This is a genomic window from Rothia uropygialis, from assembly GCF_004137765.1.
Lineage (GTDB): Bacteria > Actinomycetota > Actinomycetes > Actinomycetales > Micrococcaceae > Rothia.
Genome location: NZ_NOIS01000005.1, coordinates 287,763 through 376,070, shown reverse-complemented (window position 1 = coordinate 376,070; position 88,308 = coordinate 287,763). Strand labels below are relative to the sequence as shown.

Annotated in this window: 70 protein-coding genes, 2 tRNA genes and 2 riboswitches (1 of these 74 cut by a window edge); of the genes, 50 read left to right on the top strand and 22 right to left on the bottom strand. The window is 61.4% G+C overall.

Annotated elements, in window-relative coordinates:
- Positions 1-216: 216 nt before the first annotated feature.
- Positions 217-2,682 (bottom strand): trehalose-phosphatase, encoded by a 2,466-nt coding sequence (otsB, locus tag EWV35_RS13585; protein WP_165168576.1) that lies wholly within the window; start codon positions 2,680-2,682, stop codon positions 217-219.
- Positions 2,683-2,837: 155 nt separating this feature from the next.
- On the opposite strand from otsB, the gene EWV35_RS12755 reads away from it, so the two are divergent.
- The 3 genes from EWV35_RS12755 (at position 2,838) to EWV35_RS12745 (ending at position 5,147) form a co-directional block, all read left to right on the top strand.
- Positions 2,838-3,731 (top strand): DsbA family protein, encoded by an 894-nt coding sequence (locus EWV35_RS12755; RefSeq protein WP_129662359.1) that lies wholly within the window; start codon positions 2,838-2,840, stop codon positions 3,729-3,731.
- 131 nt (positions 3,732-3,862) lie between these two features.
- Positions 3,863-3,939, top strand: a tRNA-Thr gene (locus EWV35_RS12750).
- 284 nt (positions 3,940-4,223) lie between these two features.
- Positions 4,224-5,147 (top strand): SDR family oxidoreductase, encoded by a 924-nt coding sequence (locus tag EWV35_RS12745; RefSeq protein WP_129662358.1) that lies wholly within the window; start codon positions 4,224-4,226, stop codon positions 5,145-5,147.
- On the opposite strand, the gene EWV35_RS12740 is transcribed toward EWV35_RS12745, so the two are convergent.
- Positions 5,122-6,216, bottom strand: coding sequence for a TDT family transporter (locus tag EWV35_RS12740; RefSeq protein ID WP_129662357.1), 1,095 nt, complete (start codon positions 6,214-6,216; stop codon positions 5,122-5,124). The genes EWV35_RS12745 and EWV35_RS12740 overlap by 26 nt on opposite strands.
- A gap of 91 nt (positions 6,217-6,307) precedes the next feature.
- Between EWV35_RS12740 and EWV35_RS12735 the strand changes: the two genes are divergently transcribed.
- The 9 genes from EWV35_RS12735 to EWV35_RS12695 all read left to right on the top strand — a co-directional run bounded on the left by EWV35_RS12735 (position 6,308) and on the right by EWV35_RS12695 (position 17,679).
- Positions 6,308-7,243: a LysR family transcriptional regulator gene (locus EWV35_RS12735; protein ID WP_129662356.1), complete on the top strand. Its 936-nt coding sequence runs from the start codon at positions 6,308-6,310 to the stop codon at positions 7,241-7,243.
- Positions 7,244-7,333: 90 nt separating this feature from the next.
- Positions 7,334-7,927, top strand: a complete 594-nt coding sequence (locus tag EWV35_RS12730) for a histidine phosphatase family protein (RefSeq protein WP_165168574.1) — start codon at positions 7,334-7,336, stop codon at positions 7,925-7,927.
- Positions 7,928-8,097: 170 nt separating this feature from the next.
- Positions 8,098-8,889 (top strand): DeoR/GlpR family DNA-binding transcription regulator, encoded by a 792-nt coding sequence (locus EWV35_RS12725; RefSeq protein ID WP_129662354.1) that lies wholly within the window; start codon positions 8,098-8,100, stop codon positions 8,887-8,889.
- Positions 8,886-9,845, top strand: coding sequence for a 1-phosphofructokinase family hexose kinase (locus EWV35_RS12720; protein ID WP_129662353.1), 960 nt, complete (start codon positions 8,886-8,888; stop codon positions 9,843-9,845). Before EWV35_RS12725 ends, EWV35_RS12720 begins: the two co-directional genes overlap by 4 nt.
- 86 nt (positions 9,846-9,931) lie before the next feature.
- A complete protein-coding gene (locus tag EWV35_RS12715; protein ID WP_129662352.1) occupies positions 9,932-12,082 on the top strand; it encodes a PTS fructose transporter subunit IIABC in 2,151 nt (716 codons plus the stop codon).
- A gap of 37 nt (positions 12,083-12,119) precedes the next feature.
- A complete protein-coding gene (ptsP, locus tag EWV35_RS12710) occupies positions 12,120-13,817 on the top strand; it encodes a phosphoenolpyruvate--protein phosphotransferase (RefSeq protein WP_129662351.1) in 1,698 nt (565 codons plus the stop codon).
- A gap of 66 nt (positions 13,818-13,883) precedes the next feature.
- Complete coding sequence (locus EWV35_RS12705) at positions 13,884-14,162, top strand: HPr family phosphocarrier protein (RefSeq protein ID WP_129360812.1); 279 nt, start codon at positions 13,884-13,886, stop codon at positions 14,160-14,162.
- A 214-nt stretch (positions 14,163-14,376) separates the two neighbouring features.
- Positions 14,377-15,492, top strand: coding sequence for a lipid II:glycine glycyltransferase FemX (locus EWV35_RS12700; RefSeq protein WP_129662350.1), 1,116 nt, complete (start codon positions 14,377-14,379; stop codon positions 15,490-15,492).
- A 78-nt stretch (positions 15,493-15,570) separates the two neighbouring features.
- Positions 15,571-17,679, top strand: a complete 2,109-nt coding sequence (locus EWV35_RS12695) for a threonine/serine exporter family protein (RefSeq protein WP_129662349.1) — start codon at positions 15,571-15,573, stop codon at positions 17,677-17,679.
- Between the two features lie 38 nt (positions 17,680-17,717).
- Here the strand turns inward: EWV35_RS12695 and EWV35_RS12690 are convergent, their stop codons facing one another.
- Entirely contained in the window at positions 17,718-18,398 is a 681-nt protein-coding gene (locus EWV35_RS12690; RefSeq protein ID WP_129662348.1) for a uracil-DNA glycosylase, read from the bottom strand.
- 51 nt (positions 18,399-18,449) lie between these two features.
- On the opposite strand from EWV35_RS12690, the gene EWV35_RS12685 reads away from it, so the two are divergent.
- From EWV35_RS12685 to EWV35_RS12655, 7 genes are all read left to right on the top strand, one after another.
- A complete protein-coding gene (locus EWV35_RS12685) occupies positions 18,450-18,662 on the top strand; it encodes a DUF3263 domain-containing protein (protein ID WP_238654514.1) in 213 nt (70 codons plus the stop codon).
- A gap of 107 nt (positions 18,663-18,769) precedes the next feature.
- Complete coding sequence (locus EWV35_RS12680; RefSeq protein ID WP_165168572.1) at positions 18,770-19,405, top strand: LytR C-terminal domain-containing protein; 636 nt, start codon at positions 18,770-18,772, stop codon at positions 19,403-19,405.
- A gap of 349 nt (positions 19,406-19,754) precedes the next feature.
- The gene (groL, locus tag EWV35_RS12675; protein WP_129662345.1) at positions 19,755-21,389 is read left to right on the top strand and encodes a chaperonin GroEL; all 1,635 of its coding nucleotides are present in this window, start codon (positions 19,755-19,757) and stop codon (positions 21,387-21,389) included.
- Between the two features lie 206 nt (positions 21,390-21,595).
- The gene (locus tag EWV35_RS12670; RefSeq protein ID WP_238654512.1) at positions 21,596-22,858 is read left to right on the top strand and encodes an MFS transporter; all 1,263 of its coding nucleotides are present in this window, start codon (positions 21,596-21,598) and stop codon (positions 22,856-22,858) included.
- A 44-nt stretch (positions 22,859-22,902) separates the two neighbouring features.
- Complete coding sequence (locus tag EWV35_RS12665) at positions 22,903-24,039, top strand: methyltransferase domain-containing protein (protein ID WP_129662344.1); 1,137 nt, start codon at positions 22,903-22,905, stop codon at positions 24,037-24,039.
- A 175-nt stretch (positions 24,040-24,214) separates the two neighbouring features.
- Entirely contained in the window at positions 24,215-25,408 is a 1,194-nt protein-coding gene (locus tag EWV35_RS12660; RefSeq protein WP_129662343.1) for an isochorismate synthase, read from the top strand.
- 10 nt (positions 25,409-25,418) lie between these two features.
- On the top strand, positions 25,419-26,393 hold the full coding sequence (locus EWV35_RS12655) for a ribonuclease H family protein (RefSeq protein WP_129662342.1): 975 nt from the start codon (positions 25,419-25,421) through the stop codon (positions 26,391-26,393).
- A 10-nt stretch (positions 26,394-26,403) separates the two neighbouring features.
- Here the strand turns inward: EWV35_RS12655 and EWV35_RS12650 are convergent, their stop codons facing one another.
- From EWV35_RS12650 to EWV35_RS12635, 4 genes are all read right to left on the bottom strand, one after another.
- Positions 26,404-26,694: a WXG100 family type VII secretion target gene (locus EWV35_RS12650; RefSeq protein ID WP_129662341.1), complete on the bottom strand. Its 291-nt coding sequence runs from the start codon at positions 26,692-26,694 to the stop codon at positions 26,404-26,406.
- 137 nt (positions 26,695-26,831) lie between these two features.
- On the bottom strand, positions 26,832-28,256 hold the full coding sequence (locus EWV35_RS12645) for a sensor histidine kinase (RefSeq protein ID WP_129662396.1): 1,425 nt from the start codon (positions 28,254-28,256) through the stop codon (positions 26,832-26,834).
- Between the two features lie 75 nt (positions 28,257-28,331).
- Entirely contained in the window at positions 28,332-29,039 is a 708-nt protein-coding gene (locus tag EWV35_RS12640) for a response regulator transcription factor (RefSeq protein WP_129662340.1), read from the bottom strand.
- Between the two features lie 105 nt (positions 29,040-29,144).
- Positions 29,145-29,441, bottom strand: a complete 297-nt coding sequence (locus tag EWV35_RS12635) for a hypothetical protein (protein ID WP_129662339.1) — start codon at positions 29,439-29,441, stop codon at positions 29,145-29,147.
- A gap of 283 nt (positions 29,442-29,724) precedes the next feature.
- Between EWV35_RS12635 and EWV35_RS12630 the strand changes: the two genes are divergently transcribed.
- From EWV35_RS12630 to EWV35_RS12620, 3 genes are all read left to right on the top strand, one after another.
- Positions 29,725-30,108 (top strand): cold-shock protein, encoded by a 384-nt coding sequence (locus tag EWV35_RS12630; RefSeq protein WP_129662338.1) that lies wholly within the window; start codon positions 29,725-29,727, stop codon positions 30,106-30,108.
- A gap of 29 nt (positions 30,109-30,137) precedes the next feature.
- Positions 30,138-30,665, top strand: a complete 528-nt coding sequence (locus EWV35_RS12625) for a DUF3027 domain-containing protein (RefSeq protein WP_129662337.1) — start codon at positions 30,138-30,140, stop codon at positions 30,663-30,665.
- 117 nt (positions 30,666-30,782) lie between these two features.
- A complete protein-coding gene (locus EWV35_RS12620) occupies positions 30,783-32,060 on the top strand; it encodes an MFS transporter (protein WP_238654510.1) in 1,278 nt (425 codons plus the stop codon).
- A 19-nt stretch (positions 32,061-32,079) separates the two neighbouring features.
- Here EWV35_RS12620 and serC read toward each other — a convergent pair whose 3' ends face one another.
- Positions 32,080-33,201, bottom strand: coding sequence for a phosphoserine transaminase (gene serC / locus EWV35_RS12615; RefSeq protein WP_238654508.1), 1,122 nt, complete (start codon positions 33,199-33,201; stop codon positions 32,080-32,082).
- A gap of 174 nt (positions 33,202-33,375) precedes the next feature.
- Here serC and EWV35_RS12610 point away from each other — a divergent pair, with 174 nt between their 5' ends.
- From EWV35_RS12610 to EWV35_RS12595, 4 genes are all read left to right on the top strand, one after another.
- A complete protein-coding gene (locus tag EWV35_RS12610) occupies positions 33,376-34,071 on the top strand; it encodes a metal-dependent transcriptional regulator (protein ID WP_129662334.1) in 696 nt (231 codons plus the stop codon).
- A 6-nt stretch (positions 34,072-34,077) separates the two neighbouring features.
- A complete protein-coding gene (locus tag EWV35_RS12605; protein WP_129662333.1) occupies positions 34,078-34,701 on the top strand; it encodes a thymidine kinase in 624 nt (207 codons plus the stop codon).
- A 445-nt stretch (positions 34,702-35,146) separates the two neighbouring features.
- Positions 35,147-35,296, top strand: a riboswitch (cyclic di-AMP (ydaO/yuaA leader).
- A gap of 8 nt (positions 35,297-35,304) precedes the next feature.
- Positions 35,305-35,931 carry a C40 family peptidase gene (locus tag EWV35_RS12600; protein ID WP_129662332.1) on the top strand — a complete coding sequence of 209 codons (627 nt, stop codon included), beginning with the start codon at positions 35,305-35,307 and terminating at the stop codon, positions 35,929-35,931.
- Positions 35,932-36,310: 379 nt separating this feature from the next.
- Positions 36,311-36,571, top strand: a complete 261-nt coding sequence (locus EWV35_RS12595) for a hypothetical protein (RefSeq protein ID WP_129662331.1) — start codon at positions 36,311-36,313, stop codon at positions 36,569-36,571.
- Positions 36,572-36,580: 9 nt separating this feature from the next.
- Here EWV35_RS12595 and EWV35_RS12590 read toward each other — a convergent pair whose 3' ends face one another.
- Positions 36,581-37,474, bottom strand: a complete 894-nt coding sequence (locus tag EWV35_RS12590) for a DUF4031 domain-containing protein (protein WP_129662330.1) — start codon at positions 37,472-37,474, stop codon at positions 36,581-36,583.
- A 42-nt stretch (positions 37,475-37,516) separates the two neighbouring features.
- On the opposite strand from EWV35_RS12590, the gene EWV35_RS12585 reads away from it, so the two are divergent.
- From EWV35_RS12585 to EWV35_RS12575, 3 genes are all read left to right on the top strand, one after another.
- A tRNA-Arg gene (locus tag EWV35_RS12585) sits at positions 37,517-37,589 on the top strand.
- Positions 37,590-38,924: 1,335 nt separating this feature from the next.
- Positions 38,925-39,527 carry a PadR family transcriptional regulator gene (locus tag EWV35_RS12580; protein ID WP_165168570.1) on the top strand — a complete coding sequence of 201 codons (603 nt, stop codon included), beginning with the start codon at positions 38,925-38,927 and terminating at the stop codon, positions 39,525-39,527.
- Between the two features lie 10 nt (positions 39,528-39,537).
- A complete protein-coding gene (locus EWV35_RS12575; RefSeq protein ID WP_274542964.1) occupies positions 39,538-41,154 on the top strand; it encodes a DHA2 family efflux MFS transporter permease subunit in 1,617 nt (538 codons plus the stop codon).
- A gap of 15 nt (positions 41,155-41,169) precedes the next feature.
- Here EWV35_RS12575 and EWV35_RS12570 read toward each other — a convergent pair whose 3' ends face one another.
- Positions 41,170-41,898: a hypothetical protein gene (locus EWV35_RS12570; RefSeq protein WP_129662328.1), complete on the bottom strand. Its 729-nt coding sequence runs from the start codon at positions 41,896-41,898 to the stop codon at positions 41,170-41,172.
- 74 nt (positions 41,899-41,972) lie between these two features.
- On the opposite strand from EWV35_RS12570, the gene EWV35_RS12565 reads away from it, so the two are divergent.
- The 5 genes from EWV35_RS12565 (at position 41,973) to EWV35_RS12545 (ending at position 49,997) form a co-directional block, all read left to right on the top strand.
- Positions 41,973-44,537 carry a UvrD-helicase domain-containing protein gene (locus tag EWV35_RS12565; RefSeq protein WP_129662327.1) on the top strand — a complete coding sequence of 855 codons (2,565 nt, stop codon included), beginning with the start codon at positions 41,973-41,975 and terminating at the stop codon, positions 44,535-44,537.
- A 138-nt stretch (positions 44,538-44,675) separates the two neighbouring features.
- On the top strand, positions 44,676-46,067 hold the full coding sequence (locus EWV35_RS12560; protein WP_129662326.1) for an MFS transporter: 1,392 nt from the start codon (positions 44,676-44,678) through the stop codon (positions 46,065-46,067).
- Positions 46,068-46,276: 209 nt separating this feature from the next.
- Positions 46,277-47,446, top strand: a complete 1,170-nt coding sequence (gene sucC, locus EWV35_RS12555) for an ADP-forming succinate--CoA ligase subunit beta (protein ID WP_129360786.1) — start codon at positions 46,277-46,279, stop codon at positions 47,444-47,446.
- A 37-nt stretch (positions 47,447-47,483) separates the two neighbouring features.
- Positions 47,484-48,401 (top strand): succinate--CoA ligase subunit alpha, encoded by a 918-nt coding sequence (gene sucD / locus EWV35_RS12550; protein ID WP_129662325.1) that lies wholly within the window; start codon positions 47,484-47,486, stop codon positions 48,399-48,401.
- A 126-nt stretch (positions 48,402-48,527) separates the two neighbouring features.
- Entirely contained in the window at positions 48,528-49,997 is a 1,470-nt protein-coding gene (locus EWV35_RS12545; protein WP_129662324.1) for a protein adenylyltransferase SelO, read from the top strand.
- Positions 49,998-50,047: 50 nt separating this feature from the next.
- Here EWV35_RS12545 and EWV35_RS12540 read toward each other — a convergent pair whose 3' ends face one another.
- The 4 genes from EWV35_RS12540 to EWV35_RS12525 all read right to left on the bottom strand — a co-directional run bounded on the left by EWV35_RS12540 (position 50,048) and on the right by EWV35_RS12525 (position 55,242).
- Positions 50,048-51,238: a VIT1/CCC1 transporter family protein gene (locus tag EWV35_RS12540; RefSeq protein WP_238654506.1), complete on the bottom strand. Its 1,191-nt coding sequence runs from the start codon at positions 51,236-51,238 to the stop codon at positions 50,048-50,050.
- Positions 51,239-51,457: 219 nt separating this feature from the next.
- Positions 51,458-52,717: an MFS transporter gene (locus tag EWV35_RS12535; protein WP_238654504.1), complete on the bottom strand. Its 1,260-nt coding sequence runs from the start codon at positions 52,715-52,717 to the stop codon at positions 51,458-51,460.
- A 39-nt stretch (positions 52,718-52,756) separates the two neighbouring features.
- Complete coding sequence (locus tag EWV35_RS12530) at positions 52,757-54,169, bottom strand: TY-Chap domain-containing protein (RefSeq protein ID WP_129662322.1); 1,413 nt, start codon at positions 54,167-54,169, stop codon at positions 52,757-52,759.
- Positions 54,170-54,408: 239 nt separating this feature from the next.
- Positions 54,409-55,242 (bottom strand): aldo/keto reductase, encoded by an 834-nt coding sequence (locus tag EWV35_RS12525; RefSeq protein ID WP_238654502.1) that lies wholly within the window; start codon positions 55,240-55,242, stop codon positions 54,409-54,411.
- 84 nt (positions 55,243-55,326) lie between these two features.
- Between EWV35_RS12525 and EWV35_RS12520 the strand changes: the two genes are divergently transcribed.
- A complete protein-coding gene (locus EWV35_RS12520; RefSeq protein WP_129662320.1) occupies positions 55,327-56,706 on the top strand; it encodes an MFS transporter in 1,380 nt (459 codons plus the stop codon).
- 96 nt (positions 56,707-56,802) lie between these two features.
- Here EWV35_RS12520 and EWV35_RS12515 read toward each other — a convergent pair whose 3' ends face one another.
- From EWV35_RS12515 to EWV35_RS12500, 4 genes are all read right to left on the bottom strand, one after another.
- Positions 56,803-58,398, bottom strand: coding sequence for a GMC family oxidoreductase (locus EWV35_RS12515; RefSeq protein ID WP_129662319.1), 1,596 nt, complete (start codon positions 58,396-58,398; stop codon positions 56,803-56,805).
- 29 nt (positions 58,399-58,427) lie between these two features.
- Positions 58,428-59,903 (bottom strand): aldehyde dehydrogenase family protein, encoded by a 1,476-nt coding sequence (locus EWV35_RS12510; protein WP_129662318.1) that lies wholly within the window; start codon positions 59,901-59,903, stop codon positions 58,428-58,430.
- Complete coding sequence (gene betT, locus EWV35_RS12505; protein ID WP_129662317.1) at positions 59,900-62,143, bottom strand: choline BCCT transporter BetT; 2,244 nt, start codon at positions 62,141-62,143, stop codon at positions 59,900-59,902. The genes EWV35_RS12510 and betT overlap by 4 nt, the downstream gene beginning before the upstream one ends.
- 152 nt (positions 62,144-62,295) lie before the next feature.
- Positions 62,296-66,006 (bottom strand): DEAD/DEAH box helicase, encoded by a 3,711-nt coding sequence (locus EWV35_RS12500; RefSeq protein WP_129662316.1) that lies wholly within the window; start codon positions 66,004-66,006, stop codon positions 62,296-62,298.
- 83 nt (positions 66,007-66,089) lie between these two features.
- Positions 66,090-66,221: riboswitch (SAM riboswitch) on the top strand.
- 27 nt (positions 66,222-66,248) lie between these two features.
- On the opposite strand from EWV35_RS12500, the gene EWV35_RS12495 reads away from it, so the two are divergent.
- Together EWV35_RS12495 and EWV35_RS12490 are read left to right on the top strand one after the other, a co-directional pair.
- Positions 66,249-66,434, top strand: coding sequence for a hypothetical protein (locus tag EWV35_RS12495; RefSeq protein WP_129662315.1), 186 nt, complete (start codon positions 66,249-66,251; stop codon positions 66,432-66,434).
- A complete protein-coding gene (locus EWV35_RS12490; protein WP_129662314.1) occupies positions 66,431-66,871 on the top strand; it encodes a type II toxin-antitoxin system VapC family toxin in 441 nt (146 codons plus the stop codon). Before EWV35_RS12495 ends, EWV35_RS12490 begins: the two co-directional genes overlap by 4 nt.
- On the opposite strand, the gene EWV35_RS12485 is transcribed toward EWV35_RS12490, so the two are convergent.
- Complete coding sequence (locus EWV35_RS12485) at positions 66,868-68,214, bottom strand: glycosyltransferase family 4 protein (RefSeq protein WP_129662313.1); 1,347 nt, start codon at positions 68,212-68,214, stop codon at positions 66,868-66,870. The two genes, EWV35_RS12490 and EWV35_RS12485, sit on opposite strands and share 4 nt — an antisense overlap.
- 108 nt (positions 68,215-68,322) lie before the next feature.
- Between EWV35_RS12485 and EWV35_RS12480 the strand changes: the two genes are divergently transcribed.
- Together EWV35_RS12480 and EWV35_RS12475 are read left to right on the top strand one after the other, a co-directional pair.
- Positions 68,323-70,221: a cell division protein PerM gene (locus EWV35_RS12480; protein ID WP_129662312.1), complete on the top strand. Its 1,899-nt coding sequence runs from the start codon at positions 68,323-68,325 to the stop codon at positions 70,219-70,221.
- A gap of 207 nt (positions 70,222-70,428) precedes the next feature.
- A complete protein-coding gene (locus EWV35_RS12475) occupies positions 70,429-70,620 on the top strand; it encodes a hypothetical protein (RefSeq protein WP_238654500.1) in 192 nt (63 codons plus the stop codon).
- A 58-nt stretch (positions 70,621-70,678) separates the two neighbouring features.
- Here EWV35_RS12475 and EWV35_RS12470 read toward each other — a convergent pair whose 3' ends face one another.
- Positions 70,679-71,581, bottom strand: a complete 903-nt coding sequence (locus EWV35_RS12470; protein WP_129662310.1) for an aldo/keto reductase — start codon at positions 71,579-71,581, stop codon at positions 70,679-70,681.
- A gap of 82 nt (positions 71,582-71,663) precedes the next feature.
- Between EWV35_RS12470 and EWV35_RS12465 the strand changes: the two genes are divergently transcribed.
- Positions 71,664-72,290: a TetR/AcrR family transcriptional regulator gene (locus tag EWV35_RS12465; RefSeq protein ID WP_129662309.1), complete on the top strand. Its 627-nt coding sequence runs from the start codon at positions 71,664-71,666 to the stop codon at positions 72,288-72,290.
- A 136-nt stretch (positions 72,291-72,426) separates the two neighbouring features.
- Here the strand turns inward: EWV35_RS12465 and EWV35_RS12460 are convergent, their stop codons facing one another.
- Entirely contained in the window at positions 72,427-72,852 is a 426-nt protein-coding gene (locus tag EWV35_RS12460) for a hypothetical protein (protein ID WP_129662308.1), read from the bottom strand.
- Positions 72,853-72,890: 38 nt separating this feature from the next.
- On the opposite strand from EWV35_RS12460, the gene purN reads away from it, so the two are divergent.
- The 10 genes from purN to EWV35_RS12410 all read left to right on the top strand — a co-directional run bounded on the left by purN (position 72,891) and on the right by EWV35_RS12410 (position 85,591).
- A complete protein-coding gene (purN, locus tag EWV35_RS12455; RefSeq protein WP_129662307.1) occupies positions 72,891-73,460 on the top strand; it encodes a phosphoribosylglycinamide formyltransferase in 570 nt (189 codons plus the stop codon).
- A gap of 48 nt (positions 73,461-73,508) precedes the next feature.
- Positions 73,509-75,119: a bifunctional phosphoribosylaminoimidazolecarboxamide formyltransferase/IMP cyclohydrolase gene (gene purH, locus EWV35_RS12450; RefSeq protein WP_129662306.1), complete on the top strand. Its 1,611-nt coding sequence runs from the start codon at positions 73,509-73,511 to the stop codon at positions 75,117-75,119.
- A 195-nt stretch (positions 75,120-75,314) separates the two neighbouring features.
- Positions 75,315-76,352 carry a LacI family DNA-binding transcriptional regulator gene (locus tag EWV35_RS12445; protein WP_165168568.1) on the top strand — a complete coding sequence of 346 codons (1,038 nt, stop codon included), beginning with the start codon at positions 75,315-75,317 and terminating at the stop codon, positions 76,350-76,352.
- A 69-nt stretch (positions 76,353-76,421) separates the two neighbouring features.
- Positions 76,422-77,831 carry a glucuronate isomerase gene (gene uxaC, locus EWV35_RS12440; RefSeq protein ID WP_129662304.1) on the top strand — a complete coding sequence of 470 codons (1,410 nt, stop codon included), beginning with the start codon at positions 76,422-76,424 and terminating at the stop codon, positions 77,829-77,831.
- Complete coding sequence (locus EWV35_RS12435; protein ID WP_238654498.1) at positions 77,828-79,219, top strand: mannitol dehydrogenase family protein; 1,392 nt, start codon at positions 77,828-77,830, stop codon at positions 79,217-79,219. Before uxaC ends, EWV35_RS12435 begins: the two co-directional genes overlap by 4 nt.
- 75 nt (positions 79,220-79,294) lie before the next feature.
- A complete protein-coding gene (uidA, locus tag EWV35_RS12430; RefSeq protein ID WP_129662303.1) occupies positions 79,295-81,103 on the top strand; it encodes a beta-glucuronidase in 1,809 nt (602 codons plus the stop codon).
- 134 nt (positions 81,104-81,237) lie between these two features.
- Entirely contained in the window at positions 81,238-82,824 is a 1,587-nt protein-coding gene (locus EWV35_RS12425; RefSeq protein WP_129662302.1) for a glycoside-pentoside-hexuronide (GPH):cation symporter, read from the top strand.
- Between the two features lie 17 nt (positions 82,825-82,841).
- Positions 82,842-84,071 (top strand): D-mannonate dehydratase ManD, encoded by a 1,230-nt coding sequence (manD, locus tag EWV35_RS12420; RefSeq protein WP_129662301.1) that lies wholly within the window; start codon positions 82,842-82,844, stop codon positions 84,069-84,071.
- On the top strand, positions 84,065-84,610 hold the full coding sequence (locus EWV35_RS12415) for a gluconokinase (RefSeq protein ID WP_238654496.1): 546 nt from the start codon (positions 84,065-84,067) through the stop codon (positions 84,608-84,610). Before manD ends, EWV35_RS12415 begins: the two co-directional genes overlap by 7 nt.
- Positions 84,611-84,619: 9 nt before the next feature.
- On the top strand, positions 84,620-85,591 hold the full coding sequence (locus EWV35_RS12410; protein ID WP_129662300.1) for a bile acid:sodium symporter family protein: 972 nt from the start codon (positions 84,620-84,622) through the stop codon (positions 85,589-85,591).
- Between the two features lie 120 nt (positions 85,592-85,711).
- On the opposite strand, the gene EWV35_RS12405 is transcribed toward EWV35_RS12410, so the two are convergent.
- Positions 85,712-88,308 carry the 3' portion of a beta-phosphoglucomutase family hydrolase gene (locus EWV35_RS12405; RefSeq protein ID WP_129662299.1) on the bottom strand. Its footprint extends 715 nt past the window's final position, so 2,597 of the gene's 3,312 nt are visible here — the last part of the coding sequence; its start codon lies beyond the right edge, outside the window; the stop codon is at positions 85,712-85,714.

Genomic DNA, 88,308 nt, shown 5'->3' with positions numbered 1-88,308 from the left:
TGCATGGGGATGTGGGGGATGCCTGCTTCGGTGTCGGGGTGGGCTGCACGAACGAACCCGAACCCCTCATACCATTTACGGGCGTCCTTCGAGTGAGCAGGTCGCACGGCCCGTAGGAATCTGAGTCCTCCGCGTTATATTTCCACTTAGGCATAAGAAAAAGGCCCCGGCGGACGCTGTCACAAGCGTGTGCCGGGGCCTGCTGTTCTTAAGGCGTTACGAAGGGTCAGGCATAGTTCCCTGCTGCCGATCAGCGTTCTCCGCGTGCGCCTTGCGCAGATGCGCCAAACGAGCCAGGGCGTGTGACATGGCCTCAGGGCCGGTCACCCGGACCCTGGCAATGGATTCGGCCCGCCCGACTTTGATACCTAGGTCATCGGCCCCCAGAACACCCAAAGCGTATTCGTCCGTCAAGTCATCGCCAGCGAAGATCGTTGTATTGGCCTTCGTGAAGTCCCGGATGATTTCCATCGCGTCGCCTTTGTTGACCTCGAGCACGGCGCATTCGACGACGTACTGCCCCGGAGTGAGCTTGACGCCAGGAATGTTCTTGAGGGTCTTGACCGCGTCAGCCTCGGCCGTTTGGGCAGCGGCGTCGTCGTTCATGGTTCGGGTGTGGAAACCAACCCCGGCCGGTTTGTGTTCGATCTCCGAACCCGGATGCTTCCGGACGAGCTCTTCCACGGCTCGAGTCGCCTCCTTCAAGGCCTGCCTCTGCGCATCCGTCAACGAGAGTTCGGGAGACTCCTGGCCCGCGGCGGAGAGATCGAATTCCGCGCCGTGTGAACCTGACAGCAACATCTTGTTGTGCGGGTCTGCAGTCTCTCGGAGGAAGTTCAAGGGCCTCCCCGAAATGAGAGCGACAGACGTCTCCGGCAACCCTGCGAGAGTTTCGAGGGCTGTTTGAGACAGAGGCAGCGCCCTGGCTTCCTCCGGATCGGTCGTAAACGGTGCCAGGGTCCCGTCGAAGTCCATCGCTACCAAGAGGTTGTCGGTTGCAGCCGCGCGCTGGAGCTCCTGCTCGACGGCAGGCGTGGGAAACGGCCCGTGCCCCCGGTCGATGTGGCCGACAGTCGGAATCTCGTCCGTAGCCGGTTCGGGGCCCAGATAGTCTTCGCGCGTTCGAGAGAGGTCCTCGAGAAAGCGGGTCGACCAATCTTCCACGTCATGCGCGAAGATCTGCTCACGCATGCCTTTCATGCGATCCTGTTGTTCTTCGATCGTCATGTCCTTGGCATACAACAAAGCTTCCTTGAAGCCATCGATATCGTGCGGATTGATCTGAATAGCATCGGGAAGTTGCTCGGCCGCACCGGTGAATTCCGAGAGCACCAGAGCTCCTGTGTGATCGAGATGGCTGACCACGAATTCTTTGGCTACGAGGTTCATCCCGTCTCTGAGTGAGGAGACGACCATGACGTCGGTTGCCAGATACAAAGCGATCATTTCTTCGAAGGGGTATCCATGATGTAGATACCGGATCGCAGTGTGGGACATGGTGTCGAACTGTCCGTTCAAGCGTCCCACCATGCCTTCGATCTGCTCTCGCAGCTCGATGTAGGAGGCGACCCGTTCCCGGGATGGGCTGGCAACCTGAATCATCGCAGAACTCTCGACGGTGAGGTCACCATCGTTGAGGAGCTCGCCGTACGCCTTGAGGCGGTGGCGAATGCCTTTGGTGTAGTCCAATCGGTCAACACCCAGATAGACGGTCTTCGGGTTCCCCAGTTCCTCACGAATCTGGCGAGCCCGGCGCTTCGTAGCCGGTCGTGAGGCCATCTCGGTGACGGCCTCGACATCGATGGAAATCGGGTATGACGTCGCCCGGGTGATCCAGGTGGGCAGATCTCGGTTCAAGCGTTCCTTGCGGGCACGCCGCCGGGACGTCACATTCGGCATCGCGTTCGTGTACGCCCGCCGGAATCGTTCGTTACTTTCCTCCTCATTCTGTTCCTGAGGAGTTTGGGTCACTTCCGTGCGTTCGCCCTCGAACTGCACACCGAGAATTTTGTCGCAACATCTGCGAAAATTCGACGCGTCGCCAGGGCGTTGGAATCCCAAGAGGTCTGCGCCGAGTAAGCCCGTCAGAACCTGCTTGCGCCACGGCAACTGGGCGAAGATTTCCAAAGGCGGGAAGGGTATGTGGTCAAAGAATCCGATCGTGAGGTCGGGGCGCAAATGCCGAAGCATCGCGGGCACCAACTGGAGCTGGTAGTCCTGGATCCACACCGTGGCATTGCGCGATGCGCTACGGGCTGCGGCCTCGGCGAACCGATTATTGACCGCCCGGTATGTATCCCACCACGTACGGTGGAACTCAGGCTGAGCAATGACGTCGTGGTAAAGCGGCCAAATGGTCGCATTGGAAAAGCCCTCGTAGTACCGGCGAACCTCACCTTCGGAGAGTGTCACGGGAACCAGATGGAAAACATCGTGATCAAAAGGTTCGAGATCTTCATCGGCAGCCCCGTGCCAGCCGACCCAGGCCCCAGCGTGCGAGGACATGACGGGCGCGAGTGCACTGACTAGCCCACCCGGCGAACGGCGCCATTTCGACTCGCCATTGTCGTCGACGGTGCGATCCACCGGTAACCTGTTGGCCACCACAACAAAGTCGTAGTCGCCTTCCTCCCCTTCACGAGGGCTGGCGTCGTCGTTCATAGCATCTTCAACCGGACACATGGCTTCTCCCTTCGACCAATTTGTGTCTAGCCTATCCGTACTTGCACGTCCGCACCGAGACAGTTCGCAAGAGAAATCATTGACGGGCCTTTCAGGGAATTCCGCTAGGCTATTTGCGATTACAAGTACCGTCCAATTCGAACAGGGAGCAAAACGTGGCATCCTCTCCTTCGCCGCGGAGCAGCGAGGCGCGAGAAAAGGCGCGCCAAATCGCAGCAAAGCAGAGCAAGCGATCCTCAAACTCGTCCCGCTTGTGGTGGCAAATCGGCGTGGTCGTGGTTCTGGTGCTCATCATCGGCATCATTGCGGCCGTGTACACACACAACAAGAAGGGCGAAATCCCGGATTCTGGGCCCGTTCCCACGAGCGCCAACCAATACGGAGGCATCGTGGTAACGAAGGACGGGATCAAGAAAGACACCTCCGACGTCGACACCCGAGACGTGAACGACCTGAAAACCTCTTCGGCGTCCGCGTCCCCGGACGATGAGTCCGAGGGCAAGGAAACGACCCTTCCCGTTGGCATGCCGACCGCTGACGAAGCCAAGAAGAACGGCCAGCCTCCTCGCGTGACCATCTTCCAGGACTACAACTGCATCCACTGCGCTGAATTCGAAAAGGCCAATGGTGAAGAGATCAAGAGGCAGGTTCTCGACGGTGATGCCACTCTCGAGATCCGTAACCTGAATTTCTTGGATCAGGAGACCAGCACCGAATACTCTTCTCGGGCCGCAATGGCCGCGTATTCTGTTGCCGAGCAGGTCTCCCCGGAGAAATTCCTTGATTGGCAGGCGGAGATGTTCTCGCACCAAGGTCAGGGCGGAATGTCCAACAAGGAATTGGCAGCCCTGGCGGACAAATATGGTGCCGACATCAAGGACGATCTGGACTCCAACAAATACCGGCCGATGGTCAACGTGACCGTTGCCGAGTCCAAGGAAAACGGATTATCCGGAACTCCCACGAGTTATGTGGACAGCACCAAATTCACGGGCCAGAGCTTCACTGACTTCCTCAACGGCATCAAGAAGGCCAAGAGCGGAAGCTAACCTCCGCGAAGGCCCACGGCGCTTATGGGGCGCGATGCCGAAGGCTCGGCGTCGCGCCCCATGTGCGACCACGATGCACGGTTTGGGATAGGGCGCTCCGACAGGTAATCTAATCAGGCGCCTTGGCGCATGCCTCCTTAGCTCAGATGGCCAGAGCATCTGTCTTGTAAACAGAGGGTCGCCGGTTCGAATCCGGCAGGGGGCTCCAAAAACCCCGGAATATCAACGAAGTAGCGTTGATATTCCGGGGCTTTTGCGTTTGATGTGAGCTCGGGGCTGCTTTGGCGCTATTTTCGGACGGGCCAAATGCCGCCACGATCTGCGAAAAATCGACCATCCGTTCGCGCCCAATGTGGCGCCCTCGCGTGATTTCAGGTGGGGAAGTGCGGGGGTGGTAGGTGCAATGGCAAAAGATAGGGATGACAACGAGGTCTGCGCTCCTAGAATGGAGGGGAAGCGTACGGCAAATGGAAAACCTCTCTAGGAGAAACCATGACTCAGCAGAATACGCAGAACCGCCCATCAACAGATCAGCTGGATTTCCAGAACCCCGTCACACGCTTTCCCACGATCGAGCCCCCGAAGCAGCACCAGCCGGAACCAGGCCTGGATGCAGAACTGACCCCTCGCGCAGATCGAGGAGAAGAGACTTATCGTGGAACGGGGCGCCTGGAAGGGCGCAAGGCGCTCATCACCGGTGCAGATTCCGGTATCGGTGCGGCAGTTGCGATCGCATTCTCACGCGAAGGTGCCGATGTCGCACTGAATTATCTCCCTGACGAGGAAACGGACGCTCAGTACATCAAGGAGCTTCTCGAAAAGGAAGGGCGCACCGTTCATCTTTTACCGGGCGACCTGTCGGACCACGAGTTCTGCCGTACCGTGGTCGACGAAGCCCACGAGAAGCTGGGTGGGCTGGACATACTGGTCAACAACGCGGGAAAACAGGTCGTGACCGAGGGGCTCGAAGGGCTGAGCGACGAAGAACTTGAAGCCACGTACGACGTCAACATCCTTGCGATGTTCCGTATCACTCGGCAGGCCCTGAAATACCTTCCGGCAGGCTCCTCGATCGTGAATTCGACGTCGATTCAGGCCTATGAGCCATCCCCGCACATCATGCATTACGCTTCCACCAAGGCAGCCATCAATAACTTCTCCAAAGGGCTGAGCCAAGATCTGGCGCCAAAGGGCATACGGGTCAATGCGGTTGCGCCCGGCCCGATCTGGACGCCATTGCAGGTCAGCGACGGCCAGCCCAAGGAGGCTCTGCCGAAGTTCGGCCAAAACACTCCCATCGGCCGTGCCGGGCAACCGACCGAACTGGCTCCCGCTTACGTGTTCCTGGCTTCTTCCGAATCCAGCTATGTCATTGGTGAGACGCTCAACGTCAACGGCGGGCAAGCATCTCCGTAGAAAGACCCCGAACGAGGTCCATGACCGTCCCCGTCGCGGCGACGCACCAATGCGCCGCCAGAACCATCAATAGTACTGCTGACAAGGCGTCCCACCCCATGAGGTGGGTCCCGAGGCTGCAGGTTCCGACGGGGAAGGTCATGGCCCACCAGCCGGGAGTGAAAGGCATTCCTCGGGCGAACCCGCGATATGTCGTGAAGGCGGCCCATAGGAAAACCGGTATTCCAATAATGAGCACTACGATCCCGTAAATGCGGGCGAGGCGCGCCAATGCATCGACGGCATCGGGTTGCAAAAGCGGTTGCGCGGCGCTCGAGAGCGACTGCGCCGCCGCGGTGGACTGTCCCACAATCCCCAGTGGAATGAAAGCCGACGCCGCTGCGGCCAAGGGCAGGGGCTCCCGCCTCCACGTGTGTGCGTAAGCAATGGCAAAAATCGCGAGGCCCATGGACAGCGCTACGAAGAAACTGCCGCCCGAGAGGACCCCAGTGAATACCGCGCCGACCAGCGAATGGGAGTGCGAGACCAGTTGTGCGCCCGTCGTAGCGGTAACCATCGGTGCGACGACCGGAAGCCCCCACGCCGGCAGAGGGCTTTCTGAGTGGCCTTTCATGAGTTTTGCCGCAAATCCGACCGCCGCGATCAAACCAATCACCGTGCCGATCGTCCACATCACCCAGTCCACGCTCCATGCGAAAGAGGTGAGTCCCGGCATCCAGGACGACAGAACGGCAGGAGTCGAGGAACCGACTGACAAATAGCCCATTGAGACCATGCCCCAGGCCGTGACCTCCGAATGCTTGGTCAGGGATTCCTTGAACGCCCTCGGGGCGCGGATGCAACGCAGCACGAATCCGATCGAGAGCATTGCCAGAAGAACCCATCCCGCGACAAAAAGCGCGATCGGGACGCCAGGTACTCCATGAATCTGAGTCAGATTCGCGAACAGAGAGGTGCCCATGACCGCGCCGAACCACGCCGGACCTGCCGGAACAATGGCATGCGACTGCCTGGTGGTGCGGGGGCCGTGACGGCCTTCAATGTCTTTTTGTTGCGCGGAAAGAAGCATACTTCGAGCCTAAAGCCGGGTGAACAGGGCAGGTAGGGACCAAAATGCTGTCAGCTCACAAGCTGAGCTTGTGAGCCGATAGGGTGAATCCATGAACATGAACCACCTGCCCGAGCTCTCGGCATGGATCCTCCTGGACGAGGTGGACCGAAGAGGCAGCCTCGGGGCCGCGGCGCGATCCCTGGGGATGACTCAGCAGGCAGCTTCCTCAAAGGTCCGGGCCGCGGAACGACTCCTCGGGATAGATGTGTTCGTGCGCTCCCCCCGAGGGGTCGCGACGACCGCGACCGGCCGAAACGTGCTCGATGCCGCCGCCAGACTGCTCGAAGAGGCTCGCTCACTGGCCGAGAGCGTCGAAGTGGCGCGTGAAGGCGCATCCAAGCGGCTGAGAGTCTCCGCCAGCAACACCGTGGTAGAGCACTACCTGCCGTCCTGGACGGGGGAGATGCTCAGAAGAAACCCCTTGGTGAGAATCGATGTGATCGCGGCGAATTCACGCGAAGTCATGCGTGACGTGGCGTCGGCCGACGTCGAGCTCGGATTCATCGAGACGCCCGAAGGGCCCGGTGGGGAACGAAGCGCGGAAATTCTCCGCGAGGAGTCTCGGTGGCACGCTAAATTGTCGGCCCGTACGGTCGCGTGGGATCGCATTGTGCTGGCCGTCGTGCCAGAGCATCCGTGGGCTGCTAGCTCGCCGAGCCTTCAGCAGGTGAGAGAAACAGCCGTGCTTCTCCGGGAGAACGGATCGGGAACTCGAAGGGCCGTGGAACAGGCCCTTCCGGGCATGGTCGCTCCGGCCGCCGAGGTCGGCTCGCTGTCGGCCATGTGGAGGACCGCGCGGGCGACTGGGATACCGGCGTTTCTTCCGCTCAGAGCGATGGACGAACCTCTTGTTGCCGTCGATGTCGAAGGCCTGCAGGTGGGACGTCCCATACGGGCCATATGGCGGCGCGGGCACAGCCTTTCCGCGCTCGCCAGTTCATTGGTGGTAGCCGCGGAGAATTCTGAGGGCTTGGCATCGAAATGACCTATTATCCGTTGGACTCCACACAAAAATCCACGCAAGCCCACAACCGCAGGTAAGATCGAGCCGGACCAAACTATAGGAGGGGTCGGCGTGAGCCAAGAACAAGCCGAAAAATCTGCGCTGAACGGGCGGCTCGTCGTCGTGCGGCATGGTCAAACCGACTGGAACAAAGCCGGAAAGATGCAAGGCAGTTCTGATATCCCGCTGAACGACACCGGCCGAGCGCAGGCGCACGAAGCGGGGGAGTACCTTGCCGACCAGGGGGAGTTCTGGAATTACCTGGGTGCTTCGCCGTTGTCCCGTGCGCAGGAGACCGCACAGATCATCGGCCAGCACGTAGGACTGAGCAACATCGAAACGGTTCCGGGCGTCATCGAACGCAGCTACGGAGACGCCGAAGGGCAGGTGCTGAGCTTCGAAGACTCACGCCATCCTCAAGATCTCTACCACGGTGTCGAGCCTGAGGAGGACGTTTACCGCAGAGGCGTAGAGGCTTTCAAACAGCTCATCCTTCAGCATCCAGGCCAGAATCTGCTCGTGGTGAGCCACGGAACGCTTATCCGTCGAGTTCTTCTGGCGACGACGCCGGGAGATTGGACGGAACACGTTCCCAATGCGACCCCGATTGAAGTCGACATCGAAGGTCTCTTCGCTTGGGACCCGGAGTCGTTGGTCCTGAACTGAACGACCGCGGCACAGGCCAAAGGGCCGATCGGTGACCATTCAGGGATGTGCGTTTTCCTGTGAACGCTACCGATCGCAATTGTTCCCGTTGACCGAACCACTTAATGCCACATAAAATCAATAATGCACAAACGGGGTCATCCCGTTGTCATCACGGGGAGTGTTTCACCATGTTCGCTGAAGAACGACGGGCGGAGATCGCCAAGCTGGTCAGCAGCGCCCGGCGAGTGAACGGTGCCGAATTGGCTCGTCGCTACGACGTCACGATGGAAACCGTGCGTCGGGACCTTGCAGCCCTCGAGGCGGATGGCAAATTGCGTCGTGTGCACGGCGGGGCCGTCACCGTTGAACAGTCCACCGCCGTGGAATCCAGTATCTCCTCCCGGCAGACCGTCAATACCCCCGAAAAGCAGCGCATTGCTTCCCGGGCATACCAGCTGTTGCAGGATGCAGATGCCGGGGCAGTGGTCTTGGACGCCGGCTCGACAACTGAAATCCTCGCCGACCTGATCGCCAGCGCGGATTTTTCTCTCAAATCCGGAGTCGACCGACTCATCGTCACCCATGCACTGCACATCGCGGTCAAGCTCGCAGAGGCCGACGGAATCGTGCTCGACCTGGTCGGGGGGCAACTGCGCAAGATGACGTGGGCGGCCGTGGGGACCCGGGCTGCCGAACACTTTTCAACCATCCGCCCAGATATCGCCCTGATCGGCGTCAACGGACTCGACGAAGAGTTCGGGCTTTCGACTCCTGGACTGAACGAGGCGATCGTCAAGACCGCGATCGTGCGCTCCGCACGTCGCGTGGTCTTGTTGTGCGACTCTGCCAAATTCGGTCAGGAGTCGCTCGTGAGGTTCGCGGGCCTGCCCGATATTGACGCGCTCATCACTGACAAGGCTCCGGAAGGGTCCTTGGCCGCCGCCCTCGAAGAAGCGAACGTAGAGGTTCTCATCGCATGATCGTTACATTGACAGCCAATCCCAGCCTTGATCGCACCGTCGAGATCCCGGCCGGATTGGCACGGGGAACAGTCATCCGCGCGACTCGCTCCGTCGCGGACCCCGGTGGCAAGGGCGTCAATATTGCGCGTGCGCTGAGCGTCAGCGGCGTTGAAACGGTTGCGGTCCTGCCCGGAGACGACGGTGATCCCGTGCTCGCAGGACTGACCGAAGCCAACGTGAGGTATTCGAACCTCTCGACCGGATACCCCATCCGAACCAACGTGACCATCGCGGAACCGGACGGCACGACGACCAAGATCAACGCACCGGGCGAACCTTTCGACGAGCGGTCACAACGCGAGCTGACCCGGCTTCTCATCAATGAAGCGAAGGGAGCCAGTTGGCTGGTTCTGGCCGGTTCGTTGCCTCCCGGGGTCCCCAGCGACTATTACGCTGTAGTTTCCCGCGCAGTTCGGGAAGGCCTCGGCGCTCAGGCACCGCGCGTCGCGGTCGACACCTCTGGTGTCGCGTTGCGCGACACCCTCAATGGTCAAGACGGGTTGCCCAACCTGATCAAGCCGAACTCTGAAGAGCTTGCCGAGCTGGTTGGCCGGGCCGGTGCGTGGGAGATCCTGGAATCGGACCCCGCGGAAACCGCCCGCACGGCCCAGGACCTGGTGGATCGCGGCGTCGAATCCGTGCTCGCGACCCTCGGTTCCAAGGGCGCCGTTCTGGTCAACGCCCAAGGTGCCTGGCACGCTCAGCACGCGCCGATCAAGGCGCGAAGCACCGTCGGAGCAGGTGACTGCTCTCTGGCCGGGTTCCTCTTGGCCGATGAGTCGGGACAGGCCCCGCACGAATGCCTGGCCCAAGCTGTTGCCCACGGGTCAGCGGCTGCGTCGCTGCCCGGAACACAGGTGCCTTCGCTCCAGGACACCACGCCCGAAGAAGTGACCGTCACCAAAATCGGGTGAAAGCCCCAGCACTTGTACCACCCCTTTTGAACGGGCCCGAATAGGCCAAGACGTCGGCAGGGGAAACCGAAATCAAGGAGAGCGTCATGTCTGCACTCATCACAGCGGATCTTGTGGCTTTGGACCAAAACTTGGGGGAAGACCGGTTCGACCTCATCAAGCATCTCGCCGAAAGGGTCGTCGACGCGGGTCGAGCCACATCGCTCGACCGCCTGTATGCGGACGCCAAGGCCCGCGAATCGAAAACCGACACGGGCATCCCCGGTGGGATTGCGATTCCGCATTGCCGGTCCGAGGCAGTTACCGAAGCGACACTGGCCATGGCCCGCCCTGCTCCGGGCGTCGATTTCGGAGCAAAGGACGGCCCCGCTGACCTGATCTTCTTCATCGCCGCTCCCGAAGGAGCGGACCAGGAACACCTGACGCTGTTGTCCAAGCTGGCTCGTTCGCTCGTCAAAAAGGATTTTGTCGCCGCCCTGAGAGAAGCGAAAGAGCCTCAGCAGATCGTCGACCTCGTGAACGCAGCCCTGGGACTCGGCGAGACCGGGACGAAGCAAGAGCAGAAAAAGGATTCGACGGTTGCCGGGTCTGGCGCATCGTCGGAGGCCAGCGCATCGAAAGCTCCCTCAGGGCGAGGATCGACCGCGCTCGCGGCAGGGGCTACCCCGGTTTCTCCCACGAGTTCCGCTGCGACGGAGACGGGGCCGGAGCCGAATGACCAGGGCGTCACAGGCAAGCGATTGGTCGCCGTGACCGCGTGCCCCACGGGTATTGCGCACACATACATGGCGGCGGATTCTTTGGCGCAATCAGCCGAGGAAATGGGTATTCGCCTCGATGTGGAGACCCAGGGGTCGTCCGGAAACGAAGTTCTTTCCCAAGACGTCATCGATGCCGCCGACGCAGTCATCTTTGCGGTTTCGGTGGATGTTCGTGACCGCGAGAGATTCGCGGGGAAGCCCGTGATCGAATCGCCCGTCAAACGAGGCATCGATGAGCCCGGAACCATGATTGAGGAGGCCATCCAAGCCTCCGACAACCCCAATGCCCGACGCGTGTCAGGTTCAAAGTCCGAAGGGTCAGCATCGAGCTCGGACGAGGGATCATGGGGCGGACGCATCTATCGCTCGCTCATGACCGGCGTTTCCTACATGATTCCGTTCGTGGCGGCCGGCGGTTTGCTAGTCGCGATTTCTTTCATCCTCGGCGGCTACGAGATCGCGAATAATGCGAACGACATTCTCGGGATTTCCGACGACTCGGTGACCGGCGACGGCGCCTCACTCTTCAACCTGGGTGATACAAGCTTGCTGCAGTACCTCGCGGCAGTTGCCAACGTCATCGGCAACTTCGCAATCGATCTGCTCGTTCCGGCCCTTGCAGGCTACATCGCCTTCGGTATGGCGGGACGGCCGGGCATCGCGCCTGGCTTCGCGGCCGGTCTGGTCGCCAACACCGTGGGTGCGGGCTTCCTCGGTGGAATCGTCGGCGGTCTGCTTGCGGGCTTTGCGGCCTATCTATTGGCCAAGCCGAAGCTGCCCCGGTGGCTTGCCGGCATGATGCCCGTGGTCATCATCCCATTGTTGGCGACCATCATTTCGAGCGGTTTGATGTTCCTCATCCTGGGACAGCCGATCGCGTGGGTTATGACTGTCCTCAACGATTTCCTGATGTCGATGTCGGGAGCTTCGGCCGTTGTTCTCGGTCTGATTCTGGGCGCCATGATGGGTGCGGATCTCGGCGGCCCGATCAACAAGGCCGCGTACCTTTTCGCGACCGCGGGGCTTTCGGCCGGAACGGATGTTTCCAAGGAAATCATGGCTGCCGTGATTGCCTCCGGAATGGTAACCCCGCTCGCCATGGCGCTCGCTACGACCCTTCGCAAGAAATACTTCACTGAAGCGGAGATCTCCAACGGACGCGCGGCGTGGTTGTTGGGTGCTTCGTTCATCTCCGAGGGAGCGATCCCCTTCGCCGCGGCCGATCCGCTGCGCGTTATACCGTCCTCGATGGTCGGAAGCGCAATCGCGGGCGCGATCTGCATGGGTTCCCACGTGGCATCCCCGGCACCTCACGGGGGGATCTGGATTGTGGCGCTCGTGGATAATTGGCCCATGTACCTGATTTCGGTCGTAGTGGGAGCCATTGTGACCGCCGTGATTTACCTGGTTCTCAAGAGCCTCGGAAAAGCCAAAACCGGCAAGGAAAAAGCCGACCAGGTAGCGGCAGCTTCCTGATAGTCGGACTGAGCTTCACCAGTAAGGAATGATAACGATGAAGAAACTCACCGGAGTCGGCGTTTCAGCCGGCCGGGTCATCGGCCCTGTGTTGCAGATGCCCGAACCGATTCAGGAACCTGACGTCGGGTCGACGCTTGCAGACGGCGAAACGCCCGAAAACGCAGTCGAGCGCCTGCAGACCGCGGCGACTCGCGTCAAGGAAAACCTCAAGGAGCGCGCCGGACGGACATCTGGCAATGCCGCTGCCGTGCTGAAGTCCACGGCCCTCATGGCCGGGGACAAGGCGTTGCTCAAGAACGCGGGCAAGCTCGTAACCGGGAAGAACTACACTCCCGAGCGGGCAATCTGGGAGGCCGCCGGATCGTATGCGGAGCAGATGACGGCCTTGGGTGGCTACATGGCACAGCGCGTCACGGACATTTTGGACGTTCGGGCGCGTATCGTCGCGGAGTTGTCTGGCCAGCCTGCGCCGGGTATTCCCGAGTCGGAGGACGCTTTCATCCTGATGGCGGAAGATCTTGCCCCCGCGGATACGGCGACGCTCGATCCCGAAAAAGTCATCGCGCTGGTCACCTCGGACGGCGGACCCCAAGCCCACACCGCGATCCTTGCCCGTGATCTTGGTCTGCCTGCGATCGTGGCCGCAACCGGCGCAACCCAGGTGCCCGATGGCACCGTGGTGTACGTGGATGCGACCGACGGGACGGTCGTGACCGAGCCCGGCGAGGTAGAGAAGCGCCTCGCTGAGAAGTACGCGAATCGCAAAGAGATTCCAGAGTTCGACGGCAAGGGAATCCTTGCCGACGGGACCGAGGTCCCGTTGTACTCCAACGTGGGCAACGGCAAGGCCGCGCAGACAGCGGCGGAGAACCGTGCTCAGGGCATCGGGCTCTTTCGTACCGAATTCGCTTTCCTGAACCGAGAGGAAGAACCCTCGGTCGAGGAACAGAAAGTCGAGTACAAGGACGTATTCGATGCTTTTCCGGGCCAGCACGTCGTCGTGCGGACCTTGGACGCCGGTGCCGACAAGCCTCTTCCGTTCCTCACCGACTCGACTGAGCCGAATCCGGCGCTCGGGGTCCGTGGCTACCGCACGGACTGGACGACGCCGGGCGTTCTGAGCCGCCAACTCGAGGCTATTTCGGCCGCAGCCAAGGAATCGACCGCTGAGGTCTGGGTCATGGCACCCATGATTTCGACGGCTCCCGAAGCTCGGGACTTCGCCAAGATGCTCGATGAGGCAGACCTCGACGTGCATGGCGTCATGGTCGAGACGCCGTCCGCCGCGGTGACGGCGGAGGCCGTTCTCCAAGAGGTGGACTTCGTCTCGCTGGGAACCAACGACCTGACGCAGTACACGATGGCCGCTGATCGTTTGCTCGGTGCTTTGGCGGAGCTGAACAACCCGTGGCAGCCGGCCGTGCTGAAGATGATTCGTCTCACCGTCGAAGGCGCGGAGCGCGCGGAGCAGTCCACCGGCCGCCCGAAGACGGTGTCCGTATGCGGCGAAGCTGCAGCGGATCCGGCGCTCGCCGTGGTCCTCGTGGGACTGGGCGTCAAGGCCCTGTCCATGAATACTCGTTCCTTGCCTGCGGTCGCCGCCGTGCTGAAATCCGTTACGCTGGAACAAGCACAACAGATCGCAGCCAAGGCCATGGAAGCGCGATCTGCTGAAGAGACTAAGGATGTGGCCCGCGCGGAGCTGCCCATCCTTGATGACCTCGGCCTGTAAACCAGTCCGGCATTTCCGGGGACGTTACGACCGCCCCACATGACCACATAATCAAGGAGAACAATCATGGCAGAACGTACCGCCACCATCGCCAGCCGAGTCGGTCTCCACGCTCGACCGGCCGCGATCTTCGCCGAGGCCGCCGGCGACCTCCCCGTTGAGGTCACCATCGCAGCCGAAGGCGAGTCGGCAGACGAGGCTATGGACGCATCGTCGATCCTGTCTCTCATGTCCTTGGGCGCAAAGCACGGAGACAAAGTCGTTCTTCGCGCCGAGGGGGACGGTGCAGATGAGGCTCTGGACAGCTTGGTCAAGATTCTCGAAACCGATCACGACGCTGAATAATCCGCGCTAACCGGTCGAACGCTGAGACGGATTGTCCGGCTGACCGGTGCCACGTATTGAGCCCGGGATCGTCATCCACAAATGATGGCGCTCTCGGGCCTTTGCGTGAGACTTTCCAGAACTCCGCCGTAAACTGGTGGAGACCAGCCCGCCGCGCGGGAAAATCAACCATGGCGTGGGGTAATAACCTCTGCGCACGGCAGATGAGGATTCTTTGCGACATTTCACCGCTCGATTCGCGACCGATCAAGAGATCCAACACTGGGATGACCATGTCACGGCAAACCCCAATGGTGGGAATCTCCTCCAATCCGCATCTTTTGCGTCGGTGAAGTCCGAGCACGGCTGGAAGCCCGTGTACGTGGTCTACGAGGGGATCACCGAGGCCCGGAATCACCAGGGCGCCACTGAGGAAAAACAGGTCACGAGCTACAACCTCGTTCTCGAGAAGAACATCCCGTTCCTGGGCAAGATCTGGTACATGATCAAGGGTCCGGACGTGTGGGACATCGAAGATATCCCCGCCGTCATGGACGCGAACAAGGAATTCGTCCGAGCCGAGGGCCTCAAAGTATTCGCGATCAAGATCGAGCCGGACATCCTTGATTCCGAGGCACGCAGCGCGTTCCTCAAACGCGCGGGACTGGTCAAACAGTTCAATATCCAGCCGAACGACTCGACTGCTGTGCTCAAGACCGATGCGGATGAGGAGACCGTACTCAAATCCCTTCACTCACGTGGCAGGAACGCGGTACGACGCGCCAAGCGAGAAGGCGCGGAGGTCGAACGTGTGGAGCTGACGGAAGAGAACATGAAAAAAATGTTCTCCCTGATGGACACGGTGGGGCAGGGGCACGCCAACGTGAATCTTCGGTCGTACGAGTACTACAAACAGTTCTGGACCACATTTGCGCGTGCAGGTCAGGGCCGTCTGTATTTCACGTACGAAGACGGCGAACCTTCGGTGGGCGCGTACGTCATTCGATACGGTCGCAAAGGCACTTACAAAGATGGCGGTTCGAAACCTCGCCGTCAACAATACGGCGACTCCCACCTGGTCCAGTGGACTGCACTCACCGACTTGATGCGGGACTATGGCATTGAGGAGTACGACTTCTGCGGCACCCCGCCGAAGGCGGAACTCAAGAACAAAGAACACAGTTACTACGGGCTGGGTCTTTTCAAGACCAGTTTCACCAAGACGGTCGTCGACTTCGTTGGAGTCTACGACCAAGTTCTGAACCCCATCGCATACAAGGCGTGGGTCACGATCGTCGAACGTGTCATGCGTCAGATTTGGTGGCGCCGTACGCAGCAGCCTTTCTACTAAGCCGACGATCAGGTCCTCACGGACCGAAACTCAGGGGCGCTCGGTAGCGTTGATGTGAGTTAGTGCCAAGGAGGGAAGATGAGCGAAGGTCAGGAGGGTCAGCACCTCACGGGTGCCTACCCTTCCTCGGGCTTGTCACATGAGCCTGAGTCCGGTGCCGACCCGTTCGGGCCGGATACGTCAGAGGACGTCTATACGGACCCGTTCTCCAGCGGGCACACGGCACCGGTCACGTCCAGTGCCGACGAGCCGGTCTCGAGCCCGGACACGGGCTTATTCGATGGGGGCTCCGACCACGCCGACGAAGCCTTCATGTCCGCACCGACGCACCCTGAGACTTACGCAACGGGTTTTCCGGCAGTCAACAGGTCGCAGATCCAGGACGAGCGACTTGCGGACATTATCGGTCGGCCGGATGACTCCCGGCGTTACCGGGACAACGAAGACAACCCGACCTTCTCCAACACCCATACCGGATCACGAGCCTACACAGGAGACGGTGTCCAGCCCGAGGCCGACGTCAATACGCTGGGTGCAGCCACGCAAGGCTCCGGCATCCAGGATGCTGACCGCATTGCCGCGTCTCGGACCGCACCTCAGGACGTTTTCCGTAACACTCAGGATCTCTCCGGCCCGTATCCCGCGAGCGATCTGTCTCCACAGCAAGACGGCGCGATAGCTCACGCGAGCTATCCTTCGGCGGAGGCGCCGACGGCCAAGCCGTCTCCACAGCGACGCGGGCTCGGGTTGCGCAGGATAATGCGATCGGAGAATCTCCCCACGGCTCCGATGCGCGTGGTTGAGAGGCTTGCCAATTCCCCGTTTGCCAATCCACGGCGCCACAAGGAAAACACCGAGGCGCGGAAGACCCTCAATTTTTCTTTGCGCATGGCCGAAACGATGTTCCACTTCGGAGCGGATTCCCGCGACGTCGAAACGGCCATCGTCGCAACGTGCGCGACATACGGGGTTGAGGACGTCGACGTCGACATCACCAACCAATCCGTCATCATCAACTACATTTCGGAATACGGCATGCACCAGGATTCCGGTCAACCCGTGGGCGAAACCGCCGGAGTCTTCAGCCACACCGTGGTGCGCGTCGTGCGTTCCTGGTCTGATAATTATGCGGGATTGACCGAGACCCACCGGCTCGTCAAGACCATCACCAATGGTGAGCTGTCCCGGTCCGAGGCAGAGGCCCGCTTGAATCGGATTCTGTCCAAGCCCAAGCCGTTCCCTCGGTGGCTCGTGAGCCTCTGCAACTCCTCGGCGGCCGCCGCATTGACGATCGGTATTGGCGGAACATGGCCGGGTGCCATCGTTTCTTTCCTGACTTTCGCACTCGTCCAAGTCATGGCCGGAAAGCTTGCGTCGTGGAGGATTCCGTCCTTCTTCACCATGGCCGCATGCTCTGCGCTGGTGACCCTCATCGCCATGGTCCTGTGGGCCATCGGTGCGCCGATATCCCCACCCCACATCATTGGCTCAGGGCTGATCATGCTCTTGCCGACCTTGACGTTGGTCTCAACGATTCAGGACGCGATCAACGGATTCCCCGTGACGTCGGCGGGGCGGCTCATTTCCACGGGTCTATCATTCCTGGGCCTGATCGTCGGTATTGCTATCGCGATCTCGATTACCACCTATATTGGTTTCGACGAGATCAAAGTGGACAGCGTGATCTTCGCGGGTGCGCAGCCGTTGGTCAATATCATCTTCATGCTGATCGCGACCGCCTTGATTGCCGTCACGGTGCAAGTCAAACCGGAACATATTCTCCTGGGCGTATTCAGTGCCTTCTGCGGGCTGTTGGTCTATCACCTGTTCGGCTGGTTGGGCGCGGGTCCCCGCATGATTTCGATGCTCGGAGCCGTCGGCGTCGGTTGCGCCTCAGCACTGATTGCACAACGGAGGGTTGTTCCGCAGGTAGTCATCGCCGTCCCAGCCCTGACTTTCTTGTTGCCCGGTCTGACTATTTTCCGTGGCATGTACACCCTGACGGTGAACATCGATCCGGTGACCGGGATCATCCCGATGCTCAATGCCGGGGCCATCATCATGTCCATGGCGGCCGCAGTGGTGCTGGGCAATTACCTGATGAGGCCCTTCATGAGCAAGGACCCTCATACTCAGAGAAAATTGGTCAAGCGGAGAAAACAGCAGCCGGAGCCACTGGGAAACTGAGCCTCGACGGATTTTTCGTGTCCGTCTGACACCCGCGCCTATCGGATACGCCAATCCACCGGTTCCAGCCCCAACGATTCGAGTTCCCGATTGGCTCGGCTGAAGGGGCGTGAGCCGAAGAATCCGCGAGAGGCGGATAAGGGCGAAGGATGTACGGACTCGAGTTTGGGCACATCAGGGCCAAGTTGTGCGCCGGCATTGCGCGCGTCGCGACCCCAGAGAATCGCGACGAGGGGCTTCTTCCTTGCGCCCAGGGCCTGGATCGCGGCGTCGGTGACGAGCTCCCAGCCCTGGTTGCGATGTGAACCCGCTTCGCCCTCTCGAACCGAAAGACAACGATTCAGGAGCATGACTCCTTGAGAGGCCCACGACGACAGGTCGCCGTGGCTCGCGGCCGGGATCCCGAGGTCGGACTCCATCTCTTTGTAAATATTTCCCAGGGAACGGGGGAGAGGGCGCACGTCGGGTTGGACCGAGAAAGACAGACCCATTGCGTGTCCCGGCGTCGGATACGGGTCCTGGCCGATGATCAGAACCTTGACCGAGTCGAGGGGTTCCTGGAAAGCCCGGAAAATATTCTTCGAGGTCGGAAAAGTCCGGTGACCGGCCGCGTGCTCGGACCGCAGGAAATCCCCCATCTTCCGGATGGTTGGTTCGACAGGAGAAAGGGCTTCGGCCCAATCCTGGGCCATGATGTCGGACAGCGGCTGGATCGGCAAGAAGGCTCCCTGAAGTTCGTGAACGACGACGGTCGTCCCTAGACTATCTTCGTGGGAACCTTGACCGAAGCCGAGCGCGCCATTCTTGAGATGGAAAAAAGAGCCTGGAAGTATCCAGGGGCGAAAGAGCGTGCGGTTCGAAAAGAACTCGGGATGTCGGCCACCGAGTACTACATGCGTCTGAACCGCTTGATCGACGATGTGCGTGCCGTGCGAGAAGAGCCGGCATTGACCCGTAGGCTCCGGGAACAGCGGGATCTTTGACGCCCGCCTGGCGCAATGTGCAGAAAATGACCAGACTGGGCAGATATTCTTGACGCTTGACCGGTGCGTGAGCGAGCGTGCGCACCCCATATATGACGAGGACTTTGATGGCCGAGTACGAACACGATGAATTCGACGACGTCCCCGTGGACTCGCCCCGTCGGGGCGCATACCGGGGTGAGCTGCCGGATAAGAGCGGCGGGTTCAAGCAACTGGCCGGCGTTATCGTGGCAGGTATTTGCGCCCTCATTATTGGCGGAGTGTTCTTCTTGCTATCTCCGAAACTGGCCTCACCCGATGCCGCGAGTTCCTCCGCATCCTCGTCCAGCAGCCAAGAACCTTCGGATTCGGGCTCCGGATCGGAATCCCCCTCCACTTCGGAATCCGGGTCGGGCTCGGATGAATCCTCAACGACCAAACCGGATGCGTCGACAACCCTCGGCGTATACAACTACAGCTCCAAGGAAGGTACCGCGACCAAAGCCGCTACAACTCTGACGGATGCCGGCTGGTCGGTTTCGGACGTCAGCAACTGGGATGGTCAGGCGCAGAAATCCTCGGTGGTGTACTACGCCCAGGGGCATGATGAGCAGGCGAAAGCGATAGCCCAGAAGCTCGATATCAAGGACGTCAAGCAGGCCGCGGGGTACTCCTACCAAGTTGTCGTGGTTCTGTCCGAAGGAGACGGGGCAAATTCTTCGAGTTCCACCGGATCTCAGAGCGATTCGACCGGCCAGGAGTAACCTGGGACGATGCTGCCGCCGTCTACCCGGGTACCGGCGCGCCTGGCACGTTGTCTGGGATGTGCTGTGAGCGAAGAGCGGTCAACCTCTGTGGACATCGTTTGCACTCTCTCCGTCCGGGTGCCAAGATTAGAATTAGCACTCATCCTCCTCGACTGCTAAAAACTCGCGCGGAGAACGCACACGCTTCTCCGGCGCGGGCAGCATCGCGGATCGATGGGCAAAAGACACAGTCACCACGGTGAGGTGTGGGAATGCGACGCCCCGAGCGCGGAGTGTTCACCAGCCGTCCGTCGCGGGCACCGTGGTTGATGCATCCGTCTACCGTCCAGGAGGGACGTAAGCCACCATGGCAAAACTGATTGCTTTTGATGAAGAGGCACGCCGCGGACTCGAAAAGGGTCTGAACACCCTCGCCGATGCCGTCAAGGTTACCCTTGGGCCCCGCGGGCGCAATGTTGTGCTCGAGAAGAAGTGGGGCGCACCCACCATCACCAACGATGGCGTATCGATCGCCAAGGAAATTGAACTCGAAGACGCCTACGAGAAGATCGGCGCCGAGCTCGTCAAGGAAGTTGCCAAAAAGACTGACGACATCGCGGGTGACGGCACAACCACCGCAACCGTCTTGGCTCAGGCTCTGGTTCGCGAGGGCCTGCGCAACGTCGCGGCGGGCGCCGACCCGTTGTCGCTCAAGCGCGGCATCGAAAAGGCCGTCGAGGCAGTGACCAAGGAACTGCTTTCTTCCGCCAAGGAGATCGAAACCGAAGAAGAGATCGCTGCTACCGCTTCGATCTCTGCAGGTGACCCCGAGATCGGCAAGCTCATCGCCCAGGCGATGGAGAAGGTCGGCAAGGAAGGCGTCATTACCGTCGAGGAGTCCAATACTTTCGGCCTCGACCTCGAACTGACCGAAGGCATGCGCTTCGACAAGGGCTTCCTGTCCGGTTACTTCGTGACCGACGCCGACCGTCAGGAAGCAGTCCTCGAGGATCCCTACATCCTCATCGTGAACTCCAAGATCTCCAACGTGAAGGACCTCGTCCCCGTTCTGGAGAAGGTCATGCAGTCGGGCAAGCCGCTGCTGATCATCGCCGAGGACGTAGAAGGCGAGGCTCTCGCTCTGCTCGTCCTCAACAAGATGCGCGGATCCATCAAATCCGTTGCCGTTAAGGCTCCCGGCTTCGGGGACCGTCGCAAGGCCCAGCTCGCCGACATCGCCGTGCTGACCGGTGGACAGGTCATCACCGAAGAGGTCGGCCTCTCCCTCGAGACCGCTTCCCTGGACCTTCTGGGTCAGGCACGCAAGGTCGTCGTGACCAAGGACGAGACCACCATCGTCGATGGCGCGGGCTCTGCCGAGGAAATCGAAGGCCGCGTCGCTCAGATCCGTGCCGAGATTGCCAATACCGATTCCGACTATGATCGCGAGAAGCTCCAGGAGCGTCTGGCCAAGCTCGCGGGCGGCGTCGCGGTTTTGAAGGCCGGGGCCGCTACGGAGGTTGAGCTCAAGGAACGCAAGCACCGCATCGAAGACGCGGTTCGTAACGCCAAGGCTGCCGTCGAAGAGGGCATTGTCTCCGGCGGTGGTGTCGCGCTGATCCAGGCCGGCGTCCGTGCGTTCGAGGCTCTCAGCCTTGAAGGCGACGAGGCGACGGGTGCCAACATCGTCAAGGTTGCAGTCGATGCTCCGCTCAAGCAGATCGCCAGCAATGCTGGTCTCGAGCCGGGCGTTGTTGCAGACAAGGTGCGCGGCCTCGAGCAGGGTTACGGTTTGAACGCGGCGACCGGTGAGTACGAAGACCTCATGACCGCGGGCATCAATGACCCGGTCAAGGTCACCCGTTCGGCTCTGCAGAACGCTGCTTCCATCGCTGGGCTGTTCCTCACCACTGAGGCCGTTGTGGCCGATAAGCCGGAGAAGAATGCCGGCGCCGGTGCCGAGGGCATGGACGGTATGGGCGGCATGGGTGGCATGATGTAGCCACTGGTCGTTCGACCGGTTCTTTTGAATCGTTGAGGCCCCGCACGAGTTTCGGCTCGTTCGGGGCCTCTTCTTGCCTCCGTACATGCGCAGCTGTGGGGGTCGAAGCTCAGCGGCCAAGGGTTCTGTAACCACATCGCGTCATGTTTTACGGCCAGCGTAAGGTGGTCAGTCGGTAATCAGGGAGACGAAGTAGGGGTTTGGTAGTGGGGAACAAGCAAAGCCGAGCATGGTTGTGGTCCCTCGTGGCTTTCATGTTCCTTTCCCAAACCGGTTTGAATATTGCAAGGCCGCAGATGAGTTACAAGCTCATTGCACTGGGGGCCCCACCTTTCACGATTGGTTTGGTGACGTCCGCTTACGCAATCGTTCCCGTATTCGCCGCGATATCGATGGGACGTCTGGCGCAGAGAATCACGAGACTCAGGCTCCTGGTCCTCAGCGGCGGCCTGCTCATCGCGCTCGGGACCGCGATGCTCGCCATCGTCAACGGAGTGGGCACGATTGCGTGTGCCAGCATCATCTTCGGGATGGGCCACCTGGTATCCCAAATCGGTTCACAATCAGCGGTCTCGCGCTACGCAACGGATTCAGCACTGGACCAGGGATTCGGCTGGACCACCGCAGGCCTCTCCGCGGGACAGCTTGTCGGACCACTGATCGGTGGTTGGGTCCTCGGGTTTCACACGAACCCGACCGCGTCGCAGAGAGTCCACGACATTTCCACCGCTTCGTGGATCGGCGCAGCCTGCGCTTTGGTATCCATAACCTTCATGGTGCTGCCGATCGTGAGGGCCAAAGCATCGGCCCCGAGCGCCCCGCCCGTAGCGACGCGTCGATCTGCGGTTGCCCTTGAGAACGGTCCCGCAGCCCAGAAAGCCACCACGCTCGGCATCGTGAAGACCCCGGGAGTCTCTTCGCACATCTTGGCCTCACTCGCGATGCTCTCCATCATGGACATCCTGACTTCTTTCCTGCCGCTCGTGGGCGAGCAGGCAGGGGTTGCCCCATTATGGATCGGCGTTCTGCTAGCCGTTCGCAGCTTTTCGTCAATCGTCTCCAGGTCAATGATCTCAGTGCTGTCCCGGCGCTGGAATCGGACACAACTGGTCCTGGTGTCCTTGATTCTGGGCTCCCTCACCGTCGCCGCGGTGCCACCGTTGATTTCCTTTCTGCCCGTGGCGTTTTTTCTGCTGCTCGTGGGAGGTTTCTTCATCGGTCTGGCCCAGCCCCTGACGATGACCATGATCATCAAATCCGTTCCCGAGACGTGGAGGTCACCGGCTCTCGCCGTACGTTTGACCGGAAATCGAGTGGGACAAGTGGCGATTCCACTGGTTGCCGGAGCCGCGGTCGCCCCCGTGGGCCCGGCAGGTGCCATCTGGCTCACGTGTGCTTTGCTCTTGGGATCCGCCGGCGAAAAAGCAGTCCGCTACGCCCGACAGGGGCCAACGGAGGCCGACCGTTGACCCGGCCGATGAAGAGCGAAGTCAAGAGTTAACATAGATTCACCATGCAATGTGATTACTTCGACGCCGGTCTGTGCCGTTCTTGCTCCCTGATGGGGACTCCGTACCAGGTGCAGCTTGAGAGCAAACAGGCACATGTCGAACAGTTGTTCTCCGGATACACGAAGCTCCAGTGGATGGAACCGGCGAGCAGTGACGAGGCGGCTTTCCGCAACAAAGCCAAAATGGTCGTCTCCGGGCCTGTCGATCGGCCGCGGTTGGGAATTCTCGACCGCGCCGGCCACGGCATCGATCTGTCCGAATGTGGGCTGTACCCCGACTCGATTCTGAAGTGCATGCCGGTTCTCCGGCGATTTATCACGGACCACTCGCTGACTCCATACGATGTACGGGCGCGTCGCGGTGAGCTCAAGAGTGTTCTCGTGACCGTCTCGCCCGACGGCGAGGCCATGATTCGCTTCGTGCTCCGCAGCAAGAAGCTGGTGGTCCCCCTTCGACGCGCGCTGCCCGAGTTACTGGAAGGCCTGCCTCATGTCCGTGTCGTCAGCGCCAACATTCTCCGTGAACACAAGGCGGTGGTGGAAGGGCCTGAGGAAATACCTCTGACCGATCAGCAGCTTTTGCCGATGCAACTCAACGGTATCCGTCTGTATCTGCGTCCACAGGGATTTTTCCAAACGAACTCGCGAATTGCCGGGGGGATGTACAACCAAGCGGCAGATTGGGCGGCGTCCAAGGAACCGGGGTCGCTGTGGGATCTGTTCTGCGGTGTTGGGGGATTTGCGCTGCACACCGCCCAGCGGCTGGGCAAAGCCGCCAAGGTTGTCGGTATTGAGATCAATGACCAAGCCATTGCTGCGGCCCGGGAGAGTGCCGCCGAGGCAAATTTGAAACACGCCGTATTTGTCGACGGGGACGCCAGCGAATTCGCCATCGGGTCTTCTGAAGGGCCGGAGATGCTCGTGGTGAATCCTCCGCGCAGGGGCATCGGAGCTGAGATGGCACGATGGATCGAATCCAGCGACATCGAAACGGTCATGTATTCGAGCTGCAATTCCCGTTCCTTGGCAGCGGACCTCGACATGATGACGTCGTTCAGACCACAGGTTGGCAGGATGTTCGACATGTTTCCCCAGACCAATCACTACGAAACGATGGTCCTCTTGGAACGTTCCCGGTGACGTTTCAGCTCTGCCGATCCGCAGCGGAGCACAGATTTCCGGTAGACGGTCTGGATAGTACCGTCCGATGGGCTGTTCAGAGCTCCGAGACCTTGGGGCGGTACCGCAGGCCGCCGCGGGCTCATGGTGAGCGATACTCTGATGGGTAGCCACGATTGTACAAAGGAAGACACAGATGAGTTACACGGAGCGCAGGAGCACCGATCACACGGACGGGCTCACCCCTCCGCACTCCGTGGCTGCGGTGGCGATCCCCGAGCAGGAGATTGGCCGGGAGACACTGCCTGATTTCGCGATGTCGACCCGACGGGGGACACTCCAGACCTCGGGCGAGTTATTGCCGGTCACTGAAGACGAATGCCAAGCAATCGCTCGAGAGCGGGGCTCCATAGTCGTGGGGATGCTGCCCTTCGATCCGGACGAAAAGCCGTTGTTGTGTGTGCCCGAACGTTTCACGTGGAGTTCACGGGACGCTGCGTTCCTGGCAAGGTCGGAAACTGCACGTCCTACCAGCGTCATTGGCTATGACAGCCAGCTCTACCGCGACGCCGTAACATCGGCCGTTGCCCGTATTCACGAAGGATCACTGCAAAAAGTGGTGCTGTCCCGGGCGCTTGAACTCGTCTATGACGCCCACGGGTTGAAACCCGGCGCGGTATATCGCAACCTTCTGGCCCAAAACCCTTCCGCCTACGTCTTCACGGTCCGGGACCCCTCGACAGGGGAGTACGTGATGGGCGCAAGTCCGGAACTCGTGGTAGGAGTCCACGACGGACAGTGCTCGACCCACCCGCTCGCAGGATCCGCCTCACGGCAGATTGCGTCCGGGCCCACAGAGGACGCACAAGCCGGGGAAGCGCTGTTGAAGTCCGCCAAGGACCGGGCCGAACACGCAACCGTCGTCCAGGACGTCGCGGCACGCCTTGAACCACTCTGCGAATCTTTGAGCGTGCCACCTGCGCCGACACTCGTGGCAACTCCACAACTGTGGCACTTGGGGACTCCGATGAGCGGAAGGCTCAAACACGGAATCACGGCTTTGGACGCGGCACGGGCCATCCACCCGACACCCGCGATATGTGGCATGCCGCGCGCTGCCGCCCTGGAGATCATCCGCGAAGTGGAACCCTACGAGCGGGGATACTACGGGGGCCTCGTAGGGTGGATGGACGCCGACGGCAACGGAGAATGGGCTCTGAATCTGCGGAGCGGACGGGTAGGTGCGCGCCGAGCGACGCTGTGCGCGGGCGCCGGCATCGTCGACGGCTCGACTGCCGCCGGAGAACATCACGAAACGGCTATAAAACTCTCCACGTTCTTGGCCGCACTCGGGCTGAGACTCGAAGATGTAGATGCTCTTGCCCGGTAAAGTGGGCCGTATGAGCAGCCCCGGTGCAAACAGCGATCCCTTCAATATCGATCCAGACAAAGCGACCTCAACGGGCGAAGATACCGGATCGGATGCTCCGATCACTGCGGCGGCCGATGGTTCGGCACTGGGCAACCCTGGCCCGGCCGGTTGGGCTTGGTACGTGAACGACAACTGCTGGGAAGCCGGGGGATGGCCCCACGGCACGAACAACATGGGAGAGCTGAAGGCAGTTCTCGCCCTCTTGGAGGCCACGGCGGAATACCCGCATCGTCCGCTGCGGATTCTGTGCGACAGCCAATACGTGATCAATTGCATCACACGGTGGATGCCAGGCTGGAAGGCCAAAGGGTGGAAGAAAAAGGACGGAAAACCCGTCCTGAATCGCGACCTCCTGGAACAACTGGACCTGGCGATGACCGGGCGCACATACGAGTTCGAATGGGTCAAAGGTCACGCAGGCCACGAACTCAACGAGGCAGCCGACGACCGGGCCCGAGCCGCTGCTACCGCATTTCAACAGGGCCAGGACCCGGATCCCGGGCCAGGTTTTTCATCCGAAGAAACGCCGCTCGAAGCGCAGGCACGTTCCGCAGAAAACGCGTCCGCGGCAACGGGGGACCAGCCCTCCCGCCCGCAGGAGAATTCGGCGGAATCGGCGCTGGAGCACGAGCGGCTCCTCAACCGACAGGCGACCTACACGGACTCGGGAAGCCTCAAGCGTTTGCTAGCGGATGACCTGATCTGGGTCACCGTCCGAGGACGCCTGGCCGATCGGGCCGCAGCTATCAACTACCCCGAGCAAGCCTTCGGCCTTCGATCGGACCCAGAGTATCTGCGCAACAGCGCCGCTACCGATGACTCGGGCTTGGTCGTCAGTCGCGTCGAGACCACGAGGGGACCGGCGTTGCGGTCGAGCCTATGGACCCGGACGCCACGCGGAGACTGGGCCCTGTCTATGCGGCAAGACACCCTCGAGGCCTAGTCGCGCTCCACTAACCAGCAAAGAGCGAGGCGTTCGCGGCTTCCGTCTCGGCGTAATTGATGCCCGCATTGGACAGCGCAGTGTTGATATGCGTGATGGATTCCTCGACTTGAGCCTGCGTCGATCTCCAGATGGCCAAGACCTCTTGAAAATTCAAGGATGCGGTTCCTGTCCAACTGGATTGCAGATCCTGCAACGAAGCGGTCATCCCGTTGACCTCGGCCGAAATACGTTCCATGAAACCGCGTGCCTCGGCAGTCTTGGCGGCAATGACTTCTGAATCGACCACGAACTGGGCCATTATTTCCTCCTGAATCAGGGGCGCTGAGCGCCGCGTACCCGACCGGTTGCGGCCGGTGACAGGAGACTATGATGTGGCCACATGCCATGAATCCTCGGGCGCACTGGGGAACCCAACGAATGGGGACGACAAGCAGCTCAAGATGAAATATTGCCGGTCTGGGGATGGCTCAGCTCGTCATTGTCGGAGAGTTGAGGAATCTGCACGACCATGGTGGCTCCGCCTCCGGGAGTCTCTTCGACACGAACCGACCCGTCGTGCTGGGCTACTATAGCGGCAACGATTGCCAGTCCGAGACCTGTGCCTCCAGTATCGCGTGCACGCGACGTATCCGAACGGTAGAAACGCTCGAAGACTTTTTGCATGTCATCGCCCTGGATACCGGGTCCGTGATCCACGACCTTCACGACGGAAATGTACTTTCCGTCAATGCCGGGCCGCGAGCCCACCGCGAGTTCGATGGGAGTCCCGTCAGGGGTGTATCGCAGCGCATTGGTTACCAAATTCGCGAGAACTTGGCGGAGACGGGGCTCGTCCCCCCGAACCGGAGCGGGCAGACCGGGGCCGGGTTCCAAGCCGATGACCGAGATGCCACGTTCGGGCGCAGAAGCGGCGGCGTCGTCCGCCGCGTCCTGTGCAAGGTCGAGGAGATCCACCTGGGTCAGTTCCAGAGGACGGCGTTCATCGATCCTGGCCAACATCAGGAGATCCTCGACCAACTGCCCCATGCGCTTCGATTCGGCTTCGATCCGTGCCATGGCCTTGGCGACGTCTTCATCCGTTTGCAATGCCCCGTGGCGGTACAGCTCCGAATATCCTCGGATCGAAACGAGAGGAGTCCGCAGCTCATGGGAAGCATCCCCGACGAATCGACGCATCTTGACCTCGGAGCGCTTCTGCGCGTCGAAAGCTTCTTCAATGCGAGTCAGCATCACGTTGAGCGACAAGGAGAGCTGACCGATCTCGGTTCGGGGATCGTGACGCTCGATGCGCTGGGACAGATCGCCTGCCGCGATGCGGGCTGCGGTCCGTTCGACTCGAGCCAGAGGCTCGAATGCGCGGGTGACCAACACCCAAGCCAGTGCGGCTGCGGCGGCCAGAGTGGCCAGGCCGAAAGCAAGGGTGAGCAGACCGACCAAGGTCACGACGGCATTGGTCTGGGTCAGCGGCGTTGCGATGATGACCGTGTACCCCGAGTCATCGGTGGCCAGCGGGAGGATCCTCCACTCGGTGTCACCGCTGTTGCTCGGGACGGTGAGACCCTGGCCGTTGTACCTGAGACCGTTGTCGTGGTTCCAGCCGTTGAGGCGTGGTGAGGAATGTCCGTCGTCTGCGACGATAGAGCTCACGAGGTTGCCGTCCGAGTCCATCAGGTACGCGGAATAGCGGAAACCAGGCCCGTCTGAAGATACGGCCCTGTCGTTGCCCAGATACTTGGTGAGCGACGAGGCGCTGGACTTCATCTCGGAATCGATTTGCTGCACGAGCTGTCCTCGGAGCGCGGAGATCGCCACAAGGCTCGTGACGGCGATGGCCAGAGCAAGGAGAAATCCGGTCAGCATAACCAATTGGGTGCGCAGGGACAGCGCACCCAATTTGGATTGACGTACCCGGTTGGTAACGGAGTACACCACTATTTAGTGCTTGGTCGTCCGCAACAGGTAGCCGACGCCGCGCTTCGTGTGAATCAACGGCGGAAGGGACTTGTCGTTGTCGATCTTGCGGCGCAAGTAGGAAATATACGACTCCACGATCGACGCGTCGCCGTTGAAGTCGTACTCCCATACGTGGTCCAGGATCTGTGCCTTGGACAGAACGCGATTCGGGTTGAGCATGAGGTAACGGAGCAACTTGAACTCCGTGGGGGACAGGTCTATCTCTCGATCGCCCCTGTAGACCTCGTGGGCATCGTCGTCCAGGATCAAGTCCTCGACGCGAAGGCGGGAATCTTCCTCTTCCATTGCTTGAGTCCGACGGAGGACGGCTCGAATACGTGCCACGACCTCGTCGAGGCTGAAGGGTTTGGTGACGTAGTCGTCGCCGCCGACGGTCAGGCCCGTGACTTTGTCCTCCGTGTCGTCCTTCGCGGTGAGGAACAGGATCGGGAAGACGAGACCGGTCGCCCGAATCTTGCGGGTCACGGTGAACCCGTCCATATCCGGCAACATGACGTCCATGACGGCCAGGTCGGGGGCTTCGGCAGTCGCCTTGTCGAGAGCCTCACGGCCGTTGGCGGCGGTGATGACCTCGAAACCCGCGAACCTCAGCGAGGTCGCGAGGAGTTCGAGGATGTTGGGCTCGTCGTCGACGACTAACAGCTTGGCTTCAGACTGATGTGCTTTCACAGAAACAAGTCTCACCCAAGTATCTGAGTAGACGCTGAGCGTTGCGGAGGTGAATGCTGGTTCGGCTCTGGGTGACGATCTGCGGGAGGCTCCGCCCCCACCTGGTCAAAGGGACCGACGCCGTCTGGCGGCCAGGACCAGGGCAATGATCAAAAGGATGAAGGCTATCGGCAAGAAGATGAGGGGCAACTGGGTCAGGAAGCTCCATGGGTGCAGGCCCATCCACTTAAGAACAAGCATGACCACGCCGCTGACCACGCACAGCAAAGCGATCACGCCCGCGAGGCCAGCGAACCATGTGAAAGCCCTGGACTCTGGCCGCGGGGTGGGCGAATTCAAGGCTTCGGAGTCCTGGCCGGAGGAGTCTCGCGGCGGTAGATGTGAGGAAGGAGAGCTACTCATGACTACAACGGTACCGCCCCGTGAGGTCGTGATCGGCCACGCGAAAAAGGGCCGGGCGCTGTATAATGGTTACTTCAGACTTTCGTATAAACGGGTCCTCCCCAGGTGTCTGTCATGGCCGTTTCGGTACCGAGTGGGTACCGAGGTTGTGGATTCGGTGCCGGGGCAGCGGGATTGGGTTGAGGACCACAGCGAGTCCTTTCGACGAGGGACGCCATCATCGTCGGGCGCGTGTGCGTCGCCATCGGGGTAACCTCCCCCAAGACAAGCAAAGGAAATGAACATGCCCACCGGAAAAGTGAAGTGGTTCGACGAGTCGAAGGGATTCGGCTTCGTGACGGCCGAAGACGGCCAAGAAGTATTCCTGCCCGCTTCGGCTCTTCCTTCCGGAGTCAAGAGCCTCAAGTCTGGTATGCGCTTGGAATTCGGGATCGCGGAAGGCCGCCGAGGAGCACAGGCCCTGTCCGCACGCCTGCTGGACAAGGCCCCATCGTCGGTCAAGAACCACCGGAAACCCGCAGACGAAATGGCTGTGATCACCGAGGACCTGATCAAATTGTTGGACGGCGTGTCGAATACCTTGCGCCGTGGCCGCTACCCGGATCGGGCGGTGGGACGTAAGGTCGCAACGATCCTGCGTAACGTCGCTGACAACCTTGATGCGTAAATCGGCCGGTCACAAGGTTTAATAAGGCTATGGCGAAAACAGCGCAAGACGAACCGGCGGTCACGGGACAACCCGACGAGTCCATCGCCGAGATCCAAAGTCCCAAGTTAGGGGACCCGCGCAAGCCGCGGCGTCGCACCACTCGCTTGGACGCGGTATTGGCAGAGGCGAAAGACGCTGCGTATCGCAGCGTCTTGGAGATCACTCCCGAATCGACCGTCGGCACGGTCCACCACATTCGTGGAGAGGAAGATCGGCTCAGCACCCACCTGTTCGAGTGCACACTTCCGGGATACCGTGGCTGGTTCTGGTTCTCGACCGTGGCCAGGGCCCCTCGTTCCAAGAAAGCAACGGTCTGCGAAGTCGGTCTGTTGCCGGGGGACGATGCCTTGCTCGCTCCCGAATGGGTGCCTTGGGCTGACCGCTTGAGGCCGGAAGATGTCGTCGAGGACGAGGACTCCACCGGTGAACAGCACACGGGGGAGCAAGAACGTGAGGCACATCAGCCCACGTCCGAAGATGCGGATGCCGAGGAGGCCGCCGCACCCGAGGAATAAACGCACGGGGCGCGCGACCTCCGATCGCGGCCCCTCACAAGGAGATGACCCGGTACGCCTAGTCAGAACACCGTCAAGCCTCAGCCCGCGCGAGGCGGCACCTTCCGGTCCCTGAAAGTGCCGAATTACCGGCTGTGGTTTGCGGGCGCCCTCATCTCCAATGTGGGAACCTGGATGCAACGAATCGCCCAGGACTGGTTGGTCTTCAACGACCTTTCCCACGAGGACTCCACCGCGATGGGCATTGTGATGGCCTTGCAATTCCTGCCGCAACTTTTCCTCGCACCTTATGCGGGTCTCCTGGCAGACCGAGCGGACCGGCGCAAACTGTTGTTCATCACCCAGATCTCGATGGCCGTGTTGGGCGGGCTTCTCGGAGGTCTCGTGCTGACCGGTGCGGCACAACTGTGGCACGTATACATTTTCGCCCTGATGCTCGGCGTCATCACGGCGCTGGACTCCCCGGTGCGCCAGACCTTCGTGTCCAATCTGGTCTCGGACGCGGACCTTCCGAACGCCGTCGCGTTGAACTCGATGTCCTTCAACTCGGCACGCATGGTGGGCCCCGCCATCGCCGGCGTCTTAGTTGCGGCCGTGGGCTCGGGGCCCGTATTCCTCATCAACATGGTCACTTTCTTGGCCATGATCGGGGCCATCGCGAAGATCGACACGTCCAAGCTGCGGCCCATACCGCGCGTGTCGAGGGCCAATTCTCGGATGCGCGACGGAATCACCTACATCGTGAGCCGGCCGGACATCGTTGTCGTGATGATCGGCGCGTTCCTGGTAGGAACTTTCGGGATGAACTCCGCGATCAACATCGCGGCCATGGCGACCAGCGAATTCGGATTCGGCGCGAATGAGTTCGGATTCTTGAGCTCGACCATGGCGGTAGGCTCCGTCGCAGGAACACTGATGGCTGCCAAGCGGGAGCGGCCACGGCTGAGGTTCATTTTCGGGGCCTCGGGAGTATTCGGAGTGACGTGCCTTCTGGCCGCCCTGTCGCCCAACGTGGTGGTTTTCGCGATAACGCTGGTCCCGATGGGACTCGCGGCGCTGACCTTCATCACGTCGGCCAACGCATACGTCCAGGTCTCGACCGAGCCGCAGATGCGCGGCAGGGTCATGAGCATTTACATGGCCGTGTTCATGGGCGGAACCCCGATCGGTGCGCCGGTCGTCGGCGTCGTCAACGATGTCTTCGGGGCACGCTGGGGCCTAGGAGTGGCGGTGGTTGCCGGGGTGATCACGGCGGTCCTGGGATTGTTCTGGTACTGGCGGAGCCAGCACCTTCACCTGACGTTCGACCGCTCACGGCGGGGGTTCGTACGTCTGGAGAAAGAGGCGAACTACGCGCCGATCACCGCGGCCCTCGAAGTCCAGGAGCCGCGGTAACCGGCGGAAGGGAAACTGGTTATGCCATCTGCGCAACGACCTCATCGATGCACGCCAGGAGCGCCCGGACATCATCCGGGTCGATTGCGGTGAAAGTAGCGATACGAAGTTGATTGCGTCCCAGTTTGCGATACGGTTCCGTATCCACCACACCATGGGAGCGCAGGACCTTGGCGACCTGCGCGGCGTCCACGGCGTCGTCGAAATCGACGGTGGTGATAACGGTTGACCGATCCTCGGGGCGCTCGACGAAGGGTCGCGCGAATTCGCTGGCTTCAGCCCAGCGGTAGACCATGTCCGAGGAACGGGCCGTGCGTTCGGCAGCCCAGCTCAACCCGCCGTTGTCCAGAATCCACGAAATCTGGTTGTCGAGCATGACCAAATTCGCCAAAGACGGCGTGTTGTAGGTCTGGTTCTTCCGCGAGTTGTCCACGGCAGTCTTCAGGTTCAGAGAGTCGGGGATCCAACGATCCGAAGCAGCGATCTCTTCGACGCGCTCCAGGGCGGCCGGAGAGAAGAAGGAGAGCCAGAGGCCGCCGTCCGACGCGAAATTCTTCTGCGGCGAGAAATAGTAGACGTCGGCCTCTCTGGCATCGACGGCCATGCCGCCAGCCGCGCTGGTCGCGTCGACGACCACGAGGGCACCCTCGTCGGCGCCGTTTGGGCGCACAACAGGGGCGGAGACCCCAGTCGACGTCTCGTTCTGGGGCCACGCGTAAACATCTGCTCCGGAAACGGGAGAGAGATCAGGGCGCGTTCCGGGCTCCGACGTCGCGATCTCGGAGCGGTCGAGGAATGGAGCCTTATCGGTGGCGGCCGCGAACTTGGAACCGAATTCGCCGAAGCTCAGGTGCGCGGCCTTGGAGCGGACCAGGTTGAAAGTCGCCGAATCCCAGAACGACGTCGCCCCGCCCGTTCCCAGGATAACCTCGTAGCCCTCGGGAAGGCCGAACAGGTTACTGAGGCCTGATCGGACGGAACTCACGAGGTCCTTGACCGGAGCCTGCCGATGCGAGGTCCCGAGAATGTTCTGGGCCGATACGACGGCATCGACCTGCTCGGGTCGAACTTTGGAAGGGCCGGCGCCGAAGCGTCCGTCGGCGGGAAGAATATTTTCCGGAATGACAATGTTTTCGGTCACGGGTTGTGCTCCAATGATCAGAGGGCTGTGCGTACTGTCTCTGCTGCGTCCTGACTCCACCATTGTGCTTGGTCGAGTCCTCCAGCAGTGAATCTTCGACGGAAGATGAACCTAAGCCCCTAGAATGGACTGGCATACAGTCAGGAAAATTACGAGAAGGGCGTTATACCTCCAATGACGGACCTCGTTGATACCACCGAGATGTACCTCCGAACCATTCTGGATTTGGAGGAAGAAGGCATCACTCCGATGCGTGCCCGGATCGCAGAGCGCCTTGACCATTCTGGCCCAACCGTTTCTCAAACCGTTGCGCGTATGGAACGCCACGGTCTCGTGCACGTCGAGAGCGACCGATCGCTGTCCCTCACTCCGGAGGGGCGCAGTCGTGCCGTTTCCGTGATGCGCAAGCACCGCTTGGCCGAGCGACTCCTGGCCGACGTCGTCGGGCTGGACATGGCATACGTCCACGACGAGGCGTGCCGTTGGGAACACGTCATGAGCGAACGTGTCGAGCGTCGACTCGTCGAGTTGCTCAATTCTCCCAAGTTCTCCCCGTACGGAAACGCCATTCCGGGCCTCGAAGAGCTGGGCGTAACCAGCGAGAGGGACGACCCGAAGACCGTGACCCTGACCATTGCCGCCAAGGATTCTTCCGAAGAGGACCGGTTCACCGTTGCCCGTTTCCCGGAAGTTCTGCAATCGGACGTCGAAATTATGAAGGTTCTGGGCCGGGCGGGTCTCCGTCAGGGCGCCGTGATCAGTATCCAACCCAAGGTTGGGGCGATTCACGTGCAGGTAGATGGGGAAGACGGCGGTGTGGACGTGGACCTGGAAGTCGCGGACCACATTGTCGTCAAGCGCGGCGCCTGACCGGACGTGGCCAAACTCTATTTTCGTTACGGAGCCATGAACTCCGGAAAGTCCACTGCGCTGCTCCAGGCCGCCTTCAACTACGAGGAGCGGGGCCAACGCATCCTCTTGGCCAAGCCAAGAGTGGATACCAAGGGCGAATCCCAGATCGTGTCGCGGCTCGGGGTCGAGCGGGAGGTCAACTTCCTCCTGGGCCCCGAGGACTCCGCACGCGATACCTTTCGGCACCACGCTCAGGGGCGGGACGGAGGGCTCGACATGCACGTCGAGCTGCCATCTGTAGCGTGTCTACTGATCGATGAGGCACAGTTCCTGACGCCGGCTCAGGTCGACGATCTGATGCGCATCGCGGTTCTGGACGGTGTGCCAGTACTTGCCTACGGGATCAGAACCGACTTCCAAACACGCGCATTTCCCGGGTCCGCCCGATTGCTCGAGCTCTCGCACACTTTGGAAGAGCTCAAAACCATCTGCCGTTGTGGACGCAAGGCCTTGTTCAATGGTCGGCGCGTGGGAGACGAATTCGTCTTCTCTGGGACACAAATAGCCATTGACGGCGAGGCCGTGACCTACGAATCGTTGTGCGCTACCTGCTACCTCGACGAGACCCGAGGCGTGCTGGGGGAATAGCCCCTCCCGGTCGGCGGAACCTTGAAAAAGTCGCCGAATCTTGACCTTTGAGGCCACCGGCTTAATCATTTCGTGACCTTTTCGTGACCCGTGGGACCCCTGACAGAGACCTGGAGAGCCACCCGGAGAGCCAAAAAGTCACAGGGAAGATCCTGTGCCGTACGACACGGAAAAAAATTTTAAGTGTTACGCCGTGTCGCAAGTCACAGCCACTGAATAAGCCAACTTCCCTGCAATAGTGCTTGTCAGGGGCTGATTGGATTTTCTCGTCCGACGTCGGAAGTGGTGCCCGTCAACCTCGAGAAGGGTCGGTGAACACGGTTTGTTCCGGATCGTCGTGACCAAAACGTGACTTTTCCGTGTCCCGTGTGTACTCTCGAACTCGTGCCAATCACTGGTCGAGACGGCACCTTCGGTTAGAACGCCTAGCTCTGCCACTAACCGAAGAACCAAAAAACCGACACGTCCGTTGGCAGAGGCGGGGGACCCAATAACGGGTTCTTCTTTGTAAGAGCCCTTGGGGTTAAGTCGCTTGCGCGACCGGGTGTCTCCCATCCGAACCCGACAGCTCACCTCGCAGGCACAGGGAGGAAAACTTTTATTATGACTAAGCACATTGCTCGCCACCGCGCTGCAACCCAGTCCCACGCTGTCCGCAACACCGGTATCGCTGTCGCCGCCGCAGGCGTCATCGCCGGTTCGGTAGCACCGGCCAACGCATTCGCAACCGCAGAGCCGGTCGACAACGCCTCGTACACCACGCAGTCCTCCAACGTGCAGACTGCTGATTTCAGCACTCAGGCATCCAATACCCAGGCCGTTGACAACGGTGCTCAGGCATCCAACACCCAGGATTCGGGCAACACCAACGTCTCCGGCAACCGTGCCAAGATCGTTGAGGATGCCAAGGCCGGCATCGGCGGCTCCTACGTTTGGGGCGGCTCGGACTTCAAGGCTTGGGACTGCTCAGGCTTCGTGTCCTACGTTGCTGCACAGTCCGGAGTTCAGTTGGATTCCTACACCCACTCGATGAAGAACCAGCTGACCCCGACCTCTGATCCGCAGCCGGGTGACGTCGTCTTCACCAATGGCTACGAGCACGTTGGTATCTACCTCGGTAATGGCCAGATGGTCTCCGCGCTGAACCCTTCGCAGGGCACCGAAATCACTTCGGTTGACGGCGGCGGAATGATGCCGGTTGATGGCTACTACAGCATGCCCGGAATGTAATTTCGGCACACTGACTTCGCCTTATGAGTAATAAGGGGCGCCTGGGAGGGAAACCCGGGCGCCCCTTTTTTGCGTTCGATCGCTCCGGGCCTGTGGCCCCATGCACATTAGCCCGCAGAGTCCGTCGCGGACAAAAGACGCCGCGGCCGAAGTGAAGACAAACCTCCCGAGTGAGTATTCTTCCGCCCGAATTCGCCTGGATCGCCGAATTTATGACTATGCTGGGCAAGTAGGTTTTTCCTCCTTGGACGAGTTGAGCCATTACGGCGAAAGCTCGTCACTTCGGAGCCGGTACCGGTTCCGAGCGGTGCGGCCCCCGTAGACCAGTGGGGGCCGCATTTTTGCGCTTAGGCCAAGGTTGACGATCTATCATGAAGTCATGCCCTCACAGTTTGAGCCCCCCAAGAGCAGCAGCGATCAAGAATTCCAAGCGATGGCCGTTGGCATGGTGGCAGGTGCCGTTCCGGGGATCATCATCGGACTGATTCTGTCCTTCTCCCTCGGCAACCCCGCGATGTGGGTCTCAATCGTCGGCGGAATCGGCATCATCATTGGTCTCGTATCGGCAGTCATCTACAACCGCTCTCGTTCTCGCAAGAATCGTGCGAATGGCACGAAAAGCGAATCAAATCGCGGCTGACACGCCTACTCACTCGCTCCGAAGCGCTTTGATCTCTGACCGAAGGTTTTGGCGAGCCTTTTCCTCCCACCACCGTTTGGCCCAGTCCGTGAGATAAAGCGCGTCCTGGCCAAGGAATCCTTCCAGAATTTCGGCACGGGTGCTACGGAACACCCCCTCCGGGACGCGGCAGTATTCTCGACGCACCGAGGCGACATATCGCTCATACCGCTCCCGTGAAGCCGCCAGGATTCCCAAATCGGCGTCGTGAAAGATCGGCCAGAGTGATTCCTTGGAGGCTTGGGTGTGATCGATCGTTCCGAGGATGATCGCCTGCGCGCGACTGATTTCTGCGGTCTCCACATGGCCGGTGAGGTGGGCTACGGCCAGTTCTGCGCTTGCTCGTTCGTCCTTGCCCGGTATGCCGTGATACACGGCGTCGTGATACCAGGACGCGATGCTTAGGATGCGGGAGGACTCAGGACCGACGCTCTCCGCATTGCCGAGTGTGCGCACGTTCCCGAGGACCTCGGACAAGTGAACGGATGTGTGATATTCGCGACCCGGTGCGTCCCATCGATCCAGAAGAAAATCACCGAGTTCGGGGGCGGTGGGGACAAGGTCCTTCCACTCGCGCGCTAGGCGTCGCCGAAGTCTGGCCGGTCGTTCTTTGGCCGGGATTCTCAGGCCAGAGGCCGTGAGGCGACGTGTGAGCTCATGTGCCGACACGCGGGTGGCGCCTGCGGCGACGGCCTCGTCGATCAGGTGCGCCGGTACGTCGTAGTGATCGTGATCGAATGCTCTGGGGCTGATCGAGGTTCGACCGACCAGTTCGTGCAGTTCCTCGAGACTGGAATCGGATACGAGATGGGAGAACACTGTTCCGTGCGCGGGCCACAAAGGCGGGTCAATCAAAACGGCCATGACTCCAGCATTGCACGCAAACCCTGTAGACTAGAGCGGTGCGCCCTCGTAGCTCAGGGGATAGAGCACGGCTCTCCTAAAGCCGGTGTCGGTGGTTCGAATCCACTCGAGGGCACGTATTCTCTCCTGACGTGTGTAGTTTCACGGGCGTCGTGCGTCGATTCTGCGGGGAAGGCTCCCCATAAGCGGGTTGAGTCGTCACGGCGACCCCCTCAAGGGTTGCTCTCGGCTCCGGGGTGCTGTTGGATGGGGGTTGCCTGATTGAGGGGCATTTCCCATCGTGGTGGTGGGGTTATACCCCTTTCTAACGTGGGAAACCGCCACCGAATCGGGTAGCCTCTCCTCAGACAGGAAAGCTGCACCGAATCGGGCAACCACCACACCAACGAGGGATAACGGCACCGACTCGAGTGACCTCCGCCTCACCCCCGTTTCGTGGGGGCGGCGGGCTTCGAATGAGATCGAGCAGGCCCGCCACTGGTGGCCGGGGGTGGTGGCCAGCACACCAGTCGGATTGCGATGGCGTCGGCAATACCGCTCCGTCAGGGATTGCCCCGAAAGCAGGAGCTGCAGATCTCGACCGCGTGAAGACGGTAATCCATAAACTCACAAGAATTGTTAATCCGAGTCGATGAATTCTGGTTACTCCCACGCCGACGGCATGAGGCGGTCGAAGAACCGACACATGATTCTCGGTGCTGGAGACGTCAGAGCGAAAAGGGCGCGGACGAAAAGCTGGTTTCGATTCTGGGGCGGGAGCATGGTTTGAGTGCCAGTAAGGCCGCGGGGTCGCTCCTGTGCTTTCTGGGCTCCGCTCACGCCACGATCCGGCGAGCGGAAAGGGGGAGGTGGGCGGCCCTATAGGGCGGCCCACCTCTGGCAGTGCTAGTTGCCGAAGATCGCCGAGACGATCTTCTCGATGACGGCTACGATGTCGCCACCCGCGACGAGAGCTGCTTTGATGATTCCTACAATATCCATGATTTCTCCATCGTGTTGATTCTTGGACATACTGTCCCGAAATGCCGTGGCGCCCATCGCGCCGAGAACAGTGTTATCGAAACAAAGAGGTTGCCGGGGCATTGCGAGGCGGCGATCCTTGCATGGTTCCTTATATTCTGTACCCGCGAGTACGGATCAAACCTTACGGGGTGAAGAATGGGCGCGCAAGGATTTAAATCAACGCAAAATTGAAAGAAAACTTGAATAGATTGTGTTATTGCCCCTCCCTGGGGCAGGCGCCGCAGGAGGGCGCTGGTCCCGTTCCGTGTGAAGCAAATCGTGCTGCTTCTTGGGGTTTCGTGGTCAGATCTGGCGTTTAGGCGTTTTGTCAGCGGCTTCAGGGTTATCGATGGCGGGAAGCGGGGACGGAGGCAGTAATGGCTGGACTGCATCGATAACAACCGGTCTTCTATTCGCAAAGCTATATATTCTGAGTAGAATAATTGGCGTGGAATACCCAGAAGGAGGACGCGTCGAGCTCAAGCCATTGGCGGTAACGGTGTTGGGACTGCTCCGCGAAGGCCCCATGCATCCGTACGAAATGTTCCAGGTTCTCAAGAAACGCGGGGACGACCAATTGATCAAAGTCAGTCCTGGAACGCTGTACCACGCCGTCGAAAAAATGGAAGAAAGCGGCCTGGTCAGAATCGACCGGATCGAGCGGGAAAGCAACCGGCCCGAACGGACCGTGTACGCCCTCGAACCGTCCGGCGAACGGGCTGCGACAAACTGGGTGATTTCCGAGCTTTCCAAGGCTCGGAATGAGTATCCTGTCTTCCCCGTGGCCCTGGCCGTCGCACCCAAACTGCCGTGGAAGACGGTCAGAGGGGCCTTCCAGCAAAGGATCAAGGAACTGCACGAGCTTCGCGCGAGCAGGATCGAACGCCTCAACCATGCCCGGAAAACCGGCATCAGCGAGATCTTCCTTCTGGAAGACACCTATCTGCTCGAAGTACAGACAGCACAGGTCAACCACATGCAGCGCACCATCGATCTCGTCGAGAGCGGTGCACTGACGTGGGCCGAGATTTCCCCCACACCGACTTCCTGAAAGAAGAATTATGAGTCCCGAATACACTCCGCGGCACAGCGGTGCCACCTCGGAGGAGGCGCGTGCGGATACCTCGTCTACCGCTTCGAAACCCGCGGAAATGCCACCGGCAGAGGAGACTCGCGAAGCCCACCAGGGCGACGGCGTCGATCCCAAAAAAGAAGACAAACAGGCATGGAGTGCGCTCTGGGCCATTGTGATCGGGTTCTTCATGATCCTGATCGATGCAACCATCGTATCCACCGCGATGCCGGCGATCATGAATCACTTTGACACCGACATCAATCAGGTCGTGTGGGTCACGAGCGCCTACTTGCTCGCCTACGCCGTGCCTCTTTTGGTGACCGGAAGGCTGGGGGATCGTGTCGGTCCCGGTCGAATGTATCTGGGCGGCCTCGCGTTGTTCACGCTGGCGTCGTTGTGGTGTGGGCTCTCCGGCACGGTCGGGATGCTCATCATCGCCCGTGTGTTCCAGGGGCTGGGCGCGGCGATCATGACCCCCCAGACCATGGCAATCATTACCCGAATGTTCCCTCCGGAGCGTCGCGGTGCCGCTATGGGCATTTGGGGCGCGACCGCCGGCGTCGCCAGCTTGCTGGGGCCGATCCTGGGCGGGCTCCTGGTCGACAGCCTGGGCTGGGAATGGATATTCTTCGTCAACATCCCCGTGGGCATCTTCGCGTTCGTTCGTGCCTGGCAGAAAGTTCCCAAGCTCGAAATCCACCGGCACAAGATGGACTATCTCGGAGTCGTGCTGAGCGCCATCGCGATGTTCCTCATCGTCTTCGGAATTCAAGAAGGCCACGGTCACGACTGGGGCAAGATCTGGGGGCCTATCACGGTTCCGGAACTGATCATCGCCGGCGTGATCTTCCTCGCCCTCTTTGTTGTCTGGCAGAAGGTCACCCCGGCAGAACCGCTGATCCCTCTCGGTTTGTTCCGTGACAGGAACTTTTCCTTGGGAAACTCTGCGATCAGCATGGTGGGGCTGATGATCGTGTCCTTTGTACTGCCGCTGATGCTGTACTACCAGCTCGTTCGCGGCATGGCCCCGACCCAGGCTGCACTGATGATTGCTCCGATGGCCATCGTCTCGGGTGTCCTGGCCCCCGTCGTCGGACGTTTGATCACGGCCGCGAGAGCGCCCTTCATTGCGGTCTTCGGCCTCCTCATGAACGTTCTGGGTCTAGTGGGATATTGGTTCTTCATGGCCCCCGATACGTCGATCTGGATCATGCTGATTCCCTCGTTCGTCATGGGCATCGGGGGGTCCTGCATGTGGGCGCCGATTTCCATTACGACGACACGCGACCTGTCCCCGCAGCAGGCCGGTGCGGGCTCCGGCGTCTTCAACACGACCCGTCAGGTTGGATCCGTTCTCGGCTCATCGTTGATCGCGATGATGATGGAGAACCGCATCGCAGCGAACCTTCCCCAGATGTCAGGGCAATCCGCCCAAGGGGGAGAGGCCGCAGCCGGCAGCACCCAATTGCCGGAGATGCTCCGTGATGGGTACGCGACCGCGATGGGGCAGAGTATCTTGCTTCCCGCAGCGGCCGTGTTACTCGCGGCTGTGGTTGCCGCCTTCTTCCGTCCCCGCAAGATGGATCGTTCGAAGCAGGCCTGATCCGGAGCACGGGGGTCAGCGCACCGGTTGCTGGCCCTCGAGCTCGCCGCGAGAAAATGCGTCCAATTTCCCTCGGATCAATCGCGTCGCGAGCCATGCCGCCTCAACGATCATGACGACCAGCAGGCCCCACCGAACGAGGATGAGCGCCGTCGCGACCGTCGGCCCTGAGCCGGCAGGGTGGGCGAGGGCGGCGTCGGTCGTGAAGCTGCCCGCGAGGGAAATGAGCATGAAGAGGATCGGGGGAGCCCACAGGAGCCATCGCAAACCACCCCTGAGCCCGGACGCCGCGATCATGGCGATCCATGCGGCGCTCAGGAAAATCGGGGTGATGAGCCCCCAGGACCAATGGATCGACGAATAGGCATGCAGCCCCTGGTCGCCGAGTTGGTCTGCGATGCGTTGCGCATCGGAAGAGAAACCCAGTGGCCGCAGTTCCGGCAAGGCCACGTCGGCGCTCGCTCCGAGCTGAGGGAGCACCCATGCGTGGAGGAAGACGAACATCAGGACCGAAACCACGAGAAGCGCGCCGGTGATGACCCCGGCGGAGGATTTCTGCTGGGGACGTGTTCGCGGCGAAGAAACCGATGCAGACTGTGGCTGGAGGTGGGGCGTGGCCGTCTTTTGCTGGTCGTTGGACGCCCGGGAGCCTGAGCTGCGCCCTTGCGCGGGGTTTCGCGGCGGTGAGGCTGGTTCCACCCGATTGCCGTACATGCGCCGTTTTTGCCCCTTCGACATACCCATAGTCCAATTATGGACCTTGTGGTTGTGGATGGGGGAGCCAATCGAAACTATGTTCGCCTAGACTGGTTCTCGGTATGGATTTTCTGCGCGACTCTTCCTTTTTTACGCCCGAGAGCTCCTCGTCCACTGGACCGGGAGCCGGACCTCGTGATCCTCAGTCACTGGTTGAGGGCCTCAACGAGCACCAGGCGGCGGCGGTGACACATTCGGGATCGCCCCTGTTGATTGTCGCCGGGGCCGGATCCGGCAAAACCCGTGTTCTGACGCACCGCATTGCTTATCTGCTCGCAACAGGTCGCGCGCATCAGGGCGAGATCTTGGCCATCACTTTCACGAACAAGGCCGCGGCCGAGATGCGCGATCGCGTTGTCGAATTGGTGGGGCCACGCGCCGAAAAGATGTGGATCTCGACCTTCCACAGTTTCTGCGTCCGCGTTCTGCGTCGCGAGGCGGGCACACTGGGGATGAAATCCTCGTTTTCGATCTACGATGCCGCGGATTCCCTGCGGCTGGTGACATTGATCGCCAAGGAATTCGAACTGGACTCCAAGAAGTTCGCCCCCAAGGCTCTGCAGCACCGGATCTCGGCGCTCAAGAACGAGCTGATCGATGCCGAGCGAAATGCTTCTTCCGCATCCAGTACTGACCCGTGGGAATCGAATGTCGCTCGAGTGTACAGCGAATACACCCGTCGGTTGCGTGCGGCGAATGCGATGGATTTCGACGACCTCATTGCGGAAACGGTCTTCATGTTCCGCGCCTTTCCCCAAGTCGCCGAGTATTACCGACGCCGGTTCCGCCACATTCTGGTCGACGAGTACCAGGACACCAACCACGCCCAGTACGCGCTCGTGCGAGAACTCACCGGTCACGATGCGGCTGAGAATTCCGCTCAGGAGCAAGCCACGCCGTATCCCCGAGGAGCCGAACCGGCCGAATTGACGGTTGTAGGCGATTCCGACCAGTCCATTTATGCGTTCCGTGGGGCCGACATCCGGAACATCACCGACTTCGAACGGGACTACCCGTCGGCGCGCACTATCTTGTTGGAACAGAATTACCGGTCCACGCAGAACATTCTGAGCGCGGCGAACTCGGTGATCGAACGCAATCCCAACCGCCGTGACAAGAAACTGTGGACCGCCTCCGGAGACGGTGCCCTCATCACGGGTTACGTCGCGGAGAACGAACACGCCGAGGCACGGTTCATCGCCGAAGAGATCGACCGACTTCGGGATGAAGAGGGAGTCGCTCCGGGCGACGTCGCCGTGTTCTACCGGACCAATGCGCAGTCGCGCTCGGTGGAAGAGATCTTGATGCGTGTGGGCCTTCCGTATCGCGTGGTGGGCGGGACGCGTTTCTACGAGCGCAAAGAGATCAAGGACGCGCTCTCGTACCTGCGCGCGCTCATGAATCCGGATGATGACATCAGCGTCCGCCGCATCCTCAACGAGCCGAAGCGTGGAATCGGTGCTCGGTCCGAAGGCGCGATCGCAAACCTCGCCTCCAGGAACCGGACTTCATTCATGGCCGCGGCCCGCAATGCGGAGGAAGCGCCCGGACTGGCCGCCTCCGGTGCCAAGAAGATCGGTGCGTTCGTCACGCTGATGGACGATCTTGAGCAGATCGCTTCCACAGAGTCGGCCGCGACGTGCCTCGAGGCCGTTTTGGAACAGTCCGGATATCTGGAGTCGCTCCGGACTTCTGACGATCCGCAGGATGAATCGCGGGTGGAAAACCTCGCCGAGCTTGTGGCGGTCGTCCGCGAGTTCGAAAGAGACAACCCTGAGGGCGGCCTGACTGAATTCCTGGAGCACGTCTCGCTGGTGGCCGACGCGGACCAGATCCCGAACCGGCCGAAACAGGGCGACGAGGAGGAAGGCGGCGTTTCGGCCGCCCAGGTCGCGCGGGAGGTTGCCGAAGCTCGCGAACAGGGCGTCGTGACCCTGATGACCCTGCACACCGCCAAAGGACTCGAGTTCCCGGTCGTTTTCCTGACGGGCATGGAGCACGGGATTTTCCCGCATCAGCGGGCACTAGCCGACGAGAACGAGATGAGCGAGGAACGCCGCATCGCATATGTTGGGCTGACTCGCGCAATGGAGAGGCTATACCTGACTCGAGCTGAATCGCGTTCCATGTGGGGCCAGGGGCAATTCAACCCGCCGTCCCCGTTCCTGGAGGAGATTCCGGAGCACCTGATTGATTGGAAACGACTCGGGTCGGCTTCGGGATTCTCCGCGGGAGGATTCGGCTCGCCTGTATACGGTTCCGGCGCATTCGGGGGCGGCCCGGGCCGACGCGACCACGGAACCTGGAGCGGATCCGGGGCCTGGGGCGGACGCGGTACCGGTCCTACCCAGCGTCCGGCACCTGCAAGTCACGACGCCGGATATTCCGGCGGAATCGAAGGCTCACCGAACTTGGGCACGCGTGCAACCAAGGCATCTCGGATCAATCAGTCGAAAGAAATTCCCTCCTTGGCCATCGGGGACACCGTCGAGCACAAGACATTCGGCACGGGCCGCGTCATCGCTTTGGAAGGTGGTGGCGACAAAACGGTCGCCAAGGTCCGATTCGCCAACGAGGAAAAACGGCTGCTCCTGCGCTACGCACCGTTGAAGAAGGTCGAGCAATAGCCGTCTCGCCGGGCGATTCGCAGAGGAACAGGGACAGAGTACTGGTTCCGAGAATGACGCCAGGGTATGGGCCCACAACCTGCTGACATGGAAAAATGCCGGTAGGGTGTTGTGGAAACCACACCTTGAAGGGCATGTATGACCTCCTTATCTGACAGCCGGTCTTCGGAAAACACGGCGCATCGTCAACTCGACGCAACGGACCCGGACGACAGTCAGAGGCGAAAAGCCGTCGTTTCCAGTTTCCTCGGAAATTTTGTCGAGTGGTTCGACTACGGTGCCTACAGCTATTTAGCCGTTACGATCGGTGCCGAGTTCTTTCCCGGAAACGCCGAGAATTCCACGTTCTTGGCCTTCGGGCTTTTTGCCGTGGCGTTCTTGATCCGCCCCGTGGGAGCTTTCTTCTGGGGCCATTGGGGAGACCGCTTCGGGCGAACCAAAACCCTTGCGTGGTCGATCCTTCTCATGACCAGCGCTACCTTCCTCATCGGGTGCCTGCCGGGCGCATCCACGATAGGAATCGCCGCTCCGATCATTTTGCTCGTTCTCCGATTGGTTCAGGGCTTTTCCGCATCCGGCGAATACGCCGGTGCTTCCGCTCTCCTGAGCGAATTCGCACCCCAAGGGAAACGAGGACGATACGCGTCGGTGGTTCCTGCTTCGACGGCGTCGGGCCTGCTCCTGGGCTCGCTCGCAGCGACCCTGCTGTACGGATTGTTGGACGGCGCCGCCATGAACGCGTGGGGTTGGCGGTTGCCATTCCTCGTGGCTGCGCCTCTCGGCCTGATCGGCCTGTACATTCGGCGCAAAATCGAAGACACGCCAGCATTCGTCAAGCACAACACCAACCAAATGAAGATCGTCAAGCGGGGCCAGAAACCCACGCCGCCATTGGTCGAATTGGTCACCCACGCCCCAAAGCAACTGGTCCAGGGGCTCGGGATAGTCCTGCTGAACGCTGTCGGCTTCTACGTGGTGCTGACTTTCATGCCGACGTACCTGGCCGAGAACCTGGGTTACGACGCGACGGCGTCTCAACTAGCCACGACGTTGTCTCTGGTCACCTACATCGCGTTCATCTTCCTCACGGGATCCATAGCCGACCGGATAGGCAGGAGGCGCACGCTGATCCTCGCTTCTACACTATTCATCGTCCTTTCGGTCCCGGCATTCGCGGTCATGGGCACGGGGCACTATTGGCTGGCAGTCTCCGCCCTGGTGGTCATGGGAGCATTTCTGTCCCTCAACGACGGCGCATTGCCGTCGGCCGTTTCGGAATTGTTCCCCACGGCCGCGCGTTTCAGCGGATTCGCCCTGGTCTTCAACATCGGCAACGCGCTCTTCGGGGGACCGATGAGTGCCGTCAATACCTGGCTGATCGACAAGACCGGTAACACCATGTGGCCGGCGTATTTGCTGATGGGTGCGGCCCTTCTCGCACTGGGCGCCGTCGTATGGTCGAAAGACCGCTCCGACTCGTCTCTCGAATTCGGCGATCCGGTCGAGCCCGCCGAAGAAAAGATTGAGTGAATTGTGACTCAGGGACCACTGTTTCGCAGCGAAACACGGCCTTTCTAGTTAGGGTGCCTACCACCTTCTGAGCTAAAGTCGCCTCAGGGGAGCGTCTGTCTCCCGCGATGATCGATGGGTCACGGCGGATGAGGGCGCTCCACGACAATCAAGCCGGATGGGCTGGACGGTTCACCCGGCACGACTTCGACGAAGAAGGACACATATCCGTGGACCTGTTTGAATTCCAGGCACGCGATCTCTTCGAGAAGCACGGTGTACCCGTACTTCAAGGGATCGTTGCCGAAACTCCCGAAGAAGCAAAAGCTGCCGCTGAGAAGATCGGTGGCGTGACCGTCGTCAAGGCGCAGGTCAAGGTGGGCGGTCGCGGCAAGGCCGGCGGCGTCAAGGTCGCCAAGTCGGCCGACGAGGCTTACGAATACGCTTCCCAGATTCTGGGCATGGACATCAAAGGTCACACCGTCAACCGCGTGATGATCGCGCAGGGTGCGGACATTGCCGAGGAATACTACTTCTCGGTTCTTCTTGACCGTGCCAACCGCTCCTACCTGGCCATGTGCTCCGTTGAAGGCGGCATGGAAATCGAGCAGCTCGCTGAGGAGCGCCCAGAGGCATTGGCTCGCGTCGAGGTCAACCCGGCCGACGGGTTGAATCAGGCCAAGGCGGAAGAAATCGTCGCTGCCGCGGGCTTCCCCGAGGAGCTCCGTTCCAAGGTGGCTCACGTGCTGGTCAAGCTGGGAGAGGTTTTCGACAAGGAAGACGCGACCCTGGTTGAGGTCAACCCGCTGGTCAAGACCGGCGAAGGCGACATCCTGGCGCTCGACGGCAAGGTATCTCTGGACGACAATGCCGAGTTCCGCCACGAGGACCACGCAGGCCTCGAGGACAAGTCCTCGACCGATCCGCTGGAGGCCAAGGCCAAGGAAAACGATCTCAACTACGTCAAGCTCGACGGTGAGGTCGGAATCATCGGCAACGGTGCGGGTCTCGTCATGTCCACGCTCGACGTGGTGGCCTACGCCGGCGAAAAGCACGGTAACGTCAAGCCTGCCAACTTCCTTGACATCGGTGGTGGCGCCTCTGCTGAGGTCATGGCCAACGGTCTCGACGTGATCCTCGGCGATGACCAGGTCAAATCGGTTTTCGTCAACGTCTTCGGCGGAATCACGGCATGTGACGCCGTGGCCACGGGCATCGTCAAGGCCCTGGAGATCCTCGGAGACACGGCGACCAAGCCCCTCGTTGTCCGCCTCGATGGCAACAACGTCGAAGAGGGCCGTCGGATTCTGAATGAGGCCAACCACCCGCTGGTGACCCAGGCAGAAACCATGGACTCCGGTGCGGACAAAGCCGCCGAGCTCGCGCATCAGGCTTCCTAAGAACCCGCCGATACATCTCAAGATTTGTAAGGAAAACATGTCTATCTTTTTGAACAAAGACTCCAAGGTCATCGTTCAGGGCATCACCGGCGGCGAGGGAACCAAGCACACCGCGCGCATGCTGGCTGCGGGTACCCAGGTTGTCGGCGGCGTGAATGCACGCAAAGCCGGCACCACGGTGTCCCACAAGGCCCAGGACGGCTCCGACGTCGATCTGCCCGTCTTCGGAACCGTTGACGAGGCCGTCAAGGAGACCGGTGCCAACGTGTCGATCGTCTTCGTGCCGCCGGCATTCACCAAAGACGCCGTGATCGAGGCCATCGACGCCGAGGTGCCCCTCGTCGTCGTCATCACCGAAGGCATCCCGGTCCAGGACTCGGCCGAGTTCTGGGCACATGCCAAGGCCAACACCGGTGCTGATGGAAAGCCCAAGACGCGGATCATCGGACCCAACTGCCCGGGCATCATCACCCCCGGCGAGTCCCTCGTCGGCATCACCCCCGCGAACATCACCGGTACGGGCAAGATCGGCTTGGTCTCCAAGTCCGGAACCTTGACCTACCAGATGATGTTCGAGCTGCGTGACATCGGGTTCTCGACCGCGATCGGAATTGGCGGTGACCCAGTCATCGGCACGACGCACATCGATGCCCTTGAGGCCTTCGAAGCGGATCCTGATACCGAGGCCATCGTGATGATCGGTGAGATCGGCGGCGACGCCGAGGAACGCGCCGCGGATTACATCAAGGAGCACGTGACCAAGCCGGTCGTCGGCTACGTCGCGGGCTTCACGGCTCCCGAGGGCAAGACCATGGGCCACGCAGGCGCCATCGTCTCCGGCTCCTCCGGCACCGCCGAAGCCAAGAAGGAGGCCCTCGAGGCCGCCGGGGTGAAGGTCGGCAAGACTCCTTCCGAGTCCGCTCAGCTCATGCGCGAGATCTTCGCGAACAAGTAAACTCAACCGAGTTTCGCCCAACCGCCCGGACCTGACCGTCCGGGCGGTTTTGCGTAGGCGCAGGTTCACGGGAATAACACGAAGTCGGCAGTGTTCTACTGATCAGACAACCGTCGAAGGAGCCGTATGCAGTCCTTGTTCGCCGAAGCATTTCCCGAGCTGTCCGTCGAATGGAAGGCAGATGAGCCCGAGGCCGCCGGTCACATTGTGCTCAACGAGGCCCTGGCGGGTTTTCTCGGTTTCGAACCGGAGTACCTCCGGAGTCCGGAAGGACTTCGTTTCCTGACAGGTGCAGCACCTTCCGAAGACTCCACGCCAGTAGCCCAAGGCTACGCGGGCCATCAATTCGGTTCCTACGCGCCGCGGCTCGGGGACGGCAGAGCGCTTCTTCTCGGCGAGATCACAGCCTCGGACGGCAGACTGCGGGATCTGCATCTCAAAGGGTCCGGGCGAACACCGTTCGCTCGAGGCAACGCTGATGGGAAAGCCGTCCTGGGCCCGATGCTTCGCGAATACCTCGTGAGCGAAGCCATGTATGCCCTAGGAATTCCCACGACTCGTGCCCTGGCCGTGACCACGACGGGGGAGGACGTCCTTCGCGAACGGATGCTTCCCGGGGCCGTTCTAGCCCGAGTCGCGAACAGTCATCTGCGCGTGGGTACGTTCCAATACGCTGCGCAGAGTCTCGGGAACTTTGATCTGGTCAGGCGCCTGGTCGACGTAGCCCGCGAACGCCACGGTGCAGAAAGCCAGGAAAAGCACGACAACCCTGCCCTGGACTTGTATCAGCGCGTGATCGGCGTTCAGGCCGAGCTGGTCGCGCAGTGGATGGCCGTGGGTTTCATCCACGGCGTCATGAACACCGACAACATGACAATTTCCGGGGAGACGATCGACTACGGCCCATGCGCTTTCATGGATGCCTACTCGCCCGCGACCGTTTTCAGCTCGATCGATTCGGGCGGACGTTACCGTTACGGCAACCAGCCGGGCATCGCCGAGTGGAATCTCGCGCGCCTCGGCGAAGCGTTGCTGCCGGTCCTCGACGATGACCCCAACGAAGCCGTCCGAGTCGCGACCGAAGCCCTCCAGACTTTCGCACCCCTCTACGAATCCGCTTGGACGAGGGTCATGGCACGTAAGCTGGGACTCGAAGGAGCTTCGGTCGATCACGAGGGGGCCGAGACAGATGGGTCGACGATCCGCGAGCTTGCGAATGAGCTCCTGGATCTTATGTCGGAATCCAGCCTGGACTTCACCAGCACATTCCGGTCTCTCTCCGATGCCCTCCGGAGCGGGGACTCATCGGAAGCGCTTCGAGAACGTATCGGAGATCCGCGCTTCGACGAGTGGTTTATCCGATGGAGCCGGCTCCAGCCGAACCCCGAGGCCATGGACCGTGCCAATCCGGTGTACATACCTCGAAACCATCTTGTCGAGGAAGCACTGTCGGCCGCTAACGACGGGGATATGGGGCCGTTCAGCGAACTACTCGACGTCGTGACCCATCCCTTCACCGAAAGGCCGGGCTACGAACGGTACACCGAGCCTGCCCCGGCTGACCAGGGACGCTACGTCACCTACTGCGGCACCTGACCGGCCGACCGTCGGGGTGCCGCAGCCTGACGCAGCGTGCACCAGGAGCACTAGCCTCCGACGGACGTGCCGAACAACAACCCCAGAACGTAGGTCGCTGCTGCGGCCCCGTACCCGATCAGGAGCTGACGGAATCCGCGCCTGAGCGGGGACGCGCCGGACAGCAGCCCCACGACGGCGCCGGTCCCCATGAGCGCGATGCCCACGAGCAATAGGGAAATGACCATGCCCGGGAGCCCGGAGACGCCGAAGATATAGGGCAGGATCGGGATGATCGCGCCCGAAGCGAAGAAGCAGAAACTCGACGCCGCCGCCCCAAGGTCCGTGCCCAGAGCGACATTTTCCGCGGACTCCTCTTTCAGCTCTGACTCAGGCCGGTGGGAGAAGGAAGGGTCGCAATCGCACTCGAAGTACCCGAACCTCTCCATGGCCCGGTGCCGAGCGGCTTCTTGGTTCATGCCGCGCGCCCGGTAAATGAGTTCGAGCTCGTTACGGTCGATGTCCAGGTCGGGGGCCACATCCAGGGTGACCTGGGTCGGGCGTGAGGCGTCCAGAAGCTCCCGTTGGGATCGCACCGAGACGAATTCGCCCGCCCCCATGCTCAAGGCGCCCGCCAGCAGGCCCGCCACACCGCTGAGCAGGACTATGTGAGGGCTCGCTCCGGAAGCGCCGATACCCATGATGAGGGCGACGTTGGATACCAGCCCGTCATTGGCCCCGAATACCGCGGCCCGAAAATTGCCGGAGAGCTTCTCACGGCCGTTGGTTGCCAGGGCCCGTACGACCTCCTCGTGAACTGCCTCGTCCGCGGCCATCGAGTCGGGCGCGTCCGGATCCTCATCGTAAGGGGAACGGCCTTCGGCTCGTTGGGCCAACGCCAGGACGAAAACGGACCCGAAATGCTTTGCCATGAACTGGAGCGCAAGGGACGAGGCCGACGGGCGCGGCTCGGGGTGCGCACTAGGACCGAGAAGATCTCGCCAATGCTCTTGGTGCCGTTTCTCGGCGTCCGCCATTTCGGACAAAATTTCCGAGTCGCGGCCCTCGGTTCGTTCCGCCAAGTAGTGATACACCTTGGCTTCAGAAATCTCGTCGGCAAGGTACCGGCGCCAACGGCGTCGCTGGGATGCGGTGATGGACTCGGGACTCACCGACCCTTGGACTGCGCCGGGGGAATCGGGGTAGCGGGAGCTGGATGATTTGTGGCCGGCAGGATGGGGTTTCATCGGCTCTTGGCTCATAGGGGGCGTCTCCTCCGGGCCGCGCACCACGAGGAAACGTCGCGGAGACTTCGGCCCTAGTTTGTTGATCCCTGGATGGGTCATGGGGCCGAAGGTCTCGCTCGCCCGTCGCAACATGACGCAAGGCCGGGGCCCTTACGATGCGATGGGTGGATTGCCGGGAGACTGCTCTCCAGCGTGTCGACAATCCTCTTTGGCGTTTCAAAGCGCCGTTGGGAACTACTCCCCTTCGATGCGCTCCACCTTAGCGGTTTTCTGGCCGCGAAGCACGACCCCGGAGAATAATGCGCCGAAGGCCACAACCGCGATGCAGAACCAACCCGTCAGAATCCAACCTCCTGCGATGTAGAAGAATCCTCCTGCCCAACCCACGACTGCCGAACCGGCGTAGTAGAAAAGGTTGTACATCGCGGTGCCTTGGGCCTTGCCGTCGCCCGCGAGCAAACCGGTCCACGCGGAGGCCGCAGAGTGTGCCGCGAAGAACCCCATCGTCAGCAGGACCAGTCCAATCACGACGAGGACGAGGGGCGCGGTCGTGGTCAGCAGGACTCCTGCAATCATGACGAACATTGACATCAGAATCGTGGTGAGTCGACCGAACCGGGCGGCAAGTCGACCCGCGACGCTCGAGGTGAAGGTCCCCGAAAGGTACGCCAAGAAAAGCAACGAGATCGCTACCTCGGAAAGCGAATACGGTGGCAGCTCCAGCTTGAACCCGACGTAGTTGTACACCGTCACGAATGCGCCCATGAGGGTGAAAGCCAACAGAAAAAGGCTGACCATGCCGGGGCTTCTGAGGTGTCCGCCGATGCGTCCGAGGGTTGTGCGGATAGCACCCGATGCCGGCACGGGCGTGAAGCGTCGGGCCTTGGGCAGCAGAATGAGGAACGCGACGGCGGCGGCCGTCGCCAGAACCGCGACGGACACGATGGCGATTCGCCAGTTGTCCGTGAACTGTGCGACGGGACCCGAGATGAGGCGACCTGCGAGCCCTCCGATCGTGGTTCCTGAAACGTACAACCCGGTTGCGGCCCCCGCATGGAGGGGTTGGGTCTCCTCGGTGATGAACGCGACGGCAACCCCCGCGAGCCCGGCCAAGGCGGCGCCCTGCACGAACCGGAAGAACAGCAGCATCCCGAAGTGAGGAACCCAAGGGATCAACAGGCCCAAGAGCGTTGCGGTGATGATCGCGATCGCCATGGTGCGGTTCTTGCCCCACCGATCGGCGACGTAAGTCCAAGGCAGCGCGAAGAGGGCAAGACCGAGCGTGGCCGCAGAAACGATGAGGGCAACGGAGGCGACATCACGATTCAGATCCGAGGCAATGGACGGCAAAACCGCCTGTGGAGAATACAAGGGAGCGAAAGTCGCCACGCCCGCACAGAACATTGCCACGAGCATTCTCGTGAATTCCGGAGTGCCTCGCGTATAGCCCAACCACTCGTTGTCGACCGGACCTGTTGGCGGCGTCGAAGACACCAAGAATCATCTCCTGCTCAGCGTGAGTGTGGTGAAGCCTTAAAGAGTCGGGGCCGTGGCAGACCGGCCCAAGTCGTAGATGGCTCCCGAGCCCCACCGGAATCGGTATGGATCGGAACAGCCCCTGCCATAGCGGAGCGCGTCCACCAGTAGCCCGGCCGCTTCATTCAACGCTAGCTGGGACTGCTCCCAGTGCCACCGATGCGGATTCGGCGGCGTCCAACCTGCTTCTTTCAGGTATTCCTCGTCCAGAGGCCACATGATCGCCGGGAGGAAGTGCTCCGAAACCAGGGAAACCGAGACCCCGCCCGGACCGGTAAATGCCTGTGCGTAGGGGGAGTCCCCTCCCGTATTGCCGGTGGCGTAGTCGACGGTGAGGAAATGCTTCCACGGGAGCTCCTTGATCGCCTGGCCTATTTCTTCGATCAGACTGCGCCAGGCCGTCTCGTCACCGGTGGCCTCACCGCCGACGTGTTCGACGACGCCGATTCCCCGGTCGATCCAATGCTGAGGCGACCATGAACCTGGCCCTTGCGCTCCCGAGGCGGACTCGCCGTTTCCCCAGGGGCCCACCCAATTCTCTTCGTACCGGGGATCGCACCGACCGGGAGCCTCCTCATTGATGAGCCGGCGGCCATGAACCAAGGCCTTGTGCCACGACCCGAAACGATTGCGCAGGGCCGCCAGAGTGGGGCGGGGCGTCGTGTGCCGGGCGACATCGGAAGACCACCGACCGTAAAGCAGCGCCAACGGTTTGCGATTGTTCCGGATGCAATACGTGAGGAAGTCAGCGATGGCACTCCGGAACCGGTCCTGAGTGAAATCCGGAACGCGGTCCGTGCCATCCGGACCATAGCGCTTACTGGGAGCCAACCCGATCGAGACAAGGGCACGCGACCATGAACCTTCGCCGAATTGGGAACTCAGCGACCGAGCGCTCGCGGGCCAGTTGCTCCGCACCAACCGTGACATCTCGAGAAGATCGCCGGGCAATTCATTGCGGAAGGCCTCATACTCTGCGCTGGTGATCGACGTCTGCGGGAATTCGGTCAGAAAAGACAGCGTCGCGCCGACTTTGCCCAGAAGCGCGGCTGTCTGTTCTTCCGTAGCGCCGGCGGCCTCGAAGATCCGGGAAATATCCTGGACGATTGCGGGGTCGCCAGAAACCGCAATGAAGCGGCGGTCCTCGCCGAGGTCTAGCAGATGGTTGAGGGCCAGCCAGACACCCGAGGCGAGCAACGTGCTGTTGAGCGACTCCTCGCCGGGATGCACGAACCGCTGGGGGTATTGGGACAGAGCCCGGTCCAGATAGTGGCGCGGAATGCTCGGGTACAGCGTCACCAAACGGTGGCGGGATTCGCTGCGCGTCCAACCTGCGTCGGCGAGTTCATTGACAAGAGGTTTGAAAGCGTCGAGGAACTTCGAGTATCCCTCGCATTCTGAACCGTCCATGATCCCTTCATCCCACCAAGAATTATCCGCCGGGCGGCGGGGTGAAAGACGGGAGCGGACCCATTGCCGCTGACTGCGTCTTTCCTTATGAGCGTATGCATCCTCGGCGTGAGCTGCCAAGAAGCGAACGCGATATTACCTGGTACTGCGAACGCTTACACCCCGCGGCCGACACACAGCGGCGCCCCTTCCGGACTTTGCGGAAGGGGCGCCGAAGGTTCTTGCACTGCGAACCTTTGCTACATTGTCTCGGACGGATTGGGACCGATGCGACCATCCTCACGACTGAGACCGCTGATGGACTGGATTTCCGCCTCCGTGAGCTTCAAGTCGAGGGACTTGAAGTTCTCGACGATACGTTCGGGAGTGACCGACTTGGGGATGACCACATTGCCCAGAGCAAGATGCCACGCGATAACAACCTGGCCCGCGGTCACACCGTGCTTTTCAGCGATGTCGGTGATGACCTTCTCCTGGAGAACCTCTCCGCCCTGGCCCAGGGGAGACCAGGCTTCCGTCGCGATGCCCAACTCGGCGTTGACTCGGCGTATATCCTCCTGATTGAAGAAGGGATGCAACTCGACCTGATGGATGGCCGGAGTGACTCCGGTTTCCTCGACGATCTCGCGCAACTGCTCTTCAGGAAAATTGGAGACGCCGATCGACTTGACCTTGCCCTGCTTCTGGAGCTCGATGAAAGCCTTCCACGTGTCCACGTACCGCTTGTTCTCGGGCTGGGCCCAGTGAATCAGGTAGAGGTCGACCGGTTTGTCCAGGCCGAGGCGCTCCGCCGAGCGGTCAAAGGCCTCGAAGGTCGACTCGTATCCCTGGTCGTCGTTCCACAGCTTGGTCGTGACGAAAATATCGTTCTGGTCAACGTCGGATGCGGCAATACCGCGTCCCACGCCTTCCTCGTTCCCGTAGATCTTCGCCGTGTCGATGTGACGGTAGCCCGCGTCGAGGGCCTGCTGAACTACCTTTTCGGCGACGTCGTCTTCCACCTGGAATACGCCATATCCCAGCTGGGGGATCTGGTTGCCGTCGTTGAATATGACGTTCGGTGATGTGCTCAAAACGTAAGTTCCTTTCGAAGATTGCCTTGTCTTGGTGGCCATAACAGCTAACCGGGCGAGGGTATTCCCGGCTAGGCTCTTCCCATGCCCAAGCTGTTCATGGACCTCACACCCCTGAGGAAGTACCCGGACTTCCGTCGGTTGTGGATGGGATCTGCCTTCTCGACCCTGGGTTTCCAAGTCACCACGATGGCCGTTTCACTGGAGATTTTCGCCATCACAGGGGCGACATTCGCCGTCGGAGCGGTCGGGCTGGTTGCGGTGCTTCCGCTGATCGTGGGCGGAATGTACGGCGGGGTCATCGCGGACGCGATGGACAGGCGCGTGGTCGCGCTCGCGGCCTCGCTGACCCTCTGGTTGGTCAGCGTATTGATCGCTCTCCAAGCGTTTCTGCATCTGGAGAACGTTGGGGTGCTCTACGGGCTCGTGGCGGTCCAGTCCTTCTTCCATCCGATCAACCAATCCGCGCGCGGAGCCATTATCCCGAAGGTCGTCGGAATGAAACGGCTTCCCGCGGCCAACGCGCTGAACATGTCCATCAATACTCTTGCCATGACCCTTGGGCCGATGCTCGGAGGTTTCCTCGTCGCGGCCGTGGGATATGGATGGACTTACATCGTCGACGTCGTGACTTTCACCGTGGGGCTGTGGGCGCTGTACCGTTTGCCCGCCCAGCGGCCTGATCACGACGACGCCGCGCCGTCCCACGGATTCGCCGCGGTCTTCGAAGGTTTCCGCTTCGTGCGCAGGTCTCCGGTGATCTCCATGACTTTTCTCCTGGACCTGTGCGCAATGATTTTCCTGTTTCCCCAGGCCTTGTTCCCCGCGATGGCCATCACCGTGGTGGGCGGCAATGCGGCCGTGGCCGGCCTGCTGTCCGGAACCATGACGGTCGGAGCTTTTCTGGGGACCTTGCTTTCGGGCCGCGCCGTCGCGGTGACCCGTCAGGGCGCGGCGCTGACTTGGACGTATGCAGGATGGACCGTGGGGATGCTGTGGTCTGGGCTGGCGATCGTGTGGGTCGCCACCGGCACGACCCCGGGCAGCGCAGGCGCCTGGACCGGCCTCATGCTGTGCCTGCTGGGTCTCATGGTCGCCGGCGCCTCCGACGCGGTGGGAGGCATTTACCGGTCTACCATTCTGCAGACCGCGGCCCCCGACCATATGCGCGGAAGACTGCAAGGCCTGTTCATCGTGACCGTGACCGGCGGGCCGCGCATCGGCTCCGGAGTGATGGGTGCTGCGGGGCAGTGGGCCGGTCCGGGTATGGCGTTGGTCTACGGCTCGATTGCGTGTGCGGCGAGCGTCGGAGCACTCAGCGCGAAGTTTCCGCAGCTGCGCAGTTACCGTGCTCCTGCTCCGCCGGAGACGTCCGCGATCGACACGATTCAGATGCCGCAGACCCGGACCGAGACCGCGGAATTTCCCCAGGTACAGCCCCGGAGACCCGACCAAGACGAGTAACGCGCACCGGGGCGGCTGGTGCCGCGAGGTGGCACATGGGCCTCGTGCAGGCGGCCTGCGCCGGGCAAAAGTGCCACCTCGCGGAGATTACGCGATTTAGGCGTTGTCCTCCGTGACCAATTCGGCGGCGCGCTCGCCGATCATGAAGCACGTGATGTTGGGATTGACGGCCACAATCTCCGGCATGACCGATGCATCGGCCACGCGCAGCCCCTGCACGCCCTTGACGCGAAGACGAGGATCCAGGGGAGAGTCGATGTCGTCGTCGGCTCCCATACGCACCGTCCCGACGGGGTGGTAGACGGTGTTGTGGGTCTTGGCGACGTAGTCGGCGATCTCCTCGTCGGTCTGGACGTCTTCACCGGGGAAGAGTTCGCGTCCGCGCCACTCGTCCAGGGCCGACTGCGATGCGATCTCACGGGCCTTTCGGATGCCCGCAACCATGATCGCCATGTCGTAGCCCTCCTCATCCGTGAAGTACTTCGGGTCGAACTTCGGCTTGTCCCTGAAGTCCAAGGAACGCAGGCGAACGGTTCCGCGCGAGCGAGCGTGAGGCACGTTCGGGGTCAGGCAGAAGACATTGTCTCCTGTGGGGTAGCCCTGCCGGAGGGTGTGCATGTCGAAGTTCACCGAACCGTAATGCATCATGAAATTCGGTCGACCGGGGAACTCATCCTCGAAAGGCACATCCAGTTCCGTGAAGATTCCGATTTCCCACCACTGCGTCGAGTCGGTGACCATCGGCTTCTTGGCTTCCCACTGGATAACGGCCTCTGGGTGATCCTGAAGGTTCTCGCCCACCCCCGGGGAGTCCTGGAGGACCTCGATACCGACCTCACGCAGGTGCTCGGCCGGGCCGATGCCCGAGAGCATCAGGAGCTTGGGCGTATCCACGGCACCCGCGGACAGAATGATCTCCTTGCGGGCGTGGATGGTCTTGGCGACGGCGAAGGCATTGTCCACGACCTCGACGCCGACGGCCCGCTTGTCTTCGTCGAAAAGGACCCGCTTGACCTGGGTATCCGTGATGAGGTGGAAATTCTTCCGGTCCCGGATCGGGTGGATGTAGGAGACCGCCGACGACGAACGGGTACCGTCCGCACGGCGGTTGATCTGGAAGAAATTCGCACCGTTCGTCACGGTCTTGCCCGAGTTGAATTGGGTCCGGGGAATCCCGGCCTGTTCACACGCGTCCAAGAGTGCGACGCCGCAGGGATCCTTGGGTGGGACGTTCATCAGGTGAACGGGGCCCGAATCGCCGTGGTGCTCATTGCCGGGCTTTCCGGCATCCTCGTTCGTCTCCAGCTGTTTGTACAGGCGGAACCCGTTCTCGGCGTCCCACCCCTTGGCGCCGAACTTGTCTTCCCACTCGTTGAGGTCCTCTTCCGGGGCCCAGAACGCGATGCAGGAGTTGTGCGACGAGCAACCGCCGAGCACCTTGGCCCGCGCCATCCGCATGAATGAATTGCCCTTTTCCTGCTCCTCGACCGGGTAATCCCAGTCGTAGCCGGATTCGAGCAATTCCATCCACCTGTTGAGCGCCAGAACCTCGTCGATGCCCTCGTCGTCCGGACCGGCCTCGATCAGCGCGACCTGGGCCTCCGGGTTCTTCTCGCTCAAACGGGCTGCGGTCGCCGCACCCGAGGATCCGCCCCCGACGATGATGTAATCGAATTCCAGAACTTCGGTCATATCTTGGTTTCCTCTCGTGTCGGAGATCTTTACTCGGAGTCGCTGAACCAGCCGGTCACGGCCGGGGCCGTGTTGTGGTAGATGTGCTTGGTTTCCTGGTACTCACCGAGGCCGTGCAGGCCGAGTTCGCGTCCCACACCGGACTGCTTCATTCCGCCCCATTCGGCCTGCGGCAGGTACGGGTGGAAATCGTTGATCCAAATGGTTCCGTGGCGCAACCGCGAGGCGATGCGCTCGGCCTTGCCGGCGTCCTGGGTCCAGACGGCACCCGCCAGACCGTAGAAGGTATCGTTCGCGGTTGCCACGGCCTCGTCTTCGGTGGAGAAGGTCTCGATGGTCACGACCGGGCCGAAGGCCTCGTCGCGCACCACAGACATCCCGCGCTCGACCTGGTCGATGATGGTCGGCTTGTAGAAATACCCCTTGGCCAGTTCGCCGTCTGTGGCCCATTCACCACCGCAACGAATACGGGCGCCTTCTTCGACTCCTGCCTGGACGTAGTCGGTGACTTTCTGGCGATGCTGTTCGGAGATCAGGGCGCCGGTTTCGGCTTTGTCATCGAAGGGACCGCCGATACGGATGTTCTCCGCGCGGCGGACGAGCTCCAATGTGAACTTCTCGGCGATCGACTCCTCGACGACGATGCGTGCACCGGCGGAGCAAACCTGGCCGGAGTGCACGAAAGCGCCGTTGAGGGCGTTGTCCACCGCGGCATCGAAGTCCGCATCCGCGAAGATCACATTCGGGTTCTTGCCTCCCAGTTCCAACGCGACCTTCTTGACGGTCGCGGCGGCAGCTTCGGCGATCTTGCGCCCGGTCACCAGACCTCCCGTGAAGGAAATCAGGTCCACGTCCGGATGCGAGGAGAGCGGTGCCCCGGCCTCGGCGCCAGCCCCCAGAACCAGGTTTCCGACGCCCGCGGGCAGACCGAGCTTGTCCAGTACGTCCAGGAGCAGAATCGCGGTGTGGGGAGTCAACTCCGCGGGCTTGAGGATGAATGTATTGCCCGCGGCCAGCGCTGGAGCAACCTTCCAGGCGACCTGGAGCAACGGGTAGTTCCACGGCGTGATCATGCCGCACACACCCACCGGCTCGGTCACCACCCGCGAGGAGACGTTGGGATCGCCGGCATCCACGACCCGACCCGCGTCCTGTCCTGCGACCTTGCCGTAGTACTGGAAACAAGCCACGATGTCGTCCATGTCCAGTTCGGACTCGACCAACCGCTTCCCGGTGTCCAGGGATTCGGCGCGGGCAAATTCGTCCTTGCGTTCCCGCAACTGCTGGGCGACCTCGAGCAGGAAATCGCCGCGTTCGGGTGCGGTGGCCCCCCACGCCCCTTCGTCGAAGGCGCGGCGGGCCGCCGCGATTGCCGACTCGGTGTCGGCCGACGTCGCTTCCGCAACGACTCCGACCTCGGAACCGTCGGCCGGGCAGACAATCTTTCGGGTTCCGCCATTCTGCGCGGAGACCCACTTGCCGTTGATGTACAGCGTATTGCTCACTTCGTTCCTTCCTCTGCGGGAGATTTCTCCGGCGCCTCTTGGTCGGTCACCGGGATGTCTTGCGGGGCTGTGAAATCCATGGACCAGTCCGTCGTCGCGACGGAAGAACCGATGATTTCGGTCGAGCCCGCCTCTTCGACGGTCGGCCCACTGATGCGAATGAATTCGATATGGCGCTCGTGGTTGTCCAGAACGTCGTGAATGAGTTGCTCCTTCGTGTATCCGTAGACGTCATAGCCTCGGGAACCGGTCAGGGCGAAAGGCTCCAAGCGATAGTAATTGTCCTCGGTCTTGGCGGGGTTGAGGAGATAACTCGGAGTGGGCCAAGCGACCGGGTAGACCTGGTAGGTGAAGTCGCGTTCACCATCCATCTTCTCCGTCAGCGTCACGTAAGGAATCGTGGTCGCAGGGTCGACACCGCGCTCGACGACCGCGTCCACGCCTTCGGTCCGCAAGGCTTCGCAGACTTCCTCCAGCGCCGGGGAAACGACGCTCTGCACGTATCGGGTCGTCGCCTTCTGACCGGGATAGGAGACGGATCGGGTCAAGCGCTGGCGCCAGCTGCGGGTCGAGGAAGACGGCTCGATCGACATCGCGCGATTCGCTGCCCGAACACCGGCGTAGGCGGCATCGCGGGAAGCCATGTCCGCGCTCTCCACGCGGAGCGCCTTCCACAGGCCGAACATCACCAGATAGAGGACGATCGCGAAGGGCAGACCGAAGACGATGGTTGCCGACTGCAGGGTTGCTATTCCGCCGATCAGCAGCATAGCCAGCGTCAACAGGCCCGTAGCCGCAGCCCAGAAAATGCGCATCCACTTCGGGCCGTCCTCATTCGGGTCCTCGATGGTCGAGGCGAAGTTCGACATCACGAGCGCGCCCGAATCGGCGCTCGTGACATAGAACAGCAGCCCCGTGAAAGTCGCGACGGCAGCGGCCGCGGTTGCACCCGGATACTGGGCGAGCAAGGTATAGAAAGCCTGCTCCGGGGTGTTCATGATCGTCTCTCCGAAGGCCGAATCCTTTTGCTCGTAGATCAGGTTCAGCGCGGAGTTACCGAAGATCGAGATCCAGATCAGAATGAAAGCGAAAGGAATGGTCAGGGTGCCCACCACGAACTGCCGGATGGTGCGGCCGCGTGAAATGCGGGCGAGGAACAGTCCCACGAAGGGGGACCAGGCGACCCACCAGGCCCAGAAGAACAGGGTCCATGTGTTCATCCAGTCGCTCGGATGGTCGAAGGCCATCGCGTCCAGCGTCATACTGGGGAACCGGCTGAGGTAGTCGCCCATGTTCATGATCAGGCCGTTCATCAGGAAATCGGTGTCCCCAAAGACTAGGATGTACAGCAGCAAGGCGATGGCCAAGTAGATGTTCAGCTCGGACAAGCGTCGAATCCCCTTGTCCACACCGGATACGGCCGAAGCTATGGCCATCAGCACGGACACCGCGATGAGACCCGCCTGTACGCCGACTCCCTGCGGGACGTCGAAGAGGAATTGTAGGCCGTAGTTGATCTGCACGACGCCGATCCCGAGCGACGTCGCGACCCCGAAAATGGTGCCGAGCAGAGCGGCGATGTCGACGGCGTCGCCCGCGGCTCCCTTGATGCGCTTGCCAATAATGGGGTACAGCGCCGAACGGATCGACAACGGCAAGTTGAAACGGTACGCGAAATACCCGAAGGCGAGGCCCATGAGGGCGTACATGCCCCAACCGGTCAGGCCGTAGTGGAACAGGGTCCAGACGACGGCTTGGCGTGCGGCCTCGGCGGATTCGCCGTTTCCCTGGGCGGGGGTGTAATACTGCGTGACTGGTTCGAGGACCGAATAGAACATCAAGTCCACCCCGATACCGGCCGCGAATAGCATGGCCGCCCACGAGAAGAGAGGAAATTGAGGCCTGGAATGGTCCGGGCCCAGCCGAATCTTTCCTTGTTTGCTCGCGGCAACGATCACAATGAAAACCAGGACCACGGTTCCGGTGAGAATGTAGAACCAACCGAAATTCTGGGAAACCCAGGCAACCACGGTTCCGAGAACCGAACTAGCGGAGTCGGGGGAGATGAGCGCCCAGAGAGAGATCAGCAGGGTTCCGAGGGCCGCACCCAAGAAGACCTTCCAATTGGTCTTGCTGGGCGCATACCGTTCGGTGCCGGTCGGGGAGTGGGGGTTGGACTCGCTCCCGGTGAGCTCGCTCAATTCTTCGGATAAAGTCTCGGTCTGTTCAGTTGTGTTCATAGAGTCTCAGCGATCGGTAACGTAATCATAAGTTTACTGATGGGTAACCGGATCAACATTAACCCATACGCGTGAACATCGGTACTTGGCCGAGTTAACACTGTTTATTTGACAAGGGCTATTGCGCGAGAACAGGGCTTCGTCGTCGGCTCTCAGCTCTCAATCAGGCCCCTGATTTCATCGGCACCCAGCGCGGAGGAGAAGACCTCGCCCTCGTCCATGACGGCGTTGAACAGGGCTGCCTTGGACTCCTTGAGGTCCATGACCTTCTCTTCAATGGTCCCTGCGGAGACGAGCCGGTAGACCATGACGTTGCGCTTCTGGCCGATGCGGTGCGTGCGGTCCACGGCCTGGGCCTCGGCCGCGGGATTCCACCAGGGATCCATGATGAAGCAGTAGTCCGCGGCGGTCAGGTTCAGACCGAATCCGCCCGCTTTGAGGCTGATCAAGAAGATCGGTGCTTCGCCGCGGTTGAACGCGTCCAAGATCGCTCCGCGGTTACGCGTCGACCCGTCCAGGTACAAATACGGAATTCCTTCTTCTTCGAGCACTTTCGCGATCAATTTCAGGAAGCTCGTGAATTGGCTGAAAACCAGCGCCCGGTGGCCGTCCTCGATGATTTCCGGCAATTGCTCACGCAAATAGGTCAATTTCGCCGAGTCGACATGTTCCTGTTCTTCGTCCACGAGGCTCGCCGCCAGGGAGAGCCGCCGAAGCATCGTGAGCGACTGGAATATGGTGAACCGGTTCTTGTCCATGTCCTGGAGCAGACCGAGAATTTTCTGGCGTTCGCGCTGAAGACGTGTGTCGTAGACCTGGCGGTGGTCCTCGGAAAGCGCCAGATCAACCCGGTGTTCTTGCTTCTCGGGAAGCTCCGCGGCGACAAGTTCTTTGGTGCGCCGCATCATGAGCGGGCGAACCCTTTTGCGCAGCCTCGGCAGCGCCTGGGGGTCCTCGCTGTTGGTGATGGGTTTGGCATAGTTGTCCCGGAATTTCCTGGCCGACGGGAAAAGACCGGGGGCCGCGATGGAGAACATCGACCACAGTTCCATCAGATCGTTCTCCATCGGTGTGCCCGTGACGACCAATTTGAAGGGCGCGGACAGTTCACGCGCAATTCGGTGAGCCTTGGTCTTGGCATTTTTGATGAATTGGGCTTCGTCGAGCACCAGCCCGGTCAACCCCAGCTCGTTGTATTGGCCTTCGTCGAGTCTCAACAGCGCATACGAGGTGATGACGACATCGGCGCCTTGGGTTCTGTCCGCCACGGTTTTCTTGGCCTTGGCGGAGGAAGTACTCACGAGTGCCGTCGACAACGACGGAGCAAACCTCTGGATCTCACGTTCCCAGTTCGGGGCGACCGATGTGGGCGCAACGACGAGGAATCGCGGCCGGGTGGCGGCGCCGGAGCGTTCCCGGCGGAATACCTCGAAAGCGTGCAGGAACATGGCGATCGTCTGCACGGTCTTCCCGAGCCCCATATCGTCCGCCAGGATCCCGCCCAGGCGATGGTCGTAGAGGAAAGAGAGCCACCGGAAGCCTTCGAGCTGGTAGGGACGAAGCGTGGCCGTCAGGTCCGCGGGAAGTTCCACGGGCGGAATCTCCTCGAGTTCGAGAAGGGCCTGGACAGACTGATTCCACTCTTCGGCGACGTGGACGTCCGTCGCCAGGTCCTCGAGATCCTCCCACAGACCGGCCTGGTGCCGGCTGATTTGCAGCGGCGCGGACTGGTCCTGCAGTTGACGAGCCTCCGAGATCAGATCACGAAGCTTGTGGAATTCGGGGCGGTCCAGCCGGAAATAGGAGCCGTCGCCGAGCAGCAGATGCTTTTGCCCCGAGTCGAGAGCCCGGAAGATGTCCGCGAAGGGGACATACCAGCCACCGGCACGAACCGTGACCCCGAGGTCGAACCAGTCCCGGTCGCCCGTGGACTCGACCGAGACCGTGATCTGCGCATCCGAATCGAGGGACTTGAATTCCGGGAGTTCGCCGTGGACCACCACCGTTGCGTGCGGCACGGCCTCGACGGCAGGGATGACCCGTTCGACAAGGTCGTGAGTCTCCCAGCCAGACACGCGTGTCTGCCGGAACGGAATTTCGGGCAAAGCGCGACGGACTTCCGAAATCACCGAATGCTCGAGTTCGTTGTCCCTGACCTCGCGGAACGGATCCGGGTGTCCGACGCCGACCGGGACACGAATCCGCCCCTGACCTTCGCCCCCTTCGGAGTGCAGATTCTCCGGATCTTCACTCAGATCATCCGGCCATACGATGGGCGACTCGGGATAACTCCAGTACCAGTCGGACGAGGCCGGAAAAATGGAGACACCCTCCGGATCCGACTCGCTCCCGTCGAAAGCCACCTCGAAAATCAGCTCGGGTTCTTGGACCTCGGGGAGGGCGGATGCGGCGTTACCGTCCGCGAAAATCGGAACCCGGCGCGCAATCTGGGGATAGAAGTCTTCGGCGAAATCCCGAACATCCGGCTCGGGGATGGCCAGACCACCGTCCTCGGCGATCGATCGGGCCAGTTGGCTGGGCGTTTCCGAGAGAGGCATGAAGAGAAGCTCAGTGTCTTCCGAGACCCAATCTTCTTCCAAGGCTGCGGCGGCCAGATCGGGGAGGGGACTTGGCCGTGTGCTTCCCCAGGCCGATGACGCCTCGGCGTCTCTGATGTACTCCGTGTGCAGCGTTCCGCCCAAGGCAAAATACGCCTGGGGTGCGTGAGTATTGCCCAGTGGAAAAACGGAGCTTGCGGGGACCCAGTTGGTCGAAGGGGTCTCCCCGTCGATAACCAACCGGAACCCCGGAGAAACATCCAAACCGCCGGCTTCGTTCCGTCCTACGCGCAATTCGAGTCGGGTTTCGGGGGCGAGCCCGACGGTGACCGGCCTGCCGCGGACCAGCAGCGCGATGCCCAACCCCGCAGCTCTCTCCAAGAGGTCCCACATGAGAGGCGAGGAGACGTGGTCCAGCGAAACGTAATCGTGCGTCGAAGCGTACATATTCTGGTCGGGCTGTACCACGGAATAGAATTCGCGGAACCAGGCTGCGTGCTCCGGAGGTATACCAACATCTTGCTGGGGAGATCCCGAGAAGACGTTCCAATTCAGTCCCCCCTTGATCCAGCGGCCCCGAGTACCCAATTTCAGAGGGCGGGCGGTGAGCCGAACCGGCGCCGGCGAATCGCTGGACTGGCGACCGAACCAGTAATGCTGAGGTACCTCGACGTCGAGGTCGAGCGCGCTGGGAACCGGATTCGTGTGCTGGCTCCCGAAGGACCGTTGCGACTGAAGCGCCCTGGTCATTTGGCGGCGCCACGAGGACTGCATGTCACCCAAGGCGCGATTCGAGGGCGCCTCGCTCGAGTTGCCGCTCTTCTTGAAACTGGTGAAGGTCTCCAGTGCCGAGGCAGGCAAGGACACGCCGGAGTCCTCGGACCACCGCTTGACGGCTTCAGGCACGGAATCACTGTGCGACGTCGGGCTCGGATCCTCATGATCTGCCTGGGAAGCAGACCGAATGGGCTGCGACTCCGAGGGAGCGCCCCAGCCCCCTTCGTGAAACCAGCCCAGGAGCGCGGCGACCACGTGCTTGCAATTGGTTCCCACCGGGCACGAACAGAAAGAGTGGAAAGGCGCCGAGTGAGGGCTCGTCTCTTCGGGAAAGATGACGGTCTGTGAATAGGTGTGCCGCTCGCTGCCGGAAACCTTGGACGAGAACGTCAGGCTATCGGCGTCGTAGGCGGCGGACAGCACTTTGCCCGCGCGGTAGTAGCGCTCGCCTCGGCCAAACGCGTTGTGGCCGACTGCTTTGATGATCTGCGCGACAGATACCGGCATCTGCTGAGCGGGAAATGGCATAACTTCCAATCTAGTACCTCTGAGGAAAACTTCAGAGGAGAGACTTTTCAAGACGGCCGATCCCTGGGTATGCTTGAACACAGCTTCAAGAGACTCAACTGACAAGCTCCGACTTGGTTGAGCGCCAACCCCATGTTCAAGGGTGGCTCGGATGACGAAGCGGTCTATATTCGCCGTACGCGGCAGAAGTAGTTTGGTATAGGCAAGAGCATCGAAAGGATTGCGCGCTTGCGCTGATGGCAATGTCCAACAACACCGTCCGTCCCGATTTTTCCTCGGCCGTTCCCGTATCTCGTGGCTATCAGGCCATGAGCATTCAGGACTACGCCCGCGTCGACTCCGCGCGGTCAGAGTTCCTCAACTTCCTGCTGGCACCCGCCGGCACCGGCGAGCCGATCGTCGAGTTGGCGGTCGAAAGCGCCGCATGAGTTCAGGCTCACGGGGCCTCCTGCTCGACTCGGACGTCCTTGCGGAAATCCGTCGTTCCCGGCCGAATCCCACGATCGTTGCTTTCTTGCGTCGCCGGGTCCACCGGACCCTTTTTCTCTCGACACTCTCCTTGGGAGAGCTGCGGGGCTTGTACCCGCAGCAGGAAACGGAGCGATGGCTGGACGAGTTGATCGAAAGATTCGACGATCATGTCCTCGATGTGGATTCGGAGGTCGCCCGGGAATGGGCGGGCCGGTCGACTCCCCAGTCGATTCTGCGCACCGGTCAGAACCCCGGTGCGTCGTGGACCGGCGCCGCGGTGGAAGGCCTGGTGGCCGCCACTGCTCTGGTTCACGATTTGACGGTGATCTCTTCGAAATCAGACGTTTATCGGTCGTGGGGAGTCGAGGCACAGAATCCCTGGAAGGAAAACTAGACCGACCCGATCCGTCGACCGTGGCCCGAAGCGCCGTAACGTGACGGGGCTTGGCTGTTTCTGCCTCCGGCGCTATGGCGCTCGTCCCTCCAACGGCTCAACTGCCGCGTCCTGTGAAATTCCGCGGCACGATGGTAGTAGCTCTCCAGCTTGAGCGACGTCGCGGTCCAGGACTTCGCTTCCATGGCTTCGCGCCCGTTGGCGGCGAGGCGGGACCTCGCCCTGTTGTCCCTGAGCGATTCGACTATGGTGCGCAGCATACCGAGCTGCCCGGGCTCGTAGAGCCTGCCGGTCACGTTGTCGTCGATGATGTCCAGTGGCCCGCCCTTTCCTACAGCAACCGTCGCCACGCCCGAGGCCATGGCTTCCTGAAGGGTTTGGCCGAAAGTCTCGAATTCGCCTGGATGGGTGAAGATATCGAGGCTCGCAACGTGCTCGGCAAGCACTGTTCCGGTCAGCTGGCCGGCGAAAACTGCTCGGTGCAAGGTCGAATGGAGGCGCTGGGCCTCAGGTCCGCTTCCGATCACCACGAGTCTGACCCCCGGCAGCGACTGAATCACGCGCAAGTCCTCGACCTGCTTTTCCGATGCGAGGCGTCCCACGAAACCGACGAGGAGATCGTCCGGCCCTGCACCCAAGGAGACCCGAATCGACGATCTGCGGTGATTGGGGTTGAAGAGTCCGGTATCGACGCCGCGGCCCCATTTGAAGACCCGTGGAACACCCAACGACTCCAAATAAGCCATGGACGACCGGGAAGGAGCCAGCGTCAGGGTTGCACACGAGTGAATCGACGCTATGCGCTTGTCGGCCGTTGTCTCGAGCCATGGCATCCCGTACCGGTGCGTATAGGCGGCGACGTCCGTCTGATACACGGCGACCGACGGGATCCCGAGGCTCTTGGCTGCGTTCACGGCGCGAGCCCCCAGAACGAAAGGCGACGCGACGTGCACGATGTCGGGCCGATAGTCGGCCATGATCCGGCGAACGGCAGTGACGGTTCCCAGGGAGAAGCGGAGCGTGGGATAACCGGCCAACGGCAACGAAGGCAGACGAAGGGTCGGGACGCCCTCGATCTCTTCGAACGCCTGTCCAGGGGCCAAGGCAACGGGGCCGAATTCCTCCGGCCGCCGGACTTCGTGCACGGCGCCGGACGGGGCCCCGCGGGGAAAGCGCGGAAACAAAGCAGGGGACCAGTTCGAGGGCTTGAACCCGCGACCGGACGGAGCCAAATGCATCACCTCGTGGCCACGCCGACGCAGGTTCTCGGCGCTTCGCAAGAGCGAGGTCGTGACACCGCTGAGATGAGGGACAAAAGATTCCGCAACCATCAGGATTCGCACAATCCAAGACAACCGTCTCGCCCGGACTTTCGTGCGAGGATCAGATGACGTCAGATTGAACTGTGGATTAAAAGCCAAATGCCGTGCCGCGTGACATGATGAGAGGCGATGAAGAAGACGCCTCGTAGACCCTCGCCTTCCCGGTCGTTGCCTATGCCGCTCTGGCTTCAGGCGATGATCGAAATTCTCCTGACCAGCCTCGGATCGTGGTTGGTCATTGTCGTTCTGGTCCTGATCGGTTGGGCTTCACTCGGTTTCCCGGGATCGCCGGTGGCCGTGCTCGCCGGAACAGGCCAGCTGTGGCTCGCCGGACACGGCGTGGGGCTCCACATTGACATTCCCATGTCGGAATCCACGGAGGCGGTCGAGGGTCTGGCGACCTTCACCCCGCTTGGACTGACCGTGGTCTTGCTCCTCTTTGCGCGCCGAGCCGGGAAAAGGCTTGCTCGGGCATCCTATGAGGGACAGTTCTGGCAAGCCCTCGTGGGCGGGGCTGTGATGTACATCGTCATTGGGGTTGCCTTGAGCCTTGTCACGAGCACGTCCGCGCTTTCGAGCAATCCGGGGGTCTCGGCGATCGTTCCGCTCGGAGTCTTGATGGTGGGTATGTTCTGGGGCGGTCACCAGGTTGCGGGCTCGTGGTTGCGCCTGGTTGGGATAGACCCGGAGAAGTTGTCCGAACGCTACAGCCAGTATTCGAGGTGGACCGGAGCATACGTGGTTTCCCTCATTCGAGCGGCATGGGTCGGCATCGTCGGGATCCTTGCGACGGGCGCTTTGCTCACGGGTCTTTCGATCTTTTTCCACTGGAACCGCATGATTTCTCTCTACCAAGGGCTCCACGCAGGGTTCCTCGGTGACATCTCGGTGACCCTAGTTCAGTTCGCTTTGCTGCCCAATCTGATGATTTTTGGGATGGCTTGGGGCAACGGGGCGGGTTTCGCCGTCGGTCAGGGAACTGTGATTTCGCCTGCCGCGACTCATGCGGGTGCTCTGCCCTCGCTGCCGATCCTCGGCGCCGTTCCGGCTGAACCCACCGCGTGGGCCTACGTTGTTCTTGCATTCCCGATTCTCGCGGGCGCCATGGCCGGCTGGTACTTCATTCGGGACGGGGAGAACCACCTCGATGAGTGGCTGACCCTCAAGCTCGCGTGGCGATGGCTGGCCGCCGTGCTCTCCGGGCTGATCCTGGCCATTTCGTTGGGAGTACTTGTCGGCTTGGCCGCGTGCCTGTTCGCCGCGTTGGCACACGGATCTTTGGGTGTGGGACGCTTCACCGATTTCGGCCCGCATCCCTGGACGACGGGTCTCTGGACCGCAGTGACCATAGCGATCGGCGCAATCATCGGTCAGCTCATTGGTCCGTGGATCGAGCACGACCCGACGACCGATGTCAGCCATGAGCCCCGTCCGGCCCGCGCCGTGAAAGGAGGACGGAAAGCGTCGGCCGAGCCCAAGAACCCCGGCCAGAATTCCCCCGACCGGAAACCCCGAGTTCGGACCACGGCATCGGGACCTGCCTCGGAACCCGTCTCTCACCGGAACGGGAAGTCCCCGGAACAACCGGTCCAACCGAAGGCATCCGGGGTCGGGGCCTCATCGACCAGAGTCTCCCAAGCGCCCGAACCCGAGTCGGACGCCTCGTCGTCGGCGCCTCCGAAACCGGAAGCAGAATCGAAGGAGCGCGACTCCGACCAGGTCAGCGCGCTCGCACGATTGCGCAGGTTCCGTCCGGAGCGTGATCAAGCACAGTCGTCGTCCACGAATGGCGACTGGTCCCTTGAACCTCCGGAGACTTCCGCGACTTCCTTCGCGGAATCAGATCTGCCGTGGGCCGCTCCGGACGCGACTCCGGAAGAACCTTCCACAGAGGAACGGGGACCGGTAGGACCCGGAAGAACCAAGGCGTCGGAGCCCGAGGAATCTGAGCCTTCCGTCCCCGAGGAACCCCACAACGTTCCGGAAAAACGTCCGGTGATCGCGCGGCCCGGTCGGCGCCGGAAATGAACGAGAAGGTGACGGCCTGGTTCTCGTTGGCCATGACGTTCCCGATGCTGGGGCGAGGTTTGTCGCCGCAGGCCGGGTGCGGGCAACGGTAGGTGCCGTGTTTGATCCCAGACGGCCCGGCCAATAGTTCACACGACGCGGAGGCGCTTTCAACATCCGCAGCCACTGACTCGCACAATTTAGGATGCGAGCTCGGCGGTGAACAGTGTGACCAATGCCGAAGTCGACAACAACAAGCACTTCCCACGGGGCGACCTGTTCCGCCCCGATGCCACCATCGCCATCACGTGGTTCGACGGTCTGGCGAACGACTCCGTCGCAGGTTCAGTTCGTATAGACGAGTCCGACCTGCGCACCGAAGCGCTTCGTAGGCAGCCCGTCGATCACCTTCCGCGGTGACGCCGCGGTCGCGGGCAGTACGGCAGCCGCTCCACAGGTGAAGAGGTGCGCGGAGGGTTCAGGCCGCGGCGGCCTGGTCGAGGACGGCGAGCATCTGGTCGTCCAGCACCAGGGAGCCGGCGGCGATGTTCTCCTCGAGGTGCTCGAAGGACCCCGTGCCCGGGATGAGCAGGCAGGTCGGGAAATGGTGGAGCAGCCAGGCGAGACCGACCTGGGCAGGCGTGGCGCCGAGCGCGGCGGCTACGTTACGGGCCGCGGGGAGATCGCTGACCGAGGGTGTCCCGGGAAATGCGCTGCCCAAGGGGAAAAACGGGACCCAGGCGATGCCCTCATCCTGGCACAGCGCGCCGATCGCTTCGTCCCCGCGGGACAGCAGACCGTAGGCATTCTGCACGCAGACGATCCCGGCGGAGATCGCTTGGCGGACCTCGCCCTCCGGGGCGTTGCTGATCCCGAAGTCGCCGATCAGCCCCTCCTCACGCATCGCTGTCATGGCGGCGACCTGGTCATCCAGGTTCACCGCCTGATCCGCGGGCAAGGGCATGCGGCCCCCGCTCTCCGGCCGACGTAGGTTCACGACGGGGATCTGCTCCAGCTTCAGGGTCCGAAGATTAGTCATGACACTCGCGCGAAGTTCCTCCGGACGCTGCGCCGGGCGCATCGGGAAGGGACCGCCGGGGGCCGGGTCGAATCCGACCTTGCTGACGATCACCACACCGTCCTCAGGCCGGATCGCTTCCCCCAGATATTGGTTGACCAGCTGGTCCCCATAGAACTGGGCGGTGTCGATGTGGTTCACACCCAGCTCGACGGCTCGGCGCAGCAGCGAGATTGCGGCGGCGCGGTCGGTGCTGGATCGCACGAGCTGCATCGCCCCGTATCCGACCCTGGCGACCGTGTGGCCGGCGATCGACCCTGGACCTCCGGGGCGCTGGGCGTCTGTGTTGTGGTGAGCAGGCATCGTGACGACCCTTCATATAAGATAACGAGGTAAAGCGGAGGTTCATCCGTTTCCGTGTCACACTAACCGGAGGACCCTCCGTATGCAAGAGTCGTCGCCAAAGAAAGACACCACTCCGCCCGCCCCGGAGCGGCCCCTCCGTGCGGACGCACAGCGCAACCGGGAGAGGCTGATTGAGGCCGCAACCCACGCCCTGACGGATAAGAACCGCTCCACCTCCCTCGAGGCGATTGCCAGGGAGGCAGGTGTCGGGATCGGGACCCTCTATCGTCACTTCCCAACTCGTGACGCGCTCGTCGAGGCCGTCTACGCAACCCAGCTCGACGCCCTGCAGGACGACGCCGAAGACCTGAGTCGCCGCCTCCCCGGCGACCAAGCGCTGCGCGAATGGGCCGCAATACATGCCCGGTTCGCCGCCACCAAGCACGGAATGCTCGATGCCATTCGCACCGAGCTCTCCACGCCCAGACCCTCTCGTCCTCTCATTCGTCGCCGGGTGGCCGAGTCCGTTCAGTTGCTGCTCCGGACCGGCGTCGCGGACGGCACCTTGCGCGACGACGTCGAGGCGGACGACGTGGCGGTCCTGCTACTCGGCATCTTCCTGGCCACAGCCCACGCCGGAACACCCGAGCAGGAGAGCAGACTTCGCGACCTCGCCCTCGACTCCCTACGAGTCCGGCAGTACTCCGACCCCGAGATCACTGACTGAGTCTTTGCTGCATCGCAGTCCCCGTTTTCAATGCATTGAGGGCCGTCGTCGGCGCTGAGATGAGACCGCTCGTGCAGCCCAGGGACCGGTTTCTTCCTCCCCGCCGTGGTGATCACGAGGTCGGGCCCGGCTTTCCTTAGCGTCCGGTCAATGAATTCATCAGCGAGTCATACAGGCTCTGCTGGCAACCGCTGCTGGAAGAAATCGTGAGCGAATTCTGAACGCATTCACGGTATTCCGAGGTGACTGACCACATGGCCAGATTGATACCGGCATTGGCGGTGAAATAGAGATTGGCCAGCAGGACCAGGGCCAAGACGAAATAGCCGATCCACTGCCCCCGGACCTTCTTGAGAGCAACCATGGTCAGGATGCACCAGATGGCCGCCAGGATCATCAGAATCATCGACACGACCAGCGCAACCATGCCATACCGTGTGCTGGAGAGCATCGTGGCCACAAGCCCCGCGACCGAAAGCAGAATAGTGATCCTCGAGCGGTACACCAAGGAACCGCGGTGCTTGGGATTCGGCTGGTCCTGAGCAGGGCTGGGTGATGTCATATCTCAACACTACCGGGCATGTCGGTAAGCTTGAGTCCATGCGCATAGTGGTCATGGTCTCTGGCTCCGGGACAAATCTTCAGTCCATCCTGGATGCAGTGCAGGCGGATCTGCTCGACGTCGAGATTGCGGCCGTGGGGGCGGACAAGCCCTGTCGGGGGATCGAGCGGGCTGTTGAGGCCGGTATCGAGAATTTCGTGGTGGCGCCTTCGGGACACGCAGACAGGGCCGCCTGGAATCGCGCCCTTGAGGAAAAGATCGCCTCCTACGCCCCGGATTACGTCATTTTCGCAGGTTTCATGCGCATCGTGGATGCGGCGTTAGTCGCTCGTTTCGAGGGCCGGATCGTCAATACCCACCCGGCCCTTCTGCCTTCCTTTCCTGGGGCGCACGGCGTCAGAGATGCTCTGGTCCACGGCGTCAAAATCACCGGTGTGACTGTTCACGTGGTGGACTCCGGGGTGGACACAGGTCCGATCCTCGCTCAGGCCGCGGTGCCCGTCCTGGACGGCGATGACGAAGAAGCACTTCACGAGCGCATCAAAGCGCAAGAACGTTCCCTCCTCGTAACCACAATTAAGAACCTGTCCGACGGGGCAATACACTGAGTATCGTCACCGGCAGTAGTACGCCATAACCGATGAGTTGGAGTTTTCGTGTCCCTGACCGATCTGGATCGTGTCCCGTTCAAACGAGCCCTGATTTCCGTTTTCGACAAGACCGGGCTGGATGACCTGGCCCGTGGCCTGCACGAGGCAGGTGTGGACATTGTCTCCACGGGGTCCACTGCCCAGAAGATCAAGGATGCCGGCGTTCCGGTGACCGAAGTCGCTCAAATCACGGATTTCCCCGAGTGCCTGGAAGGGCGAGTCAAGACCCTTCACCCGAAGATCCACGCGGGCATTCTGGCGGATCGTCGCAAGAGCGACCACGTCCAACAGCTTTCGGACCTAGGCGTCGAACCCTTCGACCTCGTGATTGTGAACCTGTACCCGTTCGTCGACACCGTCGCCTCGGGTGCCGGGGAAGAGGACATCATCGAGAAGATCGATATCGGTGGCCCGTCCATGGTTCGCGCCGCGGCCAAGAACCATCATTCGGTTGCCGTCGTGGTGGACCCCGCCCAGTACGAACGCGTCGTCGAAGCCGCACGGAACGGCGGATTCGACTTGGCCGAGCGCCGTCGTCTTGCCGCAGGAGCCTTCTCCCATACCGCCGCCTACGACACCGCCGTGGCAACCTGGACCCAGCAGCAATTCGCTCAGGACCCGGAGGCCAATTTTTGGCCTCCTTATGCTGGAATGGGCTTCGAGCGCTCTGAATCATTGCGTTACGGCGAGAACCCGCATCAGCGGGGCGCACTGTACGTCGATCCGGCGGCAGCTCCGGGGATCGCCCAGGCCGAACAATTGGGCGGCAAAGCGATGTCCTACAACAATTACGTCGACGGGGATGCGGCGCTGCGAGCCGCCTTCGACTTCTCCGACCCGGCCGTTGCGATCATCAAGCACAACAATCCGTGCGGAATTGCCGTGGGTTCGGCGGATGCAGCGGATCCCATCGCCGACGCGCACCGCAAGGCTCATGCGTGCGATCCGCTGTCCGCCTACGGCGGGGTCATCGCGGCGAATCGTGAAGTCACCCAGGAAATGGCCGAGACCATCAAAGGGATCTTCACGGAGGTCATCATCGCTCCTTCCTACGAAGACGGCGCCCTCGAAGTTCTGAGGACCAAGAAGAATCTGCGAATTCTTCTCCTGCCGGAGGGTTTCGAGCGCGAGAGCATCGAATACCGTCAGGTTTCCGGCGGTGCATTGTTCCAGCAGAGCGACAGGCTCCAAGCCGACGGCGACGACCCGTCCCACTGGACGCTCGTGGCTGGGGAAGCCGCGGACGAAAAAACTCTTGCGGATCTTGAATTCGCCTGGCGTGCTCTGCGTTCGGCCAAATCGAATGCGATTCTGTTGGCCGAAAGCGGAGCCGCGGTCGGAATCGGTATGGGCCAGGTCAACCGCGTCGATTCGTGCAAGCTCTCGGTCGAGCGCGCCAATTCTCTCGGCGAAGGCAACCAGGAGCGTGCTCGTGGCGCCGTTGCGGCATCTGATGCATTCTTCCCGTTTGCAGACGGTCTCGAGGTCCTCCTGGAAGCCGGCGTGCGCGCCGTCGTCCAACCCGGTGGATCGATCCGGGACGAAGAAGTCATTGAAGCGGCCAACAAGGCCGGCGTGACCATGTACACCACCGGGGCACGTCACTTCTTTCACTAGTACTCCCGAACAAACAGGCGACGACTCCCCGTTTCCCGAAGAAGAATGGGGAGAGTCATCGTATTTGCGGCCGAAGCGGCTGCTTCTACACGTCGAGCAGGCGCCTCAGACCGGCTGTCCGGCAAGAAATGGGAAATCTGTGCCGAAACGGCGGCAGGATTTTGCCGGTTCGGCCCGGGGGTCGAGAATCTAGCCATGCAGGACAACGGAAAAGCGCGCGAATCGACCGGCCCGGCGAGTATCTACGATGTCGCCCGCGAGGCCGGTGTCGCGGCATCGACCGTGTCCCGCACTTTCTCACGCCCTGGAAGGGTCTCCTATGCGACCGCGGAGAAAGTCCGTGCGGCCGCGGAACGGGTCGGATACAGGAATCAGGCGCTGAGACGTGCGGGCGGGATCGACCGGAGGCCGTCCTGGATGCTCGGATTGATCGTTGCGGACATATCCAATCCGGTCTTCATCGATATGGTCCAGGGCGTCGAGATGGCGGCGCGGGATTCTGGCATGACGACGATTCTGTCCAACTCGCGCGAGTCCCGGGATCGGGAACAAGAGGCTATCCAGCGAAGCCTCGCGAGCGTGGACGGGCTCATTCTTGCCGGTGCTCGCTTGCCCGATGCCGCGATCCGAACCTTCGCCAAGCAGAAGGCGATGGTCGTGATGAACAGGGCTGTGCGGGGAGTCGCTTCAGTCGTCATCGATCAGGAACAAGGAACTCGGTCGGCGGTTGAGCACCTGGCGAGGACTGGAGCGCGCAGCATCGCGTACATCATGGGTCCCGAAACGTCGTGGGCCAATGGAATGCGGTGGGCAGCCGTCCGCGACGTCAGCAAGGCCGTTGGGCTGGAGTTTCGCCGAATCGGTCCTTTCGAACCCACAATGTCGGGAGGTGTCCAAGCCGCGAAGGTTTGGCGGGAGCATCCCACCGATGCGGTGATTGCTTACAACGACCTGATGGCTCTGTCCTTCATGCGGGACGTCCAGTCGACCGGCGTCGCAGTCCCCGACGACTTGCAGATCGTCGGTTTCGACGACCTTCTGGCCTCGAGCCTGGTGACACCGAAGTTGACGACCGTCGTCGGTCCTTTCGAACGAATGGGTGCAACCGCGGCCGCCCACGTGATGGCGATTGCCAATGGGGTCAAGGCGTCAACAGAGCGTCCCGTGGTTCTCCCGGCACGACTGATCGTCCGGGGGAGCACGCGCGAGACCGGTGAAGTACCTCTGCTCTGACCAACAGAATTCGCGGCAACTTGTGGCAACCGGTATCTGAGCCACGGTCACAGGGCGTGGAATGTCCTTATGACACAGTCCATTGCATTGCACCCCGATCGCCTTCTCCCGGCAGATCCGGCAACACGCAACGTGGCCCGAGATCTGGCTGCGATCGCCGAAGAGCTGCCGTTGTTGTCCCCTCACGGCCATGTCTCCGCGGAATCCATCGCGCGCAATGAAGCGTTCCCTGATCCCGCGGCCTTGCTCATCAGCCCCGACCATTACGTGTATCGGCTGTTGAACGCGGACGGGGTGAACCTGGAGAACGTCAACGCTGGTACCGCTGAAGACGCCGATGCCCGCGATATCTGGCGTGCCTTCTGCGAACGGTGGGAGCTTTTCGACGGAACGGCCTCCGGGTACTGGCTTCGACGAGAATTCGCGACCGTCTTCGGGGTCGACGATTCGATGATCGACGGTGCTCACGCCGACGAGCTCTTTGATCAGATCTCGGAGGTGCTGGCGCGTCCTGAATTCCGTCCGCGTGAATTGTTCCGGGACTTCGACCTCGAGGTTCTGGCCACCACGGACGACCCGTTGGACGATTTGGTGGCCCACCGGGAATTGGCGGCCGACCCGACCTTCGAGGGGAGGGTCCTGCCCACCTTCCGGCCGGATGCTTTCGTCAAATTCTGGAATCCTTCTTTTGCTCGGAATGCGGACCGGCTCATACAAGAGGCGGGGGACGGGCTGACGGGATACGCGGGCTACTTGCGTGCGATGGCCAACCGCAGGGCGTTCTTCGTGGAGAACGGTGCAGTTTCGGCAGATCACGGAGTGTGGACGCCGGAGTCGGTCAAGCTCGGGGACCAGGAAGCCAGCGACCTCTTCGAAAAAGGTCTCGCGGGAACGGCCACCAGCGCCGAAGCCCTCCGCTTCGAGGCCAACATGACCTATCAGTTCGCTCGGATGTCTTCGGAGGACGGGCTGACCATGACGATCCATCCCGGATCCTACCGAGATCACAGTTCGCGGACCGTTGAACGTTTTGGGCCGGATACCGGCAACGACATTCCGTTCGGGGTGGATTACACCCGCGGCTTGCAGCCCCTGCTGTCGGACTTCGGCAATTCGGACGATTTCAATCTGGTGCTCTTCACCTTGGACGAGACTACGTTCTCGCGGGAAATCGCCCCGCTGGCCGGCTTCTACCGAGCCGTGTACGCGGGCGCCCCGTGGTGGTTCCTCGACGAACCCGACGCGATGCACCGTTTCCGTTCGGCAACAACCGGAACCCTCGGTTTTTCGCGAACCTCGGGGTTCATTGATGACACGCGAGCGTTCTGTTCCATCCCCGCCCGTCACGACGCCGCCCGCCGGGTCGATGCGGGGTTCTTGGCCAAGCTCGTGGTCGAGCATCGCATTACGGAGGAGCGTGCGCGCTCCGCGATCGTGGAATTGACGGATTCGAACCCGCGGAAGGTCTTCAAGCTGTGAGTACATCACTGAACCGGATCACCGCCGCCCAGCATGTGGGCGATCCCGCCCCCGTCCGTGTGGTCCACCTGGGGTTGGGTGCGTTCCACCGTGCCCACCAGGCCTGGTACACGCAGCACGCGGAGTCCGACGCACATGATCCGCAGTGGGGCATAGCGGCGTTTACCGGTCGCAGTCCCGTCGCGGCCGAGGAACTCGCTCCCCAGGATGGTCTGTATTCGCTGATTGAGCGGGCCGCCGACGCGGATTCCGTGGAATTGATCCAGTCGATCGTCGAGGTCCGCCCTGCCTCGGATTCGAAGCGTTTGGTTCAGTTGCTGTCCGCTCGGGAAGTTGCACTCGTCACACTGACCATCACGGAAGCCGGATACCACCTGGATCCGGCCGGAGAGCTGAAAAGCACCGACAAGGACGTGGCCGCCGACATCGCGATCCTGCGTGAGGCGCTAGCCGATCCCTCGCAGGAGCCGCGGTTGCTCACGGCCGCGGGGCGATTGGTGCTCTGCCTCGATCGTCGCCTCAGATCCTTGGGAGATGAGGCCGGGATCGCGGTCGTCTCCTGCGACAACATGGCCGACAACGCGACCGCGGCTCGGAACGCGGTTCTCGGCACGGCCCACGCATGCAAGGACGGACTCGCGGAGGAGATCGACCGCGTGGTCTCCTGGGTCGGGACCTCGGTGGATCGCATCACGCCCGCCTCCACGGAGGAACTTCGCCAGTTCGTCGCCGGAAAGACAGGGTTCGATGACGCCGCGCCGGTCGTTGCGGAGCCCTTCCGTTCCTGGATCCTCTCCGGTGATTTCCCAGCGGGCCGGCCTGATTGGGAACATGCAGGTGCCCAGTTCGTCGACGATATTGAACCCTTCGAACGCAGAAAACTGTGGCTCTTGAACGGCACTCACAGTTACATGGCCTACGCCGGCCAGCTGGCCGGGCATCGCACCGTGGCCGAAGCGATCGCCGATCCCGTGATCCTGTCGAAGGTCGAAGCGTTTTGGGACGAGGCCTCGCGGCATCTGACGGACCCGCAACTCGATGTGCCGACCTACCGCCAAGATTTGCTGACCCGGTATCGCAATCCCCGGATCGAGCATTTTCTGGCTCAGATCGGTACCGATGGGGCCAGCAAGTTGCGCATCCGCGCCCTGCCGATCTACCAGGCCGAACGCGAGGCCGGCCGAGACGGTGCCGCAGCGGCCGGCGCGATCGCCTCGTGGATCACTTGGCTCATCGCCCAAGACCCCGGGAACATCAAGGATTCGGAGGCAGATTCCATCCGTCAGGCTCTCGTCTCAGACGACGCCACACGTGCCTTGCTCGATGTACTTCAACCCGGGCTGGGACAGGACATGCACCTTGTCTCGCTCGTGCCTCCCCATAACTGATTCCTCCGAATGCGGCTCCACGACAAGCGAGCCACCCATCGAACCTCGCGTAGCTCCAGAAAGGATTCGCCCCACATGTTGCGACCCCAAGAAACTTCGACTCGTCAGCGAGTCAGCCTGGATGGTCTCTTCGACTTCGCGGTCGACTGGCACCACGACGGCCTCGAGAAGGGCTGGCCCCAGCGTCTTCCGGATCAAGGGTTGAAAGCGCCGGTGCCCGGCTCTTTCAACGACCTGTACGCCGATAACGCGATTCGCGAGCATGTCGGTTGGGTCTGGTATTCCCGTGACGTCCGAGTCCCTCGCGGATTCTCGACCGGGAGGACTCTCTTGCGATTCGACTCCGCGACTCACCTCGGAGTGGTCTTCGTCAACGGCGAGGAAGTGGTCCGCCACCAGGGAGGCTACATGCCGTTCGAGGTCGACGTCACCGAGCTCGTCCGCCCTGGTGAGGAATTCACTATGACCATCGCCGTGAACAACGAGTTGTCGCACGAGACGCTCCCTCCCGGGGAGGTAGCCCAGGACGACCAGGGCCGAAAACATCTCGCGTACCGTCACGACTTCTTCAATTACGCGGGCCTTCACCGATCCGTATGGCTTTGCAATGTCGCCGACGTTCGCCTCGACGACGTGACTGTCGTTGCCGGATTCGAAGGCGGCCGAGGTACCGTGCATTACACTGCGAGGTTCACAGGGGATGCCGCGGAAGCAGCCGTGCAGGTCCTGGATGCGGACGGCGACGTCGTCGCCGGTGCAGAGCGAGGCGCAGCGAGCGAATCGACCCTGGACGGTGAGTTGTCCTGGGACGGAGTCGAACTCTGGAAACCAGGACGAGGCTACCTCTACACGTTGCGCGTGCTGACGTACGACAACGGTGAACTCGTCGACGAGTACGACCAACGTTTTGGTGTACGGACCGTCGAGGTGCGAGACAAGCAATTCCTCATCAATGGGGAGCCTTTCTACTTCACGGGCTTCGGAATGCATGAGGACCACGAGACGATCGGCAAGGCCCACTCGAACGCCCACATGGTTCAGGACTTCGGCCTGCTGAATTGGATCAACGCCAATTCCTTCCGCACCTCGCACTATCCGTACGCCGAAGAAATCATGGAGTACGCCGACGAGCGCGGAATCGTCGTCATCGACGAGACTCCGGCGGTCGGCCTGAACTGGCATATGGGCGCCGGAATCATGGACCAGGGAGGGGGAAACACCTTCGATCCCGGCAACGTCGACGAGAAGACCCAAAAGGTCCACGCCCGTGAAATCCGCGAACTCATCGAACGAGACAAGAACCATCCCTCGGTCGTTCTGTGGTCGATCGCCAATGAACCCGACTCCGGGGTCGAGGGCGCGCGAGAGTACTTCGAACCGCTCGAAAAGCTGACCCGCCGACTCGATCCCTCACGGCCCGTCGGGTTCGTCAACGTCATGTTCGCGCCCTGCGGAGTCGACAAAATCTCGGATCTGTTTGATGTGCTGATGCTCAACCGCTATTACGGCTGGTACGTGGACGCCGGAGACATCGACTCGGCCCGCAGTTCCCTTCGCAAAGAACTCGAGGCCTGGGACGAGCAATACGGCAAACCGACCATCATGACCGAATACGGCGCGGATACGATCGCGGGCCTCCATTCCGTCTTCGACGTTCCCTTCACCGAGGAATACCAGACCGCACTGCTGCGCATGTACCACGAGGAATTCGACCGTGTGGAATGCGTGGTCGGTGAGCAGGTGTGGAATTTCGCGGATTTCCAAACCAAGAACGGGTTCGCGCGCGTGGACGGCAACAAAAAGGGAGTGTTCACCAGAGACCGCAAACCCAAGGCCCTAGCCCATGACCTCCGGAGACGGTGGTCGGAGAAATTCGGCCGTTGATCTCTGGTGCGTGACGATGCCGTCGGTCCGCCACGGCCTCGACGATCAGCACGGTCAACCCAGGCGAGGTCAAGACACCGTCCCACGCCTCCCCAATAAGCCCGCGCAGGGCACCCCAGGCAAAGGAGCCTGTCATGTCAGAAATAGCTACTTCGTCCATACCTCACGTGGCCCACGAGCATCTGCCCAAGAGACGCATCGCGGGCTACGGCCTCGGAGACGCAGGGTGCAACGTCGCGTTCCAAATGACCGGCGTGTTTCTTCTCCTGTTCTACACGGACGTGGCGGGCATCCAGCCCGCGCACGCGAGCGCGATCTTCCTGTTCGTGAAATTCTGGGACGCTTTCGCTGATCTTTTTGCAGGTCGCATGGTAGACCGAACCATGACCCGGTGGGGCAAATTCCGTCCGTTTCTGCTGTGGTATTCGGTCCCGCTTCTGCTGTCGAATGTTCTCTGCTTCTGGATTCCTGTGGATTCGTACGCGACCAAGATCGTATGGGCGACCGTGAGCTATGCCCTCTTGGGACTGCTGTATTCGATGGTCAATATCCCGTTCGGGTCACTTGCGGGAGCCATGAGCCAGAATCCGGTGGACAGGTCGCGGCTCGCTTCGGCGCGAATGGTCGGCTCCGGTGCCACGATTCTTCTGCTTTCCGTATTTCTCGCACCACGACTCAAACAGGCCGAGGACCTTGCGACCACTTTTCTTGTCACGTCCTTGGTCTTCCTGGTGATTGGCGCGATCTTCTTCTACACCACGTTCCTCACTTCGAAAGAAGTGGTGTTCCGCGAGGTCGAGAAGGTGAGTTTCAAGGAGACCCTGACCACGATCCGTCAAAATGGCCCCTTGTTGAGGTTGTGCGCTTCCTCGCTCTTCTACCTGACAGCGCAGTCGATGATCGGTGCGCTCACCATTTATCTCTCCAATGTGGTTCTCTCCCGGTACACATCTGGCGGCTGGGTCGCATCCGTCTCGATCATCATCACCACCGGAGCGGTGTTGTACGTCGGCCCGTTCGGCCCCTTGGTCACCCGCGCGATGGGGAAGAAGAGAGGGTTCGTCTACAACTGCATGGTGGCCGCCGCTGGCGGTGTCCTGTTCGCGTTGAGCAACTCCGTCTGGCATTCCTTGGCCCTCAGCCTCATAGGACTGTTCCTGATGGGCGTCGGCATGGGACTGCTCAACACCATGACATGGGCGCTCGAAGCCGACACCGTTGAATACGGTGAATACCGGACCGGTGTCCGAACTGAAGGAGCCACATACGCGGCGTTTTCCTTCACGCGAAAAGTCGGGCAGGCCCTCGGACAGTCCCTGGGCGGCATCGCGCTGACCTGGGCCGGATACACCGCAGGGAAGGGAAGCCAGGGCGACGGAGTCGTGTCCGGTCTTGCCATCTACGGTGGCCTGATCCCGGCGGCCATATTCATTCTCGCGATGCTGATCATGACCGGTTATCCCTTGACCGAGGCCAAATTCACATCGGTCATGAAATCCATCGAGGCAAACCGGAGACAGCGTCACGAAGGCTTGGAAACAGGAGCGATCCCGACCTCGGTCGAGACCTCCTCGGAGCTCAACGGTCCCACCGCGCGTGCGTCCCATCCCGCCACGAGCTCGCAGGCGACTGTGCCGGGGAACGATCAAGCCCAAATCCACATTGTCGAGGATCAGCCTGGGGACGACTCCCGGGACGATGATTCCCACCACGACGACTAACCGACGAAAGGACAATAATGCGCATCGAGAAGGCAGAGGTCTTCGTGACAAGCCCGTCCCGCAATTTCGTGACCCTTCGGATCACGACGGACGAGGGAGTCACCGGTATAGGCGACGCAACGCTGAACGGGCGGGAGCTGGCGGTTGCCGCTTACCTCAAGGAGCATGTCTGTCAGCTCCTGCTGGACAAGGATCCCAGCACTATTGAAGACACGTGGCAATTTTTGTACAGGGCGTCGTACTGGCGACGTGGCCCGGTCACGATGGCCGCGATCGCCGCCGTCGACATGGCCCTCTGGGATATCAAGGGCAAGGTAGCCGGAATGCCCGTGTACCAGTTGCTGGGCGGAGCCTCGCGCCGAGGCTGCCGAGCCTATGGCCACGCGTCCGGGAGAGACCTTGAACAGCTGTTTGACTCGATCCGGGAGGAACTCGAGTTGGGTTACAAGTCGATTCGGGTGCAGACCTCGGTGCCCGGAATCGAGAAACTGTACGGTGTGGCCGCACAGGAACAGTCGACCGGAGAACGGTACGACTTCGAACCCGCTAATCGCGGCACCCAACCCGTCGAGGAGGACTGGGACACCCGGGCGTATCTGCGGCACGTCCCCACCGTCTTCGAAGCCGTGCGCAACGAGTTCGGACCCGAGCTGCCCTTGCTGCACGACGGCCACCACCGAATGACACCTCGTGAGGCCGCTCAACTGGGGAAATCACTGGAACCATATGACTTGTACTGGCTCGAGGACTGTACGCCGGCCGAGAACCAGGAGGCATTGCGACTGGTCCGTGAGCACACCACGACCCCCTTGGCGATCGGTGAGGTCTTCAACTCCGTCTACGACATCAAAGATCTCATCCAGGAACAGCTCATTGACTACGTGCGGTGCGCCTCGACGCATTTCGGCGGAATAACGCAGCTCAGGAAGGCCATGAATTTTGCCGAGATGTACCAGGTCAAGTCGGGGTTCCACGGTCCCACGGACGTCTCACCGATCGGATTCGCGGCTCAACTTCATCTCGGATTGTCCATCCACAACTACGGGCTCCAGGAATACATGCCCCATTCGCCGCTGACACGCGAAGTATTCCACGAGGGGCTGACCTTCGAAGACGGATATCTGCATCCGGGTGACGCCGCGGGACTTGGAGTCGAATTCGATGAGGAAGCCGCGGCCCGGTTCCCCTACGATCAGGCATATCTCCCGTACAACCGACTTGCCGATGGGACCGTACACAATTGGTAGAAAATCAACATACTGACCCGCCGCTGATCGTGGTCATGGGGGTTTCCGGGGCGGGCAAAACGACCATAGGCTCCCTCCTGGCGACTCGCCTGGACGCCGAATTCGTCGACGCCGACTCGCTGCATCCTCTGTCGAATGTCGAGAAAATGGCGGCGGGTCACCCGCTCACGGACGAAGACCGCTGGCCGTGGCTGCGTGTCGTCGGCCAGAAGCTGCACGATGCCGCCCTCGTCGAGCCTGAGAGCAACGGACTGGTCATCGCGTGTTCGGCACTCAAGCGTGCGTATCGCCAGGCGATCAGCGCTCAGTCCCCTGGGACATTCTTCGTTCACCTCGCCGGCGACGAAGAGACGCTCTCTCAGCGTCTCGAGGGCAGGAGCGGACATTTCATGCCTCAAGGACTTCTGCGCTCGCAATTGGACACGCTCGAGGAGCTTGAAGACGACGAGCGGGGTGCGCGCATTGACATCAGTGCGTCGATAGACCACATCCTGGACGAATCAGTGCGAGCAATAGCCCATAGGGCCGTCGGCTGGTAGAGATATCACATGAACTCCACCGACCAGACCACGCCGTCACCGATCAAGAATTCGGAAGAGCGCAGCGCTCTGTACGCCGTGACGATCTTTCCGTTATTGATCCTTGGGGCAGGAGTTCTGGGGTTCTTTCTTCCAGGCGCTTTCTCGGGGTTCTCTGGATGGGTCAATCCACTGCTGGGCGTCATCATGTTCGGGATGGGACTGACCCTGACGGGCCCCGACTTTGCGCTCGTTGCCAAGAAGCCTATTCCCGTCATCATCGGTGTGGTCGCTCAATTCGTGATCATGCCGCTGCTCGGGTTCGTCATTTCGTGGGCCCTGCAGCTTCCGCCCGCGCTCGCGGTCGGTGTGATCCTGGTCGGCTGTTGTCCAGGGGGCACGGCCTCGAACGTCGTCTCGTACCTCGCTAAGGGTGATGTCGCCCTGTCTGTCGCGATGACCTCGATCTCGACGTTGATCGCGCCTTTCCTCACGCCGCTCCTGGCGATCTGGCTGGCGGGTGAACGGATGAACGTGAGCGGCAGTGACATGATGCTCTCGATCCTCGGAGTCGTCCTGATTCCAGTGGTCCTGGGCCTCTTGGTGCGCTGGCTCGTGCCCGGCGTAGTCCTCAGGGTGACCCCCGTGTTGCCTTGGGTTTCGGTCGCGGCTATCTCGGTGATCGTGGCGATCGTCGTCGCCGGGTCCGCGGAAGCGATCGTGTCGGCAGGGCTCCTGGTCCTGCTCGCGGTGATCCTGCACAACGGTCTGGGTTACCTTCTCGGCTACGGGGCGGCGACCCTGTTCCGAGTGCCCATTTCCGCACGTCGTACGACCGCGATCGAGGTGGGAATGCAGAATTCGGGTCTGGCGACGTCGTTGGCTCGAACCTATTTCACTCCGGAAGCCGCCCTGCCCGGAGCGGTCTTCTCGGTGTGGCACAACGTTTCGGGGGCGCTGGTGGCCGCGTTCCTGCGCCGCCGGTCCGCTTCTCGCGACTGAGTCACGGCTGGTCCCCGCATGCCCCGGCCGAAACGAGAAAAGGCCCCGGTTTCGACTCGGAACCGGGGCCTTCTCAGTCGCTTGGGGCCAGCGTCTTGGGCGAGGTGCCCGAGGCCGTCCTCAGCGTGTTACGGAGTGGAGATCCTCGAGCTTGTATTCGCACGAGCCGCCGCCCTCGAGAACCGTTTCGAATTCGCCGACGCGAACCCGCACGGCGCTGGCTTTCTGCGACCGCGCGGACAGCCGAACCCGTTTGGAATCGATGAAGACGTCGAGCAGCTGACCGCGGTACTGGACTTCGAACCCGACTGAGCGCAATTCTTCCGGCATGGACGGTTCCAGCTGAATGCAATCCGTGAGCACCTGAACCCCCGCGTAGGCCCTTTGGACGACGTCGAGCGTGCCGCACATCGCCCCGAGGTGAATGCCTTCCTGAGTGGTACCGCCTTGGGTGTCGTCCAAGTCGGCCATGAGCGCGTCTTGGTAGACACTCCATGAGTGCCGCGGGTCGACTCGGGACATGATCGACGCCGTCACGACTCGGGACAGTGAGGAGCCATTGGACGTCCGGGCCAGGTAGTAGCTGATCGTGTCCTCGATCTTGGCCAAGGATACGTCGTAGCCCAGGTGCGCCAACTCGTCCTGAAGACCCCGTTGCCCGAAGAGGTACACCAGCATCAGGGTGTCGGCCTGTTTGGAGAGTTTGTAGTTGTTGGTCGCATCGCCCTCTGATTCGAGAATCAGGTCCATGCGCCCGATGTTCCCGTACTTCCGCCGGTAATGGTCCCAGTCGATCTCCTTGAGATCGTCGTATCCCTCGAACTGGCTGATGGTTCCGTCATGGTTGAACGGGACCGCGATGTTCGCGGCCATGTGCTTCCATGCAGCGAGTTCGGCATCGGTCACGTTGTTCGCCGAGGACACCCGCAGCGATTGATGCTCGGGCAGTTCCTCGAAGATCTCAAGCGTATGGCGGAAGAGCCACGCGGCCAGGACATTGGTGTACGCGTTGTCCTTCAGGCCGCCGCCGTCGACGGAGCCGGGGTAGCCGTCGTGATACTCGTCCGGTCCCATCGCTCCTTCGATGTGGTACCGGCGGTCGTTCGGGTCGAAGGTCACCAGCGAGGTGAAGAAACGAGCGATCTCGATCATGAGCTCCGCACCTTGATGAGCGAGCCAGCTCGTGTCTGCCGTGGCGGTGTAGTACTGCCATGAGTTGTACGCAATGGCCAGGCCCACGTGGAACTGGCGCCACGAGTTGTCCGGCATCCAACGGTCCGAATGAGGGTTGTACAACTCGACCGGAGTTTCTTCTCGCCCGTCGGAGCCGGACTGCCAGGGGAACATTGCTCCCTTGGCCCCGAACTCCGTGGCCTTGTACCGCGCCGCTGGCAGGCGTGCCCACCTGTATTGCAAGAGCGACCTGGTCACAAAGGGCAGGCGCATCGTAATGATCGGCAGAATGAAGATCTCGTCCCAGAAGATGTGCCCCCGGTAGCCCTCACCGTGGAGACCGCGAGCGGTTACGCCGGCGTCGTTGAGTTCCATGTTGGGGCCGAGGGTTTGCACAATATGGAAGATGTGGAGACGGAGGGCCAGCATCGTATCCACATCGGTCTCGATGTCCACGGCGAATCGAGCCCACAATCGGGACCACGTCTGCTCGTGGGGGCCGTAGAGCGCATCGAAGCCGGTTTCGGATCTGTTCAGCGCCTCAACCGCGCCGAGCACCGGGGACGCGATCGCCGAATCGCGTGACGTCACCAGCGCCGTGGTCGTATCGAACACGACGGCCTTGCCGTCCTGACCGTCGACGCGGTAACGACGCATTTCGACGCCTCCCGGTCGGATTTCCCGCTCGAGACGTGAGCTGACGGGCCCCCGGACTTCGGTGCGTTGAGCGACGGCGACCTCGTGGCCCGACTGATTGGTCCGGACGACGTTGATCAAGGTGTTGTCCGGAAGCGTGGTCGAGGCCTCCGCTACGAGGTGATGACGGGCCAATTCGCGGTATTCGGCAACATTGTTGTTTGTGACGTTCGGATCGATCCCGCTCCGCACGTGAATTCGCCCCGACCACCCGACAGGCGTCACCGTGGTTTCCATGGCGGCCAGGTGGCGATTCGCCATCGAGACGATGCGCCGCTGTTCGACTTGGACACGCCGGGGTGTTTCCGTGTAGGGCTCGCCGACCTCGCTGGGAACTTCTTCCAACAGACACCGACGGGAGAGCACTCCGTGGCGCAGATCGAGTTCCGTGACTTCGTCGAGGGGCTGCATGCCTCCCTCGGACCACCAGTCGCCGCCCCGCAACCGAAGGTCCAAGAACTGGAAGTTCGGAAGATTGACCATGGACTCGTGTTCGAGGTCGCGACCGTTGATATGGGAGACCACGCGATTGAACAAACCCGCGGCGTAGGTTCCCGGGTAATGGACCCCGTCGTCGCCGCGCTCGGGTCGGCAGCCACGGACGCCCATGTAGCCATTGGCGAGGGTCAGTAGCGCTTCCCGATGGCCTTCTTGCTCCGGATCGAAACCGTGGTAAATGAGTTTCCACGAATCGTCACGTTGGGCTCCGAGGTCGAGCTCCGCGACGTCGTTGTGCACCAGGTCGGCACCGGCCTCGTCCAGTTCGTTGCGGTCGCCGTGTCGGTTGATGCCGACGACGAGCCCGAACCCACCTGCCCGGGCTGCCTGAACCCCCGATACGGCATCCT

Bases quoted from the DNA above. Each gene is read 5' to 3' on its own strand.
- otsB (WP_165168576.1), bottom strand. From the start codon at position 2,682: ATGTGTCCGGTTGAAGATGCTATGAACGACGACGCCAGCCCTCGTGAA.
- EWV35_RS12745 (WP_129662358.1), top strand. From the start codon at position 4,224: ATGACTCAGCAGAATACGCAGAACCGCCCATCAACAGATCAGCTGGAT.
- EWV35_RS12740 (WP_129662357.1), bottom strand. From the start codon at position 6,216: ATGCTTCTTTCCGCGCAACAAAAAGACATTGAAGGCCGTCACGGCCCC.
- EWV35_RS12735 (WP_129662356.1), top strand. From the start codon at position 6,308: ATGAACATGAACCACCTGCCCGAGCTCTCGGCATGGATCCTCCTGGAC.
- EWV35_RS12725 (WP_129662354.1), top strand. From the start codon at position 8,098: ATGTTCGCTGAAGAACGACGGGCGGAGATCGCCAAGCTGGTCAGCAGC.
- EWV35_RS12720 (WP_129662353.1), top strand. From the start codon at position 8,886: ATGATCGTTACATTGACAGCCAATCCCAGCCTTGATCGCACCGTCGAG.
- EWV35_RS12715 (WP_129662352.1), top strand. From the start codon at position 9,932: ATGTCTGCACTCATCACAGCGGATCTTGTGGCTTTGGACCAAAACTTG.
- ptsP (WP_129662351.1), top strand. From the start codon at position 12,120: ATGAAGAAACTCACCGGAGTCGGCGTTTCAGCCGGCCGGGTCATCGGC.
- EWV35_RS12705 (WP_129360812.1), top strand. From the start codon at position 13,884: ATGGCAGAACGTACCGCCACCATCGCCAGCCGAGTCGGTCTCCACGCT.
- EWV35_RS12695 (WP_129662349.1), top strand. From the start codon at position 15,571: ATGAGCGAAGGTCAGGAGGGTCAGCACCTCACGGGTGCCTACCCTTCC.
- EWV35_RS12680 (WP_165168572.1), top strand. From the start codon at position 18,770: ATGGCCGAGTACGAACACGATGAATTCGACGACGTCCCCGTGGACTCG.
- groL (WP_129662345.1), top strand. From the start codon at position 19,755: ATGGCAAAACTGATTGCTTTTGATGAAGAGGCACGCCGCGGACTCGAA.
- EWV35_RS12665 (WP_129662344.1), top strand. From the start codon at position 22,903: ATGCAATGTGATTACTTCGACGCCGGTCTGTGCCGTTCTTGCTCCCTG.
- EWV35_RS12660 (WP_129662343.1), top strand. From the start codon at position 24,215: ATGAGTTACACGGAGCGCAGGAGCACCGATCACACGGACGGGCTCACC.
- EWV35_RS12655 (WP_129662342.1), top strand. From the start codon at position 25,419: ATGAGCAGCCCCGGTGCAAACAGCGATCCCTTCAATATCGATCCAGAC.
- EWV35_RS12650 (WP_129662341.1), bottom strand. From the start codon at position 26,694: ATGGCCCAGTTCGTGGTCGATTCAGAAGTCATTGCCGCCAAGACTGCC.
- EWV35_RS12645 (WP_129662396.1), bottom strand. From the start codon at position 28,256: ATGCTGACCGGATTTCTCCTTGCTCTGGCCATCGCCGTCACGAGCCTT.
- EWV35_RS12635 (WP_129662339.1), bottom strand. From the start codon at position 29,441: ATGAGTAGCTCTCCTTCCTCACATCTACCGCCGCGAGACTCCTCCGGC.
- EWV35_RS12630 (WP_129662338.1), top strand. From the start codon at position 29,725: ATGCCCACCGGAAAAGTGAAGTGGTTCGACGAGTCGAAGGGATTCGGC.
- EWV35_RS12625 (WP_129662337.1), top strand. From the start codon at position 30,138: ATGGCGAAAACAGCGCAAGACGAACCGGCGGTCACGGGACAACCCGAC.
- EWV35_RS12610 (WP_129662334.1), top strand. From the start codon at position 33,376: ATGACGGACCTCGTTGATACCACCGAGATGTACCTCCGAACCATTCTG.
- EWV35_RS12600 (WP_129662332.1), top strand. From the start codon at position 35,305: ATGACTAAGCACATTGCTCGCCACCGCGCTGCAACCCAGTCCCACGCT.
- EWV35_RS12595 (WP_129662331.1), top strand. From the start codon at position 36,311: ATGCCCTCACAGTTTGAGCCCCCCAAGAGCAGCAGCGATCAAGAATTC.
- EWV35_RS12590 (WP_129662330.1), bottom strand. From the start codon at position 37,474: ATGGCCGTTTTGATTGACCCGCCTTTGTGGCCCGCGCACGGAACAGTG.
- EWV35_RS12575 (WP_274542964.1), top strand. From the start codon at position 39,538: ATGAGTCCCGAATACACTCCGCGGCACAGCGGTGCCACCTCGGAGGAG.
- EWV35_RS12570 (WP_129662328.1), bottom strand. From the start codon at position 41,898: ATGGGTATGTCGAAGGGGCAAAAACGGCGCATGTACGGCAATCGGGTG.
- EWV35_RS12565 (WP_129662327.1), top strand. From the start codon at position 41,973: ATGGATTTTCTGCGCGACTCTTCCTTTTTTACGCCCGAGAGCTCCTCG.
- EWV35_RS12560 (WP_129662326.1), top strand. From the start codon at position 44,676: ATGACCTCCTTATCTGACAGCCGGTCTTCGGAAAACACGGCGCATCGT.
- sucD (WP_129662325.1), top strand. From the start codon at position 47,484: ATGTCTATCTTTTTGAACAAAGACTCCAAGGTCATCGTTCAGGGCATC.
- EWV35_RS12545 (WP_129662324.1), top strand. From the start codon at position 48,528: ATGCAGTCCTTGTTCGCCGAAGCATTTCCCGAGCTGTCCGTCGAATGG.
- EWV35_RS12540 (WP_238654506.1), bottom strand. From the start codon at position 51,238: ATGAGCCAAGAGCCGATGAAACCCCATCCTGCCGGCCACAAATCATCC.
- EWV35_RS12530 (WP_129662322.1), bottom strand. From the start codon at position 54,169: ATGGACGGTTCAGAATGCGAGGGATACTCGAAGTTCCTCGACGCTTTC.
- EWV35_RS12520 (WP_129662320.1), top strand. From the start codon at position 55,327: ATGCCCAAGCTGTTCATGGACCTCACACCCCTGAGGAAGTACCCGGAC.
- EWV35_RS12515 (WP_129662319.1), bottom strand. From the start codon at position 58,398: ATGACCGAAGTTCTGGAATTCGATTACATCATCGTCGGGGGCGGATCC.
- betT (WP_129662317.1), bottom strand. From the start codon at position 62,143: ATGAACACAACTGAACAGACCGAGACTTTATCCGAAGAATTGAGCGAG.
- EWV35_RS12500 (WP_129662316.1), bottom strand. From the start codon at position 66,006: ATGCCATTTCCCGCTCAGCAGATGCCGGTATCTGTCGCGCAGATCATC.
- EWV35_RS12495 (WP_129662315.1), top strand. From the start codon at position 66,249: ATGTCCAACAACACCGTCCGTCCCGATTTTTCCTCGGCCGTTCCCGTA.
- EWV35_RS12490 (WP_129662314.1), top strand. From the start codon at position 66,431: ATGAGTTCAGGCTCACGGGGCCTCCTGCTCGACTCGGACGTCCTTGCG.
- EWV35_RS12480 (WP_129662312.1), top strand. From the start codon at position 68,323: ATGAAGAAGACGCCTCGTAGACCCTCGCCTTCCCGGTCGTTGCCTATG.
- EWV35_RS12470 (WP_129662310.1), bottom strand. From the start codon at position 71,581: ATGCCTGCTCACCACAACACAGACGCCCAGCGCCCCGGAGGTCCAGGG.
- EWV35_RS12465 (WP_129662309.1), top strand. From the start codon at position 71,664: ATGCAAGAGTCGTCGCCAAAGAAAGACACCACTCCGCCCGCCCCGGAG.
- EWV35_RS12460 (WP_129662308.1), bottom strand. From the start codon at position 72,852: ATGACATCACCCAGCCCTGCTCAGGACCAGCCGAATCCCAAGCACCGC.
- purN (WP_129662307.1), top strand. From the start codon at position 72,891: ATGCGCATAGTGGTCATGGTCTCTGGCTCCGGGACAAATCTTCAGTCC.
- EWV35_RS12445 (WP_165168568.1), top strand. From the start codon at position 75,315: ATGCAGGACAACGGAAAAGCGCGCGAATCGACCGGCCCGGCGAGTATC.
- uxaC (WP_129662304.1), top strand. From the start codon at position 76,422: ATGACACAGTCCATTGCATTGCACCCCGATCGCCTTCTCCCGGCAGAT.
- uidA (WP_129662303.1), top strand. From the start codon at position 79,295: ATGTTGCGACCCCAAGAAACTTCGACTCGTCAGCGAGTCAGCCTGGAT.
- EWV35_RS12425 (WP_129662302.1), top strand. From the start codon at position 81,238: ATGTCAGAAATAGCTACTTCGTCCATACCTCACGTGGCCCACGAGCAT.
- manD (WP_129662301.1), top strand. From the start codon at position 82,842: ATGCGCATCGAGAAGGCAGAGGTCTTCGTGACAAGCCCGTCCCGCAAT.
- EWV35_RS12410 (WP_129662300.1), top strand. From the start codon at position 84,620: ATGAACTCCACCGACCAGACCACGCCGTCACCGATCAAGAATTCGGAA.